The sequence below is a fragment of the Virgibacillus sp. W0430 genome, assembly GCF_051846935.1.
GTDB lineage: Bacteria > Bacillota > Bacilli > Bacillales > Amphibacillaceae > JBPYCR01.
On sequence record NZ_JBPYCS010000009.1, the window covers coordinates 1 to 100748 of the forward strand.

General features: G+C 37.9%; 94 protein-coding genes, 8 tRNA genes, 1 pseudogene and 2 other annotated features. Of the genes and pseudogenes, 36 read left to right on the forward strand and 67 right to left on the reverse strand.

Annotated features, from left to right (window positions below):
• Positions 1–332: 332 nt before the first annotated feature.
• From ACLIBH_RS06535 to ACLIBH_RS06575, 9 genes are all read right to left on the reverse strand, one after another.
• Positions 333–406 (reverse strand) — tRNA-Ile (locus ACLIBH_RS06535).
• Positions 407–416: 10 nt separating this feature from the next.
• A tRNA-Gly gene (locus tag ACLIBH_RS06540) sits at positions 417–490 on the reverse strand.
• Positions 491–566: 76 nt separating this feature from the next.
• A tRNA-Leu gene (locus ACLIBH_RS06545) sits at positions 567–650 on the reverse strand.
• A 116-nt stretch (positions 651–766) separates the two neighbouring features.
• A tRNA-Lys gene (locus tag ACLIBH_RS06550) sits at positions 767–842 on the reverse strand.
• Between the two features lie 180 nt (positions 843–1022).
• A tRNA-Gln gene (locus ACLIBH_RS06555) sits at positions 1023–1097 on the reverse strand.
• A 95-nt stretch (positions 1098–1192) separates the two neighbouring features.
• A tRNA-Glu gene (locus tag ACLIBH_RS06560) sits at positions 1193–1264 on the reverse strand.
• Between the two features lie 6 nt (positions 1265–1270).
• Positions 1271–1361: transfer RNA gene (locus tag ACLIBH_RS06565), tRNA-Ser, on the reverse strand.
• A 3-nt stretch (positions 1362–1364) separates the two neighbouring features.
• Positions 1365–1439 (reverse strand) — tRNA-Asn (locus tag ACLIBH_RS06570).
• A 390-nt stretch (positions 1440–1829) separates the two neighbouring features.
• Entirely contained in the window at positions 1830–2282 is a 453-nt protein-coding gene (locus ACLIBH_RS06575) for a SprT family protein (RefSeq protein WP_439315902.1), read from the reverse strand.
• A gap of 320 nt (positions 2283–2602) precedes the next feature.
• Here ACLIBH_RS06575 and ACLIBH_RS06580 point away from each other — a divergent pair, with 320 nt between their 5' ends.
• Positions 2603–4090 carry a catalase gene (locus ACLIBH_RS06580; protein WP_439315903.1) on the forward strand — a complete coding sequence of 496 codons (1488 nt, stop codon included), beginning with the start codon at positions 2603–2605 and terminating at the stop codon, positions 4088–4090.
• A 97-nt stretch (positions 4091–4187) separates the two neighbouring features.
• Here the strand turns inward: ACLIBH_RS06580 and ACLIBH_RS06585 are convergent, their stop codons facing one another.
• From ACLIBH_RS06585 to acpS, 14 genes are all read right to left on the reverse strand, one after another.
• Positions 4188–6359 carry a Tex family protein gene (locus ACLIBH_RS06585; protein ID WP_439315904.1) on the reverse strand — a complete coding sequence of 724 codons (2172 nt, stop codon included), beginning with the start codon at positions 6357–6359 and terminating at the stop codon, positions 4188–4190.
• Between the two features lie 356 nt (positions 6360–6715).
• The gene (locus ACLIBH_RS06590; protein WP_439315905.1) at positions 6716–7318 is read right to left on the reverse strand and encodes a SpoIIE family protein phosphatase; all 603 of its coding nucleotides are present in this window, start codon (positions 7316–7318) and stop codon (positions 6716–6718) included.
• Positions 7315–8103, reverse strand: coding sequence for an RNA polymerase sigma factor SigB (gene sigB / locus ACLIBH_RS06595; protein ID WP_439315906.1), 789 nt, complete (start codon positions 8101–8103; stop codon positions 7315–7317). The genes ACLIBH_RS06590 and sigB overlap by 4 nt, the downstream gene beginning before the upstream one ends.
• Positions 8078–8551, reverse strand: a complete 474-nt coding sequence (gene rsbW, locus ACLIBH_RS06600; protein WP_439315907.1) for an anti-sigma B factor RsbW — start codon at positions 8549–8551, stop codon at positions 8078–8080. Before rsbW ends, sigB begins: the two co-directional genes overlap by 26 nt.
• Complete coding sequence (locus tag ACLIBH_RS06605; protein WP_439315908.1) at positions 8551–8883, reverse strand: STAS domain-containing protein; 333 nt, start codon at positions 8881–8883, stop codon at positions 8551–8553. The genes rsbW and ACLIBH_RS06605 overlap by 1 nt, the downstream gene beginning before the upstream one ends.
• A gap of 82 nt (positions 8884–8965) precedes the next feature.
• A complete protein-coding gene (locus tag ACLIBH_RS06610; RefSeq protein ID WP_439315909.1) occupies positions 8966–9979 on the reverse strand; it encodes a PP2C family protein-serine/threonine phosphatase in 1014 nt (337 codons plus the stop codon).
• Between the two features lie 187 nt (positions 9980–10166).
• Complete coding sequence (locus ACLIBH_RS06615) at positions 10167–10568, reverse strand: anti-sigma regulatory factor (RefSeq protein WP_439315910.1); 402 nt, start codon at positions 10566–10568, stop codon at positions 10167–10169.
• Between the two features lie 3 nt (positions 10569–10571).
• Positions 10572–10928, reverse strand: coding sequence for an STAS domain-containing protein (locus tag ACLIBH_RS06620; protein WP_439315911.1), 357 nt, complete (start codon positions 10926–10928; stop codon positions 10572–10574).
• 4 nt (positions 10929–10932) lie between these two features.
• Positions 10933–11802, reverse strand: coding sequence for an RsbT co-antagonist protein RsbRA (locus ACLIBH_RS06625; RefSeq protein ID WP_439315912.1), 870 nt, complete (start codon positions 11800–11802; stop codon positions 10933–10935).
• Between the two features lie 313 nt (positions 11803–12115).
• Positions 12116–12481: a type II toxin-antitoxin system PemK/MazF family toxin gene (locus ACLIBH_RS06630; RefSeq protein WP_439315913.1), complete on the reverse strand. Its 366-nt coding sequence runs from the start codon at positions 12479–12481 to the stop codon at positions 12116–12118.
• Positions 12482–12485: 4 nt separating this feature from the next.
• Positions 12486–12770 carry an antitoxin gene (locus ACLIBH_RS06635; protein ID WP_439315914.1) on the reverse strand — a complete coding sequence of 95 codons (285 nt, stop codon included), beginning with the start codon at positions 12768–12770 and terminating at the stop codon, positions 12486–12488.
• A gap of 184 nt (positions 12771–12954) precedes the next feature.
• Positions 12955–14076, reverse strand: a complete 1122-nt coding sequence (gene alr / locus ACLIBH_RS06640) for an alanine racemase (protein ID WP_439315915.1) — start codon at positions 14074–14076, stop codon at positions 12955–12957.
• A 260-nt stretch (positions 14077–14336) separates the two neighbouring features.
• On the reverse strand, positions 14337–15359 hold the full coding sequence (locus ACLIBH_RS06645) for an outer membrane lipoprotein carrier protein LolA (protein WP_439315916.1): 1023 nt from the start codon (positions 15357–15359) through the stop codon (positions 14337–14339).
• Positions 15360–15466: 107 nt separating this feature from the next.
• On the reverse strand, positions 15467–15826 hold the full coding sequence (gene acpS, locus ACLIBH_RS06650; RefSeq protein WP_439315917.1) for a holo-ACP synthase: 360 nt from the start codon (positions 15824–15826) through the stop codon (positions 15467–15469).
• A 144-nt stretch (positions 15827–15970) separates the two neighbouring features.
• Here acpS and ACLIBH_RS06655 point away from each other — a divergent pair, with 144 nt between their 5' ends.
• Entirely contained in the window at positions 15971–16732 is a 762-nt protein-coding gene (locus ACLIBH_RS06655) for a rhomboid family intramembrane serine protease (protein WP_439315918.1), read from the forward strand.
• Positions 16733–17300: 568 nt separating this feature from the next.
• A complete protein-coding gene (locus ACLIBH_RS06660; protein WP_439315919.1) occupies positions 17301–18176 on the forward strand; it encodes a cytochrome c oxidase assembly protein in 876 nt (291 codons plus the stop codon).
• A gap of 638 nt (positions 18177–18814) precedes the next feature.
• Here the strand turns inward: ACLIBH_RS06660 and ACLIBH_RS06665 are convergent.
• From ACLIBH_RS06665 to ACLIBH_RS06675, 3 genes are all read right to left on the reverse strand, one after another.
• Positions 18815–20236, reverse strand: a complete 1422-nt coding sequence (locus ACLIBH_RS06665; RefSeq protein WP_439315920.1) for a PH domain-containing protein — start codon at positions 20234–20236, stop codon at positions 18815–18817.
• Positions 20226–20705 carry a PH domain-containing protein gene (locus tag ACLIBH_RS06670; RefSeq protein ID WP_439315921.1) on the reverse strand — a complete coding sequence of 160 codons (480 nt, stop codon included), beginning with the start codon at positions 20703–20705 and terminating at the stop codon, positions 20226–20228. The genes ACLIBH_RS06665 and ACLIBH_RS06670 overlap by 11 nt, the downstream gene beginning before the upstream one ends.
• A gap of 164 nt (positions 20706–20869) precedes the next feature.
• A complete protein-coding gene (locus tag ACLIBH_RS06675; RefSeq protein WP_439315922.1) occupies positions 20870–22327 on the reverse strand; it encodes a DEAD/DEAH box helicase in 1458 nt (485 codons plus the stop codon).
• A gap of 579 nt (positions 22328–22906) precedes the next feature.
• Between ACLIBH_RS06675 and ACLIBH_RS06680 the strand changes: the two genes are divergently transcribed.
• Complete coding sequence (locus ACLIBH_RS06680) at positions 22907–23821, forward strand: DMT family transporter (protein ID WP_439315923.1); 915 nt, start codon at positions 22907–22909, stop codon at positions 23819–23821.
• 55 nt (positions 23822–23876) lie between these two features.
• Positions 23877–24734 carry a DegV family protein gene (locus ACLIBH_RS06685; protein ID WP_439315924.1) on the forward strand — a complete coding sequence of 286 codons (858 nt, stop codon included), beginning with the start codon at positions 23877–23879 and terminating at the stop codon, positions 24732–24734.
• Between the two features lie 149 nt (positions 24735–24883).
• On the opposite strand, the gene ACLIBH_RS06690 is transcribed toward ACLIBH_RS06685, so the two are convergent.
• From ACLIBH_RS06690 to ACLIBH_RS06700, 3 genes are all read right to left on the reverse strand, one after another.
• Entirely contained in the window at positions 24884–25585 is a 702-nt protein-coding gene (locus tag ACLIBH_RS06690) for an alpha/beta hydrolase (protein ID WP_439315925.1), read from the reverse strand.
• A 92-nt stretch (positions 25586–25677) separates the two neighbouring features.
• On the reverse strand, positions 25678–26085 hold the full coding sequence (locus ACLIBH_RS06695; RefSeq protein ID WP_439315926.1) for a YppG family protein: 408 nt from the start codon (positions 26083–26085) through the stop codon (positions 25678–25680).
• An 87-nt stretch (positions 26086–26172) separates the two neighbouring features.
• Positions 26173–26421 carry a glutaredoxin family protein gene (locus ACLIBH_RS06700; protein ID WP_439315927.1) on the reverse strand — a complete coding sequence of 83 codons (249 nt, stop codon included), beginning with the start codon at positions 26419–26421 and terminating at the stop codon, positions 26173–26175.
• Between the two features lie 344 nt (positions 26422–26765).
• On the opposite strand from ACLIBH_RS06700, the gene ACLIBH_RS06705 reads away from it, so the two are divergent.
• Both ACLIBH_RS06705 and ACLIBH_RS06710 read left to right on the forward strand, forming a co-directional pair.
• Positions 26766–26990 carry a YuzF family protein gene (locus ACLIBH_RS06705; RefSeq protein WP_439315928.1) on the forward strand — a complete coding sequence of 75 codons (225 nt, stop codon included), beginning with the start codon at positions 26766–26768 and terminating at the stop codon, positions 26988–26990.
• Between the two features lie 75 nt (positions 26991–27065).
• Complete coding sequence (locus ACLIBH_RS06710; RefSeq protein ID WP_439315929.1) at positions 27066–27959, forward strand: manganese catalase family protein; 894 nt, start codon at positions 27066–27068, stop codon at positions 27957–27959.
• Between the two features lie 51 nt (positions 27960–28010).
• Here ACLIBH_RS06710 and ACLIBH_RS06715 read toward each other — a convergent pair whose 3' ends face one another.
• From ACLIBH_RS06715 to ACLIBH_RS06725, 3 genes are all read right to left on the reverse strand, one after another.
• Entirely contained in the window at positions 28011–28604 is a 594-nt protein-coding gene (locus ACLIBH_RS06715; RefSeq protein WP_439315930.1) for a PepSY domain-containing protein, read from the reverse strand.
• A gap of 99 nt (positions 28605–28703) precedes the next feature.
• Positions 28704–30047 (reverse strand): HAMP domain-containing sensor histidine kinase, encoded by a 1344-nt coding sequence (locus ACLIBH_RS06720; protein WP_439315931.1) that lies wholly within the window; start codon positions 30045–30047, stop codon positions 28704–28706.
• Positions 30047–30736, reverse strand: a complete 690-nt coding sequence (locus ACLIBH_RS06725) for a response regulator transcription factor (RefSeq protein WP_439315992.1) — start codon at positions 30734–30736, stop codon at positions 30047–30049. The genes ACLIBH_RS06720 and ACLIBH_RS06725 overlap by 1 nt, the downstream gene beginning before the upstream one ends.
• 439 nt (positions 30737–31175) lie before the next feature.
• Here ACLIBH_RS06725 and ACLIBH_RS06730 point away from each other — a divergent pair, with 439 nt between their 5' ends.
• The gene (locus ACLIBH_RS06730) at positions 31176–31736 is read left to right on the forward strand and encodes a biotin transporter BioY (RefSeq protein WP_439315932.1); all 561 of its coding nucleotides are present in this window, start codon (positions 31176–31178) and stop codon (positions 31734–31736) included.
• A gap of 106 nt (positions 31737–31842) precedes the next feature.
• Here ACLIBH_RS06730 and ACLIBH_RS06735 read toward each other — a convergent pair whose 3' ends face one another.
• The 3 genes from ACLIBH_RS06735 to ACLIBH_RS06745 form a co-directional block, all read right to left on the reverse strand.
• Positions 31843–32658: a DUF368 domain-containing protein gene (locus ACLIBH_RS06735; protein ID WP_439315933.1), complete on the reverse strand. Its 816-nt coding sequence runs from the start codon at positions 32656–32658 to the stop codon at positions 31843–31845.
• Positions 32659–32788: 130 nt separating this feature from the next.
• Positions 32789–33967: a CapA family protein gene (locus ACLIBH_RS06740; RefSeq protein WP_439315934.1), complete on the reverse strand. Its 1179-nt coding sequence runs from the start codon at positions 33965–33967 to the stop codon at positions 32789–32791.
• 49 nt (positions 33968–34016) lie between these two features.
• The gene (locus ACLIBH_RS06745; RefSeq protein WP_439315935.1) at positions 34017–35168 is read right to left on the reverse strand and encodes a thiolase family protein; all 1152 of its coding nucleotides are present in this window, start codon (positions 35166–35168) and stop codon (positions 34017–34019) included.
• 771 nt (positions 35169–35939) lie between these two features.
• Between ACLIBH_RS06745 and ACLIBH_RS06750 the strand changes: the two genes are divergently transcribed.
• Positions 35940–36107 carry a hypothetical protein gene (locus ACLIBH_RS06750; protein ID WP_439315936.1) on the forward strand — a complete coding sequence of 56 codons (168 nt, stop codon included), beginning with the start codon at positions 35940–35942 and terminating at the stop codon, positions 36105–36107.
• A 187-nt stretch (positions 36108–36294) separates the two neighbouring features.
• Here ACLIBH_RS06750 and arsC read toward each other — a convergent pair whose 3' ends face one another.
• The 7 genes from arsC to ACLIBH_RS06785 all read right to left on the reverse strand — a co-directional run bounded on the left by arsC (position 36295) and on the right by ACLIBH_RS06785 (position 43107).
• Positions 36295–36735, reverse strand: a complete 441-nt coding sequence (gene arsC / locus ACLIBH_RS06755; RefSeq protein ID WP_439315937.1) for an arsenate reductase (thioredoxin) — start codon at positions 36733–36735, stop codon at positions 36295–36297.
• A gap of 17 nt (positions 36736–36752) precedes the next feature.
• Positions 36753–38048: an arsenic transporter gene (locus tag ACLIBH_RS06760; protein WP_439315938.1), complete on the reverse strand. Its 1296-nt coding sequence runs from the start codon at positions 38046–38048 to the stop codon at positions 36753–36755.
• Positions 38049–38077: 29 nt separating this feature from the next.
• A complete protein-coding gene (locus ACLIBH_RS06765; protein ID WP_439315939.1) occupies positions 38078–38410 on the reverse strand; it encodes an ArsR/SmtB family transcription factor in 333 nt (110 codons plus the stop codon).
• 187 nt (positions 38411–38597) lie between these two features.
• Positions 38598–38876: a YkvA family protein gene (locus ACLIBH_RS06770; RefSeq protein WP_439315940.1), complete on the reverse strand. Its 279-nt coding sequence runs from the start codon at positions 38874–38876 to the stop codon at positions 38598–38600.
• A gap of 283 nt (positions 38877–39159) precedes the next feature.
• The gene (typA, locus tag ACLIBH_RS06775; protein WP_439315941.1) at positions 39160–40989 is read right to left on the reverse strand and encodes a translational GTPase TypA; all 1830 of its coding nucleotides are present in this window, start codon (positions 40987–40989) and stop codon (positions 39160–39162) included.
• A gap of 103 nt (positions 40990–41092) precedes the next feature.
• Positions 41093–42424, reverse strand: a complete 1332-nt coding sequence (locus ACLIBH_RS06780) for a sensor histidine kinase (RefSeq protein WP_439315942.1) — start codon at positions 42422–42424, stop codon at positions 41093–41095.
• A complete protein-coding gene (locus ACLIBH_RS06785; protein ID WP_439315943.1) occupies positions 42421–43107 on the reverse strand; it encodes a response regulator transcription factor in 687 nt (228 codons plus the stop codon). The genes ACLIBH_RS06780 and ACLIBH_RS06785 overlap by 4 nt, the downstream gene beginning before the upstream one ends.
• 164 nt (positions 43108–43271) lie before the next feature.
• Between ACLIBH_RS06785 and ACLIBH_RS06790 the strand changes: the two genes are divergently transcribed.
• On the forward strand, positions 43272–44543 hold the full coding sequence (locus ACLIBH_RS06790; protein WP_439315944.1) for a S1C family serine protease: 1272 nt from the start codon (positions 43272–43274) through the stop codon (positions 44541–44543).
• A gap of 271 nt (positions 44544–44814) precedes the next feature.
• On the opposite strand, the gene ACLIBH_RS06795 is transcribed toward ACLIBH_RS06790, so the two are convergent.
• Positions 44815–45465, reverse strand: coding sequence for a TraR/DksA C4-type zinc finger protein (locus ACLIBH_RS06795; RefSeq protein ID WP_439315945.1), 651 nt, complete (start codon positions 45463–45465; stop codon positions 44815–44817).
• Positions 45466–46031: 566 nt separating this feature from the next.
• On the opposite strand from ACLIBH_RS06795, the gene ACLIBH_RS06800 reads away from it, so the two are divergent.
• A complete protein-coding gene (locus tag ACLIBH_RS06800) occupies positions 46032–46913 on the forward strand; it encodes an NAD(P)-dependent oxidoreductase (RefSeq protein ID WP_439315946.1) in 882 nt (293 codons plus the stop codon).
• A 56-nt stretch (positions 46914–46969) separates the two neighbouring features.
• Here the strand turns inward: ACLIBH_RS06800 and ACLIBH_RS06805 are convergent, their stop codons facing one another.
• From ACLIBH_RS06805 to ACLIBH_RS06815, 3 genes are all read right to left on the reverse strand, one after another.
• The gene (locus ACLIBH_RS06805; protein WP_439315947.1) at positions 46970–47269 is read right to left on the reverse strand and encodes a hypothetical protein; all 300 of its coding nucleotides are present in this window, start codon (positions 47267–47269) and stop codon (positions 46970–46972) included.
• Entirely contained in the window at positions 47266–47958 is a 693-nt protein-coding gene (locus ACLIBH_RS06810; protein ID WP_439315948.1) for a class I SAM-dependent methyltransferase, read from the reverse strand. The genes ACLIBH_RS06805 and ACLIBH_RS06810 overlap by 4 nt, the downstream gene beginning before the upstream one ends.
• A gap of 80 nt (positions 47959–48038) precedes the next feature.
• The gene (locus ACLIBH_RS06815) at positions 48039–48239 is read right to left on the reverse strand and encodes a cold shock domain-containing protein (protein ID WP_439315949.1); all 201 of its coding nucleotides are present in this window, start codon (positions 48237–48239) and stop codon (positions 48039–48041) included.
• A 274-nt stretch (positions 48240–48513) separates the two neighbouring features.
• Between ACLIBH_RS06815 and ACLIBH_RS06820 the strand changes: the two genes are divergently transcribed.
• The gene (locus ACLIBH_RS06820; RefSeq protein WP_439315950.1) at positions 48514–48924 is read left to right on the forward strand and encodes a YugN family protein; all 411 of its coding nucleotides are present in this window, start codon (positions 48514–48516) and stop codon (positions 48922–48924) included.
• A 327-nt stretch (positions 48925–49251) separates the two neighbouring features.
• On the opposite strand, the gene ACLIBH_RS06825 is transcribed toward ACLIBH_RS06820, so the two are convergent.
• Positions 49252–50142 carry an N-acetylmuramoyl-L-alanine amidase gene (locus ACLIBH_RS06825; RefSeq protein ID WP_439315951.1) on the reverse strand — a complete coding sequence of 297 codons (891 nt, stop codon included), beginning with the start codon at positions 50140–50142 and terminating at the stop codon, positions 49252–49254.
• 650 nt (positions 50143–50792) lie between these two features.
• Between ACLIBH_RS06825 and trhO the strand changes: the two genes are divergently transcribed.
• The 3 genes from trhO (at position 50793) to ACLIBH_RS06840 (ending at position 53100) form a co-directional block, all read left to right on the forward strand.
• Positions 50793–51764 carry an oxygen-dependent tRNA uridine(34) hydroxylase TrhO gene (trhO, locus tag ACLIBH_RS06830; protein ID WP_439315952.1) on the forward strand — a complete coding sequence of 324 codons (972 nt, stop codon included), beginning with the start codon at positions 50793–50795 and terminating at the stop codon, positions 51762–51764.
• A 470-nt stretch (positions 51765–52234) separates the two neighbouring features.
• Positions 52235–52714 carry a glutathione peroxidase gene (locus ACLIBH_RS06835; RefSeq protein WP_439315953.1) on the forward strand — a complete coding sequence of 160 codons (480 nt, stop codon included), beginning with the start codon at positions 52235–52237 and terminating at the stop codon, positions 52712–52714.
• On the forward strand, positions 52711–53100 hold the full coding sequence (locus tag ACLIBH_RS06840; protein WP_439315954.1) for a thiol-disulfide oxidoreductase DCC family protein: 390 nt from the start codon (positions 52711–52713) through the stop codon (positions 53098–53100). The genes ACLIBH_RS06835 and ACLIBH_RS06840 overlap by 4 nt, the downstream gene beginning before the upstream one ends.
• A gap of 294 nt (positions 53101–53394) precedes the next feature.
• Here the strand turns inward: ACLIBH_RS06840 and ACLIBH_RS06845 are convergent, their stop codons facing one another.
• On the reverse strand, positions 53395–55212 hold the full coding sequence (locus ACLIBH_RS06845; protein ID WP_439315955.1) for a YhgE/Pip domain-containing protein: 1818 nt from the start codon (positions 55210–55212) through the stop codon (positions 53395–53397).
• Between the two features lie 2 nt (positions 55213–55214).
• Positions 55215–57158, reverse strand: a complete 1944-nt coding sequence (locus tag ACLIBH_RS06850; protein ID WP_439315993.1) for an efflux RND transporter permease subunit — start codon at positions 57156–57158, stop codon at positions 55215–55217.
• Between the two features lie 307 nt (positions 57159–57465).
• Between ACLIBH_RS06850 and ACLIBH_RS06855 the strand changes: the two genes are divergently transcribed.
• Entirely contained in the window at positions 57466–57993 is a 528-nt protein-coding gene (locus ACLIBH_RS06855) for a TetR-like C-terminal domain-containing protein (RefSeq protein WP_439315956.1), read from the forward strand.
• Positions 57994–58172: 179 nt separating this feature from the next.
• On the opposite strand, the gene ACLIBH_RS06860 is transcribed toward ACLIBH_RS06855, so the two are convergent.
• Complete coding sequence (locus ACLIBH_RS06860) at positions 58173–58823, reverse strand: SDR family oxidoreductase (protein ID WP_439315957.1); 651 nt, start codon at positions 58821–58823, stop codon at positions 58173–58175.
• A gap of 302 nt (positions 58824–59125) precedes the next feature.
• Here ACLIBH_RS06860 and ACLIBH_RS06865 point away from each other — a divergent pair, with 302 nt between their 5' ends.
• A complete protein-coding gene (locus ACLIBH_RS06865) occupies positions 59126–61186 on the forward strand; it encodes a catalase (protein ID WP_439315958.1) in 2061 nt (686 codons plus the stop codon).
• An 880-nt stretch (positions 61187–62066) separates the two neighbouring features.
• Here the strand turns inward: ACLIBH_RS06865 and proS are convergent.
• The 7 genes from proS to ACLIBH_RS06900 form a co-directional block, all read right to left on the reverse strand.
• Positions 62067–63500 carry a proline--tRNA ligase gene (gene proS, locus ACLIBH_RS06870; RefSeq protein ID WP_439315959.1) on the reverse strand — a complete coding sequence of 478 codons (1434 nt, stop codon included), beginning with the start codon at positions 63498–63500 and terminating at the stop codon, positions 62067–62069.
• 118 nt (positions 63501–63618) lie between these two features.
• Positions 63619–63853: a binding site (T-box leader), on the reverse strand.
• Between the two features lie 408 nt (positions 63854–64261).
• Positions 64262–65848, reverse strand: a complete 1587-nt coding sequence (serA, locus tag ACLIBH_RS06875) for a phosphoglycerate dehydrogenase (RefSeq protein ID WP_439315960.1) — start codon at positions 65846–65848, stop codon at positions 64262–64264.
• A gap of 13 nt (positions 65849–65861) precedes the next feature.
• Positions 65862–67016, reverse strand: a complete 1155-nt coding sequence (locus ACLIBH_RS06880) for a pyridoxal-phosphate-dependent aminotransferase family protein (protein WP_439315961.1) — start codon at positions 67014–67016, stop codon at positions 65862–65864.
• Between the two features lie 103 nt (positions 67017–67119).
• Positions 67120–67367: a binding site (T-box leader), on the reverse strand.
• Positions 67368–67478: 111 nt separating this feature from the next.
• Positions 67479–68027 carry a cysteine hydrolase family protein gene (locus ACLIBH_RS06885; protein WP_439315962.1) on the reverse strand — a complete coding sequence of 183 codons (549 nt, stop codon included), beginning with the start codon at positions 68025–68027 and terminating at the stop codon, positions 67479–67481.
• 42 nt (positions 68028–68069) lie between these two features.
• A complete protein-coding gene (gene thiD / locus ACLIBH_RS06890) occupies positions 68070–68897 on the reverse strand; it encodes a bifunctional hydroxymethylpyrimidine kinase/phosphomethylpyrimidine kinase (RefSeq protein WP_439315994.1) in 828 nt (275 codons plus the stop codon).
• 21 nt (positions 68898–68918) lie between these two features.
• A complete protein-coding gene (locus tag ACLIBH_RS06895; RefSeq protein ID WP_439315963.1) occupies positions 68919–69404 on the reverse strand; it encodes a DUF456 domain-containing protein in 486 nt (161 codons plus the stop codon).
• Between the two features lie 51 nt (positions 69405–69455).
• Positions 69456–70082, reverse strand: coding sequence for a glycerol-3-phosphate acyltransferase (locus tag ACLIBH_RS06900; RefSeq protein ID WP_439315964.1), 627 nt, complete (start codon positions 70080–70082; stop codon positions 69456–69458).
• A 371-nt stretch (positions 70083–70453) separates the two neighbouring features.
• Here ACLIBH_RS06900 and ACLIBH_RS06905 point away from each other — a divergent pair, with 371 nt between their 5' ends.
• The 3 genes from ACLIBH_RS06905 to ACLIBH_RS06915 all read left to right on the forward strand — a co-directional run bounded on the left by ACLIBH_RS06905 (position 70454) and on the right by ACLIBH_RS06915 (position 74445).
• On the forward strand, positions 70454–70939 hold the full coding sequence (locus tag ACLIBH_RS06905; RefSeq protein WP_439315965.1) for an Lrp/AsnC family transcriptional regulator: 486 nt from the start codon (positions 70454–70456) through the stop codon (positions 70937–70939).
• A 667-nt stretch (positions 70940–71606) separates the two neighbouring features.
• Positions 71607–72800, forward strand: a complete 1194-nt coding sequence (locus ACLIBH_RS06910; protein WP_439315966.1) for a cystathionine gamma-synthase family protein — start codon at positions 71607–71609, stop codon at positions 72798–72800.
• 193 nt (positions 72801–72993) lie between these two features.
• The gene (locus tag ACLIBH_RS06915) at positions 72994–74445 is read left to right on the forward strand and encodes an alanine/glycine:cation symporter family protein (protein WP_439315967.1); all 1452 of its coding nucleotides are present in this window, start codon (positions 72994–72996) and stop codon (positions 74443–74445) included.
• A gap of 84 nt (positions 74446–74529) precedes the next feature.
• Here ACLIBH_RS06915 and ytzI read toward each other — a convergent pair whose 3' ends face one another.
• Positions 74530–74679, reverse strand: coding sequence for a YtzI protein (gene ytzI / locus ACLIBH_RS06920; RefSeq protein WP_439315968.1), 150 nt, complete (start codon positions 74677–74679; stop codon positions 74530–74532).
• 716 nt (positions 74680–75395) lie between these two features.
• Between ytzI and ehuB the strand changes: the two genes are divergently transcribed.
• The 4 genes from ehuB to ehuA all read left to right on the forward strand — a co-directional run bounded on the left by ehuB (position 75396) and on the right by ehuA (position 78708).
• Positions 75396–76361 (forward strand): ectoine/hydroxyectoine ABC transporter substrate-binding protein EhuB, encoded by a 966-nt coding sequence (gene ehuB / locus ACLIBH_RS06925; RefSeq protein ID WP_439315969.1) that lies wholly within the window; start codon positions 75396–75398, stop codon positions 76359–76361.
• 228 nt (positions 76362–76589) lie between these two features.
• The gene (locus ACLIBH_RS06930) at positions 76590–77222 is read left to right on the forward strand and encodes an amino acid ABC transporter permease (protein ID WP_439315970.1); all 633 of its coding nucleotides are present in this window, start codon (positions 76590–76592) and stop codon (positions 77220–77222) included.
• Complete coding sequence (gene ehuD / locus ACLIBH_RS06935) at positions 77219–77923, forward strand: ectoine/hydroxyectoine ABC transporter permease subunit EhuD (protein ID WP_439315971.1); 705 nt, start codon at positions 77219–77221, stop codon at positions 77921–77923. The genes ACLIBH_RS06930 and ehuD overlap by 4 nt, the downstream gene beginning before the upstream one ends.
• 14 nt (positions 77924–77937) lie before the next feature.
• The gene (ehuA, locus tag ACLIBH_RS06940; protein ID WP_439315972.1) at positions 77938–78708 is read left to right on the forward strand and encodes an ectoine/hydroxyectoine ABC transporter ATP-binding protein EhuA; all 771 of its coding nucleotides are present in this window, start codon (positions 77938–77940) and stop codon (positions 78706–78708) included.
• A 576-nt stretch (positions 78709–79284) separates the two neighbouring features.
• On the opposite strand, the gene ACLIBH_RS06945 is transcribed toward ehuA, so the two are convergent.
• The 3 genes from ACLIBH_RS06945 to ACLIBH_RS06955 form a co-directional block, all read right to left on the reverse strand.
• The gene (locus ACLIBH_RS06945) at positions 79285–79761 is read right to left on the reverse strand and encodes a GNAT family N-acetyltransferase (RefSeq protein WP_439315973.1); all 477 of its coding nucleotides are present in this window, start codon (positions 79759–79761) and stop codon (positions 79285–79287) included.
• Between the two features lie 174 nt (positions 79762–79935).
• Entirely contained in the window at positions 79936–80859 is a 924-nt protein-coding gene (murB, locus tag ACLIBH_RS06950; protein WP_439315974.1) for a UDP-N-acetylmuramate dehydrogenase, read from the reverse strand.
• A 416-nt stretch (positions 80860–81275) separates the two neighbouring features.
• A complete protein-coding gene (locus ACLIBH_RS06955) occupies positions 81276–82088 on the reverse strand; it encodes a histidinol-phosphatase HisJ family protein (RefSeq protein ID WP_439315975.1) in 813 nt (270 codons plus the stop codon).
• Between the two features lie 114 nt (positions 82089–82202).
• On the opposite strand from ACLIBH_RS06955, the gene hisZ reads away from it, so the two are divergent.
• From hisZ to nagB, 12 genes are all read left to right on the forward strand, one after another.
• Positions 82203–83444, forward strand: a complete 1242-nt coding sequence (gene hisZ, locus ACLIBH_RS06960; protein ID WP_439315976.1) for an ATP phosphoribosyltransferase regulatory subunit — start codon at positions 82203–82205, stop codon at positions 83442–83444.
• Positions 83441–84061 carry an ATP phosphoribosyltransferase gene (gene hisG, locus ACLIBH_RS06965; protein ID WP_439315977.1) on the forward strand — a complete coding sequence of 207 codons (621 nt, stop codon included), beginning with the start codon at positions 83441–83443 and terminating at the stop codon, positions 84059–84061. Before hisZ ends, hisG begins: the two co-directional genes overlap by 4 nt.
• A 35-nt stretch (positions 84062–84096) precedes the next feature.
• Complete coding sequence (gene hisD / locus ACLIBH_RS06970) at positions 84097–85344, forward strand: histidinol dehydrogenase (protein ID WP_439315995.1); 1248 nt, start codon at positions 84097–84099, stop codon at positions 85342–85344.
• A 32-nt stretch (positions 85345–85376) separates the two neighbouring features.
• Positions 85377–85961 (forward strand): imidazoleglycerol-phosphate dehydratase HisB, encoded by a 585-nt coding sequence (gene hisB / locus ACLIBH_RS06975; protein WP_439315978.1) that lies wholly within the window; start codon positions 85377–85379, stop codon positions 85959–85961.
• A 144-nt stretch (positions 85962–86105) separates the two neighbouring features.
• Positions 86106–86813 carry a 1-(5-phosphoribosyl)-5-[(5-phosphoribosylamino)methylideneamino]imidazole-4-carboxamide isomerase gene (hisA, locus tag ACLIBH_RS06980; RefSeq protein ID WP_439315979.1) on the forward strand — a complete coding sequence of 236 codons (708 nt, stop codon included), beginning with the start codon at positions 86106–86108 and terminating at the stop codon, positions 86811–86813.
• 3 nt (positions 86814–86816) lie between these two features.
• Positions 86817–87572, forward strand: a complete 756-nt coding sequence (gene hisF, locus ACLIBH_RS06985) for an imidazole glycerol phosphate synthase subunit HisF (RefSeq protein WP_439315980.1) — start codon at positions 86817–86819, stop codon at positions 87570–87572.
• Complete coding sequence (gene hisIE / locus ACLIBH_RS06990; protein WP_439315981.1) at positions 87572–88216, forward strand: bifunctional phosphoribosyl-AMP cyclohydrolase/phosphoribosyl-ATP diphosphatase HisIE; 645 nt, start codon at positions 87572–87574, stop codon at positions 88214–88216. Before hisF ends, hisIE begins: the two co-directional genes overlap by 1 nt.
• Complete coding sequence (gene hisC / locus ACLIBH_RS06995; protein WP_439315982.1) at positions 88209–89267, forward strand: histidinol-phosphate transaminase; 1059 nt, start codon at positions 88209–88211, stop codon at positions 89265–89267. Before hisIE ends, hisC begins: the two co-directional genes overlap by 8 nt.
• Positions 89268–90290: 1023 nt before the next feature.
• Positions 90291–91157: a MurR/RpiR family transcriptional regulator gene (locus ACLIBH_RS07000; RefSeq protein ID WP_439315983.1), complete on the forward strand. Its 867-nt coding sequence runs from the start codon at positions 90291–90293 to the stop codon at positions 91155–91157.
• Between the two features lie 11 nt (positions 91158–91168).
• Positions 91169–92176, forward strand: coding sequence for an N-acetylglucosamine kinase (locus ACLIBH_RS07005; protein WP_439315984.1), 1008 nt, complete (start codon positions 91169–91171; stop codon positions 92174–92176).
• A gap of 110 nt (positions 92177–92286) precedes the next feature.
• Positions 92287–93456, forward strand: a complete 1170-nt coding sequence (gene nagA, locus ACLIBH_RS07010; protein WP_439315985.1) for an N-acetylglucosamine-6-phosphate deacetylase — start codon at positions 92287–92289, stop codon at positions 93454–93456.
• A 1-nt stretch (position 93457) separates the two neighbouring features.
• Positions 93458–94195: a glucosamine-6-phosphate deaminase gene (gene nagB / locus ACLIBH_RS07015; protein ID WP_439315986.1), complete on the forward strand. Its 738-nt coding sequence runs from the start codon at positions 93458–93460 to the stop codon at positions 94193–94195.
• A 131-nt stretch (positions 94196–94326) separates the two neighbouring features.
• Here nagB and ACLIBH_RS07020 read toward each other — a convergent pair whose 3' ends face one another.
• The 6 genes and pseudogenes from ACLIBH_RS07020 to fni form a co-directional block, all read right to left on the reverse strand.
• Positions 94327–95025, reverse strand: coding sequence for a SurA N-terminal domain-containing protein (locus ACLIBH_RS07020; protein WP_439315987.1), 699 nt, complete (start codon positions 95023–95025; stop codon positions 94327–94329).
• Positions 95026–95165: 140 nt separating this feature from the next.
• Complete coding sequence (locus tag ACLIBH_RS07025; RefSeq protein WP_439315988.1) at positions 95166–96911, reverse strand: putative bifunctional diguanylate cyclase/phosphodiesterase; 1746 nt, start codon at positions 96909–96911, stop codon at positions 95166–95168.
• A gap of 338 nt (positions 96912–97249) precedes the next feature.
• Positions 97250–97972 carry a DsbA family oxidoreductase gene (locus ACLIBH_RS07030; RefSeq protein ID WP_439315989.1) on the reverse strand — a complete coding sequence of 241 codons (723 nt, stop codon included), beginning with the start codon at positions 97970–97972 and terminating at the stop codon, positions 97250–97252.
• A 352-nt stretch (positions 97973–98324) separates the two neighbouring features.
• A pseudogene (locus tag ACLIBH_RS07035) lies at positions 98325–98498 on the reverse strand (IS5/IS1182 family transposase); the annotation flags it as partial.
• Positions 98499–98593: 95 nt separating this feature from the next.
• A complete protein-coding gene (locus tag ACLIBH_RS07040) occupies positions 98594–99043 on the reverse strand; it encodes a DUF2188 domain-containing protein (protein ID WP_439315990.1) in 450 nt (149 codons plus the stop codon).
• A gap of 369 nt (positions 99044–99412) precedes the next feature.
• Positions 99413–100471 (reverse strand): type 2 isopentenyl-diphosphate Delta-isomerase, encoded by a 1059-nt coding sequence (gene fni / locus ACLIBH_RS07045; RefSeq protein ID WP_439315991.1) that lies wholly within the window; start codon positions 100469–100471, stop codon positions 99413–99415.
• Positions 100472–100748: the final 277 nt, after the last annotated feature.

A 100748-nucleotide genomic window follows, 5' to 3' on the forward strand; every position in this document is an offset into this window, starting at 1 on the left:
ACAGACTTCCTCCCGAAGGATTCCGTCTGCTTCCCGCGCTCGACTTGCATGTATTAGGCACGCCGCCAGCGTTCGTCCTGAGCCAAGATCAAACTCTCCATAAAAGTAAGTTTGAAATAAGATTAACGCCGTTAATCTTATACAATTGTCTTAGCTTGTTTCATTTATCGTCAGCTTTCATAATAGAAGGGCTGACCTTCCGAAGAAACACGGAGGTGTTTCTTCGTCTCTTGACATACGAGTTGTTTTGTTCAGTTTTCAAGGAGCAACTTTACTAATATAACACTTACCAAAGTGTTTGTCAACACTTTTTTGTTCCCTAAGAAACAAAATGGGCCTGAGTGGACTCGAACCACCGACCTCACGCTTATCAGGCGTGCGCTCTAACCAGCTGAGCTACAGGCCCAAGTTCAAAATGGAGCGGGTGATGGGGATCGAACCCACGACATCAGCTTGGAAGGCTGAGGTTTTACCACTAAACTACACCCGCATTTAATTTTTCAATTAATCAAGCAACGTTTTATATTGTAACATAAACGACCACGATATGCAAACTTAATTTCAAATGCGGTCGAGAGGACTTGAACCTCCACGGGATTACCTCCCACTAGGCCCTCAACCTAGCGCGTCTGCCATTCCGCCACGACCGCATATAATAATCAATTCAAACAAGGAAGATAAGGAATTCATATAAAGTATTTAATACTGTTTAATAATCGAACAGTTCTACAAAAAACACTCAAAACCGTATGATCTATAATGGAAATGGTGAGCCATACAGGATTCGAACCTGTGACCCTCTGATTAAAAGTCAGATGCTCTACCAACTGAGCTAATGGCTCTTTATAATATATTGTCCAGTTCTTCATTTAGTATTTAACCTGAATAACAATCTACATGATTGCTTTCATGTCAGATGCAACGTTCATTAAGAGTCGATACTTACTACTAATAGCAACCTTCCATACTTTAACTATATAGTAGTAATGCGTATGATTCGGTATGTTTCACCATGTGAAAGTTGGCTGGGCTACTAGGATTCGAACCTAGGAATGACGGGACCAAAACCCGTTGCCTTACCGCTTGGCTATAGCCCAACAAAAGATTGTACGAAATCAAAAAGGACAAGCAACTTGCAGCTGTCCTCTCGTTCGTCAAACTACCACTTTGAAAAAAGTTACATAGTGAAATATGACCCGTACGGGATTCGAACCCGTGTTACCGCCGTGAAAGGGCGGTGTCTTAACCGCTTGACCAACGGGCCATTTAATGGCGGAGAAGGAGGGATTTGAACCCTCGCGCCGCTATCGCGACCTATGCCCTTAGCAGGGGCACCTCTTCAGCCACTTGAGTACTTCTCCTGATGGCTCCACAGGTAGGATTCGAACCTACGACCGATCGGTTAACAGCCGATTGCTCTACCACTGAGCTACTGTGGAATATAATGAAAATACTTGAGGTTATTAAATTGTCAAAAATAGGTAACTGTTGTTTCTATCCCACTTTTACTCTTTGGCTAGATTGTTCATAATTTAACACTGTGCCACAATCAGTACATGGACAATTACAACACAAGCTAGATTACAACATTTCTTTTTAAATGTCAATCGCTTTTTTATTTTTTATAGAATCATTAAGTAAAGCAGTACTTGTACCTATTAAAAGAAAACAATTATTTCAAACGCTTATATAATTTAACATGGATATCGTGTCTCGTCAATAACTTTATTCAAAAATATATGAACAGAATTCCATCAGCCAAATTCCTTCTTAAATAAACATCCGTACGTACCATTTAAAATACCTTCTCATATTACGAAGTTTTTAGATCATACTTTATTAAGGATGCCTCTACATTTACCACAGCGATACTTTTTTACATTGACCATCCGCACTCTTTTATATTCATATAGACAGTCGGTACATACATATGTATATCTATAGCTCTTCTTCACAGAAGGTAGAGGGGCACAATGCCTTGGTGAATTTGTCTTTTTAAGCAATCGCTTGAAATCAGCGTCTCCATGCTTGTAGCCCTTTCCGGTAATATGTAAGTGATAATGACAGAGCTCGTGCTTTATAATACCTATAAATTCCTCCCTATTCATTTCCAAAAAATACTTCGGATTTAATTCTATTAGCTTTTTACTTGGTATATATCTTCCACCTGTCGTTCGTAAACGGTGATTAAACACTACCTTATGTCGGAATGGTATGTCAAAAAAATCCAAAGATAATTTATTTACTAATTCATATAATTGTTCTGCATCTAAAAGTGACATAGTAATAGCAACCTCACTTTCATAAAAACATTTTAACATATTTCTACATACATTTAAATTGGTATTGCCAATGCACTGAGGTCTTCTCCATCCCCTCTCGTACATCTGCAATACGTCTAGCAACACTAAATTACGCACATATTATCAATTACTACTTATTAAATGATAAAAATAAAAACCATTTCGAAAACGTAATTTTCCTTAAATTCAGTTGTTTATAAACTAAGTAAAAGTATTACTGCATGATCCAATATGTAATTATAGTAATGTGATTATAATTATGTTATTATAATAGTTATAAACTAGGAGGTGCAATTTTGATGAATAAAGAAAAAAACAACAAGAAAAAACTGACTACTGCGGCCGGTGCTCCAGTTTCCAGTTATCAAAATTCCATGACGGCAGGGCCTCGTGGGCCAATGCTCCTTCAAGATGTCTGGTTTCTAGAAAAACTAGCACACTTTGACAGAGAGGTTATTCCAGAACGCAGAATGCATGCAAAAGGCTCAGCCGCTTATGGAACATTTACAGTAACAAACGACATTACAAAATATACGAAGGCAAAACTTTTTTCTAAAATCGGAAAGCAAACAGATTTATTTATGCGGTTTTCAACTGTTGCAGGTGAACGAGGAGCTGCCGATGCCGAAAGAGATATTAGAGGATTTGCCATGCGCTTTTACACCGAGGAAGGCAACTGGGACCTTGTTGGAAATAATACACCTGTTTTCTTTTTAAGAGATCCGTTGCTTTTTCCAGATTTAAACCATGCAGTAAAACGAGATCCACGTACAAATATGCGAGATGCCAATAACAATTGGGATTTTTGGAGTTCTCTACCAGAGGCTTTACATCAAGTAACGATTGTAATGAGCGACAGAGGGATTCCAAGTTCATATCGACACATGCACGGATTTGGCAGTCATACGTTCAGTATGATCAACAAAGAAAATGAGCGAGTGTGGGTAAAGTTCCACATGCGTACACAACAAGGAATCAATAACTTGTCTGATGAGGAAGCCGCAAAGCTCGTTGGTGCCGATAGAGAGAGTCATCAAAGAGATTTATATGAAGCGATTGAGGAAGGGAACTTTCCAAAATGGAAAATGTATATCCAAGTGATGACGGAAGAGGAGGCAAGTACATTACATTACAATCCTTTTGATTTAACAAAAGTGTGGTACAAAAAAGATTTCCCTTTAATAGAAGTAGGAGAATTCGAGCTTAATAGAAATCCTGATAATTACTTTGCTGAAGTAGAGCAGGCTGCCTTTACACCAGCCAATGTCGTCCCTGGAATTAGCTTTTCTCCAGACAAAATGCTTCAAGGAAGATTATTCTCTTATGGAGATGCACAACGCTACCGCTTAGGTGTGAATCATCATCAAATACCAGTAAACCAGCCGAAATGCCCAGTCCATAGTTTTCATCGAGATGGAGCGATGCGAGTAGACGGTAACCACGGAAGCCTACTGCATTATGGGCCAAACAGTTATGGAGAATGGGACGAACAACCAGCGTATAAAGAGCCTCCTGAGCCCATTTATGGTGCTGGAGATCGCTGGAACTTCCGAGAAGACGATAACAATTACTTTGAACAGCCAGGAAAGCTATTTAACCTCATGTCCGACGAACAAAAGCAATTATTGTTTGAAAATACTGCCCGGAGCATGCAAGGTGTCCAAACATTTATTAAAATGCGTCATATTAGTAATTGCTATAAAGCTGATCCTGCCTATGGAAAAGGCGTTGCAAAAGCACTCGGCATCCCTATGAGTGACGTTGAAGCAGCATGTGAATCGGAATAAATACCAACTATATAAATAGCCCGATTTAAAACACGTACTTATTATGCTTAAAACCGATCGCCCAAGTGAATACTCGCTTAGGCGATCGGTTTTATTATTATTTCTCTTTACTTTCAACCATAGACAAGGCAACTCTTCCTCTGTCTGCATCCACATCTTCTATCCAAACGGTTACGACATCACCAACAGAAGCAATGTCCATCGGATGTTTCACAAACCGATTTGCCATTTTAGAAATATGAACAAGCCCATCCTGTTTTACTCCGATATCGACAAACACACCAAAGTCTACAACGTTTCGCACAGTTCCTTGCATTTCCATTCCGACTTCCAAATCTTCCAATGATAAAATATTTTGCTTTAGTAATGGTTGAGGAAATTCGTCACGAGGATCGCGACCCGGTTTACGTAAAGCATCCATAATGTCCATGAGGGTTAATTCACCGATTTCTAGCTTTTCACTTATTGCTTTCTTATCTACTGCATTTAGCTTTTCACGTAATTTTTCGGTTCCTATATCTTCCCATTGGCAATCAATTAATTCTAAGATTTTTTCTGTATGTGCATAACTTTCCGGATGTATAGGAGTACGGTCTAATGGATGGTCGCCATCTAATATTCGTAAAAAGCCGATCCCTTGCTCATATGTTTTTGGGCCAAGCCGCGGTATTTTTTTTAGTTGTTTTCGATTCGTAAATTTACCTTGTTCATTTCGAGCTGCGACAATATTCGTAGCAATTGCCTTACTTAGCCCGGAAACATGCTGCAATAGAGATACAGATGCCGTATTCACATTAACTCCCACCTGGTTAACCGCTGTTTCTACTACAAAATCAAGCGATTCGTTTAACTGTTTTTGACTTACATCATGTTGATATTGCCCAACACCAATCGATTTCGGATCGATTTTCACAAGTTCCGCAAGTGGATCTTGAACGCGTCTAGCAATAGATACCGCACTCCGTTCTTCGACTTCAAAATCGGGAAATTCCTCACGAGCAAGTGCAGATGCCGAATAAACACTTGCTCCAGCTTCATTCACGATAATATAAGGGAGATCAAGCTTATGCTTGGCGATCACATCAGCAATAAATTGCTCTGTCTCTCTTGAAGCTGTTCCATTGCCAATCGCAATTAACTCTACATTATATTTTGAAACTAAATCCATCACAATTTTCTCAGCACCGACTGTATCCTTTCGTGGAGCTGTTGGATACATTACATTTATCGCATGCACTTTACCCGTTTCATCTACAATCGCAAGCTTGCACCCTGTTCGGAATGCAGGATCAACGCCTAAAATAGTCCGACCTTTTAGTGGAGGCTGCAGCAATAGATTTTTTAAATTCTCACCAAAAACGCTAATCGCTTGCTGCTCCGCCTTTTCGGTCAACTCTTTTCTAATGTCACGCTCAATAGAAGGTTGAATTAATCGTTTATAGCTGTCCGTAATTGCTTGCTGTAAAACAGTCGCAATGGAAGCGTCTGTATGTTTATTTATAAGCTTTTTTTCTAAGTATTCAATAATACGTTCAGCAGGAGCATCTACAACAACTCGAAGAATACGTTCTTTTTCTCCTCGATTTATCGCTAGTATACGGTGAGAAACTAAAGAACGAACCGCTTCCTGATAATCATAATACATTTTGTATACGCCTTTTTCATCGTTTTCATCTTGCTTTATTTCTGTGCGAATTGTGGCGCGTTTAAATGTTTCTTCGCGAATATACTCTCGAAATGTTGCGTCATCTGCTATCCATTCCGCAACGATATCATTAGCACCTGCTAAAACATCTTCCACTGTCTGTAGTTCATGCTCTTCAGAGAAATATTTTTTTGCTTCTTCCTCTATAATAAACGCTTGCTCCTGCTTCCACAGCTTTTCTGCAAGCGGCTCTAACCCTTTTTCCTTCGCTATTGTTGCTCTCGTTCTTCGCTTCTGTTTATAAGGACGATACAAATCTTCAACTCGTTGCAGCTGCGTAGCTTCATTAATTTTTACAACCAATTCCTCTGTTAACTTTCCTTGTTCGTCAATTAAACGAATGACTTCTTTTTTTCGATCGGCTAAATTAACAGCGTATTGCCATTTATCCTGGATTAGTTTTATTTGAACTTCATCCAGCCCGCCGGTTGCCTCTTTACGATAACGAGCAATAAATGGTACCGTATTTCCTTCGTCCATTAATGCAATAACTTTATGGACGATACTTTCTTTAACTTTTATGTCATTTGCTACCCAATGGGCAATTTGTTCATTCTCTTGCACGTAGAGCCCTCCTTCACATACGCATTTTATTTTATCAAATAACAAGACGTTTTCCTAATTCTATCATTAAGACGATTGAATCATATATTTATGAGTGGACAGTTACAATCTTGAAAAAAGCCTCTTTGTATAGATCATTCTATCTTAATGTGTTGCGGCCACCACCATTGATATAATAACTTTCAATAAAATTCTAATAAAATATACTAAAGAATCAATTCTAGTACGCACCTGAGCAATTCTTCTTTTAAAATTGTCTTGTAAGCTGATGATTGGCTGCTCCTACTGCTCGAGTCTCAAATTGCTTAAAAAACACAAAAGTTAGACAGCCAAAGTGACCATCTAACTTTCTGTACTTAAATAAATTTATCGTACCGGATTGCGATTAGCGTCGTGTCGTCATCTCGTTTTTCTTTGCTTAGTGCCGCATATACTTCCGTAACCTTAGAAATATCACTGTCTATAAAATAGGATTGGGAAAGCTCCTTATCCAATACTCCATCCGAAAACATAAAGAAAATCATTTGAGGCTCTAATTTTTCACTTACTACTTTAATCTTTCGTTTATAGCCTGCCAAATAACCAGCACTCGGGATGCTTCGCTTCTTTTCAGTTTCCGTTACAGTCATTACTCCGATGTTACCTATGGATGAAAAAGTGTACATTTTTTCCGGGAAATTAATTTTTAATATCCCGAGTACTACTCCTCGCTTTCCCATTAATTGCTCGTTGCAACGTTTAACTAAATCTTCAACAGTAACATCGACGTTCTTTTTTATTATACGAATTACAATATCTGCTGACTCTTGTGCTTCCTCGCCACTTCCTAATCCGTCTACCAACGCACATATAAAGCCTTCATCTGTATTCTTATAAAAGTAACGATCTCCGCAAAAAACGTTTTCTTTTTTCGGCTGTTGAAACACGGAGACTTGCACTTTATTTTTTTGATTCGTCAATCAAAAACACCCACACTTTCTGATTGAATCGCTTCTCGTAGCTTTCTAAGTGAACGGCGCTGTAATCTCGAGACATGCATTTGTGAAATCCCTAATAGCTCACCGGTTTCCTTCTGACTCATGTTTTCAAAATACGTACAGTGAAGAATCTTTTGTTCTCGTTCAGATAGTACAGGCAATATTCTTTCCAGCAGCATACGAATATCAATTGTATCGAAGGCTTTATCCGTATCCCCAACCAAGTCCAAAATAGAAACAGTACTACCATCTGCATCAGCTTCAATTCTGCGATCGACCGAAAGAGCTTTATAGCTTTTCCCAATTTCCATCGTTTCCAGCACGTCTTCTTCGGACACATTTAAGTACGCAGCGATTTCAGAGATCGATGGTGAGTATTGGTTTTTATTCGTTAGCTCATCAATTGCTTTTCTAATTTTTGGCCCCAGCTCTTTGATTCGACGCGGCACATGGACACTCCACGTTTTATCGCGAATAAACCGTTTAATTTCTCCAATAATAGTCGGGATAGCAAACGATTCAAATGACTTTCCAAACGATGGATCAAATCGTTTCACTGCTGCTAACAAACCAATCATACCAACTTGGACAAGATCTTCATGGTTACTGCTGCTTCGAGAATATTTTCTCGCTAATGATTCGACAAGGTTTTTATACGTGAGGACAATTTTCTCTTGAATTACTTCGTCCGTCGGTTCTTTTTGTAAATGCTCGATCCATCTGTATACTTCATCTTTTTCCTTATTGGGTTGTAGAGACTTGGTCATCCAGACCCACCTCGGATTCATTTAAATACTTTGTCATTAAAACTATTACGCCGTATTTATTATTAATTTCAACCTTGTCCATTAAAGCATTAATTAAAAATAAACCGAACCCTCCTTCACGCAAGCTTTCTATAGATTCGGTAGGTTCGTATGGACCAATTTTTCCTTTTATATCATTTAAGTCAAAACTTCCTCCATGATCTGCAACCATTACTTCTAGTCGTTCTTTGTATACACCAAAGCCAACAGTAATCTCACCAGGCTCCCCCGTTTTATACGCATGCGAAACGACGTTTGTCGTTGCTTCGGAGATGGCAACCTTCAAGTCTTCGATATCTTCGTAAGAAAAACCCATTCTGCTTGCAATACCAGAAATACTTAAACGAACAACACCAACATATTCCGCTTTCGCAGGTACTTTCATTTCAATAAAGTCGAATTCTTCCATTATTCTTTCCCACCTTGAACGGTCTCTTGTAAATCCATAATTTCATTTAACCCAGTTATTTTAAACAAACGGGATACACGCGCCTGAGGATTAACTAATTTTAAATGACTATTATATTCTTTCGTATTTTTTAATGCACTAATAAAAATCCCAAGACCGGTACTATCCATATACACTACATCTGCTAAGTTCACTTCAACAAGGTGCCCTTCTTTTTGGGTGATCGGTAATAGCGCTTGCTTCAATTGTGGTGCGGTATATACATCAAGCTCACCGGATAGATGCACCAAGCTTTTATCCAAGTTGTCCACAATATCAATCGTTAAATTCATATGTATCCCCCTTCTTTCTAATTGTTACGTTTATTGATTGTTTAGGCTAGTACTAAAGACTTATACCCGGATTAATGCGACACTAAACACTTTTTTTTAAAATGATTAGGGTGAAGTCGTCTTTCAACTCAAAATCCTGCATATTATAAAAATGCTTATATACACGCTCAACATGCTGCTGCGCTGGTAAATGAGCATACTTTTTTATTACTTCAAGTACTTCTTCAGTTTCAATAAATCGATCTCCACATCTGCACTCCGTTACACCGTCTGTCAATAGAACGACCATATCATTTGGAGCAAGCTCAAGCTCGTATTGCTCATAAGAAGTAGTTGGCAATACACCTAATACAAGTCCTTTTGCTTCCATTTCAACAAACGTGCCTTTATGAGAATTGTAATAAAAACCAGGCTCATGACCTGCAGAAGCAAACTGTAGCTTTCCTTCTTGGGGCAAATATTGAGCATACCACATTGTTATAAACATGTTTGGATCAACGTTGCGCTCCACGACACGATTTAAGTTACTAAGTATCATTTTGGGATTCATGGATTCTTCAGAAAAACTGTCCATAGAATACTTAATCATTGACATACATAGTGCTGCTGGCACGCCTTTCCCTATTACATCAGCAATCGCAATCCCTAATGTTCCATCATTACCTTTAACAAAATAGTAATAATCCCCGTTCATTTGATGCATCGGAACGGTAACCGCCCCAATATCAAGTCCTTTTATATTTGGTTTTTCGGTTGCGAGAAATGTGTTTTGCATATTTGCTGCAACTTGGATTTCTGAGCGAAGTGCATATTGTTCTTCTTTCAAGTGCTGCATCTCTTGATGTGCCAAACCATAAGCTATCATCGTTTCCAATAAGAAACCCATTGAATTACGAATGTCTTCGGATAAATTCGGATAAAGCTCTTCCAGTGCTTGGATATGTATATTAACAATTTCCTCAGGCAATATATTATTTTTTATAAAACTTTTGCTTAGCTTTTCCGCTTTGTATAATGCTTGCTCATTTTGAGTTTCGATATAGGATTTCAATTGATTCTTATAGTTGGTTATATTTGATTGAATTGTATGTTCCATGACAAGCCTCCTCCACTTGCACGCGCAACGATTCTGTTTTCAAAAAAGAGAGCCTACTCATAAAAAGCGCACGAGTATCGACTCATCATTTCATAAAAGAAAGCTGTATTTAAACTAAGGGTACATACGATGTAGAAGGCCTTTTGAATAATACATTGTTCTCATGCTCGTAACATTATTAATCCAATTACCGCAACCATTTTACTGTCTTGATCGTCGTTCCTTCTCCAACAGAAGATTGAATATGGAACTCGTCCATTAATCGTTTCACACCAGGCAATCCAGCTCCTAGCCCCCCTGAAGTTGTATACCCATCCTCCATTGCTTTATTTATATCCCGTATTCCAGGTCCACCATCTTCTGCAATGACACGAATCCCTTTACGTGCTGTATCTTCCACCAGCTCATAACAAATCGAACCTTCTTGAGCATATAAATAAATATTTCGAGCGAGCTCAGATATTGCTGTAGCAACTCGTGCCTGATCGACGGTACTAAATCCGATATTCTTTGCTGTACTTCTACCTAGTTGACGTGCAGCGACAATGTCCCACTCTTTTTTTATATGTACACAGGATTGGGTTGTCATGTGTTATCCCCCCAATTCCTGATGTAATTTACTCAAACCTTGTTCTAAATTTAATGCTGTCGTAACGTTATTAAGGTGGATGCCAAGATCAATTAACGTCATCGCCACTGCCGGTTGAATCCCTGTTAATACCACTTTCGCCCCCATAAGATCTGACATTGTTACAACATCGCCTAACACCTTCGCAATGAACGAGTCAATTACATCAACAGAGGTTAAGTCAACAACTACACCTAGAGCTCCTGTTTTATGAATTTTATCCAATAAATCTTCTTGGAATTGAATAGCTGTTTTATCGTCTATTTCTGTCTGCACGGAAACAAGTAGGTAGTTAGATAGTTTTAGAATTGGTATACGCACGCGATCACTCCTTATGTAAAGATTTTATTAATTCTTCAAGCTGATCTGTCTCCTTATTCACATCAACTATCTTACGGTTAGTCAATTCCAATGCCGCTTTAAAGCCTTTTCTAAGTGAGCTTTTTGTTGGATAGCTCTTTAAATCAATTCCGAGATTAACTATTGTCTGTGCAATCTCTGGTCGAATGCCGACTAGAATACAAACGCCTCCAATTAATCGAACAGCATCGGCTGCTTGAATGATATGATGCGCTACCATTGTGTCAACGACCGGTACGCCGGTAATATCAATCAGCACAACCTCTGAATTATGCTTCATCACACCTTCGAGAAGGTTTTCCATAATTAGCTTAGCTCGCTCTGTATCAATTGTTCCAATTAGCGGCATAATTGTAATGTTCTCCATAACAGGAATAAGTGGTGCAGACAATTCCTGTAAGGCCAAATGCTGTAAAGAAACAATATGCTCCCAGCTACTGGAATACTCGTTAACAAGCTCTCTAATAATTGGCTCAACCCAATCATCGACTTTCTTCAATATAGGGATAATCTCGTCTTTTTCAAACCCTTCCGATTTACTCCATATAAAATCGATCGTCACACGACGAAATACTTGTAAGCCATCTGTTATATAGCTTAAAGGCCAGCCAAGATTTATTAATTTTTCAGAGAAGCTTTGTAGGTTTGAATCGGCCCCTTTGTTTTGTATGCTTGAAAAAATGACGTTTACAAATTCTCGATTTGTACTTTCAAACAATTCATCGGAAATTGTTGCTGTATAACTCCCATTTTGCAAGCTTGCTACTTCCTTCATCCACATTTGTACAATTATATCACTGTTATGTAAGACAATCTTACCTACTTTCGAATCCATCGCTTTACCTCCAATAATTAATGTTATTTATAGTAGTTATCTTCTGCTGTTACTAAGTCACTTGTAAATAAATACCTACATGTATATTACCATACTCATTAGACAAGTAATTGGGGCCAAACGAACTATTTTATGATTTATATTCCCTTTTTTAAAGAAATTCAAACCGATTTTTGGCTAATAAATTAAAACAAGTATGTATGTAAGTAATCCGTTTACAATCGTTTGTTTCGGGTATACGTTATTTAAATCAATACATACGTTAAAAAGGCAAAATAAAAAACCCTCTTAACTAGTAAGGGGGCGTGCCTGTTTATTGATCATACATTTCCTTGAATCCTAAACCCAAGCTAATTTCCAAAGCATGGTCAATTTTTTTCATCATTTCTTCGTCTAATTTAGTTATTTTATCTGTTAATCTTTGTTTATCCAATGTTCGAATCTGTTCGAGCAAAATAACAGAATCACGATCAAAGCCATATCGCTTTGCATTAATTTCTACATGAGTTGGCAGCTTGGCTTTTTGAATTTGTGCCGTAATTGCCGCCACGATGACCGTTGGACTAAATCGATTTCCGATATTGTTTTGTAGGATCAATACTGGCCGAATGCCTCCCTGCTCTGACCCGACGACCGGGGATAAATCGGCGAAATATACCTCGCCTCTTTGCACGATCAAAGGCCTACACCCCGATCACAGAGCGGTCCAACGTATCCTTAGCTTCCTCCTCCGCCAAGAAAGCCTCTGAAGATAAAGACAGGTTTATTCGCGCCATTTCTTCGTATCCTTTTTGCATCGTCTCGCGCAGCTGCTGAAAGCGTTCATTTTTCTTGTGTTTCAGATGATTTTTTGTAGCCTGATAGATAAAGTCGCTCAAATCTTTATTCTCATACCTCGCCAATCCGTCCACCTCGTTTATCAGATTTTTTGGTAATCTTACTAAGATCTCCTGTAAACCCTCTGACAACACCATACACCTCCGAAGATTTTTGAACGTCCTAAAAAACTTTTCCATTTCATCATAGCATGGATTTCAAGGCTTTGCAAAAGCTTTTCATTGTTTTTTTAAATGCTATTTAAAGTTAAATAACCGAAAAAAGTTACATCTATTTCCTATTACGATAGCTATTCAATTATGAAAACTAAACAAGCTAATAGAGATACCGTCTTGGAATACGTTCATTAATCATGCACGGAATTTCATAGTTAATCGTTTCGAGCTTCTGTGCAACTTCATCCATTTCTATTCTTGCATTTCCTTGTTTTCCGATTAAGGTTACTTTTGTGCCAATTGCGTATGGCCCATCAAGACGAATCATCGTTTGATCCATGCAAATCGTGCCTACGATAGGCATGCGCTTTCCATTTAAGAGTACATAAGCATCTCGCAGTTTACGAATCCAGCCATCCCCATACCCGATGGAAATTGTCCCTATCCATTCATCTTCTTGTGTTTCATACGTAGAACCATAGCCAATAAACTCACCTTTCGGGACTTTTTTAACATAGACTAATTGACTGTGCAATGAAAATGCTTGCTTTAATTTAATAGAAGTATTTCTTTTTACTTCATCAGAAGGGTATAAGCCGTACATTGAAATGCCTAATCGGATATAGGGCTGCTGTTCCTTTGGATATAACATCGCTGCAGCACTATTGTTCATATGAATATCGACTGGTTTGTTCCATACTTTTTTAAACACATTCGTAAGCTGTTCTAAACGGTCTTTTTGTTTTAAATAATACGTTTTATCCGATGCATCCGCAGTGGCAAAATGGGTGTATACTCCTGTTAAGTATATGCGTTGATCTGCATTTAATGCTTCAATGACCTTAATTAATTCATCCTTTGTCCGTATTCCGGTTCTTCCCATACCTGTATCCCATTTCATATGTACCTTTAATGGCTTTGGCAAGTGAATATCTTTAATAGCGGAAAGCCACTCTGTTTGTGAAAAGGTTAGAGTAATGTTCGCTTCAGATGCAAGCACAGTATCTTTTGGCGGCACCCACCCTAAGACGAGAATAGGGGCTGTTATTTTTGCTTCTCTTAATTGCAATGCTTCCTCTAGTAAAGAAACAGCCAAATAACTTGCCCCCGCCTGTAATGCTCTCTTAGCAACTTCGACCGAACCATGTCCATACGCATTCGCCTTCACTACTGCAACGATCTTACACGTAGGGAGCAATGCTTCTTTTATTTGTGTAATATTATAGCTAATTGCATTTAAATCAACTTCCGCCCAAGTCGGACGAATCAAACGCTTGGTCATGATTCGGTAGCTCCTTTGCAACGTTTTACGTATAGTGTGCTATATATTTATTAATGTATGAATTTTACTCGATATTTTTTTTGTTTTCAACTTTCATTGAGACGAACTTATTATTTTTAGAAACATCATTTTTCTTACCATTCGGCTTTTATTACTATTAAAAAGCAGGCCAGTCGTGAAATACCTGTCATAGTTAGAAACAAAGTCTAACTATGACGGGGCTCGCTCACTTATAAAAGCCTGCTTTGAAAGATTTCTATTTACTTAACTTCTCTACCTTGCACGGAAGCTGCTACTTGTATTAATTCTTCTTTCGTTAATTCCTCACTTGCTAAATAATAGTCAACCCCATTTTCCGACCATTCAATCGCATTTTCGGTTAATGCTCCGATTGCCTGACCTATGTTAACGATGTCGCCTTTTACATCTTTTGGCATGGATAGCACTGGAAGGTCGTCCCTTTTTTCTTGGATGAGCGTAAAATTCTTTTCTCCTTCAAACGTCAAAATAACACGTTTTCCATTTTCCAAATCTACTTCTTTCTTTTCAACTAACTCGGAACCAACCGTTTCAAGCGGAAAGATAACTTCTAACGTATAATCTTGTTCAGATACAGTTGCACTTGCCTCTTCATCTTGATTGTTGCTCATATCCTCATCCATTTCAAAATCTTTTTCTCCAAACGACGGATTCACTTCAAAGCTAGAGAAAGTAACTTCAACTAGCGCATTTCCGTCTTTATCCAACACTTTCACAAGCTCGGGTGCATACGATTTTTTGTTGAAATAGATTTCTTGATACGGCAAATTATTATTACTTTGGTAGTTTGTTTTCGTTTTGAAGACATAGTTCGTCTCAGTTGTTTCAAAAGTCGCTTCCTTATCTTCAATCACATCTCGGACTAACGATTGATATAAATAAGGCTGACTACTATTATCCGGCCACTCTGTCTGGAACTTAAAGCTCTTTTTTAATGCCGGTGTAATAACAAAAACACCATCTTTGTTTTTGAGAATTACTTGCTCGCCTTTTTCATCTTTATCATTTGACAGCGTAACGCGATAAAGATCTTCTTTTTTGTGCCATACATCAATCTCATACTTTTGTTCTTCCTGGCCTGTATTCATCTTCATAACAGCCTGTGCTTTATAACCGTTCATTTCCTCAATCGATTCCTCAAGATTTTTAACAACGCTTTCTTGTGATTTTTCTCCACAAGCAGCTAGTACTAAAATCAAAACAAAAGAAATGAGGATAAATAAACGATTATTACTTCTTCCCATAGACATATCTCCCTTGTCGCATATTTGTACGGAAACAACCTTTCGTTCCTTCCTACCCGCACTAAAATATATGAGACAACCTATTGAAATATGCAGAGCTCGTTCAACTAGTTAATTTGAAGAACGACTTGTGCTGCTGCATAGTCTTTACTATGGGTAATTGAAATAAATATTTCATATGCTTCATAACCTTCGACATGCATAGTTGGTGCACCGTTCGGATGACGCAGTATTTCAATATGCTGAAAACTTAGCTTTCCAATCCCACGGCCTGTTGCTTTAGCAAATGCTTCTTTTGCTGCAAAGCGACCAGCCAGAAATTCTACTTTTCTTTCTTCATTATGCAGTTGAAAAAAAAGAGAACGTTCTTTTTCTGTTAAAATACGGTTTACGAAACGATCTGTTTTTTTCATCAATGCTTTTATTCGTCTTAATTCAATAAGGTCAATTCCAATACCAGTTATCATATAATCATGTACCTTTCGTTATCTTAAATATACCTTTATAATAAATGAATGTTAGTCATATAGTACAGTAGTTCGTAAAGAACGACAAAACATCGACAATAAATTTTCCATCTGGAATGTACTTCTTATTTTAGGAGGGGCTTTATGTTTATTCGAACGGAAAAAAGTGTAAAAGAATTTATGAGCTATTATCCAATAGTTGCAAGCTTGGTAATCATAAATTTGAGTCTTTGGCTTATAATTGACGTACTCCATTTACCAATTGCTATGCAATTATACCAATGGGGGATTGGTCATAATTTGTCCGTTTTCTACGGGGAATATTGGCGCCTCATCACGCCTGTTTTTCTGCATGCTGGACTTATGCACGTCTTGTTTAATTCATTTGCTTTAGTATTGTTCGGACCTGCTCTAGAGCAAATGATCGGTAAATTTAAGTTTATTACTTTTTATTTATTAGCAGGGCTTGCAGGAAACATCGGCACGTATATCATTGAACCAACAGCAAACGTACCTCACCTTGGTGCATCTGGAGCTGTGTATGGTCTATTTGGCATCTACGTCTTCATGGTATTTTTTCGTAAAAATTTAATTGACCAAGCGAATGCACAAATAGTTCTAACGATTTTTGTTATTGGCTTAGTAATGACATTTATTCGCCCTGGCATTAATATTTACGCCCATATTTTCGGATTTATAGGCGGATTTGCATTAGGGCCTATTATGCTAACCAAAGCATTGCCATTTTATGCAGGCAGAATCCGAAAAAAGCGCAAGTCCAATGATATCTCATTCGATCCTAATCGGTGGAAAAAGAGACAACTCACCCAAAAAATTAAAAAGAATGCTTTTTGGATTATTTTAGGTATCCTCGTTTTATTTGGGATTTTCAATCGGCTTCTTTAATCCTAAACAACTAAAATTCTCTCTACCAAATCCGGTCATCGTTTATATAGACCAATAGCCGTTGACATATGCGAAGACTCCTTTGGAAAAAGCAACAGCCGAAAATCCATTTTAAAAGTTTTGGGAAAAACTTTTAAAATTAGTTGAGGCGTTGCCCACGGAAAGCGAAGCATATGACAACGGCGGATAACCACAGCATATTTAAAAAGCCGTAGCTGTATTAAGTACAAGCCGATTAATTTTAATAATCGGTCATTTTGCTTTAGTACAGAGGATCTCATGAGTAGCACTATTCACCGGTCATATATCACCTAATAGTCGTTGACATATGCGAAGACTCCTGTGGGAATCGCAACAGCCGAAAATCCATTTTAAAAGTTTTGGGAAAAACTTTTAAAATTAGTTGAGGCGTTGCCCACGGAAAGCGAAGCATATGACAACGGCGGATAACCACAGAATAAGCGAAACTTTTCCTTTTTTCGTTTTGTTTGATACGATAGAATCGACAAGATCATATTATTACATTTAGTAAGGGGCGCTTTCAAAATAAATTGAAGTGGTGGTGTCCATGATGAACAGTTCGCTATTTGCTAATTATGAATGGTTTCAATTATTTAACCCTTTATGGCTCCTATTAATCGCTATCGTTTCTTTTTTATATATGAAAACGTTTATCGGTTCAAATCGATACGTTATTCATAAAAATCAACGAAACTATTTTTATTGTGCGTTGGGACTCTTGTACATAATTCACGGAACTCCAATTGCTATTGCAGCTCGAGATTACTTATTTAGCGTACATGTTCTGCAGTTGGCGATTACGTTTTTTATTATTGTCCCTTTACTCATTTTAAGCCTGCCTGCTGTATATATACGCAATTACTTTTGGAATTATAAAATGAAATTTATGATTACTATTTTGGGCCATCCTTGGTTAACAGCAATTGCATTTAACGGATTGCTTACACTTTACTTGCTACCTCCAATATTTAACACTTTAAAAGAAAATAGCATTCTACTCACAGGAGCGCAATTCGTTCTTTTAATTAACGCATTTTTAATGTGGTGGGTCATTATTTCTCCGGTGCCGCAAGTGAGTAATACCGCTTACTTAACTAGAGTCGCATATATATTTTTCACTTCGATATTGTTAATGCCTATTGGGATTTTCTTTCTCGTTATACAAAAAGCGCATTACCCCTTTTATGAAGCGTCAGCAGGAGCCATTTTCCCAGTCCTAACTGCTATTTATGATCAACAGCTTGCAGGGGGATTGTTAAAAATAACACAATTGGCAAGCTATACGTATGCAATGCTTTTCATCGTGATGAGCTGGGGAAGAAAAGAAGAAGAAAAGGAAGGAAAGGTAGATGACGAAAACATCCGAGTAGCACGTGGAGTAGTCATCCATTTACATCGAAAGAAAAAAGAGCGACGATCCTAATTGCATGGAATGGTTAGATGAAAGCTTTCGCATAGCTGCAACCTCCTGCTAAAGTTATTATTTGCTTTTCACCCACTTTCTTCTAGCGTAAATACGAGCTCTATCAATACGACAACATAACGCGCTTGTAAATGCTTGTTGTACAAAACATGACGTTGGTGAAACAAAATCGCATTACTTTTTGGTAGAGAAATGTGAAGTCACGAACGTCATTTTTATTTTCTTATAGAAAATATTATCTCCATCAAGCGAAAGCCTGTAGAAACAAAATTCAATACAAAACATAAAGAAACACACTCCAATGCAAATTAAACAGCACTGAAGTGTGTGCAATAGTGAGATTAGCCCTCTTTAAGCTGACTGGAACGAAAGTCGACGGACTCCTGCGGAAATAGCACGCGTCCGAAGATCGCTGTAGCGCCTCGGATACCGTGGAAAGCCCGTCGGCTGTAGTGCACGTCAGCGAAATCAGAGCGCAAGCTTCCATGTTTCGTTCTACTCAAGGATTAAGTATTCCTCAACATACATACATCACCAACGCCACTTGACAGAGAACCTAAGTCCTTAGCGGAAGACAAGAGCGTTTTTATACTTTTTTATTACAAACATTTCGATTCCTACACATGAGCGTATCCTACCTATGGCCGATATGAATACCAGCTCGCCAATTTAGCCGAGTCCTTTTCATCCATATCTTTTAACGTATAATGTGTACCTGCCCCTTGAGAACCAATAATTGAGATTGTAGTTGAAGCAAGCCTTTGAATTTTTTGGATTTTATGCTGTTCTTCCTCAAATGCTTGAATACGACGATGAAATAGAATCATTTTCACTTTACTTATTAATCTCACTTGGATCGTTGCCCGTTCACTTTCAATAACATGACCAGCGTTTTTATAGCGTAAATAGCCAAGAATTAAGCTAAAAATAAAAACAACGATCGGTATCCAAATTAGTGTCGGAATGAAATAGGCGACACCTGCTATAAGAATTATTGGCAGAATAGCTGCACGTAATAAGTAAAATTTGAGTGCTCTTTTCGGCAACGGGATCAATGAAGTAGATAAATTAGCATATGAAGGTAAATACGTTTGTAAAAAACCTTCCACTTCCGATTCCCGCATGAGTGGAAATAGAATAGGGAAATCTTCACCCTTGTCTACAGAACCTCCAGCAACGACGGCAAATAGCGTAACAAAACCAAACGGCTGGCGAATTAAGTTTTGTTTTATACCAACTGCTTGTATTCGTTTTAGTGGAATCGTTAGCTGTTTTTTCTCTAAAAGCCCGCGTGTAATAAAGAGCTCGTTCGCACTTTTTGTAACCGTAAAATTACCATACTTAATGATTGTCCCTGCGATACCGAGCAACCATAGCAGAAGCAACACACATACAATTAGAGCTACAATAAATACGATACTTAGCCCTATAACCCACGATACGGTGTCTTCAAACAAAGTTTCTGGTATAAAAGCATCCAATTCCTGTGAACCAAATGCAGCAATTGCCAAAATAACACCAACACTTCCTGAGGTTGTACCAGCTATAAACAGTCGCTTAAACGTAATCTTTTTCGATGGGTGGTCTTGCTTAATCGCTTCTTCTGCTGCTTGATCTGTCGAATTGTATGACTTTAATGCACTTCTTATCCGCTCGCCCTCACGTAATCGAACTGCACTTAATGAAGCTTCTGCACCCTCTCCGCTACCAGCTGTTTCAATTTGAACTTTAACAAGTTTAAATATGCGATGAAGGACATTAGCCGTTAAATCAATCGATTGAATGCGATTTTTAGAAATATACCGTTTTTTCCGAATGAAAACACCATACTCAATGCGGATCTCATCGCTTTCCACACGATACGTAAAACGCCACCAAGATAGCACGCTTCCTATTATAAAAAGAAGAATAACAGCGCTCGCAATTAGAACAATGTAAATAGAAAAATGTTCTTTTAAGGCAAGATAACCAGCGATAAACATAAAAACAGTATGGCGAAAAAATAAAATAAAATTAAAAATAATTGCAATTGGATGGAGTCGTTCTGCTTTAGACATCATCTTCATCCACCTTTGCCAATGTCGAAATGCGGTCTCTCAAGTCCGAAGCGTCCTCCTCAAGCAAAGCGGGGATTTCATGGGTCGTCGCCGCTGTCGATATTGTTACTGTAGCTAGTTTAAACCGCTTTAAAATGGGGCCTTGCTTTGTGTCGACATGTTGGACACGAAGCATAGGTACTAACGTACGTGTCACAATTAAAATCCCGTGCTGAATATATATTTCTTGTTCAAAGATTTCATATTTCCATCTGCGGTAACGTAGTTTTGGGATGAGGAAAATGAAAACATACGTTACGATTATCCCAAGAGCCGCAGCAATATAGCTATACCATAAAGGGATGTTAAATTTATACGAAAAAACAACCCCAGCAATGGTTAGCAACCAATAGAAGACGATATAAATAAGTGCAGTAATTTTCCATACTTTTATAGCGTCGATTGCAATATTGTTTTTCGGTGGTAGTCTCATTGATAGCTCCTCCTTTTCTCTATTGCTTATCGTACCATAATCATTATTGTTCACAAATTAACTTTATAAATATTTTACATCTTTTTATTTGGCGAATTAAAGCAACAAGCAATATAAAAAAGCTCTTTGGAAAAGAGCTTTTTTACTGAGTGTAATACTATTATTTAGCGCCCACGGCGATTTTGGAAGTTACCTTTCCGATTTCTTCCACCTTGTGGACGACCGCCTTGATTTCTTTTTCCATAAAATCTTTTTCCATCTGATCTGCGTTTATTATCTCTGCCTCGTGGAGCATTTTTCACGCTAATCGGTTGAATCGATGAAATTCGAACTGGAATGTTTTTACGTTCTTTCGTCAACAACTTTAATGCAGCTGCAATAACAGTGATCGAATCATTGTTCTCCAACAATTCGTTAGCTGTTTCATGATACGATTTCAAATCGTTCTTATCAATTGTCTGTATAATCTTTTCCACCGTTACTTGTTGTTGTCCGCGCTGTGCTTCTTGATTTGTAGGTGGCATAATTCGTTTCATTTTGCTCTTTGTAACTTTTTCAATTAGCTTCAAATGAGCTACTTCACGTGGTGTTACAAAGGAGATCGCTTCACCAGTACGACCTGCTCTACCAGTACGTCCGATACGGTGTACATAGCTTTCTGGATCTTGTGGAATATCAAAATTATAAACATGTGTAACTCCAGAAATATCTAAGCCACGTGCAGCAACATCAGTAGCAACAAGGACTTCGATACGGCCGTTTTTAAATTTATTTAATACCGACATACGTTTTCCTTGTGTTAAATCCCCGTGAATTCCTTCCGCACGGAATCCTCTAGCCTGCATTCCTTCTGTAATTTCATCAACCCGTTTTTTTGTCCGGCTAAATACAATTGCTAGCGTAGGCGCATGAATATCGAAATGATTTGTTAACGTGTCGAATTTATATTTTTCTGGTACTTCAATAAAGTATTGATCAATATTTTCAACAGTCATTTCTTTTGCTTTAACCTTAATTTCTTTTGGTTCTTTCATTAAATTTGTTGCAATATCACGGATTTCTTTCGGCATTGTCGCAGAAAACAATAACGTTTGTCTGTCCTCAGGAATACCTTTTAAAATATCTCGTATATCATCAATGAAACCCATATTTAGCATTTCATCCGCTTCATCTAATACAGCGACTTGAATATGATCGGTACGAACTGTTTTTCTGCGAATATGATCAAGTAGTCTCCCTGGTGTTGCAACGACGATTTGTGGCTTATCCTTTAGTGCACGGATTTGTCGTTCCATATGCTGTCCACCATAAACTGGCAAAGCTCGAATTCCTTTGTATTTACCAAGACGATTTAATTCCTCAGCAACTTGAATAGCAAGCTCTCTCGTTGGTGCAACAACAAGTCCTTGAATTTTGCGGGCGTTTCGTTCAAATTTTTCAATCATCGGTATTCCGAAAGCCGCTGTTTTCCCAGTACCTGTTTGTGCCTGTCCAATAACATCCTCACCTTGCATTGCATAAGGAATCGTTTGTGCTTGTATCGGTGTGGCTTCTTCAAACCCCATCGATGTTAGTGCTTTTAAAATTGGTTCTGAAACACCTAGTTCATTAAATGTAGTCACTATTTTGTCTACTCCTTTTTCTATAAGAAAATTTTTTGCTTGTCTCCTATTTTTCCTGTACTCTAAGGAAATCCAAGGATTTGACAAGTAGCGCAGACAAATCCTTCGTATATTTTATTTATATATATATTCCTTTCCTTAAAAACATTCAAACTTCCTTAAAGTGCCTAGAAAACTTAGTATAAAAACGCTCGAAGTAATCACTATTTGATTGCTTATTTTTGGTATTCGGAAACCGTAAAATAGCAGTACGCCCTAATTACACAAACACACGCTTCACGTAGGTCCTACCTAATTAGTAAACGTACATGTGCACTGGCTGGCTAACAGATAGAACGTCAGCACTTTTTTCTCGTTCTGCCGAATACACATTATTCATACTATCCAATAGTAAAAAAAGGCATCTTCCATGCTACATGGAGGCCTCTTTTAAAATCGAGTGCATATGCTTTGACAGCTATCCTAGTATAGCATAAAACGTTCCATGATATCTACTTGTGCGATTAATGATTTTTTTAAAAGGGCATGATAAGATAATAAGGGATTGTACCATTCATTCACAAATAAAGGAGAATCATCTTGAGACTTCCTCCGTTTAACCCATACATTGCTATTATCATTGGTGTTATATCGGTTTCAACCTCTGCCGTACTCGTCAAATTAGCGAGTGGTGCACCGGCAGCAATAATTGCAAATTATCGCCTGTTGTTCGCAGTTTTACTAATGATTCCTTACGTCCTCCTTAAGCACCTACATGAATTTAAGCTTATTCATAAAAAGGATTGGATCCTGTCTGCATTAGCGGGGGTTTTTTTAGCATTTCATTTTATTCTTTGGTTTGAATCTTTAAATTATACGTCTGTTGCAAGTTCTGTTGTATTAGTCACGTTACAACCGATCTTTGCTTTTTTAGGAACGTATCTATTTTTTAAAGAGCGCTTTTCCTTTGGCACAATTATAAGTATGATTATTGCACTATTTGGAAGTACGATTATTAGCTGGGGAGATTTCCAAATAAGCGGCATGGCTTTCTTTGGAGATATACTTGCCTTGCTAGGTGCGGTTACGATTACTGCGTATTTTTTATTCGGTCAAAAGGTACGCCGTCGCTTATCTTTAATGACATACACATTTGTTGTTTATAGCATTAGTACATTTACATTAATTATTTATAACGTACTATTACAAAACCCTTTTTTCGGATATCCGGCTGATCACTGGTTGTACTTTCTCGCTTTAGCCATATTCCCTACATTTTTCGGTCATACGTTGTTTAATTGGGCTTTAAAATGGCTTAGCACGTCGACTATATCAATGGGAATCGTTTTTGAGCCAGTAGGTGCTTCTATTCTCGCCTATTTTATACTCGGAGAACAGATTACATATGCCCAATGGCTCGGAGGCTCTATCGTATTGTTCGGTCTATTTCTATTTATTATGAGTACGTCAAGAAAAACAAAAGTTACGATTTCCTCAAGAAAAAATAATTCTTAATATTGTATAAGAACTGATACAATAGAAATATATTATACGGTAAAGGAATGAAAAAATGACCATTCAATTAATGACAGACGGCGGAGCAGATATTCCAAGTCAGCTTTTTAATGTAATGGACTTACTCGTTGTTCCATTGTACTTACGATTTAAAGACGAAGAAATTAAAGGGAACGAAATAGCGAGCATGAATGATTTTTATGAAAAAATAAAAGAAGCGGGAGAGCTTCCAAAAACTTCAGCACCAAGTCCAAATGACTTTTATAAAGCTTTTAAAAGCGTCGATCCTGCAGTACCTATTATTATGTTGAGCATATCGAAAGGGTTAAGTGCTACGTATAACCATGCTCTAACTGCCAAAAACATGCTTCTTGAGGAAGAACCTGAGCGTAAAATTGCGGTAATTAATACGAAAACCGCTTCATGTGGAATGGCACTTTTGCTCATTGAAGCAAATTTAAAAATCAAAGAACAGCTTTCGTTTGAGAAAATTGTACCACATTTACAAACATGTGTAGAAAAAACGGTAACTTTATTCGCTTTACAAACGTTAGATAACCTTATTTTAGGTGGTCGTCTTGATAAGGTGAAAGGTACGATCGCTAAGACACTCAACATAAAGCTTTTAATGCGTGCAAACGATGAAGATGGTACGGTTGAAGTGATTGAAAAAGTGCGAGGCAATAAAAAAACGATTCGGCGTTTCATCGAACAAATTCAAGAGTATATTGACTATGCTGGTGACAGAACGATTGTGATGACACATTGCAATGCAAAACAGCACGGGAAAAATGTTTTAGAGGAAATTAAACAAACGTATTCGTTTAAAAATGCTTATTTAACAGATACTGGTCCACTTATCTCCACATATTCTGGCGAAGGTGCATTAGTAATTTCCTTTTTTAGAAAATAAATTTACGGGTTGTTTGATAAATGACATTAGGGTGAATCTCCTTCACATTTCCCTACCAAAAAGTAATGTGATTTTGCTTCACCAACGTCATTTATTGTACAACCAATTTACGATGTTAATAGGGATATCTCTCTGTGGAAATATCCCCATCAACACGTTGCCTCTTCTTTTTCAAGAAAGCTGTAAATAATGTCATTTAAAATATGCCTATCTTCTCCTAAACAAATCAAATGATCCGATCGTTCAAAAAAGACAACTTCTTTATGCTCTGACCTAATTTCTTTATCAAGATAGTAAGCTGTTTTTGCAGGTACTAACCCATCACGCTGTCCGTGTACAATAAGAACAGGACAATCTATTTCCTTTAAATATTGTCTTGTGAACTTAACTAAACGGACAAACTCTACATTTGCTTTTAATGGAACGTCTCCTATTTTGTTTTTATAGTGAACGTACATTTCATTTTCATTTAGCTTTCCTTTTACGCCATCGCTAATCACATCACCAATATAGGAGCCTATATGTTTAAGTGATAAGTATTTTCCTGCAGGCGCCAGCAGAACGAGTCGATCAACCTTATGCTTTGCAGCAAGGTAAGCAGCAATCATCCCCCCCATTGAAAACCCAATAACATAAAGGCTGTCATATTTTTTCTGTAACTGCAGAAACGCTTCTTCAGCTGCCTTTAACCATTGTTCATACGTGACATTCTCTAAATTTAGCGTATCTCCATGACCTGGTAAAGTCGGTACATGAATATACCAACCCGTATTTTCTGCTAAGTATTCCGCCAATGGATTCACTTCATGTGGTCCACCCGTATACCCATGAATGACTAAGCAAGCAATCATAAGCATTCTCCTTTAATTAGACGATACTAGCATCTCCCGAATAGGAAAAAATATAATAAGCTTCTCCAATGCAATTTAAATCACAGATCGATCTATTTGAAGCTTTTCATTAAATCGTTAAATTGCTTTATTACTGGGGAAATTTGTTGTACGGTATTCGCGAATTGACTTACTGTCGCCATTACTTTGTTCACATCTAGCTGTCCGCTTTCATTTTGGAATGGATTCGTAAACCCATTTGGACGATTAATGCTAGCTTGTTCCTTCTGATAGCTTGAATAGCCTGCACTTGGATTAAATTGCTCCGGCCACTGTGCCGGTTGCTTTGGTTTGGCATAATAATCAAAAGGTGTTTGATAGAACGGATAGTGGCTTTCCATACTGTATGGATAAGCGTTATGTGATTCCATATGTGCATGTGGAACAAACGCAGGGTCGTGCGGAAGCTGCTTTGCAATAGAATATGGATACATCGAATGTTCATAAGGGTATCTGTACATAGTGCACACACCTCTTTTTTTACTCGTATCTACTACTAGCATATGTTTTAACACAACAGGTGTGTCAGTCAAATCGGTGCGCACATGTTAATTCATTATGTTTAAGACATCTTTTAATTTGTTTTTTTGAAAACCTAAAACAGGCAGCTTACGGCCTTTAACAAATAAGGCAGGTGTACCATAGATATCCATGCTTTGCAATCTGTCCATCTTTTTCTGTTCCTTCGTAACATTAATTTTATTATATGCTATATCCCATTCCTCAAGCTGCTTAATTAACGCCTCACATTCCTTACAGTTGTCACTGATGTATACTGTTACTTCTTTATCAGCCATACGAATCCCTCTTTACGATTGGTGTTGATTAGGAAAGATACAAATCTTTAGCCTTATCAATAATTTAATATCCTTTTTTAAATTATACTAAACACGTTTTTCAAAAAAACATTAGATTTATTATTCATTGCTTCAAGTTACGTTGAAGGTTAAATTCATTTTTTTGTATCCTAACCACTCTTTCAATTCCCCATGTTATATGCTTTTACTATTAAAAGTATTTCTATAGACACACCTTCTTTTACAGATTTATATCCTTAGCTCGTTAAACATTGTTAAATTGCTACACGTTTACCTATGTTCAGCATAGACTATTCTGAATATCTGCGAAGGAGTGATAAGAGTTGTATGCAAATACACAATCTCATATTCAAATGACAAGTCATATATGTCCTTATTTTTATCAAACGCTTTCCAACCTTTCTGGAAAAAATATCGTTGTACAAACGACCCAAAATCCAATTCAAGGGATATTGAAAGCCGTTACGCCTGATCACATTGTAATTGAAAAGGAAAACACCCCCTTTTATATCCGTAACCAAGCAATTGTTTGGGTTTCGCCTATGTAATAAATACAGAGTACACCATGTCGTTACGCTTGTAGCCATTTAAAAAATTAATTTCTATAATATAGGAGGACAATAATGTTTAAGCGCATTGATAAATTGCTCATCGAACTTCCTGCTCCCGAATATGGCGATGCTAACGCAGCTGCTGCTGTTCAGGAGCTATTAGGTGGAAAGTTCGGTGAAATGTCTACTTTAAATAATTATATGTACCAATCCTTCAATTTTCGCCAAAAGGGAAAATTAAAACCGTTTTATGATCTTGTAGCAAGTATTACAGCAGAAGAATTCGGTCATGTAGAGCTTGTAGCAAATACAATTAATTTATTACAAAAAGGAACTACATTTAACGCAGATCCTGACCTAGCTCCAATGCATAATGCAAAAGACAAACGAAACACATATAGCTTTATCGCAAATGCACAAACAGCACTAGCTGGCGATTCTATGGGAAATGCTTGGACAGGGAATAACGTGTTTTCAAGTAATAATTTAGTGCTTGATTTATTACACAACTTTTTTTTGGAATGCGGTGCACGAACCCATAAAATGCGTGTTTATGAAATGACAGACCACCCTACTGCGCGCGAAATGATTGGTTACTTACTTGTTCGTGGTGGCGCGCATATTGTTGCTTATGCAAAAGCATTGGAAATAGCAACCGGAGTTGATTTAACAAAAATGCTTCCGATCCCTAACTTGGATAATAGGGTATTTGACCATGCAAAAAAATATGAAGAACAAGGTGTTGGAAATGTATTATTTACTTGGAATAACGATGGGGATTATAACGACATTCGAAAAATTTGGAAGGGTACCAACCCAAGTAACGGAGAACCGTTGATCGTTAAAGAGGGGGTGCCAGAAGGAGGGGCTATCCCAGAGTTAGATGATTTACCAGAAGAATTTGCACCAGGGATTGGTCCTGATGAGTTTGAACAAATAGCAAAACGTTTACTAGCAAATATGTAAAGAAGGAAAGGCGCTCTATACAAATGGGCTAAGCCTTTCCTCCTTCTTTAATTAATAATCAACCTCAACGACGAGCACTTCGCCGGTATATGCATCTATTTCTATTTCTGCTTCTTCCTTGCCTGCTTCTATTTCAATTTCGTATAAGAGACGATTATTATTTTCATCAAGCTCAAAACTAATTACTGTGCCAGGGAATTCCTTTTGGGCAATTTGTATAGCCTCTGTAGAATCTATTACGGTTTGTTGCACATCTGAATTTAAATTTTCGCTATTATCCTTTTCACTTTGATCGGTATTACTGGAACCTTCTGTTTTCCTTTGCTTTGAGCTAGCAGATTCTTTTTCTTTTATCGTCAGATCCTTTTCTTTCAGCTTTAGTACTTCACCTGTATCGCCATCAAGCTTTAAGTCATATTTTTTTCCTTCACTTTCAACTTCCACTTCATATACTGCTTTGTTTAGATCTTTTTCTAATTCCATTTCAGTAATCGTACCCGGATACTGGTTTATTACTAACTGTTCCACTTCTTCGAATGATAGATTGGGCTCTGCTTGGGCAGCGTCTGAGTGATAAATACCTAAGAATAAAGCCCCTGCCGCTACTATGCCCGTTATTGCTATAACCATTTTTTTGCTTTTCATTGAATTACCTCCTTGATTCGGTTACTTTCATCTTATCGATTGAGAATGAAAAGATACTGAGATCAAGATTAGATTTTGCTGAGAATAATATTAATACTATTACATAAGTGGCAGCTTAACCGTAAATGTTGTGCCTAATCCTAATTGGCTGGATACGTCTAACTCTCCTTCATGCGTAGTAATAATTGTTTTGGCGATCGCTAACCCGAGCCCAGTTCCGCCTGTGTCTCTGCTTCTTGCTTTATCCACGCGGTAAAATCGGTCAAAAATGTGTGCTTGATCCTCTACCGTTATACCTGGGCCGTTATCCTTTACTTGTATTACAGCGCAGTTGCTTTTTTGGTTAAGAACAATGCGAACGTCTTGATCACTATATTTTAATGCATTATCGACCAAAATGTAGATCACTTGACGAATTTGATCTGTACTTCCGCTTACTCGTAAAGCTGTATGTTCATTTTCTAAGTATATGTTTCGCCGATATGCTCTTTGAAATGTATGCACAGTAGTTATGCATAGTTGCACGAGGTCTACTATCTCCACGCTTGTTTCTTGTTTATTTTTCGCCAGCAGTAACATGTGCTCTATAAGATGTTCCATACGATCTGCTTCCGACTCAATTGCTTCAACAGACTCTTCAAACAGCTCTGGATGAGTTTTTCCACGTCTGTTTAATAATTGAGCATAGCTTTTTATAATTGAAAGTGGCGTTTTCAATTCATGGGAAGCATTTGACACAAATTGTTCCTGTTTTTCAAAATTCGCTTTTAAATGTGCAATCATATTATTAAATGTTTGCGCCAATTCACTTAGTTCATCTTTCGATCGATGGTTGACGTCAAGCTTTTTCCATTGCTGCTTGTTTATATTTATTTTCATCGTTTGGATTAAGGCTTTAATCGGTTGAAGTAAGAATCGGCTTAACACATTTCCAGCTATAATCGTTGGAATTAGTATAAATAGCGAAGCGAGTAATAAAACGTAAAACAAGTTTTTCATTGTTTCTGTCAGTGTAAATAAATGCTCCGAAACCTGCAGCGTAACTACTTCACCATTTTTCCATATTATCGGTTTGTTGACCATTATAATAGGGATGCCTTCCCTGTTTTTAATAATGGTATGTGATTCCGATCCAGAAAAGCTTTTAGGTACTTTACGATATGCTTCTTTTTTTGTAAGTGTTGGAATTAGTAATTCTCCGTCTTCACGAATAACTTGTATTGTCCCTTTTGTCGGTAAAAATGCTTGCAACAGGTCTTTTTCTGGAATATTGACATTATCATTTAATGTTTCGACTATTGTGTTTGTATGTGTTACTAATTCATCTAGCTCATTATTCACCGATATATTATAAAACAATATATAGATTGCCGAATTGATGAGCGCGATTAATAAGAGCATAAACAAGCTAGAAAAGAGTTGTATTTTCGTACGTAAATTCATTACATCTGATCCTTTATTGTATAACCTACACCTCGTACCGTTTTTATATAGGACGGTGTGAATCCTTTATCGACCTTTTGTCGTAAATAACGAATATAAACGTCGACTACATTCGTATCTCCAACATAATCATATCCCCATACTAAATTGAGTAGCTGTTCTCTCGTTAATACGATATTTTGATTCGTAAGTAAGCAAACGAGTAAATCAAATTCCCTAGGTGTTAAATTAATAGACGTACCAGCTCTTACTACTTCTCGAGTATCCACATTTAATTGCAGGTCTCCAATTTCAAGCTTTTCCTCTTTCGTTTGATTTATTCTAGGATGACGCAGCTGAGCACGTATACGGGCTAACAATTCTTCTATTTGAAAAGGCTTCGTCATATAATCATTTGCTCCTAAATCTAAGCCGCTTACTTTATCATATACTTGATCGCGTGCAGTTAACAAAATAATAGGGGTAAGGTCATCGTTTTTTCTTATTCTTCGTAGCACTTCAAGCCCACTCAGTTCAGGAAGCATAATGTCAAGTAACACTAAGTCCCATTCTTTTTCTGCCATTTTTTGTATCGCTTCTTTCCCATTCGCAGCTACTTCCGGTTTATAATTTTCATAAGCAAGCTCTAATTCCAAGACTCTGCTTAACTTGCTTTCATCTTCTACAATTAAGATCGCTGGTCGCTCCATCTTCACACCTGCTTTTTTATTTTCATTATATATTGGAAAAAGCATTGATACAAACGCATCCTGTCACCTGAGTGGACAGTATGAGTAAAATGTTTGTGGGGGAACACATGCACTTATCTAACTAGATAATATGTGATCAATTTTACTTCGAACGATATACACATGAATAACACCGTTGATTTTCACTGCAGGTGGATGCTTTCCGCGGGCACGGCTTCAGCCTCCTCGGAAAGCGTAGTGTATATCTACTGCGGTCGGTAGGAATCAATACTAAAAATTAACGAATACAAAGAGCGGTTTTTTAACTTCTTAAAATAACACCCACAAATACGTGACGCAATCGAGTGAAATAAAAGTATTGACAAACTAAATTGGTTTCCTATAAAGTATAAATGTAAACCAAAAATATTGTAGGTTAACAATGGAGGAGAGAAAAAAGATGTCGGATTCAAGCTTAAAGTTGCGAATGATGATCGTAACCGCTTTATTTGCGGCTATTATTGCCGTTTCTGCACAACTAACGATCCCACTTCCACTTGTTCCCATTACAGGGCAAACATTAGGGATTGGATTAGCTGCAACAATCTTAGGATCAAGATATGGGACTTTATCAGCTACTTTATATTTAATTATCGGTGCAATTGGAATACCAGTATTTGCCCAAATGTCTGGTGGACTCGGTGTGGTTGTAGGACCTACGGGAGGATTTTTAATCGGTTTTATCCCTACAGCATTTATTATTGGTTATTATTTAGAAAAAACTGGTTTTACCGTTACACACGCATTTATCGCTAATATTATTGGAATGTTTATTACATTGACTATTGGTACAATTTGGTTAAAAATAGTTGCTGATTTGCCTTGGCGTGTAGCGATTGCCAGCGGATTTACACCGTTTATTATTGGTGGAATCATTAAAGCGTTTCTAGCTGCTTGGGTTGGTATAGCTGTTAGAAAAAGGCTAACATCGGCTAAATTACTTTATGCGACTACTACCTGAAAAATTAGAAGGAATTATCTTTAAGCAAACATCGGCTGACACTTTCAAAAAGTATCGGCCGATGTTTTTCATTTTGATAGTTTTGAGTTACGGCAGAACCGTTTTTTTAGACGTATTCCGTCTTTCCTAAAATATAAGCTACAAACAATCCTGCTGCAAAGGAAGCAATACTAGAAACGAGCATAAATGTATCTGTTGGCCATCCAGGAAAAATTACGACAATAGACCCAATGACTAAACCGATAATTAGTGCGAACGCAGCGATACGATAGTGTTTAAAAAAGTAATGAATCACTTTACTCATAACTATAATTCCAAATACAATCCCTAAGCCCATTACAATGATCACAGGCAGCTCTAAATTACTAATTGCACGCATTACGGTAGAGTACACGCCGATAATTAGCAAAACTAAAGAACCGCTTATTCCCGGAAGGATCATTGCTGCACTCGCAGCTACGCCTGAGAAAAACAATAAAATATAAGTAAAAACCGTGCGATCTGTAATAACCGCTCCTGGGTTGGAATCTTTAAAAAAGACGAGCATCCCAACTAATACTGCCCCAACTGCAATTAATCCTATATGCCTAGCTTGGAAGGTGTTTTTTGCATCTGCTTCTCGAAACAATAAGGGCAACACTCCTATAATTAGCCCAATGAAGAAAAAGAAAGTTGGAACGGGATAGTTTAAAAGCAGCCAATCCATTAATTTACTCAGTGTAAAAATAGCAAAAACGACCCCTAATCCTAATGGAAGCAAAAAAGATAAATGGGTGCGCCAATTCTTTGTAAAAAAACCATTAATTGCAGCAATAAGCTGATCATAAAACCCGAGCAATACGGCAATTGTTCCTCCACTCACTCCAGGGACGACATCGCTTGCCCCCATCGCTATTCCTCTATATATATTTTTCCATTGCATTCTTCATATTCTCCTTCTATACAACATGCGCTCGATTTCTCCGTACAAATAGTAGAATACCATCCCGAAAGCACGCTTGAATGTATTCGTGTTCTGATTAGTCTACCGGCGTTAAACCAGCTAGCACATATTATTCCTCAATAAATTCAAGCTCAGGCAACCATTGAGACATATGCGTTTTTATCTCATTATAATGGTTAGCAGCATCGGGTAATTCATTATTTGTCACTTGAAACATCGGGAGTACACGGTAATTGGTATCATTCTCATTATAAACATACGTTGGCAAAAATGCAGGTGACTTGAGCTGAACAGTTTTTTCTTCTCCATCTATCGTTTGTTCAATTGTAAACTTTAACACGCCACCGATCTGCCGATATAGCTTGTCTTGTCCAGATAAAAAATTCCCTAATGAATAGGCAACGAGCGTTTGATTGCCATTATCCCCTTCAACCCATTCAAGTGGTTGTAATACATGCGGATGATGCCCTAAAACTGCGTGGACACCATTATCTGCAGCAAATTGCACCAGTTCCTTTTGCTCTTCGCTTGGGAATCGTTCGTATTCATTTCCGAAATGTAAACTAAGAATGACTACATCTGCTTTTTCCTGTGCATTTTCAATATCAGCACGCATAATTTCTTTATCAATTAGATTCACTAAAAAGTCTTTTCCTTCTGGAATTGGAATCCCATTTGTTCCATATGTGTACGCTAAAAATGCGACTGAAATATCTTCTTCTGTGTGATAAATACGTACCGTATTCCTGTCTTGTTCATCTTTATATGCACCTACATACATCATGTCAATCGTTTCCCAATGAGCAATCGCACTCTGGATGACATCCTCTCCACGATCCAACGTATGATTATTAGCTAGCGATACAACGTTCACACCTACCTCTTTTAATGCATCACCCACTTCTTGAGGACTATTAAATGCCGGGTACGTTGACAATCCGAAGTCGATGCCTCCGATCATTGTTTCTTGATTTGCAACCGTAATCGTACTGTCATTCAAATATTTTTCTACCTCTTGTAACATTGGAATAAAATCATAGCCGTTCGCAACCTCTGCATCATCATACACCCGCTTATGAATTAACATATCTCCTATTGCTGAAACGGTAATTTCCTTTGTAATTGGCTCGTCTACGGCCATTTCTTCTTCCGCTTCCGGTAGTTGAATCTCTTCTTCTTTTTCTTGGGAATTAACTTCTTCATTTTCTTCATCGCTCGTACATGCTGTAAGAACAATCCAAATTACGAATAATACTGCCAATACGATACACTTTTTTTGTAGTTTCATAAGGGAAAAAACTCCTTTTTTCTTATAAATAAAACACTAACGTAACCTTCTATTTTATCCTTTCAATTATCGTTGCATTTGCCATGCCCATACCTTCACAAATCGACAGTAGTCCGTACGTTCCATTTATTCGCTCAAGCTCATACATTAGTGAAACGAGTAGCTTTGTACCTGTAGCTCCTAATGGATGCCCTAGGGCAATAGCCCCTCCGTTTACATTTAATTTATGTATATCTCCTTCTACTTCATGCAGCCATGCAAGCGGTACAGGTGCAAATGCTTCATTAATTTCATACCGATCAATTTGCTCAATTGTTAATCCGCAACGGTCTAATGCTTTCTTTGTTGCTGCTATCGGTCCTGTCAGCATAAGCGTAGGATCTGACCCAACAACCGATCTTGCAATTATTCGTGCTTTTGGCTTCAATCCGAGCGCGTCCGCTTTATTCTCTGCCATAAGGATAACCGCACTCGCCCCATCACTAATTTGACTTGCATTGCCAGCAGTTATTCTCCCACTTTCTTGAAAGACTGGATCTAAAGCTTCAAGCGCTTCGATATGAGCATTTTCTCGCGGTCCTTCATCACGATCGATAATCTTAACCATACCTGTACGATCAACTACTTCAATTGGAGCAATTTCTTTTGAAAAATAATTATTCTGCAATGCACGAACAGCCAATTTATGACTCCGTAACGCATAGTCGTCTAATTGCTTTCTGGATAGCCTCCATTTTTCTGCTATCATTTCTGCAGCTATCCCTTGATTGACAATCCGATAGTTTTTTGTTAATTTTGGGCTCGATTGTACTTTCCTGAGATTCGAAAACATCGGTGCACGCGTCATGCTCTCGACCCCGCCGGCAATGATGACGTCCATGTCGCCTGCCATAATCGCTTGAGCTGCAAAATGAACTGCCTGCTCACTGCTGCCACATTGCCGATCGATTGTTACACCAGGTACATGTTCAGGAAAACCAGCAATTAAACTAGCAGTACGTGCAATATTCATCGCTTGTTCATTTACTTGCGTGACACAACCAATAATAATATCTTCAACGATGTCCTTGTTCACACGTGCTCGTGCTGTTAACGCTTGTAAAACCTGTGCGAGCAATTCATCTGGTCGACAGTTTGCAAAAGCTCCTTTTCTTTTCCCGACCGCCGTACGACACCCTTCAACGATCACAACGTTCCTCACCTTATCGCTCCTTTTATAATATGTTTAAGATTTACCTTCCACTTATTATTTAGATCTTCGAAAAAAAAACGATACTTCATTGAAACGAATAAGGCTACTTCTTTAAGTATACATGCTGAATTAATTACATAATAGCTCTTATTTTCAACTAACCGAAAATCTGCTCTTTAAAATTCTCTAAGTGTATATATACGTCTAAAGTATATGCGTAAAGTGCTTGCAGGAGAACATATGAACTACTGGGAAATTCATTCGAAAATTTGCTATTAATATATCAACAATAGCCGTTGACATATGGGAAGACTCCCTTAGAGAAAGTTCCAGTAGGTAAAGCAATTCCTGGAAATCCATTTAAGAAGCTTGAAAAACCTTTTATATAAGCGGAGCCATTGTCCACAGATTAGGCGTAGAAAATATCCGCAGATTCCTTGGGGAACAAAACAAACCCGAAAATCCTTGAAGCGACTCGGAAACGAGGAGCTACAAAAGCTGAGACCGTTCCCACGGAAAGCGTAGTGTATATCTACTGCGGTCGGTAGGAATCAATACTACTAGTAACGAATAAAAAGAGAGGTTTTTTAACTTCTTAAAATAACACCCACAAATACTTGACTCCATCACCTATACTCGTTTAGATGCGTTTTATACTAGTCTGTCGTATACTAGTAATAATGTGAATGCCGATCCTAGATTTATATTGTAATTGATTTCCAGTCTGTTTACACTACAACTAAAAACGAATTCACTTACAATCAAACAGAGGTGCAAACGATGAAAAAGTATTTTACTGCTTTATTTATTGGCTTAAGTATACTCGTATTATTAGTTGGCCTAAGAATCGACGTACGATGGAATGGTATTGCTTCTTGGGGACTCGTCTTTCTGTTTTCAATATTTGCAGTCTATTTCACAAAGTATATCCCGAACGAAGATGAATAAATAACGGTTCTTTGCCAAATGACGTTCATGACTTCACATTTTCCTAGCAAAAAGTAATGTGATTTTTCTTCACCAACGTCACATATTGTACAACCTAAATAAGAAAGGCCTTCACCAGTTAATTTTGGTGAAAGCCTTTTTGGATTAAATGAAGGGCATAGGAAAATGCATTTTCTTACCACCCAACTTAAAGCTCATCTACAGAGCAACTTTTCATTTCTTCTTTAAACGACTGAATTCGTTGTTCAATTTCATCCCTTACTCTGCGAAACACTTGCCATTGTTCCTCTTCCGTACCTTTTGCTTGAGCAGGATCATCAAATCCCCAGTGCAGACGGGTGATGTTCGGCGGTGTCACTGGACACTTATCATTAGCATCCCCACAAAGAGTTATAACGTAGTCCGCCCGATTTAATATTTCATATGCCACTATATCCGACGTCTGCTGTGAAATATCAACATCTATTTCTTTCATAACCTGTATTGCTTTTGGATTTAAACCATGTGCTTCAATCCCTGCCGAATAGACATCACATTCTTCATGCAAATACTTCCTGGCAAACCCTTCCGCGATTTGACTGCGACAAGAATTACCCGTACATAAAAAATAAATGATTTTTTTACTCACGTTATCCTATCTCCCTTTTAGTAAATAAAGCCAAGCCATAAATACAAGCCGACTAATGTAATAAACAACGTAGGTACCGTTAGCAATAGCCCTACTTTAAAATAATAACCCCACGTAATTTTTACGCCTTTCGTTTGAAGCACATGAAGCCATAAAAGCGTCGCTAGTGAACCAATGGGCGTTATTTTTGGACCTAAATCGGAACCAATTATATTGGCATAAATAAGTGATTCCCTAACGATACCGGTTGTGCTCGTCTCCGCTATTGCTAATGCATCAATCATAACGGTCGGCATATTATTCATTATCGATGATAAAATTGCAGCAATAAAGCCCATTCCTATCGTAGCGGCGAATACACCCTCAGCAGCGATCGTTTCAATAACATCTGCCAACACACTAGTAAGTCCTACATTACGTAGTCCATACACTACGACATACATACCAATAGAGAAAAATACAATTGCCCAAGGTGCACTTTTTAGTACCATTCTTACATTTACTGCAGAGCTTGTACGAGAAATAAAAAGAAATAAAAGAGCAACGATCCCTGCTACCAAAGACACCGGAATTGCTAACGTCTCACTGACAAAATAACCGACGAGTAAAATGATCAGAACGCCCCAGGATAAATAAAACAAACGTAGATCCTTCAAAGCAGCTGCTGGTTTTTTTAACTGTGTTACTTCATAATTTCGAGGAATGCTTTTCCGAAAAAACAAATACAATACAACAATACTTGCTCCGAGACTAAACATATTCGGCACAACCATGCGAACCGCATATTCTAAAAATCCGATATTAAAAAAGTCTGCTGAAACAATGTTTACAAGGTTGCTTACGACAAAGGGTAATGAAGTTGTATCTGCAATAAACCCAGATGCCATCACAAACGGAAGCACAATCTTTTCCTTAAAATCAAGTGCTCGTACCATCGCAAGTACAATTGGCGTTAAAATTAGAGCAGCCCCATCGTTTGCAAACAAGGCAGCAACAAGTGCACCGAGCAATGTCACAAGAATAAACATTTTCAAACCATTTCCATTGGCAACGCGTGCCATATGTAATGCTGCCCATTCGAAAAAGCCTATCTCATCTAAAATTAAAGAGATAATAATTAACGCAACAAAGGTTAACGTGGCGTTCCATACGATGCTAGTTACATCGATCACGTCTCCAAAGGATACTACACCGACAAGTAATGCTAGAAGTGCGCCCATACAAGCAGACCAGCCAATTGATAAGCCTCGTGGCTGCCAAATAACAAAAATTAATGTTAATACAAAAATAATTACGGCTAAATATACAAGCATCTCTTTCCTCCAAAATTTGCGGTACTCACTTATTTACAAACAATTCTTTTCCGATTGATCTCTAGCTCCTTCACTTGTGTCGCTACAGAGGGCAGCGTGTTCATTAGATGAAGCAATAAAGGATAATAAGGATGATAGCGATTTAAAGAATAAAAGTTCCACTTCCCTCTTTTATCTTCCAAGATCAAATCGACTTGCTTTAATTTACGTATGTGCTGACTAATCGAAGGCTGGCTCATTCCAAGCAGCTCAACTAATTCACATACACAAAATGTATCCATTGTTAAAAAAGCAATTATTTTTAGGCGTGTTTCCTCCCCAATTGCTTTTAGAACATCTTCTGCAAGTGCAAATGAACACAAATTTAATCCTCCTCATCATATAAATAAGTAGTTATGCATTTTATAAAAATTATACATTATTTATTATAAATTTAGTTCATTATATAATCAATCGATTATTTGTAAAAGTAATGTACAGAAATAGAGGAAGGAAAACAAAGCATTTTTAATTCACATCGTACATGAGCTCGTGTATACGTTGTAGCCTTTATAAATGAAGCTGATGCTTTTCTTTTAAAGAATGTGGGGCTAATTTAACGAGTTGCTGTAATAAAAATGCGGCAATTGCTAAATCATCGATAATCCCAAATCCTAAAATAAAATCAGGAATTAAGTCAAATGGAAAAACGATATAACCAACAATTGTCACAGCAAAAAATGCTTTTTTTCCAATCGACACTTCATTCGCAAAGAAAAAATCCTTTAAAAATGGGAGCGATTTATGAAATTTTGCTAGAAAAGCAAATCGGTGAAACAATCGATTCATACTAGAACCTCCATTCGGATATTATGATTAGGTTTATTTTTCCACCTATTATTTCTTACTGTTTTTTTCGTTCGAACTTGTGTGTATTTCTAGAAAAAGTTAGTCAATTCTGTTGTTTTACATTACTGGCGGACGCTCTTTCACGGCCCTGCACCTCAAACCGTCTCGCTGGTTGCTGTCATGTGTTTTAAACAATCGTATTACTGCAGTTCTTTTTTTAAAAAACTTATAAACAAAGTCAGCGTAATTAAGTTGCATTATACGCTGACCTGTACATTATCTTCTACTCACTTTTTTGACGTTTTGCCGCTTTTTCTCTTTCGTTTTTATTCAATATTTTTTTACGTAGTCGAACAGCCTTTGGAGTAACTTCACAATACTCATCATCATCCAAATATTCGATCGCTTCCTCTAACGACATCGCTCGAGCCTTTTTAATCGTCGTTGTTTGATCTTTATGCGCGGAACGTATATTAGTCAAATGCTTTTCTTTTGTAATATTAACTGTCAAATCATTTTCCCGATTATGCTCACCAACAATCATACCAGCATATACTTCTGTCCCCGGTTCAATGAAAATGACTCCGCGATCTTCTAAATGCATGATGCCGTAAGTTGTTGCTTTTCCGGCCTCTAAACTAACGAGCACCCCTTGTCGACGACCGCCAACCTGACCCTTTACAACTGGCTCATAATCACTAAACGTATGATTTAATATACCGTACCCTCTCGTTTGCGATAGAAACTCCGTTGTATATCCTAGTAAACCACGTGAAGGTACTTTAAATTCGAGACGAACTTGCCCATTCCCTTGGTTCACCATATCCAGCATTTCACCTTTACGAGCACCAATAGACTCCATTACAGCACCTGTATACGCTTCTGGAACGTCAATTTGAACGCGCTCCATTGGCTCACACAATTTACCATCTATTTCCTTCAAAATAACTTTCGGCTTGGATAACTGTAGCTCATAGCCTTCTCTACGCATGTTTTCCACAAGTATTGATAAGTGAAGCTCTCCACGTCCAGATACGATCCATGCATCAGGAGAATCCGTTGGATCAACCCGTAAGCTAACATCCGTCTCTAATTGAGTTAAAAGCCGCTCTTCAATTTTTGCCGATGTAATATACTTCCCATCTTTTCCAGCAAATGGACTATTGTTAACTAAAAAAGTCATTTGCAATGTCGGCTCATCAATTCGAAGCATTGGTAGCGCATCCGGATGTTCTTTCGGACAAATTGTTTCCCCGATATTAATATCATCCATTCCAGATACTGCTACAATATCGCCTGCTTTTGCTTCGTCTATTTCAATCCTTTTAAGTCCGATAAAACCAAATAGCTTCGTAACACGGAATGATTTTGTTGTACCATCTTTTTTCATAACGACTACTTGCTGACCGACGCGAATTTTTCCGCGAAAGACGCGGCCAATACCGACACGACCAACGTAATCATTATAATCAAGCAATGTTACTTGGAACTGTAAAGGTTCTCCACTCGTATCCACCGGGGCAGGGATATGGTTTAATATCATTTTAAACACAGGTTCCATTGTTTCACTTTGCTGCTCTGGCTCTTCTCCTGATGTACCATTTAAAGCAGACGCATAGACAACCGGAAACTCCAGCTGCTCATCATCTGCACCGAGATCAATAAATAGATCGAGCACTTCATCAATAACTTCACTCGGTCGTGCATTCGGTCGATCAATTTTATTTAAGACAACGATCGGAGTCAATTTCTGTTCTAATGCCTTTTTTAGAACAAAGCGAGTTTGCGGCATTGTTCCTTCATAAGCATCAACGACTAAAATAACGCCGTCAACCATTTTCATAATCCGTTCAACTTCTCCACCGAAATCAGCATGTCCAGGTGTATCTAAAATGTTAATCGTTGTATCGTTATATTGAATCGCCGTATTTTTGGCTAAAATTGTAATACCTCGTTCTTTTTCTATATCTCCAGAATCCATCGCTCTTGTTTCTACATGTTCATTTTCTCGAAAGGTTCCAGAATACTTTAATAACTGGTCAACCAATGTTGTTTTTCCATGGTCTACGTGGGCGATAATAGCGATGTTTCGAATGTCTTCTCTTAAGTGCATAAAAGTACGCTCCTCTAATTAAATATGAATCAAACTATACCATTATATCATAAAACCGGACAATTACATTAAATTCCAAATATTTATTATAAAAAGATTTCCTTTACTTTGAAAAGTGCATCGTAAACTTCGCACCACCAAGGACGGATTGATTAACCGTTATCCTCCCTTTCGATTGCTCCACAATCGCACGTGCAATAGCTAGTCCTAGTCCCGTTTCTCCATTTTGTCCCTTTACGAACCGGTGAAAAATATGAGGGAGCAAATCGTCTGGAATGCCTTCTCCATCATCTTCAATTACGAGTACAACTTCACCATTTTCTTCATTCCCAGTAATTTTTACTGTTGAAGCGGCATAGCGTACACCGTTCGTTAAAATATTTAATAACGCGCGAAGCAACTTATCTTCATCAACATAAAGGAAAAGCTGCTCATCCACCTTTAGTTGAACATGAATATTTTTTTCTTTAATAAACGGCAATACTCTTTCCATCACTCTTTCCAAAAGCGATGCTATATTTACCTTTGATGGGTCGTAGCCGAACGGCTCACTATCCAGTTTTGCCAATAAAATCATTTCATTAATAATTTTTTTAAGTCGGTTCACTTCTGCAATCATCACATTAAGATGCTGTGCTGCTTCGTCTTTATTGAAAACACCATCTTTTATCCCTTCCGCATATCCTTGGATCGTCATTAAAGGTGTTTTAAGCTCATGGCTCGCATTTTGAAAGAATATTTGCTGTGCATTCATATACCGTTGCAATTCCTTTGCCATTTCATACACACTTTGCTCAACTTCCCTAATTTCTCCAGTAGCTTTCACACGTTCGATCGAGTCAAATTGTCTCTTTTCAATCTTTTTTAATTGACGCTTCAACCTTGTTAACGGTGTTACTAATTTGTTCGTCATAAAATAACTAAGCAAAACCGCTGCTAATGCGCCGATTAAAAATACGATGAACAGTCGCAAAATAAAGTTTTGTTGAACCGTTTGCAAATCATTTACCGGCGTGAGCAATATTAATTCAAGCCCTGTGCTTTCTGGATAAAATATTTTTTTTGAAGTGACAAACTTATTGTTTTTATATTCCCACAAACCTTCACGATTATCGGTGAAATTATTATTTTCAGCAAATCCTTGAACAATCTCTACCGGCATCGTAGAAAAGTAGACGGAGTTCTCATATCGATCATACAAAATGAGCTGTAAATTTTGTTCTTCAAGGAAGTGACTAAATTGTCCGATATTTTGACTATTCCCGTACTCCTCCGTTAAAAAACGTACGAGCAATTCTCCCTTCTGTTCCAGTTGTCTTTCTTCATCTTGAATAAGTAAATTGAGAATTAAAGAGTAAATAACAAAACCAGTAACAGCCATCACAACGAATAGCAATGCAGTGAAAGCTGCATTTAATTGATATTGCAGCTTCATTCGATATCATCTTTCCGTAAACGATAACCAAATCCCCAAACCGTTTCCAATGGGATGGCGTCGAACTTTTTCCGTATACGCTTAATTAAATCATCTACTGCACGATCACTGCCAAAATAATCATGCCCCCATACATGCTGTAAAAGTTCTTCTCTTGAAAAGGCTCGATTTGGATGTTCAGCAAATAATAGAAGCATGTCAAATTCCTTAGCTGTCACTTCAAATTGTTCCCCACGCCAATATATTTGACGTTCATTTATATATATAACTAGATGATTAACTGTAATTTTCTGCAATTGATTCGTTTTATCCTGTTTAGGCTGTGCTCGTTTAAAGAGCCTTTTCACACGTGCAACAAGCTCACGAGGACTAAATGGTTTTGTAAGGTAATCGTCACTACCTAGCTCCAAACCAAGGATTTTATCAATTTCTTCATCTTTTGCCGAAATTATAATAATAGGAACATCACTTTTATTTCGTATCTGCTTACAAAACTCATATCCGTCCATTCCTGGCAACATAATATCTAAAATCCACATATCTGGTGGGTTTGTTTCCCATAGCTCTTGTGCTTTTTCTGCCTGTTCAAAAACAGAGACAAAGTAGCCCTCCTTTTGTAAATACGCAGATACAATATGTTGAATATTCGGATCATCTTCTACAATTCCAATATGATAAGTCACATCAGCACCTCCATCGTAAAACGTATCGTAATTTCATTTTTGCATATGTTAAGAAAAGTGAACAGCGATTTATATTTTTTTACACATATTTCCCACAATTTTACCAAATGCATACCTAGATCCGTAGATATAATAACGATAGCAGAAAAGAAAGGGTGATTGGTGTGAAACATAATGATGAGCAAAATAACGCTAAACATGATTTATCTCTCGAAGATAGTACGTATACAAATACGATAAACCAAGAAAAACGAGACCATAAACGAAAGTCCACCAAAAAAGGAATGCTCACACATGTATTGAGCGGAATAACGGGAGGTGTAATTGCTGCAACAATTATACTCATGATGCTTATTACAAATATACTACCTATTTCTGAAGCACATGAAAACCAAGCCCAAGCTTCACAGCCTGAGAGCAATGTCCAACACGTTTCTACCGACGTATTAAGTGAAGAACAGCCTTTAAATATCGAAAACGTAACGAAAGCCGTTGTAGGAGTTACGAATTTACAGCAGCAGGATATATGGACAAACTCAGAGCAAGCCGGTACTGGGACTGGGGTCATCTATAAAAAAGAAAATGGGAAAGCATATATTGTTACAAATCATCACGTTGTCGATAAAGCAGAACAAGTAGAAATTGATCTAGGTGATGGAAAAACAGCCGAAGCAAAAATATTAGGCACCGATGCGTTATCCGATTTAGCTGTTCTTGAAATTGATGGAGAAGGTGTGGAAACAGTCGCTCAATTTGCCTCATCGGAAAAATTACAAGTAGGTCAAACGGTGATCGCTATTGGCAACCCACTTGGATCTGAATTTGCGGGTACGGTAACAAAAGGGATAATTAGTGGATTAAATCGCTCTATAGAGGTTGATACAAATGGAGATCGGCAACCAGACTGGATTACAGAAGTAATTCAAACAGACGCAGCAATTAATCCAGGAAATAGCGGAGGCGCATTAGTAAACCCCGAAGGTAAAGTAATTGGCATCAATTCGATGAAAATTGCCCAACAAGCAGTGGAAGGTATCGGTTTTGCAATTCCAAGTGATACAGCATTGCCAATTATTAAGCAGTTGGAAACAGACGGAGAAATTATCCGGCCGCTAATCGGCATCCGAACAGCAGCAGTTAACCAAGTTCCGTTACAATACCAACATAAAGTTATTCTACCGCAGAACGTTAAAGGAGGAATGGTCATTGCAAATGTACAATCCGAATCTCCAGCTGATAAAGCAGGGCTAAAGCAATTTGATATTATTACAAAAATTAATGGAGAGCCCATCTCTACTCTTCTCGACTTGCGAGTGTATATGTATAATAATACTGAAATCGGCGACACATTAGTAATTGAATATGTCCGTGAAGGAAAACTGGAAACAACAGAATTAACATTAATAAATCCAAAAGAAAGTAGCATTTCCGAATAACCAATCGAAAAACTGTGGTCGGGACAAACGCATTACATTTAACTAGTTGAAATCTTATTTAGAATAGAACCACAGGAAAGACACAAGTGCGACATTCGCCGCACAGTGTCTTCTTTATAGCATGCAGCAAGTGAGCCGACGAATGATTTTCTCACATAAGTCTACGTATATTTACAGTGGTACTCTCATTCGTTCATTCAAAATTTCGATTAGCTGCTTCGTTACGTCCCGCCCTTTGTTTTTTCTTTGTACTTGTTTATTTTATTTAGAATTATTTAGAACTTCGATAATGTCGTACTTTTTCATTCAATGACCCGTCAATATCCGCTGCTAAATAAGCTTCTACATCTTCTGATGAACCGACTAGTTCATCCTTATTCGGATACATTTCAGTATAATCATCATGATCGCCATAAAAATCCGAAGGTGTTTCGGAGGTTCCATATTGGCTAACAGCTTGCCACGTATCCTCAGCATCAAATCCGACGTTTTCTTCGCTTTCTTCATTTACACGAAAGCTCGGACTAAAAATTTCCTCCTCAACCGGGCGACTCCGTGTAAATGCAGCATTTTCAGCATGCTCACGGCATCTGTCTGTCGTAGGAACTGCGGTAAGTCTTTCGTAAGAAATATCACGGCCGCATTTCGTACATACGCCATACGTACCTTCTTCAATCGCATGGATTGCTTCGTTAATATCTTCTAGTTCCTTTTCAGCATGCTCGACTAATGCAAGGTCTTTCCCTCTTTCAAAGGTTTCCGTTCCCATATCAGCAGGATGATTGTCGTACATTGAAAGCTCACCAACTGCTTCCGATGATTGTACGGTAAGGCCATAGCGATTATCCATGTGCTGGATCAATTCATTTTGCCTTTCATTTAATATTGACTTCAAATGATTCATTTGTTCATTTGTAAGCATACCAATCTTCCTCCATTCACATTAAATAGTTCCGTTATCTTATTTATCCTAAAATAAAGTTCTGTAAACGATTAGCCTCATTTCACTACAAGCGCACTAGTATGTTCTCCGGTATGATTTATGTGCTAACAATCCACTTAAACGTTTAATAAGATCCATCTTGTTCATTTACTTAACAAATTCCTTGATAGTTATACTATGTGTAAATCGAAACGGATGATTCTTTAATTTTCAAACGAAAGCATGTTAATATGTGGTTAGAGAACCTAATTCATACGTCTTTGACAATATAAACAAAATCGGTTTCATAAAATGGATAAAAACGTGCGCTAATTATGTTAATTGAAATAGTAGCTATTTAGCTACAAAGAAAACAAGTTGCTTTTAACGAAAGGAAGCTACTCCTGCGGAAATGCATGCGTCTAGAGACCCACAGTAAGTGTCTTTTACGAACAAGGAGGCTCAAGCCATGCCCGTGGAAAACTACCGCTTCTCGTTTCAAGCAACAGATTTAGCAAAATGATTTTTTTCAAAAAATTCACACTCGTTCAAAGGGAGGAACAAACATGCAATCAAAAAAGAATATCGGTTTTATTGGTACAGGGGTGATGGGAAAAAGCATCATAGAAAACTTGCAAAAAGCTGGGTTTACTGTACATATTTTTACTCGGACAAAAATAAAAGCTCAAACTCTAATTGAAAACGGAGCAATTTGGGAAAACTCAATCGCTACGCTTGCTCAAGCAACTGATGTAATAATGACAATGGTCGGCTATCCGAATGATGTAGAGGATATATACTTCGGCAGTAACGGAATAATCAACAACGCCAAGCCTGGCTCTTATATCATAGATTTGACAACTTCAAAACCTGCACTAGCAAAATTAATTGACCAACAAGCACGCAGTCAACAACTACATGCGTTAGACGCGCCAGTTTCCGGTGGAGATATTGGTGCTAAGAATGGAACGTTAGCAATTATGGTCGGCGGAGAGCAATCTGCCTACGAAGAAGTATTACCAATTTTGCAGGTAATTGGAGAAAATATTATATTACAAGGAGAGGCGGGTGCTGGACAACATACAAAGCTGGCCAATCAAATAGCAATTGCATCCAATATGATTGGTGTATGTGAAACAATTGTATACGCTAAGAAGGCTGGATTGGATCCTTTAAAAGTGCTCGATAGCATAACGACAGGAGCAGCGGGAAGCTGGTCGCTATCAAATCTTGCTCCGCGCATGATTAAAGGCGACTTTGCGCCTGGCTTTTTTGTAAAGCATTTTATTAAGGATATGACAATTGCACTTGAATCGGCCCAGGAAATGGGGCTATCCACACCTGGACTTGAGCTTTCTTTGCAGTTATATAAAGAGCTCGCTTCCAAAGGTGAAAATGACAGCGGTACACAAGCTTTAATTAAATTATTTACAAACGAACTTCCTTAAAAAGACGACTTTGTCCGTATACAATGTATGTACGTATCGATCGAGAAATGGCTAAATTAATTTTTCCGTTTCTCGATTGCTTCTTGCACGGCAAATGCGAGCGATTCATTGCCAAAAGTCTGTAGCACATGAAGTACTGTTTGTATGTCTATATTTTCAGATTCATCCTTCGGAACCGTTAAAGCCATTGCATCTTCGAGCGCAGTATTTTTCCGTTGCTCTGGATAAGCTTGTTCGTATACAAGACGTGGATCCAATTCATTATTTACACACCACTGAGCGTAAATTAGAATCATCATTCGTTCATCTTCCTCATACGCTTGAATAACTTGTTCATCTATTTGTTTTCGATTCAATTGCACTCCGCCTTCCGCAACATAAATACCCACATAAAGGATAATGCTTGTTGTAATTCGATTGATAAATCAGCATAATGCTTTTCTTTTACCCCTTCTTTATAGACACCGAAGCAATCAACAGAGGTCCAGCCATTTTCTAAAGCCATTTGCTCAAATTCCCAAGGCATCATCGTATTACAAACAACACGCTTGCCATACAGTCGTGGGAAGCTATTTGCTCTAGGACCTGCTGTTGGACCTAATATACCAATACATAGCACGCCATTCGTTTTCACTACACGCTGCAGTTCTTCTAACACTTTTTTTGGCTGTTCGGTCCACTCGAGAACATTAATTGCTACGAGCGCATCGAAATGTTTATCTGAAAAAGGAAGCTCCGCTGCATCAGACTGAAAAAAGCCGATATTGTTATTCTGTTGATTTTCTCGAGCATATGCAATCATTTCCGCTGAAATATCAACACCCATAACAGTATAGCCAGCCTGTTTTAATTTAAAGGAACCATAACCGTCCCCACAGCCTACATCCAAAATTTTCTTTCCAGCTGCTATATATTTTTTTATAAACGGAATAATTTCCTTTCTACTGCCTTTGTCCCACATTTGTTGGCTACGCGCATTCCAAAAATGAGCGCGTCCATCCCATTCTCTTTCAACAGTCTCCTGCCAATTAGAACCATTTCCCAACTAATCGCACCTCGCCCCTAAATAATTTTATATTAAAAAAAGCTTACCCCATCGAAATGAGATAAGCCTTTTAAATTCAATTAGATAGCTGAAACGTTAGCAGCTTGTGGTCCGCGCTCGCCTTCAACGATTTCAAATTCAACGTCTTGACCTTCTTCAAGCGTTTTGAAACCTTCAGATTGAATCGCTGAGAAGTGTACGAATACATCGTCGCCATCTTCACGCTCGATAAAACCAAAGCCTTTTTCTGCGTTAAACCATTTAACTTTACCAGTCATCATGTAAATGACCTCCTTTACAAATATCGTGCAAAGTAATTGAATCATAAATACTTTTACACCACTTGTTCAAAGAGATCATAAAGTATTGCTTCAATTTCCATTGCACTTATAACTTTAAACCGAAATGAGAAAAAAAGCAAGCATTTCGATTGAATTAAATTAAAATTCCTTAAATCAAAGGATTTTTAATTCGCTTCTTTTGAGCTATTCAAGTATGTTATACCCGATTTTGGTTAAAAATATAACTATAAATTTTTAACAGGAGTGGATTTTTTTGATTAAATTAGATACGAATATTGTAGGAAAACAAACGTACTTCGGTCACATTCAAAATATGTGTAAACATCACGGGTATTGCCTTGCCGGAAACTGGGAATACGACCGTGGGTATTTCGATACAATTCTTTGGCGTGAAGGCGGAGAAACAATTTATGTACGTATTCCTTTTAATGTCGTAAAAGGAGAGCTTGATCGTTACGATGCGCAGCTAGAATTTTCCACCCCTTACATAATTAAGCATGTCGTCAACATTGGATTGGATCGGGATGAAAATTCACTATTAAGCGCGATTGGCTTTAACCAGTTCCAAAAACCATTAGATACAGACGGGCACATTGATAACAAGGACAAGTGGGTAGAAGCAGGTGAACAAGCTGTCGATCATTTTATGAAATACATAAGCTAAAATACGAATGATTTGAAAAAGGAATAAAGAAATTTATCCCAAACTTCATCAAAAGGTGCAATCGTTCCCTGTTAATGATTGCACCCTTTTTAATGTTGAAGTCTATATCAATTTCATACGTACTCGTAAACGCTCTCCTTAAAATCGTAGTGACTTGATCGAACAAAATTGAAAACTAGGTAATAATATGAGCGTTGCGACTTGATGATGCATTATCATAAATCTTTTTAAGAAGTCGTTCTATCTTCTAGGGCCTAACAGATAGACAACTGTTTGTAGTGATTTAAAAAGATCTGTTTAATGTGCGATCATTTTGTAATTTTCAACTTATAACCTTCCCTTATTCAAACGCCGTTGCAACTCTTTAATTACTAAAGAAGATGGCTTACTAATTACACCATCTACTGGAGTTCCTAGTTTACGCTGCAATGCACGAATTGTGATCGGACCCAAATACCCGTCAGCCTTAACCCCCAACCAGCGTTGCAATGCTTTAATTACTAAGCTTGGACTGCTTAAATACCCATCTTCAACTGTGCCAAAATAGCGTTGTAATGCAGTGATTGTTCGTGGCCCTAAAATCCCATCCACCTTTAGAGTAGCTCGAGGTTTCGATCCTGCTTGCTTATTATCTTGTTTAGCTTTCATTACATCGTTCGCATTTGTACGGTAGTTAATTTGTAATATCGTACACCACTCTTTCACAACAGCTTCCGCTACAGTAAAAAAGTTGTTTTCATTTTTATAAAAATTAAAATCGGCTTTATTATCAATAAAACCGTATTCGACTATCGTCGTTTCGGTTGAGCCCGTTAACCGGTGCATGTAGTAATAATCGCCATTGCTACCACGTTTATTAAATACTCTTCTTAAAGGAAGTCCACTTGCTTGTGCAATTGTTTTTGCTAATTTCTCAGCTGTTGCACCATCACTATAAATAGAGTGAATTGTTTCTACACCACGTGCAGCTCCGTTAAACGCATTAAAATGGTTACTCATACAGTAATCATAATTTCCGCTTATTATATTTGTTCTATCTACACTATTTAATGTACGGTCATTCATTCTTGTAATTCCAACGTTTGCACCTAAGCTTTTTAAACGATTATATTGATACCGACTTATTTTTAATGTCCATTCTTTTTCTTTTACACCAAATCCGTTTGTCCCGGTATCGATTCCGCCATGACCCGGATCTATAATTAAGCTTTTAGACATTTTCTTTCACCCTTTTCTTTATTCTCCTGCGTTTAGCTTAAATGTGAAATAGCTGTATAATACATAGCAAATGCTTTTTCAACTTTTTTGACCGTACCTTTGTCTCAAAACTTTTGTAAATAAACTACTATTACACCCCTTCGTATATTATGTTTAGGCGCTAATAATACGCCTATTGTCGGGTATGCTATACTCGTTGCTTTGCACTACAGGCGGACGCTTTCCGCGGGCATGGCTTGAGAAAACCACTCCTTGTGGGGTCTCAAGACGCATGCTTTCCCCGCAGGAGTCGCCGCCTCTCGTTCCAAGTAACTCATAAGTGCAATCATTGGTATAAGTGATTAAGCCCCCATTTGAATAATAGGTCAACCATTTCGGACGTTCCGTGATGTTCCTAGATAGAAGTAGAGTCTTCATTAATACTGCTTAGTACTACAATCGATTTCAGTTGGGGCGAGGGTACACTTGAGATAGCGGTTTCAATTTTAGTACGCACGGATTTAAAAACTAATTTTAAATTTTTAGACAAAAATCGTAACTGGTTAAATCCCGAAAACCATGATAAAATTAGCAATTGCAAGGGTATAAATTAACACCAATTACCCCCATACATTTATATCTTGCAAATATGAATGATAGGTGGAAGAAAGATGGAAAGTAAATACCATGTTTTATTGTACTACCATTATGTGCATATCGAAGATCCAGAAGCATATGCAGAAGAACACTTGCAATTTTGCAAGGAGTTAGGTTTAAAAGGACGTATTTTAGTTGCACACGAAGGGATAAACGGAACAGTATCCGGTACGATTGAGCAAACGAATCAGTACATGGAAACAATGCATAACGATCCTCGGTTTACGGAAATGGTTTTTAAAATCGATGAACACGACGGCCATGCTTTTAAGAAAATGCATGTACGCCCACGCAAAGAGCTTGTTACGCTCCGTTTAGAGGACGATGTCAATCCGAAGAAAACGACTGGTACGTATTTATCTCCAAAGGAATTTTATGAAGCAATGCAGGATGAAGATACAGTCGTATTGGATGCCAGAAATGATTATGAGTACGACGTTGGTCATTTTAGAGGTGCCATTCGTCCGGATATCGAGACATTTCGTGAGCTTCCTGAATGGGTTCGTGAAAATAAACATCTAATTGAAGGAAAACGGATTTTAACGTATTGTACAGGTGGGATTCGTTGTGAAAAATTCTCAGGATGGCTAGTAAAAGAGGGATTTGAAGATGTCGCTCAGCTTCATGGAGGTATTGTGACGTATGGAAAAGACCCGGAAGTTCAAGGTGAATTATGGGACGGACAATGCTACGTTTTTGATGAAAGATTAACCGTACCAATAAATCAAAAAGAACATGTTGTTGTCGGTGTTGATTATTTTGATGGCAAGCCTTGTGAGCGCTATGTAAACTGCGCGAAACCGGAATGCAACAAGCAAATCCTCTGCTCCGAAGAAAACGAGCATAAATATATGCGCGGCTGTACGCACGAATGTCGCACTAGCCCTCGTAATATGTATGTCAAAGATCATAACTTAACACCTGAAGAAGTACAGCGTAGATTGGATATTATAGAACAAGAGGAAAAGCTAAAACAAGAAGCTTAATTATATATACAGCTAGGTTAATCTAGCATTAAACTAAAAAGTGGTTCCGATCATACCTTTTTCTGATTGGAACCATTTTCTTTATCGTTATTTTATTTCGATATTCGGAAACTAATGGATAAGGATAGTTTTTGCCACTCATAGAATATACGAGTGGTATGAGTAAAATGTTTGTGGGGGAACAGATGCACGAATCTAACTAGATAATATGTGATCAATTTTACTTCGAACGATATACACATGAATAACACCGTTGATTTTCTAGAGGAGGCTGAGGCCGTGCCCACGGAAAGCGTAGTGTATATCTACTGCGGTCGGTAGGAATCAATACTAATATTAACGAATACAAAGAGAGGTTTTTTAACTTCTTAAAATAACACCCACAAATACGTGACTCAATCATACGAGTGCCTTCTTTTGACAGTATCGATAGGGATTGGTATTCTTTTGCAAAAGGAGCTGACGTTTAAATGACTGTATACGATTATTCTGCAACTACGATCAATGGCAATATAAAATCATTAGAAGATTATAAAGACAACGTTCTCCTCATTGTAAACACTGCTAGTAAGTGTGGATTCACCCCACAGCTTGAAGGGCTGCAGCAACTGTATGAAACATATAAAGATCAAGGATTTTTCGTACTTGGCTTTCCTTGCAATCAATTTAATAATCAAGATCCCAATTCCGAAAAAGAGATCGAATCGTTTTGCAAGCTTAATTATGGGGTGACGTTCCCAATGTTTGAAAAAGTAGATGTTAATGGATCGAACGCCCATCCATTATTTCAATTTTTAACAAAGGAAGCAAAAGGCTTATTTAACAAGAAAATCAAATGGAATTTTACGAAGTTTCTTATCAATAGACAAGGACACGTAATTACTCGGTTTGCGCCTCAAACAAAGCCAGAAAATATAAAGGATGATATTGAAAGGGCATTACTGTCGTGAATGCAATCGTGCTTTTTGATGGCGAATGTAGCTTCTGTAACCGAAGTGTGCAGTTTATCATTCACCGAGATCGAGAAGGTTTTTTTAAATTTGCTTCCTTGGAAAGTAAGATTGCTCAGAAATATAGGCATCAATTAAACATCCCAAATCATCTCGATAGTATGATTCTAATTTATAAAGGCAAATGGTATGCTAAGTCAACCGCTGCACTTCGTATTAGTAAACATTTACCAGGCTTTTGGAAGCTCGGTGTGGTTCTCCTAGCAATTCCAAGCTATTTTCGCGATGTTATATACGATACGATTTCTAAAAATAGACATCACCTGTTCAATAAAGAAAAGCAGTGCAAGATCCCGAATAAGGATATACAATCACGGTTTTTATAATAGAAGAAGTTCGTCCTTTTAAGTAGTTTGTATAAAGTAAGGAGGTGCTTTTCTTAAACAGGTGAGCACCTCCTTACACGCTTATTTTTTTGTATCTAACTGATTCTTTCGAATGTATAGCTGACCTTATTGTTCTTGTTGAAGCCTACTTAAAACAAGTCAAAAAACACCCATATTCTCTTTTTTCATGCCTTTAAATCGCGACATAAACAAGAATTGATGAGAATATGGATGCTAATAAGCTTATTAGAAATGCTAAAAAGAAATGCATATTACTTTATCTCAGCATATAAATTATGAAAAAAGTTCCTTGAAGCGCGCCCAAAACCCTTTATCTTCCTTTGTTTCCTCTGTTGTTGTATTTGTCGTCTCTTGTTTAATACTGGCTGTTTTCATAACAAATTGAACGGAATGAACGTTGTTATTTTTCGATGAGACGAAAGAAACTGCTTCAAAGTCAGATTTATCGTATTCTGCCATCATTTGATCAATCTCCTCTGTCATCTGCTCCGGTAAATCGTGCGTAGATTCCTGCAAACGCTTTGTACCGTTATGAAGTTCAGCAACACCGCTTTTTAGCTTATCCGTACCATTAGCCAATTTGCCAATTCCATCGTGTAGATCAACATAAGAACTTGATAATTGACTTACTCCTCCAGTATATTTCAATAGACCTGCATGAAATTCTTTGTAATTACTAGCTAGTCGCATTAACCCTTCCTCTAATTCAGTAAGACCAGCGGGAGAATCCATTGTTTTTAAAGCAGTGGCTAGTTCATCGGACATCGTATCTATATTACCTGCCATCTCGTCAAGAGAGCCATTAACCGCCTGTAAAGTTGTATCTACCGCATCAAAGCCTTGCTTTACTTGAGCATACGTCTTTTTTGCAATTTGGGCATTTGTATACGTCTCAACTAATTGCCTTATGATTCGTTTATCTGCATCGCTTTCATACAAATTTTCTATATCTGCTTCTGTAATGGTATGCGAAGGGATAGCTTCCATAGCTTTATTTAATGCGCTATACGCATTTGCATAATTGCTTTTTAAAGCTTCTAAGCCCTCTTTTGCTTCACGTAAGCCATTTGATATATTTGAAAGCCCCTCAACAACTTGTTTTAACTCACTAAAATCCAATTCTCCTGGAGATTGAAATGAGTTATTAATCGTTCCAAGCGCTTCATCAATCTCTTTTGATCCATGCAATAATTCCTTCGAGCTTTTACTAAGTTCAGTAATCCCTTTCTTATATTCTACCGAACCTGCCTGTAAGTCAACAGTCCCATCGTTTAGTTCAGTCACTCGTTTGTTCAGTTCAGTTACCCCGTCATTTATTTCCGAAATAGCTCCTGTTAAAGACTCCATATCCCCCTTCATGTCGTCTATATCCGGCTCATCGATCGCCAGCGAAGATGGAACACCCGTTATCTCAATCCCATTTAACTCAAAATCGGTAACATCTGCTTCAACTACATAGTTCCCCTCATTTTCAGGCATTACCGTAAATGTTACTTGTTTATTTTGCCCGATACTCGCAATTGTTCCTTCTTCTGCTCGAATATTACTCGTTAATTCGTAATTAAACATAAGCGAAATTTGCAACAAATAGTTTTTAAAGAACAACGGATTCGCCGCTTCATTTGCAGCTGTCTTTATTCGTATGAGCAAATGCCCATCTTTACCTGCCAACTCTTGTGGGGCCATCTCTTTACCGTTCAAGTAATAAGCAATCGATAGGTGCCATGGCAACGCAGCGTCATTTATCGTACCTTGATAGTAAAACTTCCCTTCATCCGCTGTAAACTGGACATTATCCTCTACTAGCTTCATAGCTGACAAGTCTGTTAAGTTTTTCAAAGTGGAATAAGCACCGTAATCTATTACTTTACCTGCTTTATCGATATCTAACGTATTTACTACATAAATTGCTTCCTTTTCCCCAGCAGCAGTTAATGTTGCATATACGACTTCGTCTTTAGCCGATACTACACCGGACTGTTCTGATTTCTTCGGCTGGCTATCATCTAACGGAGCAGCTGCTTGAAACGAAGGTGTCATGATAAGAGTTATAACTACGAGCACAAGTAAAAAAGTCTTCATTTTCCTCATTTTCATTTCTCCTTATAAAAGTTTGCTTTCCAAGTAGTTTTTTCTATAACTTTATCAAACACTAATAATATGGATGGCAGCAAAAACAATACCATTACAAAAGCAAGAAATGCGCCTCTCCCGATTAAGAGCCCGATAGCACCAACAATAGGGTTCGACGAGGTCATCCATAAAATAAATCCGACACTTGATAAAATTGAAGCCGAAATAGCGATTGAAAAGGTTTTCTCGTTTAACGTCTTTTTAATAGCTTGCAATGCAGTGTATTGCTTACGGTTTTCCGTAAACGCTTCTGTCAAAAGAATTGCATAGTCAACTGTAGCCGCCAGTTGCACAGTACTAACGATTAAGTAGCCAATAAACACTAAAGTAGAGTCTGTGAAATAAGGAAAGGCTAAATTAATCCAAACAGCGGACTGAATGGTGATTAGAAGGATTACTGGATAAGAAATAGACTTAAAAGTAATTAATAATACGATAGCAATTGCAACGATCGTCAACAAGTTAACAATCCGATTGTCTTTTTTAACAACATTTTTCATATCATACAGTGTTACACTTTCTCCAAGCGAATAAAACGTATTACCGTAGTACGTTTTTGCAGTTTGCTGAACGGAATCAATTAAGTTAAATATGACATCTCCTTCTACATCTGTGTTTGTATTTACAATGATCCGACTATAATTATCGGAATAAAACGGTTCCGTAACAGATTTTTCTACATATTCAGGCGGTATAGCAACACTTACTATGTTTACATAGGCGAGAACATTCGTAACATGATCCATGTTCTCTAACGTTTGTATGAACTCCTCTTCTTTAGCGATATCGCCTTTTGGGACGAGCAATACAATTTGCGTGTTCTTCCCAAATTCCTCTTCAATTTTTATAAGATCACTGCCTGCGCGAGTTGAGTCCGGATATTCCCCAAAGCCATAGGTGAAATTAGTTTGGCTTTGTGCTAAGAACGCTGGAACGATAAGTAGAAGCACTATAATAAGGGTTGGTATTCGAACTTTAATAACTTTACTTCCAACTGATTTAAATCCTGGAATTATCGGCTTATGCTCTGTTTTATCAATCCATTTGTAAAACATAACCGTCAATGCCGGTAAAAAGACCATAACACTAATAAAGCTAAACACAATTCCTTTTACTAAAGAAAAGCCTAAATCTGCACCAATTTCAAAGTTCATAAAAGTTAAAGCGATAAAGCCAAAAAAGGTTGTCGCTGCGCTAGCGATAATCGCTGGAAAGGAACGTTTCATAGCAAGGTACATCGCTTCTTTTGGATCTGCTGTTACTTTTCTGTAGTCTGAAAAACTATGCAAAAGAAAAATAGCATAATCAAGTGAAACTGCTAGCTGAAGAATTGGTGCAACCGATTGGGTTACAAAAGATATTTCGCCTATAAATATGTTTGTACCTAAGTTTATTAGTACCGATACACCGATAGCGGTTAAAAAGAATATCGGCTCAACCCAAGAAGTAGTCGAGATTACTAAAATAATAATAATAATCGGTATCAATAAAGCTGCCGCATACATTGTTTCTGTAAAGGCCATCTTTTGCTGATTAGCCGTATTTAATGCCTCTCCTGACATAGCATTTTCTTCACCGATAAGCGCATAAATGGCATCGGTAACTTTTACTTCATCCCCAGAGCGTATACTTAACGTTATTAAAGCATTGTTATTCTTAAAATACGTTTGTACAGTTTCCTCATCGACCATTTCTATCGGCGTTTTTATATCGACGGCATCGTCTAACCAAGTAACATCACTTACACCATCAATAGCTGCTAATTTCTTTTTATAAACAAGTGCCTCTTGTATCGTTACCCCACGTAGCATTACGCGTGTATTAGGTACAGACCCGTCAAATTCTTGCTCCATAATTTCTAATGCCTTCGTAGATTGTGCATCTTCCGGCAAGTAATCTACCATATTGTAGTTCACAGATACAGCAAACTGTGCAACAGAACTTATAATTGCAATAATAAAGAATAAAATCACTATCGTTTTTTTATGTTTTATAATTCTTCTGGCAACATCGATCGGTATTCACCCTTTCTTGCATTAAAACCAAATCCACCTTATCATTATATAACACGGTGTTGGTTTTACAACAAACAGTTTCTTAAAATACGTACAGTATCCAACACAGAGTTGTCTTATGTTGGATAACATTGAATTTTAAGGAGGAATTCGTATTATTTCTAATAAATTGGATAGGCGAAAGAAATATACTCGGATGGTTTTAAAAAACAGCCTTTTAAAGCTGTTGAAAGAAAAGCAGCTATCCGCTATTACCGTTAAGGAGATTTGCATGCATGCCGACATTAACCGTTCAACCTTTTATGCACATTTCTCCGATCATTTTGATCTTCTTGAACAAATAGAAGAAGAGCTTATTGAAGATATGACCATGTACTTAGAATCATATAACTTTGAACAAAATGATGAAGCTTTGCAGATGACCGAAAAGCTAATTGAATACTTTGCTTCCAAGCAAGAGGAATGCCAGACACTTCTTAATGAAAATAGCGATTCTTCCTTCGAAACAAAGGTACGAAAAGTGGCGCGACGATACATTATGAAAAATTGGATGGAAGGAACCGATCTCGATAAAGAGACTTCCAAATATATTAGCGCCTTTATTGTTAGTGGAAGTATTCAGCTAATGAAAGTATGGTTGAACTGTGGAATGGATAAATCGCCACGAGAAATGGCGGTAATAATAATTCAGCTTGTTAATAAAGGCGTCTTTGGAGTGAAATAATTACTGTAACTTTTTTAAATATGAGAATACGAGCAAATGAAAAAAGGTCAGGCATATCCACATTAAATGGCCAGACCTTTTCTTGCATAAACGATTGCTATTTTACAGGTACACTTTTGTATCGCATGACGGAATGAATTAATTTTTCACTTCTGCCACTTGCATATAATGCGACCGTTCTAAATTTCCTTTACAGCTTCTTCTATTGGAGTCGATCCGGTTACAACTTGAAATTCCTTTTTAACGGTGTTCAAGCTTTGTAACACAGATACAATTACAGCAGCCACGTCTTCTCTCGGAATTTCATTTCTATCGACTTGAATCGCAGCTTCTACGTGTCCAGTACCTTGCTGATTCGTTAGTCGACCTGGATGTATAATCGTATAATCTAAATCGGAAGCTTTTAACCATTCGTCGGCGTAATGCTTCGCAGCTACATAAGGAGCAAAAGACTCAGAAGCCGCTTGAATTGCCTCTCGTCGGGTATCGAAAGAGCTTACCATAATGAAGCGGGTAACATTCGCCTTTTTAGCCGCTTCGATTGTTTTTACAGCACCGTCTAAATCAACCATAATTGTCTTATCTTTCCCTGTATGTGGTCCTGACCCGGCAGTAAATACAATTGCATCCACATCTTCAGCAGCTTTGGCAATGGCATCTATTTCTCCTTCTAAATCGACAACAACTGTCTCTGCTCCTAGCTTTTCAAAGTTGGAGGCTTGCTCCTGACTACGGATCATTGCTTTTCCTGTTATCGTGTTCGTACTTTGCAGCAAAGTTACGAGATGCTTTCCAATTTGACCATTCGCACCAACAACAAGTACTTTCAAATTTGCCACCCTTTCTTTGAATTTTTGTCACACGTTCGTTTTTCTAACATATAAGTTTAAAGAAGCCCAAAATTAAGGTGAACTATGCTAAAAATAACTACTTTCATTGTACTACCAGTATACAATATGCCGCAAATGGTTTACATTCAATTGATTTCATTCGATGGAATAGCTAATAATCAGGCATAAAAAGAAAACGCTATACAAAATAAAAGGCGATGCTACACATTAAATGGCATACTTTTATATTTAGAACATACACCTATAAGGGGTTTAAAAGTTATTTAAAGAAAGGTGATTACATGGATAAAAAGTCATCAAGGGAGCACATTTCTAATAACGAAAATGCAAAACACGAACAACTCGATGCTTTCCGTATAGAGAACACCGGAGAGCCGTTAACAACAAATCAAGGGAGAAAAATTTCAAATGACCAAGAAACGTTAAAAGCCGGTGTCCGTGGTCCATCATTACATGAAGACTTTCATTTTTTTGAAAAAATGACACACTTTGTTCGAGAAAGAATCCCGTCTAGAGTAGTTCATGCAAGAGGCTATGGAGCTCATGGTGTATTTGAATGTTATGAAGCAATGGACCAATTTACAAAAGCTTGTTTTTTACAAAAACCTGGCAAGAAAACCCCTGTATTTGTTCGATTTTCGACCGTGCAAGGAGATAGAGGTTCTAAAGATACGGCAAGGGACTTACGTTGTAAAGGGGTAAAGTTTTATACGGAAGAAGGAAACTACGATCTTACTACGATCGGGATGCCTGTATTAATTAATCAGGATCCTATGAAGTTTCCAGATGCACTGCATGCGTATCAACCTGAACCAAGAACTGGGATGCCAACAGCTTCTGGCGCACATGATACGTTTTGGGATTATGTAGCAAATAACGAGGAAGCACTTCATATGGTGTTATGGGTCATGTCGGATCGAGGCATCATTAAAAATTACCGAATGATGGAGTCCTGGTCCATAAACACGTATTTATTCGTCAATGAAGCAGGGGTGGCAACCTTTGTCCGGTTTGTTTGGAAGCCGGTCTTAGGCGTACATTCTTTGCTCCAGGATGAAGCGCAAAAGATTGGCGGAATCGATCCAGATTACCATAGGAGAGATCTGCGGGAAGCGATTGATCGTGGAGCTTATCCCGAATATGAATTAGGAGTTCAGTTAATTCCGCTGGAAGATGAATTTAAATACGACTTCGACATTCTTGATCCGGCAAAGTTTTGGCCAGAAGAAATTATTCCGGTTCAATTAATCGGTAAAATGACGTTAAATCGAAATGTTGATAATGAATTTGCTGAATTAGAACAAGTCGCTTTTAACCCAGCAAATGTTGTTCCTGGAATTGACTTTTCGAATGATCCTGTTCTTCAGGGAAGATTAATTGCTTATCAAAGTGCCCAATACCACCGTCTAGGGAGCGGGAACTTCCAAGACTTGCCGATAAATCGTCCGCTCTGTCCGTTTCATAATAACCAGCGTCAAAGCTATATGAGATATCGAATTGATACGGACGAGGTAAGCTATCATAAAAATGCATTAGCGAATAACACTCCATACACCACCCCACCAGAAAAAGGTGGCTATGCCCATTACCCAAAGAAAGTAGAAGGACGCGTTATACGGGGGAGAAGTGAATCGTTTAATGACTTTTTTACTCAGCCGAGGATTTTTTGGAATAGTTTAACCGCTGTTGAGCGACAGCATATGCTGAACGCATTAGTTTATCAGCTTGGAAGTGTTGAGAGCGCATCTGTCCGTCAGCAGAACGTTAATATGCTAGTAAATGTAGATAAAGAAATGGCTTGTATCATTGCTGATCACATCGGTGTTGAACGCCCAAGCGGGACACACGTTGCCGTTTCTACGAGCTATCCTTCCCTAAGTCAAGCAAACACGCCGCACTATGCCTATTCCCAAAAAGTCGGCGTATTAATAGGCGATGGCTTTAATGCTGATGAAGTAACCAATGTGCTAAACGTATTACAAAAACATGGTGTTTTTATCGTCATTGTAAGTGAAAAGCTTGGGACTGTTACTGGAGCGGATGGTACAAAAATTAAAGTTGATGAAACATTTCTTACAACAAGTCCCTATCTGCTTGACTCCCTTTATGTCGTAGGGGGGACTTGCCAGAATATAGATAAATTTAATGCAGATCTAAACGAGTACGTACGTGTTGCATATAAACATTATAAACCAATTGGCGTTGCGACAACTGGACAGTCCTTTATACACGCGTCCGAAAAGAATAATTTGGCAGGGGTTATATTTGCGACAAATAATCCTAATTTTGATGAGCGTTTTGTCGCAGCAATAGCGAAACAACGCTTCTGGGATCGACAATAATAGACTGAGCCAACTTTATGATTTGGATAAATCATATTTGGATTTCTGTCGCGCAAGCTATGCGCGCTAAAGTAATTCGTTGCTGTGCTTCAAAACAACGAATTAAAATCTACTACAACTGCATCGGAGCAATTGAAATAGAATCAAATGTGAAGATGCAGTCGTGTTGATTGGAACGTAAGGTGGCGTATCCAGCGAAAAAAATGATTCTGAAAATCCTTATTGTGACACGATAGTAGAACAATAAGAGTTGAGGCCATGCCCGCGGAATACGTCCACCTGAAATGTAAATCAACGGTCGGAGAAATCAGAATAAAAAGGCATAGACTCAACATTTACAACTATGCAATTTTTTAAAAAATATGCATCACTACTAGCAACACACTAAGGTGTCTTCTTTTTATTAACGAAAAGACTTTGCTTATAAGTATCGATTCATGCTTTATTTCAAGCGAAAACCTGTAGAAGCAAAATACAATACAAAAACATAAAGAAACACACTCCAATACATATGAAACAGCATGGAAGTGTGTGCAATAGTGATATTAGCCCTCTTTAAGCTGACTGGAACGAAAGTCGACCGACTTCTGCGGAAATAGCACGAGCCCGAAGATCACTGTAGCGACTCGGATAGAGAAGCTACAGAAGCTGAGGCAGTAACCGCGGAAATCCTGTCGGCTGTAGTGCAAGTCAGCGAAATCAGAGCGCAAGCTTTCATGTTTTCGTTCTACTTAATAATTAGGTATTGCTCGACTTAAATTAAAATACATCACCAACGTCATTTGACAAGAACCCGAATTGTCGTCATTCCGTCCGATAGCTCAGACGGAATGATGTACATTCACTAACGTTTAATTGTAGAATCTATATTACATTACGCTTAATAAGCGCGTGCCCAATAAACCATTTCTTTAGCTTCATTCCCGCAACAGACGCATGTGTCTGCTACCTTTTCTTGTTCAAAAGGAATACAACGTGATGTTGCCATTGTATCCTCTTTGATTTTCTCTTCACATGCAAGATCTCCACACCACATCGCTTTAATAAATCCTGGTTTTTCATCAAGAATTTGTTGGAACTCTTCCATATTTTTTGCGATTGATGTTTTTTCTTCACGGTGCTGTAATGCTTTATCAAATAAGTTATGCTGAATTTCTTCTAACAATGCTGGCAAGCGTTCTTCCACTTGGTCCATTGGTACAAACTCTTTCTCTCCATTATCTCGACGAACAAGGACAACCTGGCCTTTTTCAATATCTTTCGGTCCAATTTCTACACGGACTGGATAACCCTTCATTTCACATTCATTGAATTTCCATCCCGGCATTTTATCACTCGCATCAATGTCTACGCGAGCGATTTTAGCGATTTGGTCACGTAAATCATATGCTTTATCTAAAACACCTTTTTTATGCTGAGCAATTGGTACAATCATCACTTGGGTTGGTGCAATTCGTGGCGGAATAACAAGACCACGATTATCGCCGTGCACCATAATTAATGCACCAATCAATCGGGTTGTAATTCCCCATGATGTTTGATGTACGTATTGCTGATTTCCTTCTTCATCTAGATATTGAATATCAAATGCTTCAGCAAAACCAGTTCCAAATAAATGGGACGTTGCAGCTTGCAATGCTTTCCCATCATGCATCATGCTTTCAATCGTTAGCGTATATTTCGCTCCGGCAAATTTTTCTTTATCTGTTTTACGTCCTTTGATCATCGGAATCGCTAAATAATTTTCACATACATCGTTATACATGTTTAACATGCGCTCCGTCTCTGCAGCGGCATCTTCATGCGTTGCATGTGCCGTATGTCCTTCCTGCCATAAAAACTCCAACGAACGCAAAAATGGTCGAGTCGTTTTTTCCCAGCGAACGACATTACTCCACTGATTATATAACATCGGTAGATCGCGGTACGAATGGATATTGTTTGAATAATACTCACAAAACAACACTTCAGAAGTAGGACGCACACAAATACGCTCACCTAACTCTTCTTCTCCTCCATGCGTAACCCATGCAACTTCCGGAGCAAAACCTTCCACATGATCTTTTTCCTTTTGTAACAAGCTTTCCGGGATAAACAATGGAAAATATACATTTGTATGTCCCGTTTCCTTTATTTTCTTATCTAGTTCGTCACGCATATTTTCCCATAAGGCAAATCCATACGGCTTAATAATCATTGTCCCACGCACAGAACCATAATCAACGAGCTGTGCTTGCTTCACAACATCTGTATACCATTGCGCGAAATCATCTTCCATTGCAGTGATCTTTTCAACAAAATTTTTCTTACTCAATCGAAACACCTCTTTATTTTAATCATAAGCCTTTATCCGCTTAAAAATCTCTCGACAATAAATTGTCGGTAATCAGCAGCCTGTTTTAAATATGGCCATAAAAATATCCTCCATCCGAATAAGGGACCGAGGTTTTGGTGGTACCACCCTTGTTTACAGTCTAATAAACGAGCGTTTAACAAAACTGTACACTTTGATTGATAACGGTCATTACCCGCGTCCATCTTCACCGAAAGCTACGATCCGATGGCGAACTTCAAGGTAGGTTCTCGCTTGTGTCTATGGAAATTTGCACCATCCATTTCCTCTCTAAAAAAGACCGCAAGCCATACTAGTCCTTGCAACGTTTCATATATATGTCTAAATATATAGATCGTCCAGCCGAAAGTCAAGAATTGTGTAAGGCAGGATTGAGTCAAGTATTTGTGGGTGTTATTTTAAGAAGTTAAAAAACCTATCTTTGTATTCGTTAATTTTAGTATTGATTCCTACCATCCGCAGTAGATATACACTACGCTTTCCGAGGAGGCTGAAGCCGTGCCCGCGGAAAGCATCCACCTGCAGTGAAAATCAACGGTGTTATTCATGTGTATATCGTTTGAAGTAAAATTGATCACATATTATCTAGTTAGATTCGTGCATCTGTTCCCCCACAAACATTTTACTCATACGTAAGGCAGGAACGACATGTATCCCTTTACACAAATAATCCGCTTCACCCTCTTCGGTCATGTAGGATAAAGCGGAATAGAAAAGCCTATTTATAGATCAACTGCAGTAACTCTATCAAAACCATCCATTGCTCGAATCTGTTCCAGTTCTTCTTCATTTAAAGAGTGATCGATTGTGAGCATCATAATTGCATCTCCACCAGCATCGATGCGCCCCACTTGCATTGTTGCGATATTTACGTTATTTTCTGCAAGCAGATTGCCGACTCGACCGATTGCTCCAGGCTGATCCTTATGATGAACTAACAGCAAATGACCTTCTGGTACCACGTCCATACTGTATTCATCAACTTTCACAATTCGGGAACCGAGTCCATTTAATAATGTTCCTGACACTTTTCTAGCTGTATTTTTTGTTTTCATTTCTACTGTAAGCAAGTTCGTAAATCCTTTTGTAGTCGATGTTTTTTGTTCATTAATTGTAATCCCTTTACGTTCAGCCAAGTATGCTGCGTTCACGTTATTTACATGGTCGCCTAAATGACGAGTTAATAAACCTTTTACCGTATTTTGTGTCAAAGGTGCCACATTAATCTCTGTCAAATCGCCAGCGTAGTAAATATTTATTTCTTCTACCACTTCTTCTTCTAGGTGAGCTAAAAACAAACCGAGCTTTTCAGATAAGTAGAAATACGGTTCGATTTTACGCATTACTTCTTTCGGTACGGAAGGAATATTAACAGGATTTTTTGCTAGTCCACCGGATAAAATAGTTACAACATCATGGCTGACATCAATTGCAACATTTTCTTGTGCTTCAACTGTACTTGCACCTAAATGCGGAGTAGCGATTACTTCTTTCAGTTCTAGCACTTTATGATCCAATGCAGGCTCTTGTTCAAATACGTCCAACGCAGCGCCGGCTACTTTTCCGCCGACGATTGCATCGTATAGCGCATCCTCATCGATAATTCCACCACGTGCACAATTCACAATTCGCACACCATTTTTCATTAATTCAAATGCCTCTTTATTAATAATATGACGCGTTTCTTTCATTAACGGCGTATGTACGGTAATAAAATCGGCAGCTTGAATTACTTCTTCAAATGTACCGTAGCCAATTCCCATTGATTCTGCTTTTTCCTCTGTTAAAAACGGATCGTACGCGATAACATCCATCCGTTGGCCTTTTGCGCGGAAAGCAACTTCAGCACCGATACGTCCAAGCCCTACAATCCCTAATGTTTTCCCTCTTAGCTCAACACCAATATGCGACTTTCGATCCCACTCACGGTTTTTAATCGTAAAGTATGCTTGTGGTATTTTTCGCGCCAAAGCCATAATCATTGCCATCGTATGCTCAGCGGCTGAATTTGTATTACCATCTGGTGCATTGACAACGATAACGCCATTTTCTGTCGCAGCTTCTAAGTCAATATTATCTACTCCGACACCAGCACGACCAATTACTTTTAAGTTGCTCCCTTTTTCGATAATATCTCTCGACACTTGTGTTTGACTTCTTACTAACAATGCATCGTAGTTTTTAATTTCTTCAAGTAATGCTTCGTGTGTTAATTCTGTATTAATTACGATTTCTATATTCTCCGCTTCTCTTAAAGGAAAAATACCTTCTTCGCTTAGCGGGTCACTAATCAATACTTTGAACGTCATCGCTTTACGCCTCCTATTTGGTCATTTCGATATAAACTTTTTGAGCAGCAGATACGCCTTGTCCAAGCGTTATTTTCTCGCCTATTTTTTGTAAACCAATTTCCAAAATACTAATTATTTGCAGTACGTCCGCGGGTGTGCAGTAGCCCATATGGCCAATTCGGAAGATCTTCCCCTTCAACTGCTGCTGGCCACCTGCAAGCGCTAGCCCAAACTCCTTTTTCAACAGCTTACGCAACGATTCAGGATCAAATGAATCTGGCTTAATTGCCGTGACAGTCGGTGATGCAAAATCATCAGATGTAAGCAGAGGAATGTTTAATGCTTTAATCGCTGCACGCGTCATTTGTTTCATAATCTCATGTCTGCGATAAACCTCTTCCAACCCTTCTTGCTCCATCAATGTTAATGCTTGATCTAGGCCGAACAATAAAGAAACAGCCGGTGTAAAAGGAGTGGAATCGTCGCTCAGGCTTTTTCGATATGCACGTAAATCCAAATAAAATCGCTGGTGTTTATTTTCTTCAATCACTTTCCAAGCACGCTCACTAGCAGCAATAAACGTTAATCCAGGAGGAAGCATCATTGCTTTTTGCGATCCGGTCACCATTATGTCAATTCCCCAAGCGTCCATTTCAGTTTGAACCCCACCGACACAGGAAACACCATCGACAACAACCAACGCCTCTGAATGTTCATGGACAGTTTTAGCTATTGCTTCTATAGGGTTTAAAATTCCTGTGGAAGTTTCACAGTACGTAGCAAAAACAACTTCAATCGCAGGATTTTCTTTTAAAATTGCTTTTACTTCGTTTAGATTGGCGGATTCGCCCCACGGTACATCAAGACGATGTACTACCATTTCATAAGCTTCGCAAATTTTGGCAAAACGAGCACCAAATGCACCAGAAACAATTACAAGCACTTCGCTGCCGCGCTTCGCTGTATTTACTACTGCCGCTTCCAATCCTGAAGTACCACTGCCTGTAATTGCTATTACATCCTGGCTTGTACCAAAAATGGCTTTTAATCTCGGTTTAATCTTAGAAAGCAGTTCTTTCGTCTCAGGGTCACGGTGTCCAACCATCGGCTGACTCATTGCTCTTTGGACACTTGGCGGAATTGGTGAAGGCCCTGGGATTCTCAGTAAACTCATATCTTGTAGCATAATAAATCTCCTTCCAAAATTGCAATATTTTACTTGCTGTCGGTTCTAGTAATTCAAATAAAAATTTATATAAAAACAAAAAAACCTTCCACCCCCTAGGTATACAAGGGGCGAAAAGGTTATCTTTTACGCGGTACCACCCTTTTTCGCTGTTCTGCACACATACTCACTTGAACAGCCTTCATTTCAAATTGGCTTCCATGCATAACGGGCATGTCCGTACAGATTTACTGAACCGTTCAACCTGTCTACTCCAAAGTGCCGTTTATTGTTGGAACCACTGATTTGCACCACCCACCAGCTCTCTAATGTATTCCTCTACAACAAACTTATCTTTATCATCATATTTAATCATTTGCCGTTTTTTTAATCATAGCAAATTGAGTTATTTTGTCAATACTTTCGCCCGAACTTTTTAACCTGTTCACGAACATTTACGTCATAAAACTAGTAAACGTTCGTTTATTTCACTTTAGCACCGAGTGTTTTCTCAAAGTGACCGAGTGCCCAATCATGCCCTGCTTGATTAAAACTCGCCACACCCTGCTTATGAATTACAATGGAAAAGCCTTTATTATAAGCATCCACCGCTGTATGCAAAATACATATATCCGTACAAACCCCGACAAGGTGAATTTCTTGAATGTTTCTTTCTCGTAGCTTTAACTCCAAGTCTGTTCCAGCGAACGCACTATACCGTGTTTTATCAAAATAATAAACATTGCTCTTTTCCTTGTTACGGTCAAACACGTTTTTTAATTCGCCATAGAGTGCTTTTCCTGGAGTTCCATTAATATTATGTGGTGGAAATAATTGTGTCTCTGGATGATAGATGTCCGCCTCTTCATGAGCATCAATTGCAAATACGACGAATTCGTTCGAATCAATAAATTCCTTTGTCAAAGAAACGATGTATTTTTCAAGTGCTTGTCCAGGTTCTCCACATGTTAGCTTGCCATTTTCGGCAACAAAATCATACGTATAATCAATATTTATTAATGCCCGTTCCATTCCAAACCATCCCCCATTTATTGTTCAAAATTAAAAACGACGCTATACATGCCTTACTGTTATAGCATGTGCCTCCCCTTTTAAACGTTCAGCAGCATGATAGGTTGGGCCAACCATCTCCGTATATGTAAATCCGTGCTCGATCGCTGTTGTAACAAAAGATTTAGAAAGCAATACTGCTTCATGAATTGATTTTCCCTTCACTACATTTGCTGCGATAGCAGCTGAATATGTACAGCCAGCGCCACTCGTATTGATTGTATCGATCCGTGGAGCTTCAAATATAGTCAATTGATGCCCATCATATAGCACGTCAACAGCAGGTCCTTCCAAGCGACCGCCTTTAACTAATACGTATTTTGGGCCGAGATCATGAAGATCTATTGCAGCTTGCTTTAAATCCTCTACATTATTTAATACTCGTCCACCTAATAAGATAGAAGCTTCAGGCATATTCGGTGTAATGATCGTAGCCAAAGGCAGTAATTTCGTTTTTAATGCCTCAATTGCATCGTCCTTCAAGAGCTTTGAGTCAAGCTTTCCTACCATTACAGGATCAACTATTACTTTCTTTACGTCCGTTTGTTGAAGCAGTTGAGCTACTTTTTCAATCACCTCGATAGAAAACAACATTCCTGTTTTCACACCATCAAAACCGACTTGTTTCTTAGCAGTTGAAAACTGCGCCTCAATTGCGTCCATTGTTTGTGCATGAACATTTTTTCCTGTGTCCGGATTTCTAGCTACAATAGCTGTGATAACACTCATGCCGTAAACGTTTAATTCCTGGAACGTTTTCAAGTCTGCTTGAATACCAGCACTTCCACCTGCAGCAGACCCGGCAATTGTTAATAATCTCGGTGGTTTCATCATAAAAAACACTTCCTATATTTAGATTAATACTACAACAATAAACCAAATAATCATGATTAATTGGATTACTACTTTTGCAAAAGCCCCACTTAAAAATGCGATTAGTGAACCAATTGCAGCAAGGAGAGCTTCTTTTACTGTTTGCTGCTGAATCATTTCAATAATAAAAACAGTAATAAAAGGTACAATTAATATTCCAAAAGGCGGAAATAGAAATGATCCTACAATTACAGCAATTACTGCTCCACGTTCCCCCCACTTACTACCGCCAAACTTTTTAACAAAATAACTATTAGCAATTATATCAGCAGCAACCAAAATAATTGACCACAAGCCCATAACAAGCCAAAAAATAACTGTTAACTGCTCATTGTCAACAAGGAAATGATATAGCAAGAAGCCAATCCACAACACAAAAACCGATGGAATAAGTGGGAAAATTACACCTACAAAGCTAAGAATGAACAATAGGATAATGATTATCCAAACGATACCTTCAAGCATACATGTCACCTATTTCTTCTTTTACGTAAACACTACAGAACTTAGTAGAAATTATACTTTGCGATCTCTATGAAAAAGGCTTGATAGCCTGATTTCCTCTTTACGGATAATTCGCTTATAGTTCTCTGCATGCTTTACAACATAAAGGATAATGAGCATAAAAGCTATAATGGCAGGACCGATGTGATAAACATACAGCGTATATGCTAAAAAAGAAACGTACATAACTAACGTTCCAATAACAAAGTAATCTGTCGTCCAAGCAAATAACAATAGAATAAATAGGCCAAAAAGTGCAAACTTCCAATCAATATACAGCATAAATCCTACAAAAGAAGCTGTGCCCTTTCCACCATTGAAGTTCATTGTTAAAGGATAATTGTGCCCAATAACAACGAAAAAAGCATTTAAATATATAAGTAACGTTTGCGCTTCATTAAAAATCCCATTTTTATTTAATATAATTACAACAGTAAAAATAGAAAGTACTACTTTAAAAACATCAATAAATGCAACGATGAAACCGTATCTCCACCCGAGGAGCATAGTTGTATTGGATGCACCTGCGTTTTTCATCCCATTGCGCTTTATATTTATCTTCTTATATTTACCAACCAATTGCGATCCATGTATACATCCATATAAATAGCCAATGATCGAAACGAGTACTATATGCATTGCTATCTTCCTCCTTTACCACTTTCTATCTTACTACATTTAAGAAGTGAAAACATATATTTGTGTACCACTTTTTCCAGAAAAAACTGTGGCACCATCGTAACGAGAAAAGGAAACATTATCGTCACCCACTTCAGTCGGGTAGACATTTTATGCAATCCTTTCACTAATAAAGAGCACCTCTTTTTATAGTAAGAAAAATTTCTTCTATTTCGAACAAGTACTCCAGATGAATGTGCACATTCATTTATTAAATAGAACCATTAAAAAGATCCCTTGACCTGAATTTTTTAAACCTAAAAATACAATGACTTTGTTTTATTTCAAATATTTGTTATTATACAAAATATTAAACCGTAAAGGGTGGTATCATGATAGAATTATTAACAAGCAAGGATCTAGACGAAGTGGATAGACGTTTATTAGAGATATTGCAAACAGAAGGGGATTTAAGCAACGTAGAAATTGCACGTAAAATTAATTTATCTCCTCCTGCCACACATGCAAGAGTGAAACGATTAGAGAAAGCAGGCTTTATTAAGGATTATACTGCACTACTTAATCGTGAAAGGCTAGGATATGGGCTTCTTTGTTTTATTTTCGTGAAAAAATCTGCACATCAAACGAAGGAGTTAGAACCATTTGAAAGCGCTGTCCGAAAATTCCCTGAGATCATCGAATGTCATCATATTACTGGTGAGCACGATTATTTATTGAAGGTGGTGATTAAAAATACCGAGGACTTAAAGAATTTTATACGGCATAAAATAAGTTCTTTTCCACACATTTCGAGTATACAGACGTGTCTATCCTATGAGGAAGTGAAAGCTACGACCGTATTGCCGATTCCGAAATAAATAAAATTACTTTTCGCGTAAACTTTCAATTGCTATTGAATTTGCGCCTTCTTTTTACACAAGAAAGCGACATTAAGAACATCGTTTGAGCGAATAGATGGAAAGACCTGCGGTGATATGTAAAGAGAAAGAGAAAGATAATTAAAAAGTAAGTTATCTTGAAACAAATGCGAACGCTGATCAGCAGCCTTGTTTATACGTACGATCCTTGTATCGAAAGCCACACTGGTCCTACTAACATCCAGGTTCGAATATCAAGGTGTACAGCCTGCGTGTTTGAAGGTCAAAACGTACACTGGGAAATCTCATTTTATTGCGGTTATACTGCAAGGCGAATAAGAATTGGAATTGTCCTAGATCCTAAGACCATTATATAGGTACATCACGAAGCATCCAAGGGATTGATATATGATACAGGTCATTCATTTACAAATCAGAGCACAAACTGAGTTACCTATAACGGATGGCGGCGACTCCTGCCGGATACGCATGCGTCTTAAGACCCCACAGCGATCTACCTTTGCGAGCGAGGCGGCTCAAGCCATGCCCGCGGAAAGCGTCCGCCTGAAGCGTAAGATAACCGAGTTATAAAGTCGGCATAATTTAAAAATGAATTAGAATAAATAAACTTAAGATTAATGCCTAAATATACCATATGAGGAGATGAATGAATATGAAAGATTCTACAAAATCAATCTGGGGTGGAGAAGAAAAAAGCCTTATTGGTGGAGCCACTCAAGTCCCTATCGTAAGCAGTGTTGTCTTTGGTTATGACAATGTTGAAGAATGGTCGGACGTAATAGAAGGTAAAAAATCTGGGTACGTCTATGGCCGCTACAATAACCCGACAGTTGAAGCATTTGAAGAAAAAGTGAGAGTTTTAGAAGGTGCAGAGGCTGCTGTCAGCTTTACAACTGGAATGGCAGCAATTAATGACACGATGTTTGCACTTTTATCACCAGGAGATCGTATCGTTTCTGTAAAAGATACATATGGCGGTACAAACCGTTTGTTCCTAGACATTTTGCCACGCTTTGGCATTGAAGTAGCTTTATGCGAAACACATGATCATGAGGAAATTGAAGCAGAAATTAATAAAGGGTGTAAGCTTCTATACTTAGAAACACCAACTAACCCAACGATGAAAATTAATGATATTTCCCGCTTATCTAAAGCTGCTCATAACGTTGGCGCGCTTGTCGTTGTAGATAACACAGTAGCAACACCAATTAATCAAAAGCCGTTAAAGCTTGGTGCTGACTTGGTCGTACATAGTGCAACAAAGTATTTGGGTGGACATGCAGATGCACTTGGCGGTGTCTTATGCGGCCTAAAAGATATCGTAGACAAAGTATATGAATATCGTATGATTACTGGTGCACCACTAGATCCTACTGCTGCATATTCACTCATCCGTGGAATGAAAACATTACAAATTCGGATTGAGAAGCAAAACAAAAATGCTTTGGCCGTAGCAAACTATTTACAAACAGAGCCGCTTGTCGAAAAGGTATTTTATCCAGGCTTAGAAGATGACAGCGAGCATGCGCTTGCTAAAAAGCAAATGTCAGGCTTTGGTGGGATGCTCAGTTTTTCATTAAAGGGCGGTCTCGAAACTGTGTATGAATTTCTTCCAAAACTAAAGCATGCGCATTTAGCTGCGAATCTTGGAGCCGTTGAAACAACGATTGGACCGGTTCATACAACAAGCCATGCTGAATGTACACTGGAAGAGCGACTCGCTATGGGGATTCCAGAAGGGCTCGTTCGTTACTCGACTGGAATTGAAGATGCTGAAGATTTAATCGATGATTTAAAACAAGCGTTTAAACATATTGAAAATACAGTTGGCGTAAAATAGCCGTTTACATGCGAGAGATTGAAGCAGCGTTCTTTCTCTTCTAATAAAAACAATATTTAATCCTTTGCCTCCCGGTATAACCACCGGGCGGCACCCTTCTTCGAGAGAGTTATCAGAAAAGTCATGATAACTGAAAGTTCATTTTTCATTAAACGTATTTAAAAACAGAGCAACAATACGAGGAGGATTTACATTGGAGCTTATTAGTAAAATTACAGATTTATTATGGGCATCGCCATTAACATACTTTATATTGATCGGTAGTTTAATCTTTTCGATTATGACGCGCTTTACACAAGTTAGGCATTTCAAAAACATGGTAAGAACAATGTTCCGAGGCAAGAGCTCAGAAAGTGGAATTTCTCCCTTTCAAGCATTCACACTTGCATTATCCGGACGTGTCGGTACTGGTAATATCGCGGGTGTTGCTACAGCAATCGCGCTCGGTGGTCCTGGAGCTGTTTTTTGGATGTGGATCGTAGCTATTTTTGGAGCGGCTACCGTATTTGTGGAATCCACGCTTTCACAAATTTATAAAGTAAAAGTCGATGGACAATTTCGTGGAGGTCCCGCTTATTATATTGAAAAGGGAACTGGCCTACGCTGGTTCGGTGTTTTATTTGCCATTGCAACGATCATGGCAGTCGGTATCTTTGATGCTGGATTACAAGCGAACACCATTGCACTTGGTTTTGAAAACGCATTTGGGATGAACCGTATTGTTACAGGGGTTATTCTCGTTCTTATTTTAGGCTTTATTATAATTGGTGGGATTAAACGAATTGCACATGTAGCCCAAGTAGTTGTTCCCTTTATGGCTGTCGCTTATATTATTACAGCGCTTATAATTATGATTGTTAATATTGATGCAGTACCAGCAGTATTTGGCTTGATATTCAAGAGTGCCTTTGCATTAGATTCAACGTTTGGCGGACTCGTCGGCGCTGCTATCGCTTGGGGTGTTAGACGTGGAATATACTCCAATGAAGCTGGCATGGGTACGGGGGCACATGCCTCTGCAGCCGCTGAAGTAGACCATCCTGTTGAGCAAGGACTCGTTCAATCGTTTTCGGTATACATTGACACAATTATCGTCTGTTCTGTAACCGCATTCATTATTCTTGTTTCTGGAATTTATAATGTGCAAGACGATAATGGCAATTATATCGTCAATCAAGCCGGTGAAGTAGAAGATTCAAGTTTTACCCAGTTATCTGTTGATAGTATTTTACCCGGGTTCGGCAGTCCATTCATCGCAATCGCATTACTGTTCTTTGCTTTTACTACGATAATGGCATTTTACTATATGGCAGAAACAAACGTTGTATACTTAATGAAAAATCGAAATACGAAATGGCCGATGGCCGCATTAAAGGTCGTTATGCTTGCATCCGTATTCATTACGTGCCTTCGCACATCAGATGCTGCATGGATTTTAGTTGATTTCGGCTTAGGAATTATGACATGGATGAATATGATCGCTCTCGTCCTCTTGTTTAGGCCAGTAATGTCGGCGTTAAAAGATTACGAGGCACAAATAAAAACTGGAAAAAAGCTAACCTTCAATCCACAGAAGCTCGGTATTAAAAATGCTACTTTTTGGGAAGATGAGCAGGAGCGTAATGAACAGAAGAAGATTAGTTAACGGCGATTTGCTCGGTGCATTTAACGAGCAAACACTCGGATATAAACGGCGTACAACCGTTTATATCCGAGCGTTTTGTTAATTCTAATACCCCTTCTTCTCCTGATGATCCTGCTCCTCCACTGGATCAATCGGATCTACCGTATGCTTAAATGCATATCCTTTTGAAATAGTTAATAAAGATAAATATAAAATAATTAACGTTAATAGTATACTTACTACTAAGGTAGCCACCTGTATTCCTCCTTGTACGATATGAGTAGGTATCTTTCCCATTAGTCGTTATACATCTAGGTGATCAAATGCTCATATCCACTAATTCACCTTGCAAAATCGAATAAACTTTAATTTTTATACTGCTATCGTATCGATTTCCAAATGCTTTGTCTACTATTGAAATAGTAACGATTGATTCACTTATTTGATTGTGTTAATTTATGACGTTCCAATCCCCCCTTTCAATTCATCCAATTACGCGCTTCTCATAACTACAATACGTCTAAAATAGTATATTTACTTGTTTTTATCAATATATTTTTTACGCAATTTAGCTTTTTTCATGACAAACGTGAAACAAAATAATTTATTCGAAAAACAACCCCAATGCATACGCTTACAAAATTAATAGTTATAAATTGAATGAATATATTGTTTTTTATAATAATTCAGAAGTATACTGAAGGTAAATTAATCATTGATGAGCATTTCTTAGCAAACAATATTTTATTTTAGGTATACGAATGAATAAGAAACTTAATAGCTTTATAACGCCAAATATAGAGTTTGAATCTACAATTAATTACCTATATTATGAATAGTACAACTACGTTGAGTAAGTTTTTTCCTTTTCATTCATAGCTTTCATAGATAAATAGAGCTATGTTTTTTTACATAAAACTGTACTTACCGTACGTTGTATTTCTCAAAATCAAAGGGAGGTCATTGTTTAAATGAGAAAGCTATTATTGGCACTACTATTATGTTTTTCATTTGCACTACTTGCTGCATGTGGTTCATCGGACGATGCAAGCACAGATGACGGTGCAGAGGAAGCAGATAGCACAGAGGAAAAAGCTGACGCTACAGAAGAAACAGATAACGAAGAAGCGGCGGCTGATGATGGAGTATCCGAACGAGTTAAAGAATTACAGGATGCTGGTAAAATCGTTGTTGGGTTCGCAAATGAGAAGCCTTACGCTTATGAAGAAGATGGCGAGTTAAAAGGTGTGGCTGTTGATGTCGCTACAGCTGTGCTAAACGAGCTAGGCATAGACGAAGTTGAAGGGCATTTGGCAGACTTTGGTCAGCTCATCCCAGGTCTAGTAGCAAATAAATACGACATCATCACTGCTTCTATGGCAATCAACCCTGAGCGTTGTGAAAACGTTGCTTTTGGTGAGCCGGAAGTAAAATATGGTGAAGGTTTGATTGTACAGGCTGGAAACCCACTTGACTTACACAGCTATAAAGATATTGCTGCCAATCCAGATGCTACAGTGTCTATTATGGCAGGAGCAACAGAGCATGAATTTGTTAAGTCAGAAGGTGTAGATCCAAAACAGATCCAAAGCGCACCAGACATTCCTGCGACATTGTCTGCGGTTGAGTCAGGACGTGCAGACGCAACAACTGGTACAGAAATGACGATCAAAATGGCATACGAGTCTTTAGGTTCTGATAAGCTTGAGTTCGTTGAAGACTTTGAACAGCCTGATATTGAAGGTGTACCGAGTTATGGGGCAGCTGCATTTCGCTTAGATGATAATGATTTACGCGAAGCATATAACGAAAAGCTAGCTGAATTAAAAGCATCTGATCGTTATGCTGAATTGTTAGAAGCTAACTATTTTAGCGCTTCAATGAACGCAGTTGAAGATGAAGTAACGACAGAAAAAGTATGTAACGGCGAATTTTAAGTTGCAAGTAAAATAGTATAAGGAAGACTCAGCAGGGTCGACCTCCCTCCTAAGGGGGGAAGACCCTGTTCTTTTTAAGAATTATCGTCAACATACAAAAATAATCATACTTTTATTTCGTTGCAGATACTATTTAGCACTATATTTTCATAGTGATATAGATAAGGAGAATGGATAAACTTTAAAGGGGTGATCAACATTAGTGCTATAGTAGAAGTATTTCCCGTCTTGATGAAAGGTATTAAAATAACCGTCATTGTACTTATACTATCGGCAATTTTAGGTTATTTATTTGCTTTCGTTGCCGGTCTTTGTCGACTGTCTAAAAACCCTATCCTCCGTAAATTTACAGTATTTTATGTTGAGGTTTTCCGTGGTACATCATTAATCGTACAATTATTCTGGTTATATTATGCCATTCCTATGCTGTTCGGATTTGATCTTGGAAGCAACCTACTTGCTGGTGTCCTTGCTATTGCATTAAACTATGGCGCGTATATGTCAGAAATTGTTCGTGGCTCTATTATTGCTGTTGATAAAGGACAAACTGAAGCTTCGATCGCCTTAAATATGACAAGCTTCCAACGCATGCGACTCGTTATTTTTCCACAGGCGGTCCGGATGATGCTTCCTGAATTTGGTAACTATTTAATTCAAATGTTGAAAGCGACTTCACTCGTTTCTTTAATAGGTATGCACGATATATTATACCATGGAGACCTGTTACGTAGCGCTGATTTATCAATGGCGCCAACCGTTTATATTTTAGTGCTTATATTTTATTTCATTCTTGCACTACCACTCATCTGGCTTGCACGTAAAGCAGAGGAAATATCCAAGAAGGGGGTTGCTAGTCCATGAACTGGAAATGGGAAGTATTCTTTGACGCCCTGCCATTAGTTTCAAAAGGGCTATGGATTACCCTTTCACTTACTGTAGTTTGTTATTTATTTGCCTTGATTTTTGGTTTCGTTTGGGTCATCTTAAGGCGAGTTCCGATTAAATGGTTTACTTGGTTAGTAACTTGGGTGATGGAGTTTATTCGTTCGACCCCTCCACTTGTACAGTTGTTCTTCCTTTATTATGGCTGGCCAATGATTCCAGTCATTGGAGTAACATTAGATCCGTTTACATGTGCTGTCCTTGGACTTGGAATTCATACGAGTACATATATCGGTGAAGTGTATCGTTCAGGAATCGAATCTGTAGATAAAGGGCAGTGGGAAGCTTCTACTGCGCTTAACTTTACAACTTGGCAAAAATGGCAGAAGATAATATTACCACAAGCTGTCCCTCCAACTATACCGATGCTTGGGAATTATTTAATTATTTTATTTAAAGAAGTACCGTTAGCATCAACAGTTGGAGTACTTGGGATTTTAAGCTTAGCGAACGAGTATGGAGCGCAGCACTTTAGATATTTAGAGCCTATTACAATTGTTGCTTTATTATTTCTTGTACTGAGCTATCCTTCTGCACTATTAGTTAACAAACTAGAAGTAAAGATGAATCGTCGCTTCGACAAAAAAGCACCTAATGGCAGCAAGCCACTTGAAACATAAAGGGGGAAATTTTGATGACAGAACCGATCGTAAAGTTTAGGGACGTACACAAATCGTTTGGAGATTTTGACGTATTAAAAGGAATCGATCTAGATATAAAACCTGCTGAAAAGGTTGCAGTTATTGGACCTAGTGGATCTGGTAAAACAACAATCATTCGGATGTTAATGACATTAGAAGAACCGACATCTGGGGAGATTATTGTAAACGGACATAATTTATGGCATATGAAAAAAGGAGACCAGCTTGTTCCAGCCAACGAAAAACATTTACGTGCGGTACGTGGCGATATTGGCATGGTGTTCCAGCACTTTAATCTTTTTCCACATATGACGATACTAGAAAATTGTATGACTGCACCGATCCATGTAAAAAAGGAAAGTAAAGAAGCTGCAAAAAAAGCGTCACTAGAAATGCTGGATAAGGTTGGTTTGGCAGAACACGTTGATAAATACCCGAGTCAGCTATCAGGTGGTCAAAAACAACGTGTAGCGATGGCTCGTGCACTTGTCATGAAACCGAAGATTATGCTTTTTGATGAGGTTACTTCTGCACTCGATCCAGAGCTTGTTGGCGAAGTTTTAGAAGTTATACGTGGAATTGCTGAAGAAGGTGAAACAGCAATGGTTCTTGTAACGCATGAAATGGACTTTGCGCTTGACGTAGCAGATCGAGTTGTATTTTTAGATGGAGGCGTTATTGCTGAAGACGGCACTCCGAGCGAAGTAATTGAGCATTCCGAAAACGAACGATTACAAAGCTTTTTACGTAGATTTAGAAGCTAGCGCTTTAACAACAACCAAATAGAAAGCTTGCGTAACACAAGTAAAATTTCATTTAAAATGGAAATAATTTCAGTTAAGTCCTCGACTCCTAAAAGTTATAGTAACACTTTAGCTTTTAGGAGTTCTTTGTTAAATAACATCGGCAAGGAACTTTAAGTCAACCAGATAATGTATGTACGTAATAATGCTCAAGTTTTTCAGTTTGATTTTGCGGACTTACACGGCAGTCCACACGGTTCCCATAGGCACGGCAGCACCTCTGTGGATTCGTGCTATCACTGTAGAATTTTGTCGACGGTCGTCTAAGTCAGATTTGCTAGTAAAAAGCACACTTTTAAACGCACTCCAATGTCTTTTATGCAGAGATGGAGTGCGTTTAAAAGTGTGCTGCTTTCGGATTTGTTTGAGCAGGTTTTAAACTTAAAGTAAAGCATGATGCGGTCTTCAAAAAATTCGTAAACTATCTGAAGCCATAGGCAATTCTATTCAACACTTCAATCGTACATTATTATTACGTGTAGACAAAATGGTTTTTGCTGTATGTCAAATGCTTCGCGGTTACAGAAAGATTCGTTACTATGGTCTAATTAATAAACTATAATAAAAATGCTCCGAGTCTTTCTCATATCCAATTGATTCATATAATTGTTGTGCTTTGTAATTGTCCGTAGCTGTTTCAAGCATCACTTTTTTTGCATCTGTTTCTAAGGCGTACTCCTTAGCTTTTTGCATTAAACGCTTTGCTACTCCTCTTCGTCTCGCAGACTGAACAACATACAAGTCATTTAAAATCCACGTTTTTGCTAAACTGACGGATGAAAAGGATGGAAAAAGCTGTACAAATCCTAATGGTTTTACAGAAGTTTCCTGTTCTTCAACTGCTAAAAAAATAACAGATTGTTGTTTTCTCATTCTATCAAGAAGAAATTTTTTACCTTCTTCTATATTTGATGGTTGTTTGTAAAAAACGCGATATTGGTCAAAGAGGTCAGAAACTAAATCTACTTCATCTAATTCAGCTTTCATTAGAACAATGTTTTCACCGTTAGTCATATTATGTTCCCTCCATAAGGTAAAGGCTTTTAGTATACATTCTAATTTTAAACGTTTTATGCTCTTTACAATATATAGGAATATGCCCCTAAATAATATGAGATTATATTTCTGTTGTAATTGAAGATAAAAGAGCAACAGCGGTTAGTTTCGTTCCTATGGGATATTAACAATTTATTCCACAGGATCCTCTCCGATAATTCTTACTTCACACTCTAAATCTACATTGAATTTATCTTTAACAATGCGCTGTACATACTCGATTAAAGCGATATACTCTTTCGCTGTTGCTTCATCTTTATTAATTATAAAGCCAGCATGTTTGAGCGACACTTGTGCCCCACCAATTTCTTTACCTTGAAGTCCGCTGTCCTGAATTAATTTCCCCGCATAATATCCTGGTGGTCGTTTAAACACACTTCCACAAGTTGGATATTCAAGCGGTTGTTTGGACTCTCGTTTATATGTTAGATCATCCATAACAGCCTTAATTTCAACATGATTTCCTTTTTGTAAAGCAAATGCGGCTTCTAATACGATATATCCGTTATTTGGAATGTTACTCGTACGGTATTTTAAATCTAATTGATTTGCTTGTATCGTATGTAACTGTCCTTGGCGATCTACGACTACCGTATGCAGCAAAACATCCTTTATCTCCCCACCATAGGCTCCTGCATTCATATATAAGGCTCCACCGACAGATCCAGGTATCCCACAAGCAAACTCAAGTCCAGTCAAGCAGTGATTAAGTGCTTTTTTAGATACGTTTGCAATTAGCGCGCCACTTTGGGCAATCAGCTGTGTATCATTCACTTCAATTTTATTCAGTTTCCCTAAATACATCACGATCCCGCGGATTCCACCGTCTTTAATAATTAAGTTAGAGCCGTTTCCGAGTAAAGTAAATGGAACACTTTCCATATTTGCTAGCTTCACAATTTGCTGTACCTGTTCATATGTCTCAGGGGTCACAAAAAAGTCTGCTGTACCACCGAGCCTTGTATACGTATGGTTTTTCAGAGGCTTATCAATAATCACATTTTCGTCAGATGTAATTTTTACAAGGCCCTCATATATGTGATTTGCTCTTTCCACCTAAATCATCCCTTTAAAATTATTCCGCATATGCATTACTATATGATATATCTACTGGCATGTTGTTATATTAATTAAAAATTTAGTCCATGCGTTCATATCCCTAATGAAGATAACGAATTGTATCGTACTTTCCATATACCCGTTTCTTATCGATCCCTGGCGCAACACTTTTTAAATTTAAACACATTCGAGCACCTTACTAATTATAGCACGTAGCATCCATTTATTCTTCTTCTAAGTTGCAAAATAAAACGATCTTACTTCCGTATATCTTGAATAAATAAATGCGCGTGCTTTTCATTGAAGAAGTTCACAACGACTGTCCGCTCAAACATCCGTTTTCGATGGATGTGAGTAGCACGACAGCAAGTATCCAGCTATTTACTCAGCTTTTCGAACAACCCTCTATTCTACTACCTTCTCTTTTTATTAATAAGCCCATCAATCGAATGAAAAACAGGCTGCTGCTTTTCAAAGGTTGCAATATATTTAAACCCTATTTTTTTTAATAAATCCAGAGTATCCGTAAATCGATAAGCTAACGTTGAAGGGACATGTGAATCCGAACCTAGTGTTATAATTTCACCACCACATTCCTTGTATAGTTTCAATATATCTATACTCGGCATTGCTCCGTCCAATCCATAACGATATCCCGACGTATTTACCTCAATCCCTTTCCCATCTGCAATTATAACTCGGAAAATTTCACGTATTATGTCATGAAAGTTTTTGGCTGAATCGATCTTTTTATACCTTTTAACTAAATCTAAATGGCCTAAAATGCTATACTGTTTATAATTATTCACACAGTAAAGTAATTCTTCATAATAAATACGATATGCTTCATCGGCACTGCGATCTTTAAAATAAGTTCCATAATGTAATTCTTTTTTATCACATGTATGCATGGAACAAATAACAAAATCAAAAAATTCTTTTTGGAGCAACGATTCATATTGGTCGAGAATATGAGGCTGCACACCTATTTCGACACCTTTTTTAATAATGATCTGTCCCTTGTATCGTTCTTGCATTTCTTTAATCTTATTGGCATACGCATCTAAATTAAACGTAAAACGAATTGTAGGATCTGGATATTCATAATCAATATGCTCCGTAAAGCATATTTCCTGTATCCCTAATTTTATCGCCTGTTCAATCGTGCTTTCCATTGGTGTTGAGCAGTCTGCAGAAAAATCACTGTGCATATGGTAATCAAACATATTAATCTACCTCCAGCTATTGACTTCTTTTAAAATAAAAACTACAATATAAGAGTAACATTTGTTGCTTTATTACGATAAAGTGATGAAGTAATAAAGCGGAAAGGATGCCTCATGCAAAATTATAACAATATAACTAATGATACTAATATAAATTTAGAAGCTTTTCAAATAAGAAAAGCTTTGATGGATACGTTAGCAAATCGGTTTTCTACGTATGGTTACAAACAAATAAATACACCGACCTTTGAGCAATACGACTTGTATGCCAATATGAACGGTACGGTAAATCATGATGAGATGATTAAAACGATTGATAATACTGGAAAAGTACTTGTTCTGCGTCCAGATATTACGATACCGATTACACAGCAGATCGCCTCTAAAAGCAAGCATCTCAATGAAGAGTATCGCTATTTTTATATTTTAGATGTGTTCCGACAATTAGTTGATCAATCGGGGAATAAGGAAAGTACACAAGCAGGTGTAGAATGCTTCGGAAACCCTTCTATAGAAGTAGATGCAGAATTGATCGCATTAGCTATTCATTCGCTAAAAGACTTAAATATAAGCCATTTTAAAATTGAGATCGGTCATGCTGGCTTTTTTAAACAGCTCGTTAGAGAGTTGAAATTGAATCCCCAAGATTTAAGCGAATTAAAGCAATTAATACAAGCGAAAAACATTCCTGAAATCGCTCCCTTTCTAGACCGACTAGCAGTTGACACTCAGTTAAATCAAGCGGTGCAGGAAATACCATTATTATACGGTGATCCGAAGGAAGTAATCGAGCGGGCTCGCAAAATTTGCTGTACGATTGCGATGGAAGAAAAACTTGATGAACTAGCAAATATGTATCAGATTCTTGAAGACTATAATGTTCAAGATCATCTTGTTATTGATTTAGGATTAATTAACCATATGGATTATTATTCAGGGATAATTTTCCAAGGGTTTATTGAAAATGTTGGTAAGCCTGTGCTTATGGGCGGCAGATATGATAAGCTTGCTGACCAATTTGCAGCATCTTTACCAGCAATCGGATTTGCTTTTGACATTAACGGCTTATTAACAGGGACGAATAAACAAGTAGACCTCCCAACGCTTACGAATGATTTTACAATTATCTATGAAAATAACGTACAAAAAGAGGCATTACGGATTGCTAACGATTTACGGGGGGAAAATTTTACCGTTCTCTCCTATCCGTTAACCAACCAAGAGCTTGATCGTATCCCGAGCCTATACACGATTACAATACTAGAAACGGGAAAAAAAGTGATGATAAATGGTGATTCCTTTGTTTTTCGAAACATGAAAGAATTGATGGGTCTCGTCAAGGAGGGCTTAAATTGATAACATTGGCATTGGCAAAAGGCCGCACCGCAAAGGATACATTTCGCTTATTAGAAAAGGCCAAAATACATTTCCCTGATTTTCATGAAAAAAGCAGGAAGCTCGTCTTTTATAATGAAAATCAAACTATTAAACTTATTTTTGTGAAAGCTGTAGATGTTACAACATATGTGGAAAAAGGAGCCGCAGATATCGGGATTGTTGGTAAAGATAATATCCTTGAAGCTCAGGCAGATATTTATGAGCTGCTAGATCTAAACATTGGAAAATGTAAATTTGCGGTTGCCAGTTTAGAAGATAACTCAATTTCTTACACCTCTCCTTTAACTGTTGCAACTAAATATCCAAACGTAGCACAAACCTTTTTTAATCGAAAAGGAATTACAATTGATGCTATAAAGTTAAATGGATCGGTAGAATTAGCTCCGCTTATCGGAATGGCCGATGTTATCGTAGATATCGTCGAAACAGGCAGCACGTTAAAAGAAAATGGGTTGTCAACGATTGAAGATATAGAAGAAATCAGTACGAGACTCGTAGTAAATAAAGCGAGCTTTGCAACGAAAACGTCGCAAATACAACAGTTTATTACACAAATCAAATCGGTTTTGGAGTGATCAGGATGGAAATCGTTACAAGTGCAAATTATAAAATGAAACTGAAAACGAACTTGGACAACAATACAGAATCCATTGACGATACTGTATTAAGTATTATTAAAGAAGTACGCAAGGCTGGCGACGATGCATTATTCCATTATGCTAAAAAGTTTGATCGTGTCGATTTAAATGAATTGCGTGTTTCCGAAGCTGAATTTAAAGAAGCAGAGCAGCAAGTAAGCGAACAATTTCGTTCTGCATTATTAAATGCGAAAAAGAATATAACGCTTTTTCACGAAGCTCAAAAGGAAAAATCGTGGTTTATCAATCAGCCGAACGGAATTATGCTTGGTCAAAAAGTAACACCGATGGATAAAGTAGGGATTTACGTACCTGGTGGAAAAGCAGCTTATCCATCTACTGTTTTAATGAATGCTATACCAGCTAAGCTTGCTGGTGTAGGTACAATCTCGATGACGACCCCACCGCAAAAAGATGGTAAAATTAATCCGCACGTGTTGGTTGCTGCCTCACTTGCTGGAGTTAATCGTGTTTATAAAGTTGGTGGCGCCCAAGCAATTGCTGCGTTAGCCTATGGTACCGAGTCAATTATGAAGGTAGATAAAATTGTAGGACCAGGGAACGCATATGTAGCTCGTGCAAAAAAATGGGTATATGGGGACGTAGCTATTGATATGATCGCAGGGCCAAGTGAAATATGTATCGTAGCAGATGAGTCGGCCAATGCTCCATTTGTAGCAGCAGATTTGTTATCGCAAGCAGAACACGATGAACAGGCAACAGCGATTTGTGTTACAACGAGCCGATCACTCGCCCAGCAAGTAAAGGATGAAGTAGAAAAGCAATTAGAAACACTTGAGCGCAAGGAAATTGCTGAAGCATCTATTCGCCAAAATGGAAGGATTATCGTTGTTGATTCCTTACAGGATGCCTTTCATATTGTAAATGAAATCGCTCCAGAGCACTTGCAGCTAATGATTAAAAACGCTTCAGATTATGTATCTTACGTTCGCCATGCTGGTGCGATCTTTGTTGGAAACTATTCGCCTGAACCATTAGGGGATTACTTCGCAGGACCAAACCATACATTGCCGACCAGTGGCACAGCTCGGTTCGCTTCTCCATTAGGCGTATATGATTTTATGAAAAAATCAAGCATTATTCAATATTCAGAAGCCGCATTGAAGCACGCTTCAGAAAACATTATGACGTTAGCGAACATGGAAGGATTAACCGCCCACGCTAACTCAATAAACGTAAGAAAAAAAGAACAGCAATAAAATGCATTATAAATTTGAAAGGAAGATAAATCATGCGTACACATCGTATATCACGCGCAACTGCAGAAACTTCTATTGAACTTGAATTTTCGATTGATGGAGAAGGAAAAGCTACAATTGATACAGGAGTTGGTTTTTTTGACCATATGCTCGTCTTATTTAGTGGGCATGGTCTATTTGATCTAACCGTGCATTGTGACGGTGATCTCGAAGTGGATCAACATCATACAGTTGAAGATGTAGGAATTGCTCTAGGCCAAGCGTTTCATGAGAGTATTGGTGCGAAAGAAGGAATAAATCGGTATGCTTCTGTTACGATTCCAATGGATGAAGCATTATCTACTGTCTCGCTTGATATTAGTGGCAGACCGTGTCTCGTATACAATGTTGAAGGGCTAAAACATAAGGTAGGTTCCTTTGATACAGAATTGGTGGAAGAGTTTTTCCAAGCTTTTGTAAACCATGCAAAAATTACACTCCATATAAACGTAGCGTATGGAAAAAACACGCACCATATGATTGAATCCATTTTCAAAGCATTTGGCCGTGCCCTTGATACAGCCAGCGCTTTAAACCCGCGTGTAAAAGGGGTACCATCTACTAAAGGCTTGCTGTAATTATCGCTACCGGCATAGATTCCTTTAGAGCGAGTCAAACAAAGATAAACTACTAGCAAATAGAGTCTGATATAAAGGAAAATCGTTCGTTTATAATAGTGAACAGTTCAAATGTACTTATAAAAATTTACGGAGTTGACATGTATGATTATTTTTCCGGCAATTGATATTCGTAACGGTAAATGCGTCCGACTTATCCAAGGTGACTATAATCAGGAGAAGGTGTATAACGACTCTCCTGTCGATACGGCGAAAATGTGGGAACAAAAAGGAGCCGAATACATTCATATCGTTGATTTAGACGGTGCAAAAACCGGTGATTCCATCAACAAATCGATTATTATAAATATCGCAAAGGAAACCGGTATTCCTATTCAAGTCGGTGGTGGAATTCGTTCAATGGATAGTATTGATGCTTATTTGGAAAATGGTGTAGAGCGAGTCATTATTGGTACAGCAGCAATTCAAAATAAAGCCTTTCTTCGTGAAGCGGTTCAAAAGCATGGTGAAAAGGTTGCAGTTTCCATTGATGCCCGCGATGGCTATGTAGCTACTGACGGTTGGACAGATACAAGTACGGTTAAAGCACTTGATTTAATAAAAGAATTAGAGGATATAGGTGTACAAACGATTGTTTATACAGATATTTTAAAGGATGGCATGCTGCAAGGTCCGAATTTGACTGAGCAAAGGCTTATAAACGAAGCGACATCGATGAACGTAATTGCCTCTGGTGGTGTAGCTACAACAAAAGATGTTGCTAATTTACAAGAATTAAATATGTACGGAACAATCATTGGAAAAGCATTGTATGATGGGAAAATAAAATTTGAAGCTCTTATGGAGGGATAAATAATGACAAAAAAAAGAATAATACCGTGTTTAGATATGGATAATGGACGAGTAGTGAAAGGGAAAAAGTTCCAAAACATGCAAGATGTCGCAGATCCAATAACACTCGCAAAGCAATATGAGCTCGACTTTGCCGACGAATTATTTATACTCGATATTTCAAGATCCGATCGCGCAACCTTTATAAATATCGTTAAAGAAATTGTGCATGATCTTTCCATTCCAGTAACTGTCGGTGGAGGCATCCGCTCCCTAGAAGATGTTGATGAAGTTTTAGAGGCTGGGGCAGATAAGATTTCCATTACAAGTGCTGCAATCGAAAATCCAGAGCTCCTTAAAAAGGCAGTTGAAAAATACGGCAGTGAACGAATTGCATTAGCCATTGACGCAAAAAATGTCGCAGAAAACAAATGGAATGCTTTTACAAATGGGGGCCGCAACGACTCTGGCTTAGATGCAATCGAATGGGCAAAGCAAGGCGAGCAACTCGGGGTGTCTGAAATTCTTGTTAATTCGATCGATGCGGATGGTGAAAAAACTGGATATGACATTGCATTAAACCAAGCAATGGCTGACGCAGTTTCCATTCCGATCATTGCTAGTGGTGGTGCTGGTGATCTGGATCACTTTCGTGAGGTCTTAACAGACGGAAAGGCAGATGCCGCATTAGCAGCTTCCGTTTTTCACTATGAAGAAATTGTCATATCCGATTTAAAGGAGTATCTTTTGAATTTTGACATCCCGGTAGGTGAAATTTAATGAATTCAATACATATTCCCGACTTAACTTTTGATGGGAATGGACTTATTCCGGCAGTTGTTCAAGATGATGTAACCGGAAAAGTACTTATGCTCGCCTACATGAATAAAGAAGCCATCCAAAAAACAATCGAAACGAAAGAAACATGGTTCTACAGTCGTTCGAGAAACGAGCTATGGAATAAAGGAGCTACGTCAGGAAATAAACAATACGTAAAAAGCCTTGCAGCGGATTGCGATAAGGACTCCTTGCTCATTACAGTTTCACCAGCAGGTCCAGCTTGTCATACTGGTAAAACATCCTGCTTTTTCAATGCGGTCTACAACGCAAAAGAAAGCTCACGTGATGTCATTCATGATATTATTGGCATTATTCAAGAACGCAAAGAAGAACCAGTTGCCGATTCTTATACAAATTATCTTTTTAGGGAAGGCATTGATAAAGTACTAAAAAAGGTCGGCGAAGAAGCAAGCGAGGTCATAATCGGAGCAAAAAACAACGATAAAGAAGAAGTGAAGTGGGAAATTGCGGACTTGATTTACCATACACTCGTTTTAATGAATATAATGGATGTTTCTCTTTCGGATATTAAAGACGTCCTCTACAAAAGACACATGCAAAAAAAGGAAGAAACGAATGAATAAGTATTGGAGTACAATTGCAAAACGAGCAGAGCCATACGTACCTGGGGAACAGCTCAATAAAAACATCGTAAAGCTAAATACAAATGAAAATCCATACCCACCCTCCCCTGCCGTCTTGAATGCAATTAAAAATGAAATCAATCAAGATTTACGTTTGTACCCTACTCCGACAATGGATGATTTGCGACAAACGATTGCGGATGAACATCGCTTACAAAAACAAAATGTTTTCATTGGTAACGGTTCGGATGAAGTGCTCGCGTTTTCGTTTATGGCTTTCTTTGAACCAGGTAAAGCGATTCGCTTTCCAGCTATAACGTATAGCTTTTATCCAGTATACGCTCAGTTATTTAACATATCGACAGAGCAAATACCTTTAAATGAAGACTTCACTCTCAAAACAGAAGCCTTTTTCAATTCGGAAGGTGGGGTTATTTTCCCTAACCCAAATGCGCCAACAAGTATGTATCTTCCTTTAGATCAAGTAGAGCGTATTGTCCAGAAAAATCCGAATACGGTCGTTATCGTCGATGAAGCATATGTTGACTTTGCCGATCAATCAGCAGCATCACTTATTCAAACATATGACAACTTACTCGTAATTCAAACGATGTCCAAATCTCGGTCGCTTGCTGGCTTAAGAGTCGGATTCGCATTGGGAAATGAACAATTAATACAAGGGCTTACTCGTATGAAGGATTCATTTAATTCCTACCCAGTCGATCGCTTAGCTCTTGCCGGAGCGCAAGCAGCCATGAAAGATACCGCATACTTTCAAGAAACAACGCGTAAAATTATTACTACGAGAAGCTGGGTAAGTAAAAAAATGGGGCAATACGGATTCGATGTTCTCCCCTCCCAGACGAACTTTATTTTTGCAAGTCACTCAAATGTTGCTGCGGAAACAATTTATAATCAATTAAAAGAAAACGACGTGCTCATTCGTTATTTTAATAAGAAGCCGATCGATAACTATTTACGTATAACAATTGGAACAGACGAAGAAATGAATATGTTTTTTGAAAAGCTCTATCCGATTTTGTATCCGTAACATAGAATGGATACAACAAACAGAACGAGACAAGCACACATAGATAGATTTCAAATAGGTGGAATTAATCATTTTCTTCTAGTATCGATTCCCTTTAACTAGACAAATAAAAGACACGTTCAGCGTAACAACGATTGTTTAATTTCCATGCGAAAAATTTAAACACCAAATGCAGACTATGGCCACCTTATAGCGATAATAACTTTCTTTTGCATAACTGTGTGCATCATTTTATCTAAATTAAAAAAGACAAATAGTTACGGCTATACAATATATGACGTTAGTGAAGATAAATCACATTCCTTTTTGGTAAGGAATGTGAAGGGTCACTAACGTCATTTTTATTTTCTAATAATACATTATTTCAAGAGAAAACCTGTAGACACAAACTACAATACAAAACATAAAGAAACATCCAATGCAAATGAAACAGCATGGAAGTGTGTGTGCAATAAGGTTATTAGTCCTCTTTAAGCTGATTGGAACGAAAGTCGACGGACACCTGGGGAAATAGCAAGCGTCCGAAAATCCCTGTAGCGACTCGGATAGAGGAGCTACAGAAGCTGAGGCAGTAACCGCGGAAAGCGTAGTGTATATCTACTGCGATCGGTAGGAATCAATACTAAAATTAACGAATACAAAGAGAGGTTTTTTAACTTCTTAAAATAACACCCACAAATACGTGACGCAATCTACATCACCAACGTCATTTGACAAAGAACCATAATGACATCAAGCTGATGAAACTATGGTTCTTTTTCTTATCATTTAAATTCCTGTTCTAATTTTTTGTCGTTTAATCTCACATAGTGTATAAACGAATATTTGTACAAATGAATAGTCTTTTATTACAAAAGGTCAAACGTGCCAAATGTTTCAAATAGACGTTTAAAAAACGAATGCCTTTAGAGAACGTAACTTTAGCATCTTTTTATATTTTTAAAACATTATTTCAAAAATTTAATATATATTGACAATTTGTTTCAGTGACTTTATACTATTTGAAATAAGGAGATTACAATTATGGGACATAATGGTGGCTTAGTCCGCTTACGAGAAGCATTACATACAATTAAACCCGCAGAGCGAAATGCAGCACACTATATTTTAAATAACCCAGATAAAGTTGTTCGCTTATCTGTTAAAGAACTAGCTGAAAAAAGCGCTTCAAGTCAAGCCGCGATCATTCGACTTTGCAAAAACATTGGTGTTTCGGGCTTTCAAGAATTAAAAATACGAATTGCTGGTGATCTGCAAGCAAATGAACTACATGACTACAGTTACATAGAAATACTCCCCGATGATGATACGAAAACATTAATTACAAATATTTCAAGGAAAAACATCCAATCAATTCGGGAAACCTTGCAAATTCTTGATTATAAACATGTGGAAAAAGCTATCGAAGCGATGCATCAAGCAACACGTATAGACTTTTTTGGAGCTGCCGCTTCACAAATTATTGCCCAGGATGCGCAGCAAAAGTTTTTACGGATTAACAAACATTGTACCGCTTATGAAGATGCTCACCTTCAGTTAACATCATCTGTAACACTAACTGAAAACGATGTTGCAATTGGTATTTCCTATTCCGGAGAAACGAGTCATGTGCTCGCAGCGATAGAAAATGCAAAAAAGGAAAACGCTACTACAATCGGTATTACATGCTATGGTAAAAGTACGCTGGCAGAGCTTGTAGACATCTGTCTTTATATATCTACAACAGAATCTGACACGATCCGTAGTGCTGCTACTGCTTCTAGAATTGCACAGTTAAATATTATTGATATATTGTTCACAGGAGTTGCCTCGAAAAATTATGATGCAACTGTCACTTACTTAAATAAAACCCGTGAAGCATTACAGGGAGCGTTCAGAAAAAATAATTAGGGGGCATAGGTATGTATATGATTGGAATTGATGGTGGAGGTACAAAAACAGAAGCATTGCTCTACCATACTGAAAAAGGTGTGCTTTCTACTATTACAGCAGGGCCTACAAACCCCCACAGCACGTCATTTAAAACTTCCGTTCGTACCGTTACAAAAATGATTAAACAAATCACCTCCTCCCCGCAATTATCCAATACGGAAAACATTTCGATTAGTATAGGCTTGGCCGGATTAGGTAGAATGCATGAGAGAGAAAAGTGGAAGCGTCTATTTATCGGAAGCAATTGCATACATAACGTTGATCAGCTACTGATCACCAGTGACGCACTCCCCTCACTTTACTCAGGTACATATGGAAATGATGGCATTGTAACCATTTCTGGCACTGGGTCTGTCGCCTTCGGATTAAAGGATAAAAATGAAAAACGAATTGGCGGCTGGGGTCACCTTGTTAGTTCTGATCCGGGTAGCGGCTACTTTATCGGCTACAAAGCGCTCGAAGCGGTCTTCAATCAGTACGATGGAATTGGTGAAAAAACAGCAATTACCGACTATTTATTAGAGTCAGAAGGAAAAACAGAAGTTCCCCAATTAATTCAAACGATTTATGATACGAGTGCAACAAAAGAAAGAGTTGCTAGCTATGCAACACACGTTTTTAAAGCTATTGAAGCTGGTGATTCCGTTGCTCAACAAATAATTGAAAAATCAGCTTCTCTCATAGCTCGTAACGGTATAGCTCTTTACAATCAATTAGTTAGCCAGCATGAGAAAGAGAGTTTTCCTTTTGTACTTGTAGGCGGAATCTTTAAAAACGAACGGTTGCTTAAGTCTCTAAAGCTCATGATGATGCGAGAATGTCAGTTTAAATTTGTTGTACCAACCATTACACCTGTTTACGGGAATATTGTTTATTTACTAAAAGATGCTGGATTTAAAGCAAATACAATTGAACAACAGCTCACTGCGACGCAACATAGCATTCAAGAAGCACAGTCCAACAAAAGAGACATTTAATTTACCGATTAGAACTATGTTAGTGAACTACGAAAAAAACGGAGTCGGTATGAGCTACTAGACATCAAGACCATCTTTAGCAGTACCATATAAAGGGAGTTGAAAAAGCTATGAAAAAAAATCGTCCGTTGATTATTTTTAACGTAACGGTATATACCGAAAGTACTATGCAAACGAACAGCTCCCTTCTTATCAACGATGGCGTAATTCAAGAAATTCTAGAGCATGACTCACTACCTCCAAATGCCGATATAATTGACGGAACAAACCTTATTGCCCTTCCAGGGTTTATTGATCCCCATATTCATGGTGCTAATGGGGCAGATGTAATGGACGCTACCGAAGCAGCTATAGACACTATTGCTTCAGCTTTGCCAAGGGAAGGGACAACAAGCTTTCTAGCTACAACCATTACACAGGCGGAAGCACATATTGAAAATGCATTAATAAATGTTGGAAGTTATTTTAATAAAGAAAATCAAGCTCAAATGCTTGGTATCCATTTAGAGGGCCCATTTATTGAAAAGGATAAAAAAGGAGCACAGCCTGAAGAACATATTATTAAGCCTGATCTCGCATTATTTCAAAAATGGCAATCGCTTGCCAGCAATAAAATAAAAACAATCACACTTGCACCTGAGCATGATGTGGATGGGGGCTTCATCACCCATTTAGCAAATAACGGCATTATAGTATCTGCAGGTCATTCTGCAATTGCTTACACTGACCTAAAAAAGGCCGTACAGCAATATGGCGTTCGTCAAATTACGCATTTATGTAATGCGATGCCAAGCCTGCATCATCGAGATGTTGGTATGATTGGAGCAGCATTTTTATTGCCAGAGCTGTATGCTGAGATTATTGCAGATAATATACATGTATCACGTGAAATGCTACAAATTATTTATAACAATATAGGGAGTAACCGACTTATTTTAATAACGGATGCAATGAAAGCAAAGGGATTGGCAGATGGGTTATACGAGCTCGGTGGTCAAGCTGTCACCGTCAAAGGAAAAAAAACTACATTACAAGATGGTACATTGGCAGGCAGTGTACTGAAAATGAACGAAGCTGCAAAATTTTTCTTTTCTATGGAAGGTGTAACGATGCACGACATAATAAAGATAACATCAGAGAATGCAGCGAAACAACTAGGCATCTACGGTACTAAAGGAAGCATTTCAGTAGGAAAAGATGCAGACATCGTACTACTCGATCAAGATTTCCAAGTAAAATATACAATATGTCAAGGTAAAATTGCATATAGAGGTGAGTAGCATGAAAATGATAACCGTAAAAAACAACGAAGAGCTCGCTAGTTTAGCTTGTTCCTTTGTTGTCGACAAAATAAATCGTATAGAAGCTCCTGTTCTAGGACTCGCTACCGGGTCAACTCCAATTAAATTATACGCGAAATTAGTAGAAAAATATAAACAAAAAAAGCTTTCCTTTCAAAAAGCAACGACGTTTAATTTAGATGAATACATCGGACTACCTAGTGATCATCCGAACAGCTACCATTACTATATGTCCGAGCACCTATTTTCTCACATTGATATTTCCCCAGAGAACACGTTTTTGCCGTATGGCTTAGCGCCCAACTTAGAAAAAGAATGCGCACACTATGAGCAGCTCATTAAAACAAGAGGTCCCATTGACTTACAAATATTAGGTCTAGGAGAAAATGGCCATATTGGATTTAATGAACCACATACGCCCTTTAACAAGCGCACACATATTGTTCAGCTCGATGAAATGACACGCCAAGCGAATTCGAAATTTTTCAAACCATCAGAAGCAGTCCCTTCAAAGGCTATTACAATGGGCATCGATACGATTATGGATAGCAAAGAGATTTTACTACTTGTATCAGGATCAAAAAAGCGTACTGCACTAAAACATACGCTACATGGCGACGTAACACCTTTCGTTCCAGCCTCCATTTTACAAGCTCACTCGAATGTAACAATTATTTCCGATGAAGCGAGTATAAGCGACACGTTATTAGAAAGTTAGCAAGCAAGTTAAGAAAAAATTCCACTCGAACCAAAATAAAAACCGAAACAAGTGGTCATACTTAATCACTTGTTTCGGTTCAGATGAGTACGGCTTTACTCGTTAGCCAGTACGCTATCAACCGTATTTTTTTAAACGTTTCGTTCAATCGTTGCTTTTTCTTTCATTTCCTCAATTACTTTTTGAATTTCCTGCAACGATTTTTGTTGTTCAATTGTCGCTTTAATACTATCCTTTAATTCTTCGAGCTCCGGTAAATCTTCGTTATTTTCCTTCAATTGGTCGTAGTACGTTTCAATTTCTTCATCAGACACTTTCCCATCTGATATTTCCTTCGTATACTTTTCTAACGTCAGTTCGAATTTCAATTGCTCTTGAAAACCAGCCTCTGTTAAATGAAACTGATCTAATAATGTAGTTAAGCCTTCCCCGTTCGCTGTTTTTATTTTTTCGAATTCAGATTCAACTTCAGCATCATCGACAACGATCCCCTCTTGTTTCGCTCGTTGCATTACTAACTCTCTTTCCACTAACGAATCAATTGTCCGTTCCTTTAATTGCTCTTGATCAACCTCTTCTCCTGTTTGAGTTGCTCGTGCTTTAACTTGAGGATATATATTGTTATACTTTTCACCTAAAATATCGGTACCATTAATATTAACTACAACTTCATCGTTGTCCAGTACTTCTTCATCCGCAATCTCAATCTCTTGACTAGTAGCATTATTTTCACGATCTGTTTCATTCTTCTTATCTTCTGTTTTGTCACTGCATGCCGCCAGTCCAAAAGCTAAAATAAGAACTGCGACAATTTGTATCCATTTATTCATATGTTCTTTCCCTCATTTCATAAACAGTCTAATGCTATTCAAACATACAAGCGTAAGTAATAGCAAGTACATATATATGACAAGATTGAGTCAATTAGTTTAACCAGTGTTACAGCTCGGTTAAAATCATTCCTGACGCGCTATTTAAAGTCTCGTAGCAAGCGTTCAAGTTTTTCATTCGCAAGAGGCTTTCCTAATAAAAAACCTTGACCATGCATACACCCTTCTTGATTTAACGTTTTTAATTGTTCTTCATTTTCAATACCCTCTGCTAAAACCTGGATATTTAACGATTTTGCTAAAGTGAGGATTGCTTGTACGATAGCCTTACTTTCCTTATTTTCATTAATATCTTGGATAAAGGACATATCAATTTTTAACGTATCAACAGGCAACTGTTTTATATAACTAAATGAACTGTAACCAGTTCCAAAATCATCGATTGAAATTTGTACACCAATTTCTTTAATCGCATTCAGTAATTGGATCGATTTGTTCATATTAATTATGACGCTTTCCGTCACTTCCAGTTCCAACCACTTTGGGTCTAATTTTGTCTCTTGTAACACTTCCTTCACTGTATTCAAAAAATCTGGCTGAGCAAGCTGCTGTGGAGAAATATTTACAGCCATTTTTAAAGGTGAGTATCCTTTATTTTGCCATTCTTTGTTTTGCAAACAGGCTTGCTTAAGTATGAGCTTTCCTAATGGAACAATCAACCCCGTTTCCTCTGCTATTGGAATAAACTGTCTTGGCTGAATTATACCAAGATCTGGATGGCTCCAACGAACTAGCGCTTCGAGCCCAACAAGCTTTTGACGGGCTAAATCTACTTTTGGCTGATAGTCTAAATGAAATTGGTTCTGTTTAATTGCTTTTTTCAATTCATTTTCAAGCATGATTCTCTCTAATGATTTTTGTTCCATATCTTCTGTGAAAAATATAAATCGTTTCCGAACATTACTTTTTATTTCATACAGTGCAGTGTCTGCTTTTGATAGCAACTCATCTTCGACCATACTATCATTTGGGTATAGAGCAATCCCGATACTGCACGATAATACATAGTTTCTTCCAGCAACATCCATAGGCTCTTCCATTTTTTGTACGATTTGCTCTGCTCGCTTTGCGGCATCCTGTTTACTTTGTATGTTTGCTGCTATGACAGCAAATTCATCACCACCTAGCCTCCCAACAACATCTGTGGAAGGAATAGCGTCTTGAATTCGTCTTCCTGCTGCAGTTAAAATCAAGTCGCCTGTTTCATGTCCCCATGAGTCGTTAACATATTTAAATTTATCCAAATCAATAAACATTACAGCAAATTTTGTTACAGCCGGATCCGCTTCATGCACAGCATTTCTTAACTCTTTCAGAAAAAGTCGCCTGTTCGGTAAATTTGTCAACATATCATGATACGCTAAATGGTAATTTCTTTGCTCTGCTCTTTTTCGCTCGGTCATATCATTGCGTATCGATACATACTGATACGGCCGTCCCTTTTCATTTAAAAAAGGAACAATTGTCGTGTGTACCCAATAATACGTGCCGTCCTTTGCCTTATTCTTTATTTCACCCTGCCACGTTTCACCAGCACTAATTTTTTTCCACATATTTTGAAAAAATTGCTTAGGGTGGTGTCTTGAATTCAATAAACGATGATTCTGTCCAATTAATTCTTCTCTTGTATACTTTGAGATTTCACAAAATGTATCATTTGCATATTGTATCGTTCCCTTTTGATCCGTTATAGCTACAATGGCTGACTGATCAAGTGCATACTTAATATCTTCCAACTCTTTAACGACCGATGCATACTGGTCTTCAGTATGTAGACGTTCTCTTTTATTTAAGCTATTTTTATTTGCCTTTTTTTTCTGATTCACTAGCTCCACCCTTGCCTTAATCCGGAATATAAAAATACCGACCTTTTCTAAGGTCGGCTATACGGCGTTCTCATTTAACACTTCGTACAGGGAACGATTCTTATACTTTATTTTACCTTTAAAAGTAGGTTAAATGCAAACATTGGGATCAGGTCAAATCGATCGACTAGATAGTGTTTTAACATAATATCTAATGAAGTAAATTTATACAACTACTAAACATACACGACCTAAATTTATACAACAAACAATCGAAATACGGTTTTACATTCCTTTTGTACGCTTTTCATTCGATAACGAGCAAGAGTAAACTAAATTACACACTTGAAATCGAATCCTTATTCATTCGTCTGACATTTTCCATCCGTACAAAATGTTGTTTCTGTTTTGCTTTCTTCCAATGCGATTAAATCTTCTTTAGCATCCAATTGTTCTTGCCACACTTTTTCTAGTACTTCTTTAAATACATGTATTGGCTGTGCCCCTGAAATGGCATACTTTTCATTAAACACAAAAAAAGGAACACCATTCACACCGATTTGTTTTGCTCGCTTTTGGTCTTGACGAACAGCTGTTATTAAATCATTTGATTGTAACATTTGTTCCACATCACCTGCATTTAATCCAACTTCACTAGCAAGTTTGCTTAATGTTTCGTGATTGCTAATTCGTTTGGAGTCGGTGAAATACGCTTTTAAAATTCGTTCCGCCATTTCCAACCCTTTGCTTTTTGCAATCGCATATTTAGCTAACCGATGAGCATCAAATGTATTTGTAGGCTTCATTGTAGAAAAATGAAAAGTAAGCCCTTCTTCTTTTGCTTGTTGTTCAATATTTGCATTCATTTCTTTAGCCTTATCCACTGAACAACCATACTTTCCCGCTACAATCTCATGTATGTTTTTTTCTACATTATTAGGTGTAGTTGGATCAAGCTGATAGCTTTTCATCTCTACCTGAACATGTGCTTTGTTTGAAAATTGCTCTAATGCTGATTCAAATCTGCGTTTGCCAATATAGCAAAATGGGCAAACAAAATCCGACCATATTTCGACTTTCACTATCTACACCTCTTTTCTAAGTTTCATTGTAGCATAGCGCACACTACTCTAGAAACGTTGTGCTCGCTTACGTATTACCGACGATTCAAATACAGTTCTTTTTATAATATGAAAAACAGCAGAAAATACCCGGATGCTTTTGTTGTCTTTGAGAAGCATTCGGGTATTACAACTCTTATTTATTTGAGTCAATTTCATAATTGCCATTTTTAAAAAATCACAAAAGAACAGAATTTTAATATTCACTTAAACATTTAAAGCGAGATTGGTGTCTGCTGTGTTCCATCCGGATCCACTCCGCTTTCCGCAGGCAACGCCTCAACTAATTTTAAAAGGTTGCCCCAAAACTTCTAAAATGGACTTTTGCTCGTTTACCTGTTCTGTAACGAACTTTGTTTAATTGAAAGAACTCTTTAAGATACGCATTAATTCGTTCAACGGCTGTACGTCGATTATAGATACTTTTCCAAGTTTTTGTTCCCCGATCTGGAGCTGTGTATCTTCGAAGATATTTGGTGATCTTCAATCTATTTTTCATAGATTGGCAAGTTCAGCCTCTCCTTTAACCATTGTTCACGCTCTTCCTTTGATTTACGCCCTAAAATGATGAGTTTTATTTATTTAAAATGACCTTTCTTCTTGAATCGCGTCATCTTTTTTATATACCTTAATTTTTGTCCCTTTATTGCTAGCAATTTCCTTTGCACGTTGAATTGCATCCTTTTTCTTGCGATATACGTTACTCGACCGCTTCGCTCCGGATGATTGTACCGCCCAGCCATTTTTATGGGCGACGACTTCTTCCGCCTCTCGGAGCCTTTCGGGATTGCTCTCATATTTTTCGCCTTGCTCGGAGCGTTTCGTAACATTTGCATTTTTATCATAGCTTTCAATTTCCTTATTGCTTGCATTACTTGCCCACTCTTTTGCCTGTTCAATTGCGATCGGAATGGCTTGGCCATCGGTATACCCTTCATCAATCATCGCGTTCGCAATGTCAATTGCTTTTCTTTTTGTGACACGACTTAACTTTTTCATGGCATCTGGGTAATCGTTCATTGTCCACGGCATTATAGTTCCTGCTTGCAGTGATGCGCTTCTTTACATTTATTGAGCAGACTTGTAGTAAACAACTACTTTTTTACAAGTCATAGAACATCCTTATAAAGCACAGATTGATTTGTACGTACACATCATATATTAAAATGAAGGTTTCTTTCCTTTCTCAAGCATCAACTGCAATGTCAGGATGTCACCTCCTGTTTTTTCGTTACCCTAAAGCCAAAGTGAAAAAACGGCTTTTTATACGTTTGTAATTTAGATACCGAAAACACTTGCTACTAAGTTGCTTCGAGAAAAAAAGGATACCATCTAATAGAAGTAAGTCAACACGACCTATATTATTAGATGTATCCTTTTTGTTTGTATGCTGGAAACGCGTTAAATACCGGGTTCTTCTAACAGTGATTTCCCCATTATTGTAACACGATTTGTATTTTTTAATTGCTCAAGTGATCTCACGCCAATTCCAAACATCGTCATCTTTAATTCAAGTTCAATTTGTTCCATTGTTCGAACTACTGCTGCTGACGACTCGGTTGCTGCTTGAAGCAATTGACGAGCAAAGCCAATGATTTCAGCTCCAATTGTAATTGCTTTCGCTGCATCTAAGCCAGTTTTCATTCCTCCACTCGCAATTATTGGAGTATCTGGTAAATGACTGCGTACAGAAACAATGCAATCCTTCGTAGGTATCCCCCACCCATTAAAGGCTTCAGCTGCTGCCTCACGCAAAGGATCCTCTGTTCGGAGTTTTTCTACCTGGCTCCAAGACGTACCGCCGGCTCCGGCAACGTCAATATAAGCAATTCCAGCATTGTATAGCTTTTCAGCTACTGTACCATCGATACCGAACCCAACTTCCTTTGCGCCAATCGGAACGTGAACGTTGCGACAAATTTCTTCTATTTTTGGTAATAATCGATCAAAGTTTAAATCGCCACCATCTTGAACAACCTCCTGTAAGCTATTCAAATGGAGGACAAGGGAATCGGCTTCGGTTAAATCAACAATTCGTTGACATTCTAGAACGCCATATCCGTAATTTAATTGCACCGCTCCCAAATTCGCGATTAACGGAACAGACGGAGCATGTTTTCGAATTAAAAACGAATCCTCATGAGCATCGCTCTCTAGTAATGCACGTGTTGAACCAAGTGCAATAGCCCACCCTTTTTCCTCTGCGGCCTTTGCTAAGTTAACATTGATCTGTGTAGCAAGCTCTGAACCGCCTGTCATGGAACTTACTAAAAATGGTGCTTGTATCGGTTTGTCTAAAAATTGAGTATGTAATTTAATATCCGCAAAATTAACTTCTGGTAGCGCGTTATGAATAAATGAGATTCCTTCCAGCCCTGTCGTTTTGTTCACTCCTTCTACATTCTCGGTCAAACAAAGACGAATATGTTCTGTTTTTCTTCTATTAATCTCTTGTCCCATTCAAGCACATCCTTCTCTATTACAAGCTTTATCAGTATTCGATTCACAAAGCCTTTCTTCATCCAGTGTACTGCCTTTATTTACAGATTTAAAGAAAAGTGATTTTCATTTGGAACTTTAATAAACGATAAAGAAAGTTTCGTTTAAACGATCGACTATTCCACAATCCTTTATAAAATGTACAATGTAGTATATTTTAATAATACCATATACTAATTGTATTTTTCCGTTTAAAATAACTGAGCCTTCTTTTGAATAAAATGAGTTGATTCTCTGG

What these genes read in the sequence shown, in the direction of transcription:
- ACLIBH_RS06575 (WP_439315902.1), bottom strand. Translation starts at nt 2,282, where the DNA reads ATGTCACTTTTAGATGCAGAACAATTATATGAATTAGTAAATAAATTA.
- ACLIBH_RS06580 (WP_439315903.1), top strand. Translation starts at nt 2,603, where the DNA reads ATGAATAAAGAAAAAAACAACAAGAAAAAACTGACTACTGCGGCCGGT.
- sigB (WP_439315906.1), bottom strand. Translation starts at nt 8,103, where the DNA reads ATGACCAAGTCTCTACAACCCAATAAGGAAAAAGATGAAGTATACAGA.
- rsbW (WP_439315907.1), bottom strand. Translation starts at nt 8,551, where the DNA reads ATGGAAGAATTCGACTTTATTGAAATGAAAGTACCTGCGAAAGCGGAA.
- ACLIBH_RS06605 (WP_439315908.1), bottom strand. Translation starts at nt 8,883, where the DNA reads ATGAATTTAACGATTGATATTGTGGACAACTTGGATAAAAGCTTGGTG.
- ACLIBH_RS06610 (WP_439315909.1), bottom strand. Translation starts at nt 9,979, where the DNA reads ATGGAACATACAATTCAATCAAATATAACCAACTATAAGAATCAATTG.
- ACLIBH_RS06615 (WP_439315910.1), bottom strand. Translation starts at nt 10,568, where the DNA reads ATGACAACCCAATCCTGTGTACATATAAAAAAAGAGTGGGACATTGTC.
- ACLIBH_RS06625 (WP_439315912.1), bottom strand. Translation starts at nt 11,802, where the DNA reads ATGGATTCGAAAGTAGGTAAGATTGTCTTACATAACAGTGATATAATT.
- alr (WP_439315915.1), bottom strand. Translation starts at nt 14,076, where the DNA reads ATGACCAAGCGTTTGATTCGTCCGACTTGGGCGGAAGTTGATTTAAAT.
- ACLIBH_RS06645 (WP_439315916.1), bottom strand. Translation starts at nt 15,359, where the DNA reads ATGGGAAGAAGTAATAATCGTTTATTTATCCTCATTTCTTTTGTTTTG.
- acpS (WP_439315917.1), bottom strand. Translation starts at nt 15,826, where the DNA reads ATGATAACTGGTATTGGAATTGACCTTATTGAATTAAGACGAATAAAA.
- ACLIBH_RS06655 (WP_439315918.1), top strand. Translation starts at nt 15,971, where the DNA reads ATGTTTATTCGAACGGAAAAAAGTGTAAAAGAATTTATGAGCTATTAT.
- ACLIBH_RS06660 (WP_439315919.1), top strand. Translation starts at nt 17,301, where the DNA reads ATGATGAACAGTTCGCTATTTGCTAATTATGAATGGTTTCAATTATTT.
- ACLIBH_RS06665 (WP_439315920.1), bottom strand. Translation starts at nt 20,236, where the DNA reads ATGATGTCTAAAGCAGAACGACTCCATCCAATTGCAATTATTTTTAAT.
- ACLIBH_RS06670 (WP_439315921.1), bottom strand. Translation starts at nt 20,705, where the DNA reads ATGAGACTACCACCGAAAAACAATATTGCAATCGACGCTATAAAAGTA.
- ACLIBH_RS06685 (WP_439315924.1), top strand. Translation starts at nt 23,877, where the DNA reads ATGACCATTCAATTAATGACAGACGGCGGAGCAGATATTCCAAGTCAG.
- ACLIBH_RS06690 (WP_439315925.1), bottom strand. Translation starts at nt 25,585, where the DNA reads ATGATTGCTTGCTTAGTCATTCATGGGTATACGGGTGGACCACATGAA.
- ACLIBH_RS06695 (WP_439315926.1), bottom strand. Translation starts at nt 26,085, where the DNA reads ATGTACAGATACCCTTATGAACATTCGATGTATCCATATTCTATTGCA.
- ACLIBH_RS06700 (WP_439315927.1), bottom strand. Translation starts at nt 26,421, where the DNA reads ATGGCTGATAAAGAAGTAACAGTATACATCAGTGACAACTGTAAGGAA.
- ACLIBH_RS06710 (WP_439315929.1), top strand. Translation starts at nt 27,066, where the DNA reads ATGTTTAAGCGCATTGATAAATTGCTCATCGAACTTCCTGCTCCCGAA.
- ACLIBH_RS06715 (WP_439315930.1), bottom strand. Translation starts at nt 28,604, where the DNA reads ATGAAAAGCAAAAAAATGGTTATAGCAATAACGGGCATAGTAGCGGCA.
- ACLIBH_RS06720 (WP_439315931.1), bottom strand. Translation starts at nt 30,047, where the DNA reads ATGAATTTACGTACGAAAATACAACTCTTTTCTAGCTTGTTTATGCTC.
- ACLIBH_RS06725 (WP_439315992.1), bottom strand. Translation starts at nt 30,736, where the DNA reads ATGGAGCGACCAGCGATCTTAATTGTAGAAGATGAAAGCAAGTTAAGC.
- ACLIBH_RS06730 (WP_439315932.1), top strand. Translation starts at nt 31,176, where the DNA reads ATGTCGGATTCAAGCTTAAAGTTGCGAATGATGATCGTAACCGCTTTA.
- ACLIBH_RS06735 (WP_439315933.1), bottom strand. Translation starts at nt 32,658, where the DNA reads ATGCAATGGAAAAATATATATAGAGGAATAGCGATGGGGGCAAGCGAT.
- ACLIBH_RS06740 (WP_439315934.1), bottom strand. Translation starts at nt 33,967, where the DNA reads ATGAAACTACAAAAAAAGTGTATCGTATTGGCAGTATTATTCGTAATT.
- ACLIBH_RS06750 (WP_439315936.1), top strand. Translation starts at nt 35,940, where the DNA reads ATGAAAAAGTATTTTACTGCTTTATTTATTGGCTTAAGTATACTCGTA.
- ACLIBH_RS06760 (WP_439315938.1), bottom strand. Translation starts at nt 38,048, where the DNA reads ATGCTTGTATATTTAGCCGTAATTATTTTTGTATTAACATTAATTTTT.
- ACLIBH_RS06770 (WP_439315940.1), bottom strand. Translation starts at nt 38,876, where the DNA reads ATGAATCGATTGTTTCACCGATTTGCTTTTCTAGCAAAATTTCATAAA.
- typA (WP_439315941.1), bottom strand. Translation starts at nt 40,989, where the DNA reads ATGCACTTAAGAGAAGACATTCGAAACATCGCTATTATCGCCCACGTA.
- ACLIBH_RS06780 (WP_439315942.1), bottom strand. Translation starts at nt 42,424, where the DNA reads ATGAAGCTGCAATATCAATTAAATGCAGCTTTCACTGCATTGCTATTC.
- ACLIBH_RS06795 (WP_439315945.1), bottom strand. Translation starts at nt 45,465, where the DNA reads ATGCTTACAAATGAACAAATGAATCATTTGAAGTCAATATTAAATGAA.
- ACLIBH_RS06800 (WP_439315946.1), top strand. Translation starts at nt 46,032, where the DNA reads ATGCAATCAAAAAAGAATATCGGTTTTATTGGTACAGGGGTGATGGGA.
- ACLIBH_RS06815 (WP_439315949.1), bottom strand. Translation starts at nt 48,239, where the DNA reads ATGATGACTGGTAAAGTTAAATGGTTTAACGCAGAAAAAGGCTTTGGT.
- ACLIBH_RS06825 (WP_439315951.1), bottom strand. Translation starts at nt 50,142, where the DNA reads ATGTCTAAAAGCTTAATTATAGATCCGGGTCATGGCGGAATCGATACC.
- trhO (WP_439315952.1), top strand. Translation starts at nt 50,793, where the DNA reads ATGGAAAGTAAATACCATGTTTTATTGTACTACCATTATGTGCATATC.
- ACLIBH_RS06835 (WP_439315953.1), top strand. Translation starts at nt 52,235, where the DNA reads ATGACTGTATACGATTATTCTGCAACTACGATCAATGGCAATATAAAA.
- ACLIBH_RS06845 (WP_439315955.1), bottom strand. Translation starts at nt 55,212, where the DNA reads ATGAGGAAAATGAAGACTTTTTTACTTGTGCTCGTAGTTATAACTCTT.
- ACLIBH_RS06850 (WP_439315993.1), bottom strand. Translation starts at nt 57,158, where the DNA reads ATGGTAGATTACTTGCCGGAAGATGCACAATCTACGAAGGCATTAGAA.
- ACLIBH_RS06855 (WP_439315956.1), top strand. Translation starts at nt 57,466, where the DNA reads ATGGTTTTAAAAAACAGCCTTTTAAAGCTGTTGAAAGAAAAGCAGCTA.
- ACLIBH_RS06865 (WP_439315958.1), top strand. Translation starts at nt 59,126, where the DNA reads ATGGATAAAAAGTCATCAAGGGAGCACATTTCTAATAACGAAAATGCA.
- serA (WP_439315960.1), bottom strand. Translation starts at nt 65,848, where the DNA reads ATGACGTTCAAAGTATTGATTAGTGACCCGCTAAGCGAAGAAGGTATT.
- ACLIBH_RS06880 (WP_439315961.1), bottom strand. Translation starts at nt 67,016, where the DNA reads ATGCTACAAGATATGAGTTTACTGAGAATCCCAGGGCCTTCACCAATT.
- ACLIBH_RS06885 (WP_439315962.1), bottom strand. Translation starts at nt 68,027, where the DNA reads ATGGAACGGGCATTAATAAATATTGATTATACGTATGATTTTGTTGCC.
- thiD (WP_439315994.1), bottom strand. Translation starts at nt 68,897, where the DNA reads ATGAAACCACCGAGATTATTAACAATTGCCGGGTCTGCTGCAGGTGGA.
- ACLIBH_RS06895 (WP_439315963.1), bottom strand. Translation starts at nt 69,404, where the DNA reads ATGCTTGAAGGTATCGTTTGGATAATCATTATCCTATTGTTCATTCTT.
- ACLIBH_RS06900 (WP_439315964.1), bottom strand. Translation starts at nt 70,082, where the DNA reads ATGCATATAGTACTCGTTTCGATCATTGGCTATTTATATGGATGTATA.
- ACLIBH_RS06905 (WP_439315965.1), top strand. Translation starts at nt 70,454, where the DNA reads ATGATAGAATTATTAACAAGCAAGGATCTAGACGAAGTGGATAGACGT.
- ACLIBH_RS06910 (WP_439315966.1), top strand. Translation starts at nt 71,607, where the DNA reads ATGAATATGAAAGATTCTACAAAATCAATCTGGGGTGGAGAAGAAAAA.
- ehuB (WP_439315969.1), top strand. Translation starts at nt 75,396, where the DNA reads ATGAGAAAGCTATTATTGGCACTACTATTATGTTTTTCATTTGCACTA.
- ehuD (WP_439315971.1), top strand. Translation starts at nt 77,219, where the DNA reads ATGAACTGGAAATGGGAAGTATTCTTTGACGCCCTGCCATTAGTTTCA.
- ehuA (WP_439315972.1), top strand. Translation starts at nt 77,938, where the DNA reads ATGACAGAACCGATCGTAAAGTTTAGGGACGTACACAAATCGTTTGGA.
- ACLIBH_RS06945 (WP_439315973.1), bottom strand. Translation starts at nt 79,761, where the DNA reads ATGACTAACGGTGAAAACATTGTTCTAATGAAAGCTGAATTAGATGAA.
- ACLIBH_RS06955 (WP_439315975.1), bottom strand. Translation starts at nt 82,088, where the DNA reads ATGTTTGATTACCATATGCACAGTGATTTTTCTGCAGACTGCTCAACA.
- hisZ (WP_439315976.1), top strand. Translation starts at nt 82,203, where the DNA reads ATGCAAAATTATAACAATATAACTAATGATACTAATATAAATTTAGAA.
- hisD (WP_439315995.1), top strand. Translation starts at nt 84,097, where the DNA reads ATGAAACTGAAAACGAACTTGGACAACAATACAGAATCCATTGACGAT.
- hisB (WP_439315978.1), top strand. Translation starts at nt 85,377, where the DNA reads ATGCGTACACATCGTATATCACGCGCAACTGCAGAAACTTCTATTGAA.
- hisA (WP_439315979.1), top strand. Translation starts at nt 86,106, where the DNA reads ATGATTATTTTTCCGGCAATTGATATTCGTAACGGTAAATGCGTCCGA.
- hisF (WP_439315980.1), top strand. Translation starts at nt 86,817, where the DNA reads ATGACAAAAAAAAGAATAATACCGTGTTTAGATATGGATAATGGACGA.
- hisIE (WP_439315981.1), top strand. Translation starts at nt 87,572, where the DNA reads ATGAATTCAATACATATTCCCGACTTAACTTTTGATGGGAATGGACTT.
- hisC (WP_439315982.1), top strand. Translation starts at nt 88,209, where the DNA reads ATGAATAAGTATTGGAGTACAATTGCAAAACGAGCAGAGCCATACGTA.
- ACLIBH_RS07000 (WP_439315983.1), top strand. Translation starts at nt 90,291, where the DNA reads ATGGGACATAATGGTGGCTTAGTCCGCTTACGAGAAGCATTACATACA.
- ACLIBH_RS07005 (WP_439315984.1), top strand. Translation starts at nt 91,169, where the DNA reads ATGTATATGATTGGAATTGATGGTGGAGGTACAAAAACAGAAGCATTG.
- nagA (WP_439315985.1), top strand. Translation starts at nt 92,287, where the DNA reads ATGAAAAAAAATCGTCCGTTGATTATTTTTAACGTAACGGTATATACC.
- nagB (WP_439315986.1), top strand. Translation starts at nt 93,458, where the DNA reads ATGAAAATGATAACCGTAAAAAACAACGAAGAGCTCGCTAGTTTAGCT.
- ACLIBH_RS07020 (WP_439315987.1), bottom strand. Translation starts at nt 95,025, where the DNA reads ATGAATAAATGGATACAAATTGTCGCAGTTCTTATTTTAGCTTTTGGA.
- ACLIBH_RS07040 (WP_439315990.1), bottom strand. Translation starts at nt 99,043, where the DNA reads ATGCCGTGGACAATGAACGATTACCCAGATGCCATGAAAAAGTTAAGT.
- fni (WP_439315991.1), bottom strand. Translation starts at nt 100,471, where the DNA reads ATGGGACAAGAGATTAATAGAAGAAAAACAGAACATATTCGTCTTTGT.